The 112,316-nt window shown below is 64.3% G+C and carries 110 protein-coding genes, 2 tRNA genes and 1 pseudogene (2 of these 113 only partly in view); 64 read left to right on the forward strand and 49 right to left on the reverse strand.

From position 1 onward, the window contains the following. Positions 1 to 1,090, forward strand: the 3' portion of a protein-coding gene (locus tag AAHK21_RS09630) for a methyl-accepting chemotaxis protein (protein ID WP_367857109.1). 1,052 nt of this gene lie to the left of the window's left edge; 1,090 of the gene's 2,142 nt are visible here — the last part of the coding sequence; its start codon lies off the left edge, out of view; the stop codon is at positions 1,088 to 1,090. Between the two features lie 78 nt (positions 1,091 to 1,168). Here the strand turns inward: AAHK21_RS09630 and AAHK21_RS09635 are convergent, their stop codons facing one another. From AAHK21_RS09635 to AAHK21_RS09645, 3 genes are read right to left on the reverse strand one after another with little or no spacing between them, the layout of a single operon-like run. Then, a complete protein-coding gene (locus AAHK21_RS09635) occupies positions 1,169 to 1,789 on the reverse strand; it encodes an SOS response-associated peptidase (protein WP_367857110.1) in 621 nt (206 codons plus the stop codon). Positions 1,790 to 1,804: 15 nt separating this feature from the next. Further along, on the reverse strand, positions 1,805 to 2,065 hold the full coding sequence (locus AAHK21_RS09640; RefSeq protein WP_023630964.1) for a DUF2007 domain-containing protein: 261 nt from the start codon (positions 2,063 to 2,065) through the stop codon (positions 1,805 to 1,807). Next, positions 2,065 to 2,247, reverse strand: a complete 183-nt coding sequence (locus tag AAHK21_RS09645; RefSeq protein ID WP_010225771.1) for a CPXCG motif-containing cysteine-rich protein — start codon at positions 2,245 to 2,247, stop codon at positions 2,065 to 2,067. Before AAHK21_RS09645 ends, AAHK21_RS09640 begins: the two co-directional genes overlap by 1 nt. 125 nt (positions 2,248 to 2,372) lie before the next feature. Here AAHK21_RS09645 and AAHK21_RS09650 point away from each other — a divergent pair, with 125 nt between their 5' ends. Beyond that, positions 2,373 to 3,539: a 1-acyl-sn-glycerol-3-phosphate acyltransferase gene (locus AAHK21_RS09650; RefSeq protein WP_367857111.1), complete on the forward strand. Its 1,167-nt coding sequence runs from the start codon at positions 2,373 to 2,375 to the stop codon at positions 3,537 to 3,539. Between the two features lie 111 nt (positions 3,540 to 3,650). Here AAHK21_RS09650 and AAHK21_RS09655 read toward each other — a convergent pair whose 3' ends face one another. Then, complete coding sequence (locus tag AAHK21_RS09655) at positions 3,651 to 3,911, reverse strand: hypothetical protein (protein WP_023630962.1); 261 nt, start codon at positions 3,909 to 3,911, stop codon at positions 3,651 to 3,653. Between the two features lie 158 nt (positions 3,912 to 4,069). Between AAHK21_RS09655 and AAHK21_RS09660 the strand changes: the two genes are divergently transcribed. Next, positions 4,070 to 4,276 carry a hypothetical protein gene (locus AAHK21_RS09660; RefSeq protein WP_046857121.1) on the forward strand — a complete coding sequence of 69 codons (207 nt, stop codon included), beginning with the start codon at positions 4,070 to 4,072 and terminating at the stop codon, positions 4,274 to 4,276. A 238-nt stretch (positions 4,277 to 4,514) separates the two neighbouring features. Here AAHK21_RS09660 and AAHK21_RS09665 read toward each other — a convergent pair whose 3' ends face one another. After that, a complete protein-coding gene (locus AAHK21_RS09665) occupies positions 4,515 to 5,099 on the reverse strand; it encodes a YajG family lipoprotein (protein WP_367857112.1) in 585 nt (194 codons plus the stop codon). A gap of 143 nt (positions 5,100 to 5,242) precedes the next feature. Here AAHK21_RS09665 and AAHK21_RS09670 point away from each other — a divergent pair, with 143 nt between their 5' ends. Both AAHK21_RS09670 and mqo read left to right on the forward strand, forming a co-directional pair. Continuing rightward, positions 5,243 to 5,476 (forward strand): hypothetical protein, encoded by a 234-nt coding sequence (locus AAHK21_RS09670; protein WP_046857122.1) that lies wholly within the window; start codon positions 5,243 to 5,245, stop codon positions 5,474 to 5,476. Positions 5,477 to 6,081: 605 nt separating this feature from the next. Further along, positions 6,082 to 7,587, forward strand: coding sequence for a malate dehydrogenase (quinone) (gene mqo, locus AAHK21_RS09675; protein WP_367857113.1), 1,506 nt, complete (start codon positions 6,082 to 6,084; stop codon positions 7,585 to 7,587). A gap of 76 nt (positions 7,588 to 7,663) precedes the next feature. Here the strand turns inward: mqo and AAHK21_RS09680 are convergent, their stop codons facing one another. The 4 genes from AAHK21_RS09680 to AAHK21_RS09695 form a co-directional block, all read right to left on the reverse strand. Further along, positions 7,664 to 7,954 carry a PA4642 family protein gene (locus AAHK21_RS09680; RefSeq protein ID WP_139668612.1) on the reverse strand — a complete coding sequence of 97 codons (291 nt, stop codon included), beginning with the start codon at positions 7,952 to 7,954 and terminating at the stop codon, positions 7,664 to 7,666. Between the two features lie 70 nt (positions 7,955 to 8,024). Continuing rightward, complete coding sequence (locus AAHK21_RS09685) at positions 8,025 to 8,495, reverse strand: hypothetical protein (protein ID WP_367857114.1); 471 nt, start codon at positions 8,493 to 8,495, stop codon at positions 8,025 to 8,027. Between the two features lie 114 nt (positions 8,496 to 8,609). Continuing rightward, complete coding sequence (locus AAHK21_RS09690; protein ID WP_367857115.1) at positions 8,610 to 9,083, reverse strand: WbuC family cupin fold metalloprotein; 474 nt, start codon at positions 9,081 to 9,083, stop codon at positions 8,610 to 8,612. Positions 9,084 to 9,085: 2 nt separating this feature from the next. Next, a complete protein-coding gene (locus AAHK21_RS09695; RefSeq protein ID WP_023630749.1) occupies positions 9,086 to 9,643 on the reverse strand; it encodes a hypoxanthine-guanine phosphoribosyltransferase in 558 nt (185 codons plus the stop codon). 165 nt (positions 9,644 to 9,808) lie between these two features. Between AAHK21_RS09695 and upp the strand changes: the two genes are divergently transcribed. Both upp and AAHK21_RS09705 read left to right on the forward strand, forming a co-directional pair. Beyond that, a complete protein-coding gene (upp, locus tag AAHK21_RS09700) occupies positions 9,809 to 10,447 on the forward strand; it encodes a uracil phosphoribosyltransferase (RefSeq protein ID WP_023630748.1) in 639 nt (212 codons plus the stop codon). Between the two features lie 2 nt (positions 10,448 to 10,449). Then, positions 10,450 to 11,724, forward strand: a complete 1,275-nt coding sequence (locus tag AAHK21_RS09705) for a uracil-xanthine permease family protein (protein WP_038707351.1) — start codon at positions 10,450 to 10,452, stop codon at positions 11,722 to 11,724. Positions 11,725 to 11,776: 52 nt separating this feature from the next. On the opposite strand, the gene hemH is transcribed toward AAHK21_RS09705, so the two are convergent. Both hemH and AAHK21_RS09715 read right to left on the reverse strand, forming a co-directional pair. Beyond that, complete coding sequence (gene hemH, locus AAHK21_RS09710) at positions 11,777 to 12,790, reverse strand: ferrochelatase (RefSeq protein ID WP_367857116.1); 1,014 nt, start codon at positions 12,788 to 12,790, stop codon at positions 11,777 to 11,779. Between the two features lie 13 nt (positions 12,791 to 12,803). After that, entirely contained in the window at positions 12,804 to 13,709 is a 906-nt protein-coding gene (locus AAHK21_RS09715) for a TIGR01777 family oxidoreductase (protein ID WP_046857127.1), read from the reverse strand. A gap of 185 nt (positions 13,710 to 13,894) precedes the next feature. On the opposite strand from AAHK21_RS09715, the gene AAHK21_RS09720 reads away from it, so the two are divergent. The 5 genes from AAHK21_RS09720 to AAHK21_RS09740 all read left to right on the forward strand — a co-directional run bounded on the left by AAHK21_RS09720 (position 13,895) and on the right by AAHK21_RS09740 (position 18,954). Then, positions 13,895 to 14,881, forward strand: coding sequence for an NAD(P)/FAD-dependent oxidoreductase (locus AAHK21_RS09720; protein ID WP_367857117.1), 987 nt, complete (start codon positions 13,895 to 13,897; stop codon positions 14,879 to 14,881). Positions 14,882 to 14,987: 106 nt separating this feature from the next. Further along, on the forward strand, positions 14,988 to 15,953 hold the full coding sequence (locus AAHK21_RS09725; protein ID WP_367857118.1) for a YbgA family protein: 966 nt from the start codon (positions 14,988 to 14,990) through the stop codon (positions 15,951 to 15,953). Then, complete coding sequence (locus AAHK21_RS09730) at positions 15,943 to 16,812, forward strand: MerR family transcriptional regulator (RefSeq protein ID WP_367857119.1); 870 nt, start codon at positions 15,943 to 15,945, stop codon at positions 16,810 to 16,812. Before AAHK21_RS09725 ends, AAHK21_RS09730 begins: the two co-directional genes overlap by 11 nt. A 21-nt stretch (positions 16,813 to 16,833) precedes the next feature. Further along, the gene (gene phrB / locus AAHK21_RS09735; protein ID WP_367857120.1) at positions 16,834 to 18,270 is read left to right on the forward strand and encodes a deoxyribodipyrimidine photo-lyase; all 1,437 of its coding nucleotides are present in this window, start codon (positions 16,834 to 16,836) and stop codon (positions 18,268 to 18,270) included. Between the two features lie 3 nt (positions 18,271 to 18,273). Next, positions 18,274 to 18,954, forward strand: coding sequence for an SDR family NAD(P)-dependent oxidoreductase (locus tag AAHK21_RS09740; protein ID WP_367857121.1), 681 nt, complete (start codon positions 18,274 to 18,276; stop codon positions 18,952 to 18,954). Positions 18,955 to 18,995: 41 nt separating this feature from the next. Here the strand turns inward: AAHK21_RS09740 and murI are convergent, their stop codons facing one another. From murI to hemA, 5 genes are read right to left on the reverse strand one after another with little or no spacing between them, the layout of a single operon-like run. After that, a complete protein-coding gene (gene murI / locus AAHK21_RS09745) occupies positions 18,996 to 19,793 on the reverse strand; it encodes a glutamate racemase (protein WP_367857122.1) in 798 nt (265 codons plus the stop codon). Continuing rightward, the gene (locus AAHK21_RS09750; protein WP_367857123.1) at positions 19,786 to 20,541 is read right to left on the reverse strand and encodes a molybdopterin-synthase adenylyltransferase MoeB; all 756 of its coding nucleotides are present in this window, start codon (positions 20,539 to 20,541) and stop codon (positions 19,786 to 19,788) included. The genes murI and AAHK21_RS09750 overlap by 8 nt, the downstream gene beginning before the upstream one ends. Next, positions 20,535 to 21,365, reverse strand: coding sequence for a peptide chain release factor N(5)-glutamine methyltransferase (gene prmC / locus AAHK21_RS09755; RefSeq protein WP_367857124.1), 831 nt, complete (start codon positions 21,363 to 21,365; stop codon positions 20,535 to 20,537). The genes AAHK21_RS09750 and prmC overlap by 7 nt, the downstream gene beginning before the upstream one ends. 1 nt (position 21,366) lies before the next feature. After that, positions 21,367 to 22,449: a peptide chain release factor 1 gene (gene prfA / locus AAHK21_RS09760; protein WP_186662811.1), complete on the reverse strand. Its 1,083-nt coding sequence runs from the start codon at positions 22,447 to 22,449 to the stop codon at positions 21,367 to 21,369. Continuing rightward, positions 22,446 to 23,723: a glutamyl-tRNA reductase gene (gene hemA / locus AAHK21_RS09765; protein WP_038707349.1), complete on the reverse strand. Its 1,278-nt coding sequence runs from the start codon at positions 23,721 to 23,723 to the stop codon at positions 22,446 to 22,448. Before hemA ends, prfA begins: the two co-directional genes overlap by 4 nt. Before the next feature lie 688 nt (positions 23,724 to 24,411). On the opposite strand from hemA, the gene AAHK21_RS09770 reads away from it, so the two are divergent. The 25 genes from AAHK21_RS09770 (at position 24,412) to AAHK21_RS09890 (ending at position 46,313) form a co-directional block, all read left to right on the forward strand. Further along, a complete protein-coding gene (locus tag AAHK21_RS09770; protein WP_367857125.1) occupies positions 24,412 to 26,133 on the forward strand; it encodes a tetratricopeptide repeat protein in 1,722 nt (573 codons plus the stop codon). A 3-nt stretch (positions 26,134 to 26,136) separates the two neighbouring features. After that, positions 26,137 to 26,754 (forward strand): lipoprotein insertase outer membrane protein LolB, encoded by a 618-nt coding sequence (gene lolB / locus AAHK21_RS09775; RefSeq protein WP_046857139.1) that lies wholly within the window; start codon positions 26,137 to 26,139, stop codon positions 26,752 to 26,754. Between the two features lie 4 nt (positions 26,755 to 26,758). After that, positions 26,759 to 27,619, forward strand: coding sequence for a 4-(cytidine 5'-diphospho)-2-C-methyl-D-erythritol kinase (gene ispE / locus AAHK21_RS09780; RefSeq protein ID WP_367857126.1), 861 nt, complete (start codon positions 26,759 to 26,761; stop codon positions 27,617 to 27,619). Between the two features lie 20 nt (positions 27,620 to 27,639). Continuing rightward, positions 27,640 to 27,714: transfer RNA gene (locus AAHK21_RS09785), tRNA-Gln, on the forward strand. A 45-nt stretch (positions 27,715 to 27,759) separates the two neighbouring features. Then, positions 27,760 to 28,701 carry a ribose-phosphate pyrophosphokinase gene (locus AAHK21_RS09790; RefSeq protein WP_016391678.1) on the forward strand — a complete coding sequence of 314 codons (942 nt, stop codon included), beginning with the start codon at positions 27,760 to 27,762 and terminating at the stop codon, positions 28,699 to 28,701. Positions 28,702 to 28,819: 118 nt separating this feature from the next. Then, complete coding sequence (locus tag AAHK21_RS09795; RefSeq protein WP_011532196.1) at positions 28,820 to 29,416, forward strand: 50S ribosomal protein L25/general stress protein Ctc; 597 nt, start codon at positions 28,820 to 28,822, stop codon at positions 29,414 to 29,416. Positions 29,417 to 29,495: 79 nt separating this feature from the next. Further along, positions 29,496 to 30,080 (forward strand): aminoacyl-tRNA hydrolase, encoded by a 585-nt coding sequence (gene pth / locus AAHK21_RS09800; protein WP_023629555.1) that lies wholly within the window; start codon positions 29,496 to 29,498, stop codon positions 30,078 to 30,080. 23 nt (positions 30,081 to 30,103) lie between these two features. Next, complete coding sequence (gene ychF, locus AAHK21_RS09805) at positions 30,104 to 31,204, forward strand: redox-regulated ATPase YchF (protein WP_023629554.1); 1,101 nt, start codon at positions 30,104 to 30,106, stop codon at positions 31,202 to 31,204. A gap of 476 nt (positions 31,205 to 31,680) precedes the next feature. Then, positions 31,681 to 32,145 carry a phage tail protein gene (locus tag AAHK21_RS09810; RefSeq protein ID WP_367857127.1) on the forward strand — a complete coding sequence of 155 codons (465 nt, stop codon included), beginning with the start codon at positions 31,681 to 31,683 and terminating at the stop codon, positions 32,143 to 32,145. Between the two features lie 91 nt (positions 32,146 to 32,236). Beyond that, positions 32,237 to 33,352 carry a DUF2586 domain-containing protein gene (locus tag AAHK21_RS09815; RefSeq protein WP_367857128.1) on the forward strand — a complete coding sequence of 372 codons (1,116 nt, stop codon included), beginning with the start codon at positions 32,237 to 32,239 and terminating at the stop codon, positions 33,350 to 33,352. Between the two features lie 3 nt (positions 33,353 to 33,355). After that, positions 33,356 to 33,805 carry a phage protein gene (locus AAHK21_RS09820; protein WP_367857129.1) on the forward strand — a complete coding sequence of 150 codons (450 nt, stop codon included), beginning with the start codon at positions 33,356 to 33,358 and terminating at the stop codon, positions 33,803 to 33,805. Then, positions 33,805 to 34,056, forward strand: a complete 252-nt coding sequence (locus AAHK21_RS09825) for a TraR/DksA family transcriptional regulator (protein WP_367857130.1) — start codon at positions 33,805 to 33,807, stop codon at positions 34,054 to 34,056. Before AAHK21_RS09820 ends, AAHK21_RS09825 begins: the two co-directional genes overlap by 1 nt. Continuing rightward, positions 34,053 to 34,340 (forward strand): putative phage tail assembly chaperone, encoded by a 288-nt coding sequence (locus AAHK21_RS09830; protein WP_046857146.1) that lies wholly within the window; start codon positions 34,053 to 34,055, stop codon positions 34,338 to 34,340. The genes AAHK21_RS09825 and AAHK21_RS09830 overlap by 4 nt, the downstream gene beginning before the upstream one ends. A 173-nt stretch (positions 34,341 to 34,513) precedes the next feature. Continuing rightward, positions 34,514 to 36,628 carry a phage tail tape measure protein gene (locus AAHK21_RS09835; protein WP_367857131.1) on the forward strand — a complete coding sequence of 705 codons (2,115 nt, stop codon included), beginning with the start codon at positions 34,514 to 34,516 and terminating at the stop codon, positions 36,626 to 36,628. Then, positions 36,628 to 36,945 carry a DUF2590 family protein gene (locus AAHK21_RS09840; RefSeq protein ID WP_046857148.1) on the forward strand — a complete coding sequence of 106 codons (318 nt, stop codon included), beginning with the start codon at positions 36,628 to 36,630 and terminating at the stop codon, positions 36,943 to 36,945. Before AAHK21_RS09835 ends, AAHK21_RS09840 begins: the two co-directional genes overlap by 1 nt. Then, the gene (locus AAHK21_RS09845) at positions 36,942 to 38,114 is read left to right on the forward strand and encodes a baseplate J/gp47 family protein (RefSeq protein WP_367857132.1); all 1,173 of its coding nucleotides are present in this window, start codon (positions 36,942 to 36,944) and stop codon (positions 38,112 to 38,114) included. Before AAHK21_RS09840 ends, AAHK21_RS09845 begins: the two co-directional genes overlap by 4 nt. Continuing rightward, a complete protein-coding gene (locus AAHK21_RS09850) occupies positions 38,111 to 38,635 on the forward strand; it encodes a phage tail protein (RefSeq protein ID WP_367857133.1) in 525 nt (174 codons plus the stop codon). Before AAHK21_RS09845 ends, AAHK21_RS09850 begins: the two co-directional genes overlap by 4 nt. 8 nt (positions 38,636 to 38,643) lie before the next feature. After that, a complete protein-coding gene (locus tag AAHK21_RS09855; RefSeq protein WP_367857134.1) occupies positions 38,644 to 40,662 on the forward strand; it encodes a phage tail protein in 2,019 nt (672 codons plus the stop codon). Between the two features lie 8 nt (positions 40,663 to 40,670). Beyond that, entirely contained in the window at positions 40,671 to 41,381 is a 711-nt protein-coding gene (locus tag AAHK21_RS09860; protein ID WP_367857135.1) for a hypothetical protein, read from the forward strand. Next, positions 41,378 to 42,301 carry a hypothetical protein gene (locus tag AAHK21_RS09865; RefSeq protein WP_367857136.1) on the forward strand — a complete coding sequence of 308 codons (924 nt, stop codon included), beginning with the start codon at positions 41,378 to 41,380 and terminating at the stop codon, positions 42,299 to 42,301. The genes AAHK21_RS09860 and AAHK21_RS09865 overlap by 4 nt, the downstream gene beginning before the upstream one ends. After that, positions 42,298 to 42,837, forward strand: a complete 540-nt coding sequence (locus tag AAHK21_RS09870) for a DNA-binding protein (protein ID WP_367857137.1) — start codon at positions 42,298 to 42,300, stop codon at positions 42,835 to 42,837. Before AAHK21_RS09865 ends, AAHK21_RS09870 begins: the two co-directional genes overlap by 4 nt. Beyond that, positions 42,834 to 43,538, forward strand: coding sequence for a hypothetical protein (locus tag AAHK21_RS09875; RefSeq protein ID WP_367857138.1), 705 nt, complete (start codon positions 42,834 to 42,836; stop codon positions 43,536 to 43,538). The genes AAHK21_RS09870 and AAHK21_RS09875 overlap by 4 nt, the downstream gene beginning before the upstream one ends. Next, positions 43,511 to 44,482, forward strand: coding sequence for a hypothetical protein (locus tag AAHK21_RS09880; RefSeq protein WP_367857139.1), 972 nt, complete (start codon positions 43,511 to 43,513; stop codon positions 44,480 to 44,482). The genes AAHK21_RS09875 and AAHK21_RS09880 overlap by 28 nt, the downstream gene beginning before the upstream one ends. 196 nt (positions 44,483 to 44,678) lie before the next feature. Beyond that, positions 44,679 to 44,975 (forward strand): cupin domain-containing protein, encoded by a 297-nt coding sequence (locus AAHK21_RS09885; RefSeq protein WP_110702996.1) that lies wholly within the window; start codon positions 44,679 to 44,681, stop codon positions 44,973 to 44,975. A gap of 177 nt (positions 44,976 to 45,152) precedes the next feature. Then, positions 45,153 to 46,313, forward strand: coding sequence for an MFS transporter (locus AAHK21_RS09890; RefSeq protein ID WP_367857140.1), 1,161 nt, complete (start codon positions 45,153 to 45,155; stop codon positions 46,311 to 46,313). Between the two features lie 23 nt (positions 46,314 to 46,336). Here the strand turns inward: AAHK21_RS09890 and ycaC are convergent, their stop codons facing one another. Then, positions 46,337 to 46,957 carry an isochorismate family cysteine hydrolase YcaC gene (gene ycaC, locus AAHK21_RS09895; protein WP_367857141.1) on the reverse strand — a complete coding sequence of 207 codons (621 nt, stop codon included), beginning with the start codon at positions 46,955 to 46,957 and terminating at the stop codon, positions 46,337 to 46,339. 107 nt (positions 46,958 to 47,064) lie between these two features. After that, complete coding sequence (locus tag AAHK21_RS09900) at positions 47,065 to 48,054, reverse strand: Fic family protein (RefSeq protein ID WP_367857142.1); 990 nt, start codon at positions 48,052 to 48,054, stop codon at positions 47,065 to 47,067. Positions 48,055 to 48,274: 220 nt separating this feature from the next. On the opposite strand from AAHK21_RS09900, the gene AAHK21_RS09905 reads away from it, so the two are divergent. From AAHK21_RS09905 to AAHK21_RS09915, 3 genes are all read left to right on the forward strand, one after another. Further along, positions 48,275 to 48,664 carry a nuclear transport factor 2 family protein gene (locus AAHK21_RS09905; RefSeq protein WP_367857143.1) on the forward strand — a complete coding sequence of 130 codons (390 nt, stop codon included), beginning with the start codon at positions 48,275 to 48,277 and terminating at the stop codon, positions 48,662 to 48,664. A gap of 87 nt (positions 48,665 to 48,751) precedes the next feature. Further along, positions 48,752 to 50,251 carry a cytosine permease gene (locus tag AAHK21_RS09910; protein ID WP_367857144.1) on the forward strand — a complete coding sequence of 500 codons (1,500 nt, stop codon included), beginning with the start codon at positions 48,752 to 48,754 and terminating at the stop codon, positions 50,249 to 50,251. 13 nt (positions 50,252 to 50,264) lie between these two features. Further along, entirely contained in the window at positions 50,265 to 51,695 is a 1,431-nt protein-coding gene (locus AAHK21_RS09915; RefSeq protein ID WP_367857145.1) for an aldehyde dehydrogenase family protein, read from the forward strand. Between the two features lie 183 nt (positions 51,696 to 51,878). Here AAHK21_RS09915 and AAHK21_RS09920 read toward each other — a convergent pair whose 3' ends face one another. From AAHK21_RS09920 to AAHK21_RS09930, 3 genes are all read right to left on the reverse strand, one after another. Continuing rightward, complete coding sequence (locus AAHK21_RS09920; RefSeq protein WP_367857146.1) at positions 51,879 to 54,281, reverse strand: DUF3772 domain-containing protein; 2,403 nt, start codon at positions 54,279 to 54,281, stop codon at positions 51,879 to 51,881. A 54-nt stretch (positions 54,282 to 54,335) separates the two neighbouring features. Continuing rightward, on the reverse strand, positions 54,336 to 55,394 hold the full coding sequence (gene ada, locus AAHK21_RS09925; protein ID WP_110604447.1) for a bifunctional DNA-binding transcriptional regulator/O6-methylguanine-DNA methyltransferase Ada: 1,059 nt from the start codon (positions 55,392 to 55,394) through the stop codon (positions 54,336 to 54,338). A gap of 94 nt (positions 55,395 to 55,488) precedes the next feature. Further along, positions 55,489 to 56,115: a DNA-3-methyladenine glycosylase gene (locus tag AAHK21_RS09930; RefSeq protein ID WP_367857147.1), complete on the reverse strand. Its 627-nt coding sequence runs from the start codon at positions 56,113 to 56,115 to the stop codon at positions 55,489 to 55,491. A 167-nt stretch (positions 56,116 to 56,282) separates the two neighbouring features. Between AAHK21_RS09930 and AAHK21_RS09935 the strand changes: the two genes are divergently transcribed. The 3 genes from AAHK21_RS09935 to AAHK21_RS09945 all read left to right on the forward strand — a co-directional run bounded on the left by AAHK21_RS09935 (position 56,283) and on the right by AAHK21_RS09945 (position 60,312). Beyond that, positions 56,283 to 56,798 carry a sigma-70 family RNA polymerase sigma factor gene (locus tag AAHK21_RS09935; RefSeq protein ID WP_046857166.1) on the forward strand — a complete coding sequence of 172 codons (516 nt, stop codon included), beginning with the start codon at positions 56,283 to 56,285 and terminating at the stop codon, positions 56,796 to 56,798. Next, complete coding sequence (locus AAHK21_RS09940) at positions 56,785 to 57,741, forward strand: FecR domain-containing protein (protein WP_367857148.1); 957 nt, start codon at positions 56,785 to 56,787, stop codon at positions 57,739 to 57,741. Before AAHK21_RS09935 ends, AAHK21_RS09940 begins: the two co-directional genes overlap by 14 nt. Positions 57,742 to 57,837: 96 nt before the next feature. Further along, a complete protein-coding gene (locus AAHK21_RS09945; protein ID WP_367857149.1) occupies positions 57,838 to 60,312 on the forward strand; it encodes a TonB-dependent siderophore receptor in 2,475 nt (824 codons plus the stop codon). Positions 60,313 to 60,334: 22 nt separating this feature from the next. Here the strand turns inward: AAHK21_RS09945 and AAHK21_RS09950 are convergent, their stop codons facing one another. Then, on the reverse strand, positions 60,335 to 61,492 hold the full coding sequence (locus AAHK21_RS09950) for an MFS transporter (protein ID WP_367857150.1): 1,158 nt from the start codon (positions 61,490 to 61,492) through the stop codon (positions 60,335 to 60,337). A gap of 747 nt (positions 61,493 to 62,239) precedes the next feature. Between AAHK21_RS09950 and AAHK21_RS09955 the strand changes: the two genes are divergently transcribed. After that, positions 62,240 to 62,404, forward strand: a complete 165-nt coding sequence (locus AAHK21_RS09955; RefSeq protein ID WP_367859042.1) for a hypothetical protein — start codon at positions 62,240 to 62,242, stop codon at positions 62,402 to 62,404. A 97-nt stretch (positions 62,405 to 62,501) separates the two neighbouring features. On the opposite strand, the gene AAHK21_RS09960 is transcribed toward AAHK21_RS09955, so the two are convergent. After that, the gene (locus tag AAHK21_RS09960) at positions 62,502 to 63,716 is read right to left on the reverse strand and encodes an MFS transporter (RefSeq protein WP_367857151.1); all 1,215 of its coding nucleotides are present in this window, start codon (positions 63,714 to 63,716) and stop codon (positions 62,502 to 62,504) included. Positions 63,717 to 63,917: 201 nt separating this feature from the next. Here AAHK21_RS09960 and AAHK21_RS09965 point away from each other — a divergent pair, with 201 nt between their 5' ends. Together AAHK21_RS09965 and AAHK21_RS09970 are read left to right on the forward strand one after the other, a co-directional pair. Further along, positions 63,918 to 64,841 (forward strand): FecR domain-containing protein, encoded by a 924-nt coding sequence (locus AAHK21_RS09965; protein ID WP_367858975.1) that lies wholly within the window; start codon positions 63,918 to 63,920, stop codon positions 64,839 to 64,841. 96 nt (positions 64,842 to 64,937) lie between these two features. Next, positions 64,938 to 65,014: transfer RNA gene (locus AAHK21_RS09970), tRNA-Met, on the forward strand. Positions 65,015 to 65,068: 54 nt separating this feature from the next. Here AAHK21_RS09970 and AAHK21_RS09975 read toward each other — a convergent pair. Beyond that, positions 65,069 to 65,683 (reverse strand): LysE family translocator, encoded by a 615-nt coding sequence (locus tag AAHK21_RS09975; protein ID WP_367857152.1) that lies wholly within the window; start codon positions 65,681 to 65,683, stop codon positions 65,069 to 65,071. A 217-nt stretch (positions 65,684 to 65,900) separates the two neighbouring features. On the opposite strand from AAHK21_RS09975, the gene AAHK21_RS09980 reads away from it, so the two are divergent. Then, on the forward strand, positions 65,901 to 66,806 hold the full coding sequence (locus AAHK21_RS09980) for a LysR substrate-binding domain-containing protein (protein WP_367857153.1): 906 nt from the start codon (positions 65,901 to 65,903) through the stop codon (positions 66,804 to 66,806). Here the strand turns inward: AAHK21_RS09980 and AAHK21_RS09985 are convergent. Then, positions 66,746 to 67,330 carry a D-Ala-D-Ala carboxypeptidase family metallohydrolase gene (locus AAHK21_RS09985; RefSeq protein ID WP_367857154.1) on the reverse strand — a complete coding sequence of 195 codons (585 nt, stop codon included), beginning with the start codon at positions 67,328 to 67,330 and terminating at the stop codon, positions 66,746 to 66,748. The two genes, AAHK21_RS09980 and AAHK21_RS09985, sit on opposite strands and share 61 nt — an antisense overlap. A gap of 65 nt (positions 67,331 to 67,395) precedes the next feature. Between AAHK21_RS09985 and AAHK21_RS09990 the strand changes: the two genes are divergently transcribed. Further along, positions 67,396 to 68,565, forward strand: coding sequence for a hypothetical protein (locus AAHK21_RS09990; RefSeq protein ID WP_367857155.1), 1,170 nt, complete (start codon positions 67,396 to 67,398; stop codon positions 68,563 to 68,565). A 132-nt stretch (positions 68,566 to 68,697) separates the two neighbouring features. Beyond that, positions 68,698 to 69,213, forward strand: a complete 516-nt coding sequence (locus tag AAHK21_RS09995; protein ID WP_367857156.1) for a hypothetical protein — start codon at positions 68,698 to 68,700, stop codon at positions 69,211 to 69,213. Between the two features lie 214 nt (positions 69,214 to 69,427). On the opposite strand, the gene rimI is transcribed toward AAHK21_RS09995, so the two are convergent. Together rimI and AAHK21_RS10005 are read right to left on the reverse strand one after the other, a co-directional pair. Continuing rightward, entirely contained in the window at positions 69,428 to 69,883 is a 456-nt protein-coding gene (gene rimI / locus AAHK21_RS10000; RefSeq protein ID WP_046857177.1) for a ribosomal protein S18-alanine N-acetyltransferase, read from the reverse strand. Continuing rightward, on the reverse strand, positions 69,880 to 70,671 hold the full coding sequence (locus AAHK21_RS10005) for an energy transducer TonB (protein WP_367857157.1): 792 nt from the start codon (positions 70,669 to 70,671) through the stop codon (positions 69,880 to 69,882). Before AAHK21_RS10005 ends, rimI begins: the two co-directional genes overlap by 4 nt. Before the next feature lie 223 nt (positions 70,672 to 70,894). Between AAHK21_RS10005 and mksB the strand changes: the two genes are divergently transcribed. Genes mksB through mksF form a run of 3 tightly spaced genes read left to right on the forward strand, consistent with a single transcriptional unit; the run spans position 70,895 to position 75,706 of the window. Then, positions 70,895 to 72,181, forward strand: a complete 1,287-nt coding sequence (gene mksB / locus AAHK21_RS10010) for an Mks condensin complex protein MksB (RefSeq protein WP_046857179.1) — start codon at positions 70,895 to 70,897, stop codon at positions 72,179 to 72,181. Beyond that, positions 72,171 to 72,878, forward strand: a complete 708-nt coding sequence (mksE, locus tag AAHK21_RS10015) for an Mks condensin complex protein MksE (RefSeq protein WP_046857180.1) — start codon at positions 72,171 to 72,173, stop codon at positions 72,876 to 72,878. Before mksB ends, mksE begins: the two co-directional genes overlap by 11 nt. Next, entirely contained in the window at positions 72,875 to 75,706 is a 2,832-nt protein-coding gene (mksF, locus tag AAHK21_RS10020) for an Mks condensin complex protein MksF (protein WP_102683858.1), read from the forward strand. Before mksE ends, mksF begins: the two co-directional genes overlap by 4 nt. 312 nt (positions 75,707 to 76,018) lie before the next feature. Here mksF and AAHK21_RS10025 read toward each other — a convergent pair whose 3' ends face one another. The 5 genes from AAHK21_RS10025 to rplU form a co-directional block, all read right to left on the reverse strand. Further along, the gene (locus AAHK21_RS10025) at positions 76,019 to 76,483 is read right to left on the reverse strand and encodes a CreA family protein (RefSeq protein WP_094010320.1); all 465 of its coding nucleotides are present in this window, start codon (positions 76,481 to 76,483) and stop codon (positions 76,019 to 76,021) included. A 5-nt stretch (positions 76,484 to 76,488) separates the two neighbouring features. Then, positions 76,489 to 77,607 carry a glutamate 5-kinase gene (gene proB, locus AAHK21_RS10030; protein WP_102683860.1) on the reverse strand — a complete coding sequence of 373 codons (1,119 nt, stop codon included), beginning with the start codon at positions 77,605 to 77,607 and terminating at the stop codon, positions 76,489 to 76,491. An 87-nt stretch (positions 77,608 to 77,694) separates the two neighbouring features. Next, positions 77,695 to 78,918, reverse strand: a complete 1,224-nt coding sequence (gene cgtA / locus AAHK21_RS10035; protein ID WP_217868324.1) for an Obg family GTPase CgtA — start codon at positions 78,916 to 78,918, stop codon at positions 77,695 to 77,697. 188 nt (positions 78,919 to 79,106) lie between these two features. Continuing rightward, entirely contained in the window at positions 79,107 to 79,364 is a 258-nt protein-coding gene (rpmA, locus tag AAHK21_RS10040) for a 50S ribosomal protein L27 (protein ID WP_003247464.1), read from the reverse strand. Positions 79,365 to 79,401: 37 nt separating this feature from the next. Beyond that, positions 79,402 to 79,716, reverse strand: a complete 315-nt coding sequence (rplU, locus tag AAHK21_RS10045; protein ID WP_003247466.1) for a 50S ribosomal protein L21 — start codon at positions 79,714 to 79,716, stop codon at positions 79,402 to 79,404. A gap of 244 nt (positions 79,717 to 79,960) precedes the next feature. Between rplU and AAHK21_RS10050 the strand changes: the two genes are divergently transcribed. The 3 genes from AAHK21_RS10050 (at position 79,961) to AAHK21_RS10060 (ending at position 81,821) form a co-directional block, all read left to right on the forward strand. After that, positions 79,961 to 80,929, forward strand: a complete 969-nt coding sequence (locus tag AAHK21_RS10050) for a polyprenyl synthetase family protein (protein ID WP_102683861.1) — start codon at positions 79,961 to 79,963, stop codon at positions 80,927 to 80,929. Positions 80,930 to 81,082: 153 nt separating this feature from the next. Beyond that, on the forward strand, positions 81,083 to 81,424 hold the full coding sequence (locus tag AAHK21_RS10055) for a zinc ribbon domain-containing protein YjdM (RefSeq protein WP_367857158.1): 342 nt from the start codon (positions 81,083 to 81,085) through the stop codon (positions 81,422 to 81,424). 151 nt (positions 81,425 to 81,575) lie between these two features. After that, entirely contained in the window at positions 81,576 to 81,821 is a 246-nt protein-coding gene (locus AAHK21_RS10060; RefSeq protein ID WP_038707330.1) for a hypothetical protein, read from the forward strand. Between the two features lie 127 nt (positions 81,822 to 81,948). On the opposite strand, the gene AAHK21_RS10065 is transcribed toward AAHK21_RS10060, so the two are convergent. From AAHK21_RS10065 to AAHK21_RS10085, 5 genes are all read right to left on the reverse strand, one after another. Continuing rightward, positions 81,949 to 82,566, reverse strand: coding sequence for an FKBP-type peptidyl-prolyl cis-trans isomerase (locus AAHK21_RS10065; RefSeq protein WP_367857159.1), 618 nt, complete (start codon positions 82,564 to 82,566; stop codon positions 81,949 to 81,951). A gap of 85 nt (positions 82,567 to 82,651) precedes the next feature. Further along, positions 82,652 to 82,957 carry a DUF6482 family protein gene (locus AAHK21_RS10070; RefSeq protein WP_046857188.1) on the reverse strand — a complete coding sequence of 102 codons (306 nt, stop codon included), beginning with the start codon at positions 82,955 to 82,957 and terminating at the stop codon, positions 82,652 to 82,654. Positions 82,958 to 83,085: 128 nt separating this feature from the next. Next, a complete protein-coding gene (locus AAHK21_RS10075; protein ID WP_023631146.1) occupies positions 83,086 to 83,574 on the reverse strand; it encodes a TIGR00645 family protein in 489 nt (162 codons plus the stop codon). Positions 83,575 to 83,753: 179 nt separating this feature from the next. Then, positions 83,754 to 84,092 carry a hypothetical protein gene (locus AAHK21_RS10080; protein ID WP_023631147.1) on the reverse strand — a complete coding sequence of 113 codons (339 nt, stop codon included), beginning with the start codon at positions 84,090 to 84,092 and terminating at the stop codon, positions 83,754 to 83,756. Between the two features lie 163 nt (positions 84,093 to 84,255). Beyond that, on the reverse strand, positions 84,256 to 86,694 hold the full coding sequence (locus AAHK21_RS10085) for a Lon protease family protein (protein WP_367857160.1): 2,439 nt from the start codon (positions 86,692 to 86,694) through the stop codon (positions 84,256 to 84,258). Positions 86,695 to 86,948: 254 nt separating this feature from the next. Here AAHK21_RS10085 and AAHK21_RS10090 point away from each other — a divergent pair, with 254 nt between their 5' ends. The 4 genes from AAHK21_RS10090 (at position 86,949) to AAHK21_RS10105 (ending at position 90,462) form a co-directional block, all read left to right on the forward strand. After that, positions 86,949 to 87,437: a DUF3015 domain-containing protein gene (locus AAHK21_RS10090; RefSeq protein WP_023630569.1), complete on the forward strand. Its 489-nt coding sequence runs from the start codon at positions 86,949 to 86,951 to the stop codon at positions 87,435 to 87,437. Positions 87,438 to 87,515: 78 nt separating this feature from the next. Then, a complete protein-coding gene (locus AAHK21_RS10095) occupies positions 87,516 to 89,369 on the forward strand; it encodes a DUF4105 domain-containing protein (RefSeq protein WP_367857161.1) in 1,854 nt (617 codons plus the stop codon). A gap of 115 nt (positions 89,370 to 89,484) precedes the next feature. After that, positions 89,485 to 89,838 carry a hypothetical protein gene (locus AAHK21_RS10100; protein ID WP_134693619.1) on the forward strand — a complete coding sequence of 118 codons (354 nt, stop codon included), beginning with the start codon at positions 89,485 to 89,487 and terminating at the stop codon, positions 89,836 to 89,838. A 129-nt stretch (positions 89,839 to 89,967) separates the two neighbouring features. Then, positions 89,968 to 90,462, forward strand: a complete 495-nt coding sequence (locus AAHK21_RS10105; RefSeq protein ID WP_367857162.1) for a GreA/GreB family elongation factor — start codon at positions 89,968 to 89,970, stop codon at positions 90,460 to 90,462. A gap of 56 nt (positions 90,463 to 90,518) precedes the next feature. Here AAHK21_RS10105 and gdhA read toward each other — a convergent pair whose 3' ends face one another. The 3 genes from gdhA to AAHK21_RS10120 form a co-directional block, all read right to left on the reverse strand. Beyond that, positions 90,519 to 91,859 carry an NADP-specific glutamate dehydrogenase gene (gene gdhA / locus AAHK21_RS10110; RefSeq protein ID WP_046857193.1) on the reverse strand — a complete coding sequence of 447 codons (1,341 nt, stop codon included), beginning with the start codon at positions 91,857 to 91,859 and terminating at the stop codon, positions 90,519 to 90,521. A gap of 289 nt (positions 91,860 to 92,148) precedes the next feature. Continuing rightward, a complete protein-coding gene (gene ettA, locus AAHK21_RS10115; RefSeq protein WP_038707327.1) occupies positions 92,149 to 93,816 on the reverse strand; it encodes an energy-dependent translational throttle protein EttA in 1,668 nt (555 codons plus the stop codon). 203 nt (positions 93,817 to 94,019) lie between these two features. Beyond that, complete coding sequence (locus tag AAHK21_RS10120; protein ID WP_367857163.1) at positions 94,020 to 94,412, reverse strand: hypothetical protein; 393 nt, start codon at positions 94,410 to 94,412, stop codon at positions 94,020 to 94,022. A 251-nt stretch (positions 94,413 to 94,663) separates the two neighbouring features. Between AAHK21_RS10120 and AAHK21_RS10125 the strand changes: the two genes are divergently transcribed. Next, positions 94,664 to 98,494: an EAL domain-containing protein gene (locus tag AAHK21_RS10125; RefSeq protein WP_367857164.1), complete on the forward strand. Its 3,831-nt coding sequence runs from the start codon at positions 94,664 to 94,666 to the stop codon at positions 98,492 to 98,494. Positions 98,495 to 98,694: 200 nt separating this feature from the next. Continuing rightward, positions 98,695 to 99,948, forward strand: a complete 1,254-nt coding sequence (glyA, locus tag AAHK21_RS10130; RefSeq protein ID WP_094010328.1) for a serine hydroxymethyltransferase — start codon at positions 98,695 to 98,697, stop codon at positions 99,946 to 99,948. A gap of 60 nt (positions 99,949 to 100,008) precedes the next feature. Here the strand turns inward: glyA and AAHK21_RS10135 are convergent, their stop codons facing one another. From AAHK21_RS10135 to AAHK21_RS10145, 3 genes and pseudogenes are all read right to left on the reverse strand, one after another. Further along, the gene (locus AAHK21_RS10135) at positions 100,009 to 100,308 is read right to left on the reverse strand and encodes a helix-turn-helix transcriptional regulator (RefSeq protein ID WP_094010329.1); all 300 of its coding nucleotides are present in this window, start codon (positions 100,306 to 100,308) and stop codon (positions 100,009 to 100,011) included. Continuing rightward, entirely contained in the window at positions 100,305 to 100,640 is a 336-nt protein-coding gene (locus tag AAHK21_RS10140) for a type II toxin-antitoxin system RelE/ParE family toxin (protein WP_367858976.1), read from the reverse strand. The genes AAHK21_RS10135 and AAHK21_RS10140 overlap by 4 nt, the downstream gene beginning before the upstream one ends. A 134-nt stretch (positions 100,641 to 100,774) precedes the next feature. Beyond that, a pseudogene (locus AAHK21_RS10145) lies at positions 100,775 to 100,891 on the reverse strand (GTP-binding protein); the annotation flags it as partial. A 344-nt stretch (positions 100,892 to 101,235) separates the two neighbouring features. On the opposite strand from AAHK21_RS10145, the gene AAHK21_RS10150 reads away from it, so the two are divergent. After that, entirely contained in the window at positions 101,236 to 102,471 is a 1,236-nt protein-coding gene (locus AAHK21_RS10150; protein WP_367857165.1) for an MFS transporter, read from the forward strand. 121 nt (positions 102,472 to 102,592) lie between these two features. Here AAHK21_RS10150 and yjiA read toward each other — a convergent pair whose 3' ends face one another. From yjiA to AAHK21_RS10165, 3 genes are all read right to left on the reverse strand, one after another. Further along, positions 102,593 to 103,564: a GTPase gene (yjiA, locus tag AAHK21_RS10155; protein WP_367857166.1), complete on the reverse strand. Its 972-nt coding sequence runs from the start codon at positions 103,562 to 103,564 to the stop codon at positions 102,593 to 102,595. A 78-nt stretch (positions 103,565 to 103,642) separates the two neighbouring features. Next, a complete protein-coding gene (locus AAHK21_RS10160; protein ID WP_008094130.1) occupies positions 103,643 to 103,840 on the reverse strand; it encodes a YbdD/YjiX family protein in 198 nt (65 codons plus the stop codon). A 13-nt stretch (positions 103,841 to 103,853) separates the two neighbouring features. After that, entirely contained in the window at positions 103,854 to 105,920 is a 2,067-nt protein-coding gene (locus AAHK21_RS10165; protein WP_046857199.1) for a carbon starvation CstA family protein, read from the reverse strand. A gap of 164 nt (positions 105,921 to 106,084) precedes the next feature. Between AAHK21_RS10165 and AAHK21_RS10170 the strand changes: the two genes are divergently transcribed. After that, on the forward strand, positions 106,085 to 106,453 hold the full coding sequence (locus AAHK21_RS10170; RefSeq protein ID WP_046857200.1) for a PilZ domain-containing protein: 369 nt from the start codon (positions 106,085 to 106,087) through the stop codon (positions 106,451 to 106,453). 261 nt (positions 106,454 to 106,714) lie between these two features. Further along, positions 106,715 to 108,232: a nucleobase:cation symporter-2 family protein gene (locus AAHK21_RS10175; protein WP_023630301.1), complete on the forward strand. Its 1,518-nt coding sequence runs from the start codon at positions 106,715 to 106,717 to the stop codon at positions 108,230 to 108,232. A gap of 98 nt (positions 108,233 to 108,330) precedes the next feature. On the opposite strand, the gene AAHK21_RS10180 is transcribed toward AAHK21_RS10175, so the two are convergent. The 3 genes in view from AAHK21_RS10180 to AAHK21_RS10190 are tightly spaced (at most 5 nt apart) and all read right to left on the reverse strand, a layout consistent with a single transcriptional unit that may run on beyond the window. Continuing rightward, complete coding sequence (locus AAHK21_RS10180) at positions 108,331 to 109,668, reverse strand: TolC family outer membrane protein (RefSeq protein ID WP_367857167.1); 1,338 nt, start codon at positions 109,666 to 109,668, stop codon at positions 108,331 to 108,333. Between the two features lie 5 nt (positions 109,669 to 109,673). Next, positions 109,674 to 111,005: an HlyD family type I secretion periplasmic adaptor subunit gene (locus AAHK21_RS10185; protein ID WP_367857168.1), complete on the reverse strand. Its 1,332-nt coding sequence runs from the start codon at positions 111,003 to 111,005 to the stop codon at positions 109,674 to 109,676. A 4-nt stretch (positions 111,006 to 111,009) separates the two neighbouring features. Then, a protein-coding gene (locus AAHK21_RS10190; protein ID WP_367857169.1) for a type I secretion system permease/ATPase crosses the window boundary here: on the reverse strand, positions 111,010 to 112,316 show its 3' portion. It continues 466 nt past the right edge of the window; the window shows 1,307 of its 1,773 coding nt (coding positions 467-1,773); the start codon falls outside the window, past its right edge; its stop codon occupies positions 111,010 to 111,012.

Consider the following 112,316-nt stretch of genomic DNA (forward strand, 5'->3'; position numbering starts at 1 on the left):
GGCCGAACAGCGTCGTACCGATATCACCGGCATGACCCTCGTTGGCCTCGGCATCGCCGCCCTTGGCCTGCTGGTGATCTGGCTGCTGGCCCTGGGCATCGCCCGCCCGCTCAAGCAGATGGTGGCGATGCTCGACGACATCGCCCAGGGCGAAGGCGACCTGACCCGTCGCCTGCACAGCGACCGCGCCGACGAACTGGGTGCCATCGCCAAGGGCTTCAATACCTTCCTGGCCAAGTTGCAGGCCATGATCAGCCAGGTAGTGGGTTCGGTGCAGAAGGTCAGCGACTCGTCCGAGCACACCGCCGACATCGCCATCCGAACCAACCAGGGCGTGCACAAGCAGATGGCCGAGATCGACCAAGTGGCCACCGCCGTGCATGAAATGACCGCTACTGCCCAGGATGTGGCGCGCAACGCCACGCAAGCGGCCCAGGCCGCCAGCGCGGCCGACCGCGCCGCCAACCAGGGCCTGGAAATCGTGCGCGACACTTCCAGCGCCATCAGCGCCCTGGCCAGCGAGATCGGCCGCGCAGTCACCGTGGTCCAGGACCTGGCCCGCGACAGCGAAAACATCAATGCCATCCTCGTGGCCATCCGTGCCATTGCCGAGCAGACCAACCTGCTGGCGCTCAACGCCGCCATCGAGGCCGCCCGCGCCGGCGAGCAAGGCCGTGGCTTCGCCGTGGTCGCCGACGAGGTGCGCAACCTGGCGCAGAAGACCCAGCAGGCCACCGAAGAAATCCAGCAGATGATCCAGCAACTGCAGCAGGGCACCCGCGAAGTGGTCAAGGTGATGGAAGACAGCCAGGGCAAGACCGACGACAGCGTGCTGCAGGCCAGCCGCGCCGCCGAGGCGCTGGAAAGCATCACCCAGGCGGTGTCGGTGATCAACGACATGAACACCCAGATCGCCAGTGCCGCCGAGGAACAGAGTGCCGTGGCCGAGGACATCAACCGCAACGTGATCAACATTGGCCAGGTGGCCGGCGAAGTGGCGGGCGGTGCCGACGAGTCGAGCCAGGCCAGCGCCGAGTTGACCAAGCTGGCGGAGCAGCAGCGCCGCCTGATCAATCAATTCAGGGTCTGAGATTCAAGCCGCAAGTGTATAGCGACAAGTCAAAGCCGAGCACGAACCGCTTTGACTTGCCGCTTGCAGCTTACGCCGTCAGGCGGGGGTCAGGCACTCCGGCCCATCGAGCTTCGGGTCGTTGACGAAATGTGCCAGCGCCCGCTCACGCAGTGCCGTCGGCGGCTTGGCCAGCAGCTCGTGCAGTTTTGCCATCGGCGTGTCGGGGTCCAGCCACAGCGCCTGCTCGGCCTCGTCCAGAATCAGCGGCCGACGCTGGTTCATCGCCGCTTGCGTGACCACCGCACAACTCAGCCACTCTTGCTCCTGCACCGGGTAGACCTCCCACACCGCGGCAAAGAACAGCGACGCGCCCTCCCCCGGCGTTACCCAGTACGGGCGCTTGCGCGCCGTGCCGCGCCACTCGTAGAAACCGTTGGCGGGCATCAGGCAACGCCGCTGGCGCAGGGGCTCGCGGAACATCGGCTGCTCGGCCAGGGTTTCGGCACGGGCCTGTGCCGGTGTGCGGGAAAGGTCGGTGAGCCAGGCCGGAGTCAGCCCCCAGCGAGCGCTGGCCAGCTGCAGCTGGCCGTCGATCTGGCGCTGAATCAGTACCGAGGCGCCGGGCGCAATGTTCCATTGGGCCTTCTGGCCCGGGGGGAAGCCCGGCAGGCCGGCGAAGCTCTGGGACCAGCGAAACAGGGCGTAGCGTCCACACATGGGCGAAATCAAAACCTAGCAGATCAGGGTTCCGGGATAACTCTCCGGTTCGTCACCGGCAAGCGGCTGGGCGGCATTGTACTCATCGATCAGTTGCCGTGCGTACCCAGCCTGCTCGTCGGGCACCGCCAGACCGAGCAAGCCGTGCATCGGCAACTCACCCACGGCGCCCATCAGATCGCGCCCGACCAGGTGCACCTCGATGCCTTCGCTGGCCAGCATGCCCACCAGCACCTGGGCCTCCAGCAGGCTTTCCGGTTCATAGATTCGCCGCATCAGTCGTTCTCACCGTAGACATCCAGCATCCACTCCTCACCATGGACCTGCAGCACGAAGCGAATGGGCTTGCAGCACACCTGGCAGTCCTCGATGTACTCCTGGTCGCCGCCGGACAAGTCCACCGTGGTTTCGACTTCCTCGCCACAGTAAGGGCAATCGTAGATCGCAGTTTCCAGCATCGCGGCCTCCGGAGTGACTTGTGCGTATAATTGCCGGTCTGTTTACAGGGCCTGTGTGCGTCCGAGCCGTTTTTCGGAGCCCGTCCCTACCTAATTACCCTAGCCGTTTCCAACAAGAGAGCATGATGGGCGAATTCGATGCCATCCGACCGTACGACGACGCTGAGGTCCCTGCCGTGCTGGCACGCCTGCTCAGCGACCCGGCATTCCTCGATATCCTCACCCACTTCCGCTTTCCGCGCGCGGCGGGTGCCTTCGGCTGGCTGCTCAAACCACTGATCGCACGGCGCCTGCGCAAGGAATTTGCCGACGTGACCTGCGTGTCCACGCTGCAGGACAAGGTCGAGTACTACGTCGACCGCACCATCGACCGCGCCACCGACGGCGTCACCTACAGCGGCGTCGAACAGCTCAAGTCCGGTACCGCCTACCTGTTCCTGGCCAACCATCGCGACATCGTGATGGACCCGGCCTTCGTCAACTACGCGGTGTACCACGCGGGCCTGCCAACACCGCGCATCGCCATCGGCGACAACCTGCTGCAAAAGCCGTTCGTCAGCGACATGATGCGCCTGAACAAGAGTTTCATCGTGCACCGTTCGATCAGCGGCCGCCGCGAGAAACTGGCCGCCTATCAACTGCTCTCGGCCTACATCAACCACTCGATCCGCAACGATGGCGCGTCGATCTGGATCGCCCAGGCCGAAGGCCGCGCCAAGGACGGTGACGACCGCACCGATTCGGCAATCCTGAAAATGTTCCACATGAGCCGCAAGGACGAACCGTTCGGCGCGGTGATCCAGAGCCTGAACCTGATCCCCGTGTCGATCAGCTACGAGTACGACCCCTGCGACCAGGCCAAGGCCCGCGAGCTGTACATCCGCGCCACCACCGGCACCTACAAGAAGGCACCCGGCGAGGACGACAACAGCATTGCCCAGGGCATCACCGGCTACAAAGGGCGGGTACACATCAACTTCGCCCCCCCGGTGACCGAGTACCACGAGGACACCAAGCAGCTGGCCCAGGCCATCGACCGGCAGATCCTCGGCGGCTACCGGCTGTTCCCGGTGCATTACCTGGCCTATGCGATGTGGGCGGAGAAGGATGCGGCACTCGAAGTGCCGAGCGCGGAAAAGCTGTTCCCCGCCGATGAACTGGCCAAGGCCAAGGAAGAATGGCAGCGCCGGCTGGATGCCTGCCCGGTCGAGCAGCAGCCGTACCTGGTGCAGCAGTACGCGACGCCGGTGCGCAATCAGTATCAGGTGAAGCGTCAGCCCACTTCAGCCTGACAACACACTTGTAGGAGCGGCTTTAGCCGCGATCACCCGCAAAGCGGGTGCCAGGCACCGCGTTGCCTGGATCGCGGCTGAAGCCGCTCCTACAGGGTCGACATCAGCGATTCAGATCCAGGTACTGAACCAGGACAGCAGCAACGCCATCGCCAGGCAGCAGAAACCGAGGATGTAGTAATAGCGCGGCACCCGCTGCTCGAGCACGTCCACCACCCCTTCATCCATCGCCAGGCTTTCCCTCGCAAGCGCCTCGCGGCGCCGGGCGCCGTGCAGCAGCAACCCGCCGGGGCAGGTGATCAGCAAAGCCAGCAGATTGATCAGCTTGGCCGGATGGGCGGCCAGGAAGCCCCAGAGCACTTGCAACGACATTACGCGACCTCGGTATCACGTGTGGCAAAGCCCGGCATTCTACCCAAGCCCACTTCAACCACCGCCACTTTGCGACCAGCTGTCATCTAATTTCACCTGTCACACGCTCGTCATCAAGACAGGCCACCCTGTCGGCCTTCAACTGACCGGAGCTTGTCATGCTGCACGCCGAAAACCAGGACCGCCTCTACCTCGTGGCCCAGAGCGACGAACAACAGGCGCTGATCGACGGCTTCGCGATCAACGTCCAGGACCGTCAGTGGCTGGTGTATTGCGCCCTGGGCGGGCATGCCCACGACGACCTGCCGGAGATCGACCCGCACACTGGCATCAGCCTGCTGGACTTTCACGTCCAGGCCGCCTGATCGGTCCTAGTGTGGTGTTTTGCAAATACGACCAATAACTCGCGGTGATTTTTGCGCTCAGGCAAGGCGTCGCGACGAGTCGTAGCCCAGCTACGGCGAGGAGCGACAACGCCGCATGAGCGCAAAAAGCACCGCGAGTTATGGTCGTTATTTGTGAAACACCACACTAGATACAGCCATGAAAAAGCCCGCTGCCTGTTTCGCAGGCAGCGGGCTTTTTTACGCGGTATCGGCGTACTTACTCGCCCAGTACCTGACCGATGGTCGGGTCCTTGAACAGGCGGGTCAGGGCATCGCTGAGCACGTCGCTCACCAGCTTGGTGTTGGTTTCCTGGTTCGGCGCCATACCGAAGCGCTGGTCCAGCGACGCACCGTAACGGCCGCTGTAGCGACGGTTGGCGTTCGACACATCAGCGCGGAAGGTGGCACCGATGGTCGCCTCGGTCACGTACATCTTGTCCTTGGGCGACTGGTACTTGAGCTCGGCCAGGGTCACGGTCAACTGCGGGGCATTGCCGGCATTCGGCGTCGGGGTGAAGCCCAGCAGGCGCACCGCCGCCTCGGCCTGGGCCTGCAGCTTGGGCACCACGTCATTGCCATTGACGGTGATGGTGCTGGTCTCGGGGTACATGCCACCACGGGTGCCGAGCGACTGCGAGGCACGCCCGTCGACGACCCTGACTACCACCGGCTGGCCGTGGCCGACCGGGGCCAACTGCTGGGTGAGCTTGGGTTGCGGGCTGAGTTGTTGCGGGCTGTGGGCACAACCGGCCAGGCTCAGGCTGGCCACCGCGAACAAACCGACCAACAGACGTTGCAACATGCGCATTTCTCCAGAAAAAGCGGCAAAGGCCCACAGTATACCTAGCGCGCCACACGCCAGCCATCGCCCGGCCCGCTTGTCACAATCGTTTCATGCCCCTGCGTTTATCCTTGCGTCAGCCCTCACTCACAGGACACCACGTCATGGCCTCGCTCTGGACCCTGCTCTTCCACCGCCCGCGCCACGCCACCTACGCCCGCCTCGACAGCGATGGCACCTGCCTGGCCTTCAAGCACTGCGCCACACCACCGGGCAACGGCACCTGGGTGCAGGTCAGCGAAGCGCGACTGGCCTGGCTGGGCCGCCCGCTACCGGCCAGCGCCCGGGTTTGCGACGGTGCAACGCGCCGTTGGCAGCAACGCACCCTCGCAGCCTGACAAACGCTGCAATAAAAACCCAACAAGTACGCCCTTTCCGCCCGCGACATCGTTATAATCTCCCCCCGATTATAAGGACGTCTCCTGATCGGGCCCCGCATTCGCCGCTTCAACCCGGCACCCTCGACGCTTCGCCCACAGAGAGCCTTCCACTCAGGTCTTGCATTGGCTGTCGTGCCTGCTGTTTCCGGCCGTCCGCTGCGCATGAACCTGCGGGTTGCCATCGCGCAGTCCACTTTTGAGGTTCACGACTCCAAAAGAGCGTGAAAAAACGGTTTTTCACAACTTCACGAGAGTGTGGCGAGCAAATGAACAGTCTGGCATGTGCAAGAGCGGCAGATGTGTACCGAACAGCCCTGAACAGACGGCAAAAGCGCTCATCCCTGATGAACGCCTGAGGCCGGTCCATAACGCACGACGGACCACTTGACCATAAGTCGAATTGCCGCACCCGTGGCAATGGGCGTTCAATAGCCGAACACCCAAGACTGATTGGCGGTGTCCGCGGAAGTTGCAAGAACTGCGAAGAGTCGGACATGGCGATCCTGGCCAACCCAGGGATCCTATGCTGTCAATTAGGTGCTGTAGATTGTGGAGACGCGTTAATGGCGCAGAACGAATCGGTTGATGTGGTACTGGTAGGCGCGGGCATCATGAGTGCCACCCTGGCCGTACTGCTCAAGGAGCTCGACCCGACCCTGAAGCTCGAGGTCGTCGAGGCGATGGACTCCGGAGCCGCGGAGAGTTCCAACCCCTGGAACAACGCCGGTACCGGCCATGCCGGCCTGTGCGAGCTCAATTACACCCCACAGGCCGCCGATGGCAGCATCGACATCAAGAAGGCCGTGCACATCAACACCCAGTTCGAGGTTTCGCGCCAGTTCTGGGCCTACCTGAGCCGCAAAGGCAACTTCGGCTCGCCGCGCGCCTTCATCAACCCGGTGCCGCACCTGAGCTACGTCGAAGGTGACAAGGGCGTCTCGTTCCTCAAGAAGCGTTTCGAGCTGCTCAAGCAGCACCACGCCTTCGCCGAGATGGAATACACCGAAGACAAGGCGGTGATGAAGGACTGGATGCCGCTGATGATGCCAGGCCGCCCGGCCGACCAGCACATCGCCGCCACCCGCGTGATGAAAGGTACCGACGTCAACTTCGGCGCCCTCACCAACAAGCTCCTCAAGCTGCTTGGCGACTCGCCGGATGCCCAGGTCAAGTACAGCAAGAAGGTCGTTGGTCTGCGCCGCAACGGCAGCGGCTGGACCGTGAGCATCAAGGACGTCAACAGCGGCGGCAGCCGTGAAGTGGACGCCAGCTTCGTCTTCCTCGGTGCCGGTGGCGCCGCCCTGCCGCTACTGCAGGTGTCCGGCATCCCGGAAAGCAAGGGCTTCGGCGGCTTCCCGGTCAGCGGCCAGTGGCTGCGTTGCGACAATCCGGAGATCGTCAAGCAGCACCAGGCCAAGGTCTACAGCCAGGCCGCGGTCGGCGCCCCGCCGATGTCGGTGCCGCACCTGGACACCCGCGTGGTCGACGGCAAGAAATCGCTGCTGTTCGGGCCATACGCCGGCTTCACTACCAAGTTCCTCAAGCACGGCTCGTTCATGGACCTGCCACTGTCGGTGCGCATGGGCAACATCGGCCCGATGCTGGCCGTGGCCCGTGACAACATGGACCTGACCAAGTACCTGGTCAGCGAAGTGATGCAGTCGATGGAGCAGCGCCTGGAATCGCTGCGCCGCTTCTACCCGGAGGCGAAAGCCGAGGACTGGCGCCTGGAAGTGGCCGGCCAGCGGGTGCAGATCATCAAGAAGGATCCGAAGAAAGGCGGCATCCTGCAGTTCGGCACCGAGCTGGTCTCTGCCGAGGACGGCAGCCTGGCTGCCCTGCTGGGCGCATCGCCGGGCGCTTCGGTGACCGTGTCGATCATGCTCGAGCTGATCGAGCGCTGCTTCCCAGAGCAGGCCAAGGGCGCCTGGGCCGCCAAGCTCAAGGAAATCTTCCCCGCCCGTGAGAAGACCCTGGCCGCCGACGCAGCCCTTTACCACAAGATCAGCGCTGAAAACGATGTGGCGCTGGAGCTGGTGGAAAGCAGCCCGGCCAAGCATTACGCCTGATCCGGCTGAAACGAAAAAACGCCCCTCGGGGCGTTTTTTTGTGCCTGGGCCGAGCCCGCAAAGCGGGCCAGCCAGATCAGCCGCGGGCGTTGTCGATGATCTCGATGTACTCCGGCGCATTGCGCTGGTCGGCGATCGCCTCGGCGAAGGTCTTGCCATGTTCGTCCTTGCCGTCCAGATCGTAGCCGGCCGCCACGAAGAAGCCGACGTAACGCTCGAAGTCGTCGACGCGCAGACCACGGTAACCTTTGATCAGCTTGTGATGCGAAGGCGAGGTCAGGCCGTCGGCCGGCTCGAATTGCAGGAACGTCTTGATGTACTCGTCACTGATCTCGTCACCAATCACTTGTTTCTTGTCTTTACGCATCGCCGACTCCAACTGGACCATCACGGACATTTTCGAAGGCCGGCAGTTTACCCCCCGGCGACGGCGAGCCTCAACGCGTACGTACGGTGCCGGTGTGCAGGTCGGCCCAGATATGGCCGTTGGCATAGGTGAGGAACTGTACGTAGAGCGTCTCGTTACGCAGCAGGTCGATGATCACCCGGTAGTCGGCCAACGGATAGTTGAGCGTCAGCGTGCGGGTCTTGTCGTCGTACACCGGTTTCTTCAGGCTCTTGCCGCCCTCGCCGTCGAAATTGAGCAGGACCTGGCCGATGGTCGAGCCCTTGCTCAGCGGCTTGCCCTTCAGGCGCACCTGCAAGGAAGAGGTGATCGGGATCGGCTGCTGGTCGGACTGGCGCTGGGTGCCGACCACCACGCTGTAGTCGGTGACCTGCAGCAGTTGCTGGCTGGTCGGTGCTTCCTGGCGCAGTGAGAGGTCGTCGGGCGGGAGGAACTGGCTGTGCAGCGGCGCGGCGGCAAGCGGCAGGCTCACCGCCAGCAGGAGGGGGACGATCGCACGCATGTGGGGCTCCTTGGCATGAGCAGGCACTCTACGCACAGGCCCTGGTGCGGGGCAAGTCGGGTCGCCGCATCGCCGCTCCCACGATAAGGGAGCGGGCTCACGGTCGGTGCAAGCTCAATCGAACTGCGCGCGCATCCAGGCGTGATAATCGGCGACGCCCGCTTCGCCATCGCGAGGCGCCCATTCAGCCAGTTCACCCTCGCCCACCGGACGATACGGCCCTGCCTTGCATTCGAACATGATGCTGTCGTCCTCCAGCACGACAAGGCCATGGAATACGCCCGGCACCAGATCGACGCCCAGGCACTCCCCTCCCGCCTCTAGTACACGCTTGCCAATCACCGCGCCCTGGTCATCGAAAATCAGCAAGCCCAGACGCCCTTTCAGCACGATCAACGTCTCGGCCTTGTCGTCGCTCAAGTGGCGATGGGGCTGGATATAGGTGCGCGGCTGCAGGCCAACGGCCATGCGGTGGCACGGCTCCTCCATCGCATGGAAGTTATGGTTCTGCCGTCCACGTGGGCTGGAGATGGCTTGTTGCGCCAGCCCGACGAACAACGACTGATCGAGGAACGCAGGCTGGCGCATGCTCACATCCCCTTGACGGCGAAGAGGCCGTTGGCGTTGCGCCAGTAACCCTTGTAGTCCATGCCGTAGCCGAAGACGTAGCGATCGACGCACGACAAGCCGGTGTAGGTGGCCTTCAGGTCCGGGCTGGCCTTGCGGTCGTGGTCCTTGTCGATCAGCACTGCGGTGTGCACGGCGCGGGCGCCAGCGTGCTTGCAGAACTCGATGATGGCGCTGAGGGTGTGCCCTTCGTCGAGGATATCGTCGACGATCAGCACGTCGCGGTCGATGAACGACACTTCCGGCTTGGCCTTCCAGAACAGCTCGCCACCGCTGGTGGTGTTGCGATAACGGGTGGCGTGCAGGTACGAGGCTTCGAGCGGGAACTGCAGGTGGGTCAGCAGCTTGCCGGAGAAGATCAGGCCACCGTTCATCACGCAGAAGACCACCGGGTTCTTGTCGTGCAGGTCCTTGCAGATCTGTTTGCCGACCTCGGCGATGGCGGCCTCGACCTCGGCTTCGTTGTACAGGCAATCAGCCTCGCGCATCACTTGACGGATATGCTCGAGATCGGCGGACATGGCGCTCTCCAGGGGGTGCGTTTTGGAAAAGCGGGCAAAGGTACGCATCCGCTCGTCCCAGATCAAGCCTTTATGGACTAACGTGCACAATGACTGCACGACATCAAGGACTGAATAGATTAATCTAGCGCGGTTTTTTTGCCCGCCTCCCGGAGCCCTCCCCCTATGCCTACTCGTGAGATCCGCCATCCGCTGATCCGCCACAAGCTCGGCCTGATGCGCCGTGCCGATATCAGCACCAAGAATTTTCGCGAACTCGCCCAGGAAGTCGGTGCACTGCTGACCTATGAAGCCACCCAGGACCTGCCGCTCGAAACCTACGAGATCGACGGCTGGTGCGGCAAGGTGCAAGTCGAGAAAATCGCCGGCAAGAAGATCACCGTAGTGCCGATCCTGCGCGCCGGCATCGGCATGCTCGACGGCGTGCTCAGCCTGATCCCCGGCGCCAAGGTCAGCGCCGTGGGCGTGGCCCGCAACGAAGAAACCCTCGAGGCCCATACCTACCTCGAAAAGCTCGCGCCGGACATCAACCAGCGCCTGGCCCTGATCATCGACCCGATGCTGGCCACCGGCAACTCGATGGTCGCCACTATCGACCTGCTGAAAAAAGCCGGCTGCAAGGAAATCCGCGCCATGGTTCTGGTCGCGGCGCCCGAAGGCATCGAAGTGGTGGAAAAAGCCCACCCGGACGTGCAGATCTACACCGCCTCGATCGACCAGCGCCTCAACGAGCACGGCTACATCGTGCCGGGCCTGGGTGATGCCGGTGACAAGATCTTCGGCACCAAGCAGAAGGACGCCTGACCATGCAGGACGGCTTCAACGACCCGCTCTGGCGCCAGGTCGTTTCGGGCGCGCAGATGCTCTTCGTGGCATTCGGCGCGCTGGTGCTGATGCCGCTGATCACCGGCCTCGACCCCAACGTGGCGCTGTTCACCGCCGGCATCGGCACCCTGCTGTTCCAACTGGTCACGGGCCGTCAGGTCCCGGTGTTCCTGGCTTCGAGCTTCGCCTTCATCACCCCGATCATCCTCGCCAAGGGCCAGTTCGGCCTGGCCGAGACCATGGGCGGCGTCATGGCGGCAGGCTTCGTGTACACCTTCATGGGCCTGATGGTGAAGATCAAGGGCACCGGCTTCATCGACCGCATGCTGCCGCCGGTGGTCATCGGCCCGGTGATCATTTCCATCGGCTTGGCCATGGCGCCGATTGCCGCCAACATGGCGATGGGCAAGGGTGGTGACGGTGCTGCGCTGATGCCGTACAAGACCGCCATGCTGATCTCCATGCCGGCACTGCTGACCACGCTGATCGTGGCAGTGTTCGGCAAAGGCATATTCCGCCTGGTACCGATCATCTCCGGCGTGCTGGTGGGCTTCGCTCTGTCGTTCGCCTTCGGCGTGGTCGACACTGCCAAGATCGCCGCGGCCCCATGGCTGGAACTGCCCAACTTCACCGCGCCAGCCTTCAACTGGCAGGCCATTCTGTTCATCGTGCCCGTGGCCCTGGCCCCGGCGATCGAACACATCGGCGGGGTGATTGCGGTGGGCAGCGTGACCGGCCGCGACTACCTGAAAAAACCCGGCCTGCACCGCACGCTGCTGGGTGACGGCCTGGCCACCACGGCAGCCGGCCTGTTCGGCGGCCCGCCCAACACCACCTACGCCGAAGTGACCGGCGCGGTGATGCTGACCAAGAACTACAACCCGAAGATCATGACCTGGGCGGCGGTATTCGCCATCACCCTGGCCTTCATCGGCAAGTTCGGCGCATTGCTGCAGAGCATTCCGGTGCCGGTGATGGGTGGCATTCTCTGCCTGTTGTTCGGCTCGATCGCCGCGGTGGGCATGAACACCATGATCCGCCACAAGATCGACCTGGCCGAAGCCCGCAACCTGGTGATCGTCTCGGTGACCCTGGTATTCGGTATCGGCGGCGTGCTGATCGGCAGCGGTGACGGCCCGGACGACTGGGGCCTGAAGGGCATCGCCCTGTGCGCCGTGGTGGCCATTGCCCTGAACCTGATCCTGCCGGGCAATGATGGCTGGAAGAACAAGAAGCTGGATGATCAGTTGCCCTGATCGGGCTGCTGCGTTCGTGGGAGCGGGCTAACCTGCTCCCACGAATACTTGGTCAGGCCTTCTCGCACATCCCCGCCAACACCCTCACCCACTCCGGGTGGTCATTCAGGCACGGCACCAGCACCAGCTCCTTGCCACCGGCCTCGACGAACTGCTCACTGCCGCGCATGCCGATCTCTTCCAGTGTCTCGATGCAGTCGGCGACAAACGCCGGACACATCACCAGCAACTTCTTCACTCCCGCCTTGCCCAGTTCATCCAGACGCGTTTCGGTGTAAGGCTCGATCCACTTGGCCCGCCCCAGACGCGACTGGAACGATACTGACCACTTGCCGTCCGGGATGCCCATCTTCGCAGCGAACGCCCTGGCCGTGGCCAGGCATTGGCCGCGATAACACACCGCGCGCATCTCGGCGCTGGCGTCCTTGCAGCAGTCGGCAGCCTGGAAGTCATGGTTGCCGGTGGGGTCGAGCTTTTTCAGGTGCCGCTCGGGCAAACCGTGGAAGCTAAGCAGCAGGTGATCGTAGTCCTGCTCCAGGTACGGGCGGGCACTGGCGGCCAATGCCTCGATATAGTCGGGATGCTCGTAGAACGGCTGGAGCACGCGGGTCTGCAAGGGCAGCCGGCGCTCGGCGATGGTCTGCTTCGCCAGCTCCACCACCGTGGTCACGGTACTGTCGGCGAACTGTGGATAAAGCGGTGCCAACGTCACCTTGCGCACACCTTGTGCGGCCAGGCGCTCGAGCACGTCAGGCAGTGCCGGCTCGCCATAGCGCATGGCGATCTCCACCGGGCCATGGGGCCAATGCTCGAGCATCGCCTGGCGCAGGCGGCGGGTCAGCACCACCAAGGGCGAACCTTCATCCCACCAGATCGACCCGTAGGCATGGGCCGACTGCTCCGGCCGCTTGATCAGGATCAGCGACACCAGCAATCGCCGCACCGGCCAGGGCAGATCGATCACGTACGGGTCCATCAGGAACTGGTTGAGGTAACGGCGCACGTCGGCCACCGAGGTGGAAGCCGGCGAACCCAGGTTGACCAGCAGCAGGGCATGATCGGTCATGCAGCGTCCTATGTCAGAGGCGGCTGGACAGGTTGTCCAACGCCGATTGCAGATCGTTGAAACGGAACGTGAAGCCCGCCGCCAGCAGGCGTACAGGGCGGGCGCGCTGGCCACCGAGCAGTAGCGTCGACAGCTCGCCGAGCCCGGCCTTGAGCAGCAGCGCCGGCATCGGCATGAACGCCGGACGATGCAAGGTACGCCCCAGGCGCTTGGCGAACTCGCGATTGCGCACCGGCTCCGGCGCGCAGGCATTATAGGGACCGCTGGCTTCCTTGTGCTGCATGAGGAAATCAATCAAGGCGATTTGATCATCGATATGCACCCAGGGCATCCACTGCCGGCCATCGCCCAGAGGCCCGCCCAGGCCCAGTTTGTAGGGCAGGCGCAGGCGCGACAAAAAGCCGCCATCGGCTGCCAGCACCAGGCCGGTGCGCACCAGCACCACGCGGATCCCCAATGCCTGGGCACGCAGGGCAGTCTCCTCCCAGGCGATGCACAGCTGGCTGGCGAAGTCCTCCTTCACCGGGGCCGAGCTCTCCGTGAGCTCGCGCTCACCGCCGTCGCCGTACCAGCCTACCGCAGAGCCGGAGATCAGCACCGGCGGGCGCTGTTCGCGGCGCTCCAACCAGGCCAGCAACTGCTCGGTGAGCGCCACCCGGCTGGCCCAGAGCAGAGTGCGCCGCGCCGCAGTCCAGGGCCGATCGGCGATGGGCGCTCCGGCCAGGTTGATGACCGCATCCACTGGGTCGTCCTCGGCGATATCGTCCAGCCGCGCAACGCCACGCACTCCAGTGCCACAGATTTTCGCCACCTGTTCCGGCCTGCGGCTCCAGACCGTCAGCCGATGGCCCTCGCCTAGCCACCGTTGGCACAGGTGTTGGCCGATAAGGCCGGTACCGCCGGTCAGCAATATATGCATGGCTGTGTCCTCACACTTGGCGGCCGTGGTCTATTTTTAAGATCAAGGCACTTTTTTGACCGATCGCTCTCGGATAAACATAGGCCACCTGCCTATCGAGCGGAATAACCTTATACAAACATTGTGCATTGTACAGGTTTGCCTGGCAGCGTACGCTGCGTAAAGCTAGGTTCGAAGAGGCCATCATGACAGTACCCATCGCCATCATCGGAGCCGGTATCGCCGGCCTGTCCGCAGCCCAGGCCCTGCAGAAGGCCGGGCAGACCGTCCACCTGTTCGACAAGGGCCATGGCAGCGGTGGCCGCATGGCCAGCAAGCGCAGCGAGGCCGGGGCCCTCGACCTGGGCGCGCAGTACTTCACAGCCCGTGACCGGCGCTTCGTCGAACAGGTCCAGCACTGGGTCGCCTCGGGCTGGGCCGAGCAGTGGAAACCGCAGCTTTACAACTATCGCGATGGCGAACTGACGCCCTCCCCAGACGAACAGCTCCGTTGGGTCGGCGTGCCGCGCATGAGTGCCATCACCCGTGGCCTGCTCAAGGATGTCACGGTCAACTTCGGCTGCCGCATCGCCGAGGTATTCCGCGGCAAGCAGTACTGGCACCTGCAGGACACCGAAGGCTGCAGCCATGGGCCGTTCAGCCGCGTGGTGATCGCCGTGCCGGCCCCTCAGGCCACACCGCTGCTGGCGGCCGCGCCGAAACTCGCGGCGGTTGCCGCCGGGGTACAGATGGAGCCGACCTGGGCCATCGCCCTGGGCTTCGAGGCACCACTCGACACCCCGATGCAGGGCTGCTTCGTCCAGGACAACCCGCTCGACTGGCTGGCGCGCAACCGCAGCAAGCCAGGCCGTGACGAGCAACTCGACACCTGGGTGCTGCATGCCACCTCCAGCTGGAGCAGGCAGCATATCGACCTGGCCAAGGAGGAAGTGATCGAGCAACTGCGGGGTGAGTTCGCCGAACTGGTCGGGTGCGTGGTACCCGCGCCAACCTTTGCCCTCGCCCACCGCTGGCTCTACGCTCGCCCCTCCAGCAACCATGAATGGGGCACGCTGGCCGATGCCGACCTGGGCTTGTACGCCTGTGGCGACTGGTGCCTGTCCGGGCGCGTCGAGGGTGCCTGGCTCAGCGGACAGGAAGCCGCCAGGCGCTTGCTGGAGCATCTGGATTAGTCGCTCAACAAACCTATACAAAAAATTTTGTTTGTATAAGTTTGCATCTGTGCTGAAATTGCCTTGTACAAATCGTGCTGCCTGTACAAGTCATTCGGAGACAGTGATGAACGCTCCCTCGCCCAACGGCAAGCCGCGCCTGGCCATCAGCGCCTGCCTGACCGGCCTCAACGTGCGCTACAACGCCGGCCACAAGGCCTCCAGCCTGTGCCTCGACCTGCTCGACAAGCACTTTGACTGGGTGCCATTGTGCCCCGAAGTCGCCATCGGCCTGGGCACCCCGCGCGAACCCATCCGCCTGGTGGGGGACCCTGAACATCCGGCAGTCACCGGCACGCGCAACAGCACCACCGACCTTGCCGGCCCACTGCGTGCCTATGGTCAGCAGATGGCCGGTGAACTGGATGATATCTGCGGCTACATCTTCATGCAGAAGTCACCGTCCTGTGGCCTCGAGCGAGTCAAGGTGTACCAGGAAGACGGCCACCCGGCTCATCATGGTCGCGGTGTCTATGCCGCGGCCTTCTGCGCCCTGCGCCCGGACCTGCCGGTCGAGGAAGAAGGTCGCCTGCACGACCCGGTACTGCGGGAAAATTTCATCGCCCGCGTGTATGCCTACGCCGACTGGCAGCAGCAGCTGCGCCAGGGCCTGAGCCGCAGCGCACTGATTCGCTTCCATGCTCGCTACAAGTACCTGCTCATGGCCCACAATCCCCAGGCGTACCGCACCCTTGGCCGCCTGCTTGGCAACATGCGCCGCGACGACGATCCGCAGCAGCTCGGCCCGCGCTACTTCAGCCAGTTGATGCAGGCCCTGCGCCGATGCGCCAGCCGCGGCACCCACGGCAACGTGCTGCAGCACCTGAGCGGCTACCTGCGCAACGACCTGGGCCAGGGCGACAAGGCCGAGCTGCAGCAGGTCATTGGCCAGTACCAGAGAGGCGTGGTGCCGCTGGTGGTCCCATTGACCCTGCTCAAGCACCATTTGCGCTGCCATCCCGACCCTTACCTGTTGCAACAGGCCTACCTGCAACCCCACCCGGAAGACCTTGGACTACGCAATGCCATCTGACGAGTTGCTTCCCATCGGCGAGGTAGCCCGGCTCACCGGCGTCAACCCGGTCACCCTGCGCGCCTGGGAACGTCGCTACGGCCTGATCAAGCCTCAGCGCACCCCCAAGGGCCATCGCCTCTATCCACAAGACCAGGTGCATCGGGTCCAGGCCGCGCTGCGCTGGCTGGAGCGCGGCGCCGCAATCAGCCAGGTGCGCGAGCTGCTGGACAACACGCAGAGCACTCCGCCAACCCTCCAGGGCGAATGGGGCGAACGTATCGAGCAACTGATCACGGCAATCGCTCGCCTTGCCCAGCGCCCCCTGGACCAACTGTTGAATCAGGTGATGGCCCTCTACCCTGCCGTGACCGTGTGCGAGCGCCTGCTCTTGCCGCTGTTGGAGTCCCTCACCTTGCGCTGGCAAACCCATTTCGACGCCCGCCTGGAGCAGGTGTTCTTCCAGACCTGGCTACGCAGCAAGCTAGGAGCGCGGGTCTATCACGATGGTCACTCGCTAACCGGGCCCTGCGTATTGCTTGCCCGCACCGACGATACCCCCTTCGACCCCGAGTTCTGGCTCTGTGCCTGGCTGCTGAGCAGCAATGGTTACCCCTTGGAAATTCTCGAGTGGTCGGTCGAGCCTCGCCAGTTGCGCCTGGCCGTGGAGCGGCTTCAGCCCCAAGCGCTGCTGCTGCACCTCGGGCGCCGCCCCGACCTCGCCGCACTGGGCCGCATGCTGCGGGAAATCACCGTGAGGAAACTCCTGGGCGGTGGCCCGGTCACTCTCCATGAGGCCGAGCTACGCGCATTGTCGCTTACCGACCTGTACCTGTTCGACAGCCCGCAAGCCGCCTTGCGCGGCCTGCAACAACCCTGACCAACCTTGGGCTCGTATTCCATGCAATTGATGTGGCTACGCAGTGACCTGCGTATGGACGATAACACCGCTCTCGCGGCCGCCTGCCAGCGCGGCCCGACCGTGGCCCTGTGGATCGCCAGCCCTGGCCAGTGGCTGGCCCATGACGACGCACCCTGCAAAGTCGACTTCTGGCTGCGCAACCTGCGCCTGTTAAGCCAGTCGCTTGCTGCGCTGAACATCCCAATGCTGATTCGCCAAGTCGACACGTGGGAGGACGCCCCGCGATGCGTGCTCGATGTCTGCCGCCAGCACGGCATCGAGGCCGTGCACTGGAACGAGGAATACGGCATCAACGAGACCCGGCGCGACGAAGCGACCCATGACCTGTTGCAACAAGCAGGAATCGACGCTACCGCCCACCTCGACCAGTTGCTGTTCAGGCCCGGTAGCGTACTGACCCGCGCAGGCCAGTATTTCCAGGTCTTCAGCCAATTCAAACGGGTCTGCCTGGAACATCTGCACCGCAGCCTCCCCTCTCTTGTTCCGCCTGTACGTCGTCAAGAGGCACTGGGTATTCACGGCGACGCCATACCCGAGCGTATCGACGGCTTCGAGGCACCTTCCGACGCCCTGCGCCAGCACTGGCCCGCCGGTGAGGATGAAGCACGGCAGCGGTTGCAACGCTTCGTCGACGAAACCATCGAGGACTACGCGCAACTGCGAGACCAGCCCGCCAAGGCCGGTACCAGCCAGCTTTCGCCATACCTGGCTGCAGGTGTACTCTCGCCACGTCAGTGCCTGCATGCGGCCCTGGGGAGCAACCGTGGTGAATTCGACAGTGGCAGCGTCGGCGTGCAGACCTGGGTCAACGAGCTGCTGTGGCGCGAGTTCTACAAACACACCCTGGTGGGTTATCCCCGGGTCTCGCGGCATCGCGCCTTCCGCCCGCACACCGAAGCGTTGCCCTGGCGTGATGCGCCGGCCGACCTGCAGGCCTGGAAGGAAGGCCGCACCGGCTTCCCTATCATCGATGCGGCCATGCGTCAGTTGCTGCACACCGGCTGGATGCACAACCGGCTGCGCATGATCGTCGCCATGTTCCTCAGCAAGAACCTGCTGATCGACTGGCGACATGGCGAGCGGCATTTCATGCGCCACCTGATAGACGGCGATCTGGCCGCCAACAACGGCGGCTGGCAGTGGAGCGCTTCTACAGGCACTGACGCAGTGCCCTATTTCCGCATTTTCAATCCTGTTACCCAGTCGCAGCGCTTTGACCCGAAGGGCATGTTCATTCGTCGATGGCTGCCGGAATTGGAGAGCAGGGACGATAAAACGATTCACTACCCGGTGAAATCTGCCGATCTATTTGCTACTAATAATTACTCGGGCCCGATAGTCGATCTCGATAGCAGTCGCCAACGCGCATTGGAAGCCTTCAAAAGCTTGTCCAGCTGGCAGGATCAGGGGGCATAGAACATGACACGTCGCTTCTGGATTACGGGTGCCGGCCACGGCCTTGGCCTGGCCTTGGTGGAACAGTTGCTCGCGAGTGGGCACCAGGTTGCCGCCAGTGGCAGGGATAGCCAGGAACTGGACAACTTGAGCCAGCGCCACGGTGGGCACCTGATGCGCCTTGGGGACGACTTGGCGGGCGCCGCACAGCGCCTATCGAGCCGCTGGAGCGCGCTGGATTGCCTGATCATCAATGCCGGGACCTGCGATTACCTGCCGGCCAATATGGCGGATGCGCAACTGTTCGAACAGATCGTCAGCAGCAACCTGCGCGCCACCGAACAGTGTCTGGTCGGCGCATTGCCGCATCTGGCCAAAGGTGACCAACCCCAGGTCATGGCCGTTCTCAGCCGTTACTCGGCATTGCAGTTGTACGAGCCGAACCAGCCAGCAAGTGGCAGCAACAACCTGCCACAGTGGCTCCGCCTGCAGCGTCCCGCCCTGAAGGCGCTGGGTATCGACCTGACCGTCGCGGCGCCACAGTCGCTGAAAGGTCCGGTGACCTCGGCACAGGTCATTCCGGAGCCCTGGACGGCGCAAAGTGCTGCGCAGGAGTTGCTGACACGCCTGGGTCAGCGTCAACCCGAACTGGTGCTTGAGGTTCTCGAGCCAGGCGAGTTGTGGCCGCTACCGAAGAACAGCTGATACATGCAAGTGCGGGCTTGCCCGCTCCTGCATGGGGTAGCTCAAGACAGGAAGCGCTGCACGTTGCCAGGCTGATGCCATAACAGCGGCAAGACCTTCTGCAGGCGGTCTGGCTCCCCACTGCTCCAGAATGCGGTCGCCTGCGCCGCGCCCTCGCCGAGCAGCCCGCGTGCCTCCAGCAGCCTTTGCAGTTGCCGCGCCACGGCAGCCCCGGTGTCGATGATCGCCACCTCAGCAGGCACCATCTCGGCCAGCATCGGCCGCAGGAACGGGTAGTGGGTACAACCCAGGATCAAAGTGTCGCAACCGGCCGCCAGTAACGGCTTCACATAGCCCGATAGCAATTGGCGCAGTTGCTCGCTGAACAGATCGCCCGCCTCGATACGCTCGACCAGCCCGGGGCAAGGCTGGGTGACCACCCGCACATCATTGGCGAAACGGTCGAGCAAGGCGGCGAACTTGGCGCTCTGCAGGGTGCCGGTGGTCGCCAGCACACCGACCACGCCGGAGCGGGTCGCCGCCGCCGCCGGCTTGACCGCTGGTTCCATGCCCACCAGCGGCCAGTCCGGGTACAGCTCGCGCAGGTCGGCCACCGCGGCCACGGTGGCGGTGTTGCACGCCAGCACCATGGCCTTGGCGCCCTGTTCGTGGAAAAACCCGGCGATATGCCGCAGGCGCTGGCGAATGTAGTCCGGCGATTTCTCGCCATACGGCACATGACCGCTGTCGGCCACGTACAACAAGGACTCGCTGGGCAGCAGGCGCTGGATTTCGGCCAGCACCGACAAGCCGCCGACGCCGGAGTCCATCACGCCCACCGGCGCCGTGCGCTCAGCCATGGCGCGTGGCACACACGGCGCAGGCCGGATCGCGCTTGACCCGCAGCTCGCGCATGCGGGTGCTCAAGGCGTCGATCAGCAACAGGCGACCCACCAGTGGCTCGCCAAAACCTGCCAGCAGCTTCAGGGCCTCCAGTGCCTGCAGGCTACCGACCAACCCTACCAACGGGCCGATCACCCCGGCCTCGCTGCAAGTCAGTTCGGCTTCGCTGCCATGGCCATACAGGCAGTGGTAGCAGGGGCTGGTGTCGCGCCGTGTGTCGAATACCGACAACTGGCCCTCCAGGCGGATCGCCGCGCCGCTGACCAGCGGTTTGCCAGCGGCGACGCAGGCGGCGTTGACCGCCTCGCGGGTGCCGAAGTTGTCGGAGCAGTCCAGCACCACGTCGACTGCAGCCACCGCGGCGGCCAGCGAATCCTCGTCCAGCGCCTGGCGATGAGCGACCAGGCTGATTTGTGGGTTGATCGCCTGCAACCGCCTGATAGCCGAATCGACCTTGCTCATGCCGACGCTGTCGCTGTCGTGGATCACCTGACGCTGGAGGTTGGTCAAGTCGACGGTGTCGAAATCGGCCAGGTGTAGCTCACCGACACCCGCCGCGGCGAGGTACAGCGCCACTGGCGAGCCCAGCCCGCCCAGGCCGATGACCAAGGCCTTGCTGTGTTTCAGGCGCAACTGGCCGTCGATATCCACCTGCGACAACAGGATCTGCCGGCTGTAGCGCAACAGTTCCTGGTCGCTCAGCATGGCAGGCGCCCCAGGCTGATGCGTTCATGGCCACCCAGGTCGACCCGGCTGACCACCTCGGTGAAGCCACCGATCACCAGCAACTCACGTACCGCGGCGGATTGATCGTAGCCATGTTCGAGCAGCAGCCAGCCACCAGGCAGCAGATGCCCGGGCGCCTGGGCGACGATCACACGCAGATCGTCCAGCCCGTCTTCACCGGCCACCAGTGCGCTACTGGGTTCGAAACGCACGTCACCGGCCACCAGATGCGGATCGGCGGCGCGGATGTAGGGCGGGTTGCTGAGGATCAGGTCAAAGCGCTCACCGGCGAGGGCGTCGAACCAGTGGCTGGTACGCACCTGGACATTGCCCAGGCCCAGGCGCTGGCGGTTGCGCTCGGCCAGGGCCACGGCCTCGTCGATACGGTCCACTGCCATCACCTGCCAACCAGGACACTCGCTGGCCAGGGCCAGGGCGATGGCCCCGGTGCCGGTGCCCAGGTCGAGCACCCGTGCGGGCTTGGGCGAAACCAGCTCCAGGGCGGTCTCCACCAGCAGCTCGGTGTCCGGACGCGGGATCAGCGTGTGCGGCGCCACTTCCAGGTCCAGCTTCCAGAACCCCTGCTGGCCGAGGATATAGGCCACCGGTTCACCGGCGCGACGGCGCTCGAGGTAGCCGGCGAAGGCGGCTGCCGCCTCGCTGCTGACGATGCGCTCGGGCCAGGTGTGCAGGTAGCTGCGCGACTTGCCCAGGGCCGCGGCCAGGAGCAACTCGGCGTCCAGCCGTTCGGTCGGCGAGTCGGGCAACTGTGCATTGCGCAACAAGCTGGCAATGATGGTCATCTCAGTCCCCCAGGGCAGCCAGCTGATCGGCCTGGTATTCGGCCAGCAACGGTTCGATCACCGCGTCCACGCCGCCGGCGAGGATATCGTCGAGCGAGTAAAGGGTGAGGTTGATGCGGTGGTCGGTGACCCGGCCCTGCGGATAATTGTAGGTCCGGATGCGTTCGGAGCGGTCGCCCGAGCCGACCAGCAGCTTGCGCTCGCTGGCGATGGCGTTCTGCGCGGCGCTGGTCTGCATGTCGTTGAGCTTGGCCGAGAGCCAGGACATGGCGCGGGCACGGTTCTTGTGCTGCGAACGTTCTTCCTGGCACTCGACCACGATGCCGGTGGGCAAGTGGGTGATACGGATCGCCGAATCGGTCTTGTTGACATGCTGGCCGCCGGCACCGGATGCGCGGTAGGTGTCCACGCGCAGGTCGGCCGGGTTGATCTCGATCGCCACCTGCTCGTCGGGCTCGGGCAACACCGCCACGGTGCAGGCGGAGGTATGGATACGGCCTTGCGACTCGGTTTCCGGCACACGCTGCACACGGTGCGCGCCGGACTCGAACTTCAGCTTGCCGTAGACGCTGTCTCCTTCGACCCGGGCAATGATCTCCTTGTAGCCACCGTGCTCGCCTTCGTTTTCGGAGAGGATCTCCAGGCGCCAGCCGCGCTTTTCGGCATAGCGCGAGTACATGCGGAACAGGTCGCCGGAGAAGATCGCCGCCTCGTCGCCGCCGGTACCGGCACGGATTTCCAGGAACACGTTGCGCCCGTCGTTGGGGTCCTTGGGCAGCAGCATGCGCTGCAGCTGCGACTCAAGACCGACCAGTTGCTCCTTCGCCTCGCGCACCTCCTCGACCGCCATCTCGCGCAGATCGGGGTCGGCGTCCTTGAGCAGCGCCTGGGCACCTTCCAGGTCGTCCTGGACCTTGCGCCACTCTTTATAGGCCCCGATGACCGGTTCCACTTCGGCATATTCACGGGAATAGGCGCGAAAGCGCGTCTGGTCGGAAATGACTTCGGCATCACCGAGCAGCGCGGTGAGTTCCTCGAAGCGGTCCTGGAGCGTGTCCAGTTTGTTCAGCAGCGACGCTTTCATTGCGGGGATTTGTCCGTCGAGCCCTCGTCGAGGGCGAAGAGTTCCTGGGCCATGGCCAGCGCATCGAGGCGGCCTTCGGCGGAGAGCTTTTTCAGTTGCACGCTGGGAGCATGCAACAGCTTGTTGGTCAGGCCCCGGGCCAGCTGCATGAGCACGTCCTCGGGGTTGCCGCCGTTGGCCAGCAGGCGCTGGGCCTTTTGCAGTTCCTCGTCGCGCAGGCGCTCGCTCTGCTGGCGGTAGGCCTTGAGCACGTCCACCGCCGCCAGCTCGCGCAGGCGCACCATGAAATCGTCCGCGCCCGCCGATACCAGCTCCTCGGCGGCCTGGGCCGCGCCCTGGCGGCTCTTGAGGTTTTCCGCGACCACTTCATGCAAGTCGTCGACGGTATAAAGGTAGACGTCGTCCAGCTCGCCGACCTGCGGCTCGATGTCTCGCGGCACGGCGATGTCGACCATGAAGATCGGCTTGTGCCGGCGCTGTTTCAGCGCACTCTCCACCGCGCCCTTGCCCAGGATCGGCAACTGGCTGGCGGTGGAACTGATGACGATGTCGCTGTTGGCCAGCTCTTGCGGGATGTCCGCCAGCAGCACTGCATGGGCACCGAACTGCTCGGCGAGGATACTGGCGCGCTCCAGGGTACGGTTGGCCACGACGATACGCCGCACGCCCTGCTCATGCAGGTGGCGGGCGACCAGGGTGATGGTCTCGCCAGCGCCGATCAGCAGCGCCTGGCTGCGGCCCAGGTCGGAGAAGATCTGTTTGGCCAGGCTCACTGCGGCAAACGCCACCGACACCGGGTTCTCGCCGATGGCAGTATCGGTGCGCACCTGCTTGGCGGCACTGAAGGTGGCCTGGAACAGGCGCCCAAGCAGCGGCCCGACAGTGCCGGCCTCGCGCGCCACGGCGTAGGCCGATTTCATCTGGCCGAGGATCTGCGGCTCGCCGAGCACCAGCGAATCGAGGCCGGAGGCCACGCGCATCATGTGCCGGACTGCGTCGTGCTCCTCGTGGACATAGGCGCTGGCGCGCAGCTCGTCGAGGCTCAGCTGATGGTAGTCGGCCAGCCATTGCAGCACGGCATCGGCGGCAAGGTGGTCCTGTTCTATATAGAGTTCGCTACGGTTGCAGGTCGACAGGATCGCCGCTTCGCGGCTGGCGGTCAGTCGGCACAGCTGCTGCAGGGCATCGACCAGCTGCTCGGGCGTAAACGCCACGCGCTCGCGTACGTCTACCGAGGCAGTCTTATGGTTGATACCAAGGGCAAGAAAGGCCATGCAAGATCGCTGGTTGGGACGTGAAGCCGATAATTGTCCTACTTCGCAGGTTTTAGAACAACCACCGTTCGCTATTGTGCTAATGCGGCCAGGCTATTGGCTGTCCTGCCACCTCTGTCTGCCTTTGGCTTTGGCTTTGGCTTTGGCTTTGGCTTTGGCTTTGGCTTTTTAGAGCGTGTGTATTGGAAGCTGTATGCGCATTCATTCGCTGCGGCGACGCACAGTCACCTTTCCGCCCTTACGGCGGGTTACTTTGGACGGCCAAAGTAACCAAAGCCGCCCGGCTCCATTCATCCGGCCCCTACGCTTCGCTCCGGGGTCCCCTCACTCCGGCCTTGCTCCCGGGAGGACCGCGCTGAACGCCCCATCCTGGGGCGCAGCGCTTGACGGGCATCCATGCCCGTCACCTCCCTCCGCAAGACCTGCGTTCGGCCTCCTGAAGTCGCAATTGGCGTTGCCTGAACTACCGCGCGCTTAGAAGCAAAGCAAAAACAACGGCAAGGGCAAGGGCAAGGGCAAGGGCAAGGGCAAGGGCAAGATGCCGCAAGGCCGTTTGCGAACCACCACCGCCATACATTGTCCCTATACTCCGAAGCGCCGCTTCACACCACGACCTTCGCAGGTGGGTTTGCCATCGCGCTTGTGTCATCATGCTCCGACCGCCGGTTTAGCCTCTTTATAAGCCTCTATGAACAAATCCTACGCATTGCTGCTTGCCCTCGCCCTGCTTCAAGGCTGCCAGAGCCTGGCCCAGAAGACGGACGTCCAGACGCCCGCCGCCGACGCCGGCAAGAGCGCGGAAAAGCCCGTGGTGTACGGATCGTTCAAGCAGGACACCCTGTACAGCCTGCTGGTGGCGGAGCTGGCCGGACAGCGCAACCGCTTCGACATCGCCCTGGCCAACTACGTCGACCAGGCCGAGAAGACCCAGGACCCGGCTGTCTCCGAACGCGCCTATCGCATCGCCGAGTACCTGGGCGCCGACGAGCCGGCCATGGACACCGCGCTGATCTGGGCCCGCAACGACCCGCAGAACCTCGACGCCCAGCGCGCCGCCGCCATCCAGCTGGCCCGCGCCGGGCGTTACGACGACTCCATGACGTATATGGAGAAGGTGCTGCAAGGCCAGGGCGATACCCATTTCGACTTCCTCGCCCTGTCGGCCGCCGAGACCGACCAGCATACCCGCGACGGCTTGATGCAAAGCTTCGACCGCCTGCTGGTGAAGTACCCCGAGAACAGTCAGTTGGTGTTTGGCAAGGCCTTGCTGCTGAACCAGGATGACAAGCCGCAACAGGCACTCGACCTGCTCGAGGCCCACCCGCCACAGAACGGCGAGATCGCCCCTGTGCTGCTGCGCGCCCGCCTGCTGCAGGCCCTGGACCGCGGCCCGGAGGCCCTGCCGCTGCTGCGCGGCGCAATCCGCGACAACCCCGAAGACAAGCGCCTGCGCCTGACCTACGCGCGCACCCTGGTCGAGCAGGACCGCATCGACGACGCCAAGGCCGAGTTCGAGAGCCTGCTCCAGCAATACCCGGAAGACGACGAGATCCGCTACTCGCTGGCCCTGGTATGCCTGGAAACCAAACACTGGGACGAGGCCGAAGGCTACCTGCAGGAACTGGTCGAGCGTGACGCCAATGTCGATGCCGCCCACCTCAACCTCGGCCGCATCCGTGAAGAACGCAGCCAGCCGGCCGCCGCCCTGCGCGAGTACGCCCTGGTCGGCCCCGGCCCGGACTACCTGCCGGCACAACTGCGCCAGGCCGATATCCTGATTGCCAACGGCCGCAGCGCCGAAGCCTCGAAACTGCTCGCCGAGGCCCGCGAGGCGCAGCCGGACTACGCCATACAGCTGTACCTGATCGAGGCCGAAAGCCTGGGCAACAACGGCAAGGAAGCCCAGGCTTCCCAAGTGTTGGAGCAGGCAATAAAACGCTACCCCGACGACCTCAACCTGCTCTACACCCGGGCCATGCTTGCCGAGAAGCGCAACGACCTGGCGCAGATGGAAAAAGACCTGCGCGCCATCATCGCCCGCGAGCCGGAAAACGCCATGGCCCTCAACGCCCTGGGCTACACCCTGGCCGACCGCACCACCCGCTACGGCGAAGCCAAGGCGCTGATCGAAAAAGCCCACCAGCTCACCCCGGACGACCCGGCCGTGCTCGACAGCCTGGGCTGGATCGCCTATCGCACGGGCAACCTCGAAGAAGCCGAGCGCCAACTGCGCCTGGCCTTCGAACGCTTCCCCGATCATGAAGTCGCCGCCCACCTGGGCGAAGTCCTCTGGGCCAACGGCAAACGCCGCGAAGCCCGCCAAGTCTGGGCCAAGGGCTTCGAAGCCCAGGCCGACAGCCCCATCCTGCGCAAGACCCTCCTGCGCCTGACCGGATCCGAGAGCCTGTAAACCATGTTCCTGCGTCATTGCATCACCTTCACCCTCATCGCCCTGCTCGCCGGCTGCGCCGGTTTCGGCAGCAAGGAAGCCGTGCAGGGCCAGGGCAACCCGCAACTGTGGCGCGAGCACAAACAGCAGTTGGGCAGCCTTGACGGCTGGCAGATCAACGGCAAGGTCGGCATCCGCGCCCCCCGTGATTCGGGCAGCGGCACGCTGTTCTGGCTGCAACGCCAGGACTACTACGACATCCGCCTGGCCGGCCCCCTGGGCCGCGGCGCGGCACGCCTGACCGGGCGCCCCGGCGGCGTGGTGCTGGAAGTCGCCAACCAGGGCCGCTACGAGGCGGCCAACCCCGAGGCCCTGCTGGAAGAACAACTGGGCTGGCGCCTGCCGGTGTCGCACCTGGTCTGGTGGGTGCGCGGCCTGCCCGCCCCGGACAGCAAGAGCCAGCTGACCCTCGACGGCGACAGCCGCCTGGCCAGCCTCGCCCAGGACGGTTGGAAGGTCGAATACCTGAGCTATGTTGAGCAGAACGGCTACTGGCTGCCCGAGCGCCTGAAGCTGCACGGCGAGAACATCGACGTGACCCTGGTGGTCAAGGACTGGCAGCCACGCCAGCTGGGGCACTGATTCGATGCAAAAGCTGACACTGCCTGCACCGGCCAAGCTCAACCTGTGGCTGCACATCACCGGGCGCCGCGCCGATGGTTATCACGAGCTGGAAACCGTGTTCCAGTTTCTCGAGCATGGCGACGAACTGAGCTTCGCCCTGCGCGACGATGGCCAGATCTGCCTGCGCACGGAAATTGACGGCGTGCCCCACGACAGCAACCTGATCGTTCGCGCGGCGCGGATGCTGCAGACCCAGTCCGGCGCCAAGCTCGGTGCCGACATCTGGCTGCGCAAGGTACTACCCATGGGCGGCGGCATCGGTGGCGGCAGCTCTGACGCGGCGACCACCCTGCTGGCACTTGCGCACTTGTGGCAACTGGACTGGGACGAAGACCGCCTGGCGACCCTGGGCCTTTCGCTCGGCGCGGACGTACCTGTGTTCGTCCGTGGCCATGCTGCCTTTGCCCAGGGTGTCGGCGAGCAACTGACCCCGGTCGACCCCGCCGAACCCTGGTATGTCGTGCTGGTACCGCAAGTGTCTGTCAGCACAGCGGAAATTTTTTCGCATCCAGAGTTGACACGTGATTCCCTCCCCCTTAAGATGCGCCCCGTTCCCGAGGGAAACAGTCGAAATGACTGCCAACCGGTAGTAGAGCAACGTTATCCTGAAGTTCGCAATGCGCTGATTTCATTGGGTAAATTTACCGAAGCTCGAATGACCGGCACTGGAAGTTGTGTGTTTGGGGCCTTCCCAAGCAAAGCCGAAGCTGATAAAGTTCTGGCCCTTCTTTCAGAGACCCAAACAGGGTTTGTGGCGAAAGGAAGCAATGTTTCGATGTTGCATCGCAAGCTGCAAAGTCTGATCAAGAAGTCGAGTTCATAAGAATTCGCAGCAACAGATACAGGGGCGTCGCCAAGCGGTAAGGCAGCAGGTTTTGATCCTGCCATGCGTTGGTTCGAATCCAGCCGCCCCTGCCATTTCTTATACTCATCCAGGTTACCCTCAGCCTTCAGGTACTGCGCGTGTCCAAGATGATGGTCTTCACGGGGAATGCTAACCCCGATCTGGCTCGGCGTGTCGTACGTCAGCTGCATATTCCACTGGGTGATGTTTCTGTCGGTAAGTTCTCCGACGGCGAAATCAGTGCTGAAATCAACGAAAATGTCCGCGGTAAAGACGTCTTCATCATTCAGCCCACCTGTGCCCCTACCAACGACAATCTGATGGAACTGGTAGTGATGGCCGACGCCTTCCGCCGCTCCTCAGCGTCGCGAATCACCGCCGTGATTCCTTACTTCGGATACGCCCGCCAGGACCGCCGTCCGCGTTCGGCACGTGTAGCCATCAGCGCCAAAGTCGTCGCTGACATGCTCACTGTCGTAGGTATCGACCGTGTACTCACCGTCGACCTGCACGCTGACCAGATCCAGGGTTTCTTCGATATCCCCGTCGACAACATCTACGGCTCGCCCGTACTGGTCGACGACATCGAAGACCAGCGTTTCGAGAACCTGATGATCGTTTCCCCGGACATCGGTGGTGTGGTGCGTGCTCGCGCCGTCGCCAAGTCCCTGGGCGTCGATCTCGGGATCATCGACAAGCGCCGCGAAAAGGCTAACCACTCCGAGGTTATGCACATCATCGGCGACGTCGAAGGACGCACCTGCATCCTGGTAGACGACATGGTCGACACCGCCGGCACCCTGTGCCACGCGGCCAAGGCCCTGAAAGAACACGGCGCTGCCAAGGTTTACGCCTACTGCACGCACCCTGTCCTGTCGGGCCGCGCGATCGAGAACATCGAGAAGTCGGTACTGGACGAGCTGGTGGTGACCAACACCGTTCCGCTGTCCGCCGCTGCTCAAGCCTGTGACCGTATCCGCCAGCTGGATATCGCACCGGTTGTCGCTGAAGCGGTACGCCGCATCAGCAACGAAGAATCGATCAGCGCGATGTTCCGCTAAGCGGAACACGTGTTGATATGAAGCGCCCCGCCCCAGCATTCGTTGGGGCGGGGCTTTTTTGCCATCCCCGTTGGCGCTGGTCGCAAACGCCCTCGGGGGGCTATTTTGGAGAAGCAAAATGACTGATTTCATCCTGAACGCCCAAGCGCGTACTGACCTGGGGAAAGGTGCGAGCCGCCGCCTGCGTCACTCCGCCAACATCCCTGCCGTTGTCTACGGTGGCGATAAAGAAGCCCAGTCCCTGACCATCGTGGCCAAGGAAATCGCCAAACTGTTCGAAAACGAAGCTGCCTTCAGCCACGTTATCGAACTGAATGTCGACGGCGCCAAGCAGAACGTCGTGGTCAAGGCCATGCAGCGTCACCCGGCCAAAGGCTTCATCATGCACGCCGACTTCGTTCGCGTCGTTGCTGGCCAGAAGCTGACCGCCAAGGTCCCGGTTCACTTCGTCGGCGAAGAAGCCCCGATCAAGAAAGGCGGCGAGATCTCGCACGTTGTTTCCGAGATCGAAGTTTCCTGCGAAGCCAAAGACCTGCCTGAGTTCATCGAAGTCGACCTGTCCAAGGCCGAAGTCGGCACCATCATCCACCTGTCGGACCTGAAAGCTCCGAAAGGCGTAGAGTTCGTCGCTCTGGCCCACGGTGATGACAAAGCTGTTGCCAACGTCCACGCCCCGCGCGTTGCCGCTGAAGCTGCTGAAGGCGCTGCCGAGTAATCCACTCGCACGCCGGCGTTGATCGGGTTACAGTGCCGCGCGCACCGTAACCCACCAACTCCAAGGAAGAGCCCCTGACGTGACCGCCATCCAGTTGATCGTCGGCCTGGGTAACCCCGGCCCCGAATACGAACAGACCCGGCATAACGCAGGGGCTCTTTTCGTTGAACGCCTCGCCAGCGCCCAGCGCGTCTCGCTGTCCGCTGACAAGAAGTATTTCGGCCTGACGGCTAAGTTCAGCCATCAAGGCAACGATGTTCGTTTGCTGATCCCCACCACCTACATGAACCGTAGCGGCCAGTCCGTGGCGGCTCTGGCCAATTTCTTCCGCATCAAGCCGGAAGCGATCCTGGTGGCGCACGACGAACTCGACCTGCCCCCCGGCGTCGCCAAGCTCAAGAGAGGCGGCGGCCATGGTGGGCACAACGGCCTGCGCGACATCATCGCGCAGCTCGGCAACCAGAACGACTTCCACCGCCTGCGGCTTGGCATCGGCCACCCGGGTGACGCCAAACTGGTCTCCAACTTCGTCCTGGGCCGCGCGCCGCGCGCCGAGCAGGAGAAGCTCGACGCCAGCATCGATTTTGCCCTCGGCGTGATGCCCGACGTGCTTGCCGGCGATTTCGCCAAGGCGATGCGCGAACTGCACAGCCAGAAGGCCTGACACTTTTAGATAGGGGAATACCCATGGGTTTCAATTGCGGCATCGTCGGCCTGCCCAACGTCGGCAAGTCCACCCTGTTCAACGCCCTGACCAAGTCCGGCATCGCGGCGGAGAACTTCCCCTTCTGCACCATCGAGCCGAACAGCGGCATCGTGCCGATGCCCGACGCACGCCTGGCCGCGCTGGCCGAGATCGTCAAGCCGAACCGCATCCTGCCGACCACCATGGAGTTCGTCGACATCGCCGGCCTCGTCGCTGGCGCCTCGAAAGGTGAAGGCCTGGGCAACAAGTTCCTCGCCAACATCCGCGAGACTGACGCCATCGCCCACGTGGTGCGCTGCTTCGAAGACGAGAACGTGATCCACGTTTCCAACAGCGTCGACCCCAAGCGCGACATCGAGATCATCGACCTCGAACTGATCTTCGCCGACCTCGACAGCTGCGAGAAGCAACTGCAGAAGGTCGCCCGCAACGCCAAGGGCGGCGACAAGGATGCCCTGGCGCAAAAGGCCATCCTGGAAAAGCTGATCCCGCACTTCACCGAAGGCAAGCCGGCACGCAGCCTGATGAAGAACATGGCTGACGACGAAAAAGCCGTCATCCGCGGTTTCCACCTGCTGACCAGCAAGCCGGTGATGTACATCGCCAACGTTGCCGAAGATGGCTTCGACAACAACCCGCACCTGGACGTGGTCAAGGCCATCGCCGAGGAAGAAGGCGCGGTCGTGGTACCGGTGTGCAACAAGATCGAAGCCGAGATCGCCGAGCTCGACGACGGTGAGGAGAAGGACATGTTCCTCGAGGCCCTGGGCCTGGAAGAGCCTGGCCTGAACCGCGTGATCCGCGCCGGCTACGAGCTGCTCAACCTGCAGACCTACTTCACTGCCGGCGTGCAGGAAGTGCGTGCCTGGACCGTGCGCGTGGGCGCCACCGCGCCGCAGGCGGCCGGCGTTATCCACACCGACTTCGAGAAAGGCTTCATCCGCGCCGAAGTGGTGGCCTATGACGACTTCATCCAGTTCAAGGGTGAGAGCGGTGCCAAGGAAGCCGGTAAATGGCGCCTTGAAGGCAAGGACTACATCGTCAAGGACGGCGACGTGATGCACTTCCGCTTCAACGTCTGATGCAGCGCCCCTGAAAAAACCCGCTTCGGCGGGTTTTTTTTCGCCCACAGAAAAGCCCTACAACCCCCGCCCGCAAAGACCGACATGCATATCGGCAATTTTTTATGCATAAATATTTCCAGATTCGCATTGACTGCATATGCATTGCTGCATAATCTATGTCTCGAACCGGACAGCAACCGGTTGTTACACAGGCAGCGATGAACAGGCCTCGACTGTTCAGAGGGTTGGCAACTGGCCCGGGTGTGCAGCGTAAAGCACCACGATCAGTTATCCGGCGGGCACACGGCCGCGGTCGGAGTCACCAATTCGAAGCGCAACCGCATGGCGTCACCAGTCGTGGCCAGCGGTGACCACGCGCATTACTGAAAAGCCTGCACGGCGGGCTTTTTGGAATGCCGCTCCCAGGGCCAGCCTCTCTCACACGAGTACTCAACGATGATTTATTCAGGCAACCCCGCCCCGAGGTCAGCCCCATGAACCAGTTGAAAGCACTGACCAGTTACCTGCTCGAACGCAAACTGGTGCCTGCTGAGCAACTCCATGCCCAGGCGCAGCAACTCGACCTGCAACTGGCCTGGACACAGACCGAGCTGGGTCTGCACATGGGCAACCTGCGCTACCGCGCCCTGTTCGATCTCGACGACTTCAGCGGCCATCCCGGGCGCCTGATGGCCCTCGCCGGGAGTTGGCTGGAAGCCAAAGACCCCGGGCGCCATCTGTTCGCCCTTCCGGCACCGACCCTCACCGTCAAGCAGAAGGTCCCAGGCAGCGATTTGCTGGATGTGTCGCTGGCCCTGGAGTTCGTCGAGCCCCTTTACCTGACCGAGGACGCAGCCGGAGAAATCGAGGTCTTCGGCAAGACCTGGTCATTCCAGCCCCACGACCTGTGGGTCGCCGAACAAGGCGATGTGGTCGTGCAGGGCAGTCCCCTCCCCTGACCTGTTACCCGGGCCCAGCGCCCGTCCCGCCGGCAACCTGATTGGCAGGCTCCGGCACAACCCTTCAATCACCCCGCTAACGAGGCAACCTATGGCACTCGGTAAAATCAGCGTGAACAATCTCAACCTCGGCCAGGGTGCCGTGACCGAGATCGAGCGCTACTTCCTCTTCATCGGCCCCGCCGCAAAGAACGTCGGCAAGCTGTTGGCCCTGAACACTGACAGCGACCTGGACAACGAACTGGGCGTGGCCGCCAGCGACCTGAAGACCCAACTGATCGCCGCCCGCGCCAACGGCGGCGGCCGCTGGGCCTGCCTGGCCGCGCCGATCGGCGCCGAAGGCGACTGGGCCAGCGCCCTGGAGTACGCCCAGCAACACGGCTACTCGGTCGAAGGCATCGTCGTCACCAAGCCGGTGACCGCCGGCGCGGAACTGCTGGCCTTGCACACCGCCGCCGAACAGCTGAACGCTCGCCATGGCCGGCGTTCGTTCGTCCTGGCCGCGTCCGCCGGCATCCTGCCGACCGTGACCTGGTCGGACTACCTGCTCGAGCAGAAGGCGCTCACCGACGGTATCGCCGCGCCACGTGTCGTGGTGGTGCCGCAACTGCACGGCAACGACCTGGGCGTGCTCGCCGGTCGCCTGGCCAATGCCGCCTGGAGCATCGCCGATACCCCGATGCGCGTCGCCAGTGGCCCTGTCCTGGGCCTGGGCACCGTGCCGGCGGACAAGGACGGCGTGCCGCTGCCCTCGGCAGTACGCAGCGAGCTGGACAAGGCACGCTTCTCCGTATCCCAGACCTACCCGGACTACGAGGGTGTGTACTGGGGCGACGCCAACATGCTCGACACCGCCGCCAGCGACTTCCAGGTCCTGGAATACCTGCGCTTGGCCGACAAGGCCGCACGCCAGGTCCGTCCGCTGCTGATCCGCCGTATCGGCGACCGCCGCCTGAACAACAGCCCCGCCAGCATGGCCGCCAACACCAGCGCATTGATGGCGCCGCTGCGCCGCATGGCCAAGGCGGTGAAATTCGCCGGCGAAGTGTTCCCGGGCGAAATCCAGCCGCCCCGCGACGGCGACCTGGTCATCGTCTGGAAGAGCCACACCCAGGTGGAAGTGTTCATCCGCATCCGCCCGCACAACTGCCCCAAGGACATCACCGCGAACATCGCGCTGGACCTTTCCCAGGACAACCAGGAGTAACCCATGGCCAAGATCAGTGGCTTGAACTTCGACATCAACGTGGGCGACCTGAAGATCCACGTTGAAAGCGCAACCCTCGACATCACCGACAACAGCGCCGTGGCCCACACCAAGGGCGTGCCAGACGGCTGGGTCGCCGGCGACGTGGCCGCCAGCGGCGAGCTGGAAGTGGACACCAGCAACTTCAACCTGATCATCGAAGCCGCCGCCAAGGCCGGCAGCTTCCGCCAGCTGAGCACCTTCGACCAGCTGTTCTACGCCAAGACCCCCACTGACGAGATTCGCGTCGAGGCCTTCGGCTGCCGCTTCAAGATCTCCAGCCTGCTCAACATCGACGCCAAGGGCGGCGAGAAGACCAAGCACAAGCTGCCGTTCGACGTCACCAGCCCGGACTTCATCCATGTCAACGGCGTGCCTTACCTGTCCTTCGCCGAGGTCGAGGGCCTGAGCTGATGGTGTGCCCATTCGACCGCGCCCAGGCCCTGGAACAGCTCAGGCGTGATCTGGCGATCGCCGCTGTGCGTGACCGACGGGCGGCGACTGGGCCGAGCCTCACCGATTGCGCGGACTGCGGCGACGAGATCCCCGAGGCGCGCCGCGCCTTGGGTGGCATGCGCCGCTGCGTCCCCTGCCAGCACCGCCACGAGCGCAGCGCTCCCCCCTTCGTTTTGATTCCCGTATTTCATTGGAGTAGTACCCCATGACCCAACGCACCGAAATCACCCTGGAAGTCGGCGACCTGTCCCTGGACTTCGCCGTCGATCCGGCGCTGATGACCAAGTACATCAACGCCCTGACCCCGTCCAACAAGGTCGCACCGGCCAACAACCTGCTGGTCACCGCCGTGAAGCCCGAGCACAAGGACCAGCTCAAGCCGCTGCTGGCCAACCCGATGACCGTCATCCAGCTGGCCGGCGCCCTGGTCGAGGAATACGCGCCGACCGTCGAGGTCACCGTAAAAAAGCGCTCGGCCACGCAGAGCGACTGACCGAGGACGGCCTGGGCCAGCTGCTGGCCCTGACCGCGCGCTGGCTGCCCGGTGCATCCGCCACGCCCGAGAACCTGGGCACAGCCAAGTGGCTGGAGGACGAGCACTGGCGGCGAATGGAAATCGCCATTGCCAACGGCATCGCACGTGCATTCAACGGAAGCTGACATCCCATGAGCGCGAACACCGCAATCAGCCGGCTGGATTTCATCCTGTCGCTGACCGACAAAGTCACCGCGCCGCTGGCGAGGATGACCCAAGGTTTCAACAAGCTGACCGAGAAAGGTCAGGCCGCCATCAAACAGATCAGCGATGGCACGCAGAAGCTGCAAAACTCCGCCAGCGGCTTTGGCACCTTCCTTGAGCCCGCCCTGGAAATGAACCGCGCCCTTGGGGATGTGCGCTCGCTTGGCGTGGCCGAGGACGCCCTGGAGGCCTTGAACAGGAAAGCCCTGGCGTTCTCCATCGCCTATGGCGAGAACGCCCGGGACTTCGTCGCCTCGGCGTACAAGATCGAAGGCGCGATCAAGGGCCTTTCCGGCTCCCAGCTGGCCACCTTCACCTACACCAGCAGCGTGCTGGCCAAGGCCACCAAGTCCGACCAGGGCGTGATGGCCGAGTACGTCGGCACGATGTACAACCTGCAGAAGCAGCAGGCCGACGCCATGGGCAAGGGCCAGTGGGTCAAGATCCTGGGCGGGCAGACCGCCCTGGCGGTCCAGCTGTTCCGCACCAGCGGCGAACAGATGAAGGATGGTTTCAAGGAGGCCGGCGCCCAGGCTTCCGCCGCCGGCATCGGCCTGGCCGAGCAGATGGCCGTGATCGGCAGCCTGTCCGGCAGCATGGACGGCAGCGCGGCCGGCGGGCTCTACAAGGCCTTCTTCGAGAACATCGAGGACGCCTCGGACAAGCTCGGCATCAAGTTCACCGACACCAACGGCAAGGTCCTGCCGATGCTGGACATCCTGGCCAAGCTACAGGGTAGGTTCGGCGACCTGCGCGGAGCTGCGGCCAACGCCAAGATCACCGAGGCCTTCGGCGGTGAGGCCGCCCAGCTCATCGGCGCGCTGGCCCAGGACACCGACCGTCTCAAGAACGGCATCGACAAGCTGGGCCAGGTGCGAGGCCTGAAACAGGCCGAGCAGATGGCCAAGGCCATGGTCGACCCCTGGCAGCAGTTCGGGGCTGCGGTAAAAGGGCTGCGCATCGCCTTCGGCCAGGCGCTGATTCCCATTCTGCAACCGCTGATGGCACGCCTGGTCGAGATCGCCCAGACCCTGGTCCGCTGGATCAAGCTGTTTCCCAATATCACCCGGGTGATCGCCATCGCTACCTTGACGATCCTTGGCGCCAGCGCCGCGCTGACCGCGCTTGCAGTTCTGAGCGGGCTGGCCCGGATAAGCCTGCTGGGTGCACAAGCCGCCTGGGCCCTGCTCAACCTGGTCGGGCTGCGCAGCATCGCGGTGGTCTTGAGGCACACCTTCGTGCTGTCGCTCTTCCTGGCACGCCTGGTCGCAATGTTCGCCTGGATGGGGATCGTGAGACTCGCCACCCTCGCCTGGCAGGGTGCGGTCTGGCTGCTCAACGTCGCGCTTCTGGCCAATCCGATCATCCTCATCATCGCGGGCATCATCGCACTGGTCGCTGCCGTGGTCCTGGTCATCGCGTACTGGGACGAACTCAAGGCCGCGTTCCTGGACAGTGCCGCCTTCCAGTGGGTCAGCGGACAGCTGGATGCACTGAGCAAGTGGTTCACCGATATGGGGGGCTGGACAGGTATGGCCAAGGCCGCCTGGGACGGCATCGTCAAGGTCTTCCGGAGTTCGCTCGACCAGGTGATCGAGTGGTTGAACAAGATCCCGGGCGTCAACATCGAGACCTCGTTCGCCGATCTGCCGGAATCCCCCAAGGTGCCAGGGCTTGCCAGCCAGGTCGCGCCGATCGGCGTACTGCCCATGAGCAACACGCCGCCACTGCTCAAGACCCTGATGCAGGTGCCCTCACCGGCCCCGCTCACGGCTTCGATGGCACCCGCAGCCGTCGCGGCCACCATGGCCAGCGCACCGATCGAGCAACTCGACCAACAGCGCCAGCGCATGACCCAGACCGCACTCAACCTCTCGCCGGCCAGCCCGACGAGTGTTCCCCAGGGGGGGCTGATGACCCAGATCCAGAGCAGCACCCAGACCCAGGATCGACGCATGCACGTCGAGAGGATCGAGATCAACACCAGCAAGGCCATGAACCCGCTGGAGCTCGAGCAGATGATGGAAATGGCGGTGGGCTGATGAGCGACTACATCGATCTGCTGATCCACGACAACGACCTGGTACTGGACCCTTCCCATCAACCGCTGCTGATCGAGGACCGCGCCAGCATCGCCCAGGACATCGCCCACATGATCCGCGACAGCGGCCTGCTGGTGACCCTGGTGGCCGAGCGCAGCCGCCAGCGCCAGGCCGACTGCATCCTGCAGCTGGAACTGCTGGTAGAGGACGACGAGCGCCTGCTGCCCGGTACCGCCCGCATCCTGCAAGAGCGGCCGGGCGTGTACCGGGTCACGGCTAAAACCCTGAAATTCGGTGACATCGAGGTATACCTGTGAGCGACTTGGACTTTCGCAAGGTGCTGGCCGACGCCGGCATTCCCACCACCGAGGCGGCGCTGCACAAGGCCTGGGAGGCCGAAGTGGCCGCCCAGGGCAGCAAGCTGAGCAACACCAGCGCCTACTCGCCGTTCTGGCGGGTGGTGACGGCGCTGGTGACCAAGCCAGTGCTCTGGCTGGTGGGCTTCATCAGCGACACCGTGCTGCCCAACTTCTTCGTCAAGACCGCCAGCGGCGCCTGGCTGGACAGCCTGGCCTGGGCAGTGAACATCGAGCGCAAAGGCGCGACCAAGGCCCAGGGGCAACTGCTATTCACCCGCGAGAACAGCGCCGGCGAGCTGCTGATGCGCGCCGGCGTCGTGGTGCAGTCCGCTGCGATCAACGGACACGTCTATCAACTGGTGACCGTCGAGGACGCGGTGTTCCCGGACGGCCGCCTGCAACAATCGGTCAAGGTCCAGGCACAGCAGGTCGGCAGCGGCTACAACCTGGCGCCCGGCTACTACGCCATCCTGCCCGAGCCAGTGCCGGGGATCGTTCAGGTGGTCAATGACGACGGCTGGATGACCTCGCCCGGGGCCGACCCCGAGCCCGACGAGCAACTGCGCCTGCGCACCCGCAACCAGTTCAGCGCGGTCAACCAATGGCACACCGACGCGGTCTATCGCGCCATGATCGCCGCCTTCCCGGGCGTGCGCCCCGATGGCGTGTACTTCCTCCATGACGCGCCGCGTGGTCCGGGCAGCGCCAACGCCTACGTGCTGTTCGACGCCGATGTGCCAGCGGAATCGTACCTGGCGCAGATCAACGCCCACGTGCGCGACGAGGGCAACCACGGCCACGGCGACGACCTGTTGGTGATGGTCATGCCCGAGACGCAGCACGACATCGCACTGACGGTCTGGCCGCGGGCGAACCTGACGACGAAGCGCCGCGAGGCATTGCTGCAAGGCATTGCCCAGTTCATCCGCGCGGCGTTCCGTGAAAGCACGGCCAGCGACTACCGGCCGACGCTGACCTACCCACAATCGCGGTTCTCCTTCAGCCGCCTGGCCGAGGAACTGCACCAGGCCTTCGCCGACATCGAATCGCTGCACTTCGCCAACGAGGACATCGTCTCGCCGCTGAGCATCGCGCGCATCGCCGATCTGCGGGTGGACCTGGTATGAGCCCGTTGAAATTGCCGTTCTGGCTCGCCGGCAGCGAACTGACCAAGCTCAAGGACGCCGCCCAGGCCTGGTGGGCCAGGGTGACCGAGTGGCTGCGCTGGCCGCTGATGCAGATGGATGCCGAGACCTGCCACCTCACCGTGCTGGACCTGCTCGCCTGGCAGCGCGATATCACCCGCTTCAAGGACGAGCCGGAAAGCCTGTACCGGCTGCGGGTGAAGTTCGCCTTCATCAACGCGGTCGATGCCGGCAGCACGGCGGGCCTCAAACGCATCCTGCATCGGCTGGGCGTCGGCTACGTGGAGATCGACGAACGCCTGGCGGGGCGCGACTGGGACGTGGTCCTGCTGCGCCTTTCCGACTCGCAGCTATCGGAGAACCCTGAACTGTTGCGTGTGCTGGTCCAGCAATACGGTCGGACCTGTCGCCGCTATGACTTCGTGTCGATCACCCCCGTTTCGCTGCGCATTGGCGCAGTTCATTTCAACGACGACCAGCAGACGCTGGTCGCCAGCCTGTAGGAGCCACCATGGCTACAATCACGCTCGCCGGTGAAAGACTGATCGCCGAAAAGATCGCGAACGATGACTTCCTGACGATCTCCCGGTTCATCTACGCCAACGTCCCGGGGCTCGACCCTGCCAAGCCGGTGGATCGCAACGAAGCCATCCCCCCTGCGCAGCAGATCGTTCACCGCTACGAAGTACCCAACAGCAACCGGGGCTTCGTCAACCCCAACCAGGTGGTCTACAGCTCGATGCTCGGCAGCGACATCGGCGATTTCGACTGGAACTGGCTCGGTCTGGAAACCACGGATGGGATCCTGTTCGCGGCGGCCTACGTGCCAATGCAGCAGAAACGCCGCAACATCCCGCCCCTGCAGATCGGCAACAACACCACACGCAACATCCTGGTCGAATTCAGCGGCGCCCAGGCGGTGACAGGCATCACCATCGACGCCAGCACCTGGCAATACGACAGTACCGTTCGCCTGGCCGGGATCGATGAGCGCGAGCGCGTGAGCAACCGGGACATCTTCGGCCCGGCGTGCTTCTTCGGCACCGCCATGCAACTGGAGAAAGCCAACGATTCCGGTGGCTATCGTGCAAAGGGCGGTCTGGCCTACGTCGAGGGGATACGCATCGGCGGCCTGGGCTCGGGCACTACTGGCGTGACCATTTCGTCCTTGCCCGCCACGGTCTGGGTGGATGTTGCGATGGAGCGCAACGGCAATGACGTGTATGGCAAATGGACGCTGGTGACAGCCAAGGAGCGGCCCAACTACTGGGACGCTGCGGGCAAGTTCCATTACTGTGTGGCGATCGCCGACGTGACAAGCGCCGGCATCGTCGATCGCCGCACGGTAGAGCCAATCGACGGCCCGTTGGTGAGGCACTTCGCAACCCGTAAATCGGTCACCGATCTCGAGGATGGCACCACGTCGGCCGGCAAGGCCCGCCGCCTGGCCGAGGCGCGGCAGATCGCCTTGCAGGGCGATGTCACCGGTCGCGTGGACTTCGATGGCAGCAGCAATGTGGCCCTCCAGGCCACGCTTGCGGATATCGGTGTGGTGCCCGGGGCCTATTCGAAAGTGATCATCAACGGCAAAGGCCAGGTCGTTGGCAACGAGCCACTGAAGCCGGCCGACATCCCGAGCCTGGACTGGAGCAAGCTCACCAGCGGTAAACCGAGCACGCTGCAAGGGTATGGCATTACCGATGCACTACGCACCGGATATAGCAACCAGATACCCCGATTCTATTCAGATACACCGAGTACGAACTACATAAATGCAGCCCTGGAAATCCGCGAGGTAGGGCTGGTCCTCAATTCCAAACTGACCTGGGAATACGCTCCTCGCCTTGGCTTCCATTGGGGAAGCCAGGTAGCGGGCGACCTGGCCATGAATGCCCAAGGCGTGATCGCCTGGAACGGCCTGCCGCTCTATCACACCGGCAACCTGAACCCGGCGGCCATCGTGCCGGCAGGCACGCTGATCCAGACGTTCAGCCGCACCGCTCCCAGCGGCACGCTGCGTTGCAATGGCGCGGCAGTGAGCCGCACGACCTATGCCGCGCTGTTTGCAGCGATCGGCATCATTTACGGCGTCGGCGATGGCGCGACAACGTTCAACCTGCCAGACACCCGCGGCCTGTTCACCCGGGACGTCGATGACGGGCGCGGATTCGACCCGGGCCGAGCCCAAGGCTCCGTCCAGAACAGCCAGAACCTGTGGCATGCGCACTCGGCCTCGGCAGCCGAGGCCGGCTGGCACTACCACCCCGGCAGCTCGATTGCGGCAGGTGGTGAACACACCCACACCGCGCCTCGCGCCATGAACAACGATGTCGGTAACGGCGCCCCCAACTTCACCACCGCGAACTATGCCAACGGCGTGACGGCACCGACCCATGCCGCCGGCTCGCACACCCACGGCCTGTCGATGGTCGGCGATGGCGTGCACAGCCATGCGATCACCATCGCTGGCGACGGCGGCAATGAATCGCGGCCAGTGAACATGGCCTTGTACTCCTTCATCAAATATTGAGGTGCCGCATGGCAACGACCAAGACCGTCTATCAAACTTCCCAGCTTGGACTGTTCACCGGCATCACCGAAGCGGACGAGTCCCCCCTCGAACCCGGCGTCTTCCTGATTCCCGGCGGCTGCGTGGAAACAGCCCCGCCATCGATCCCCGAACACAAGGCCGCCCACTGGAACGGCCAGGCCTGGACCCTGGTGGACTACCACGACGGTCTGGTGGTCTACAGCATCACCAACGCCGAGCCTCTTACCATCACCGGCATGGGGCCGATCCCTTCGGGCTACACGGTGAAGCAGCCCGGCCCGGACCAGGTATGGAAGAACGGCGAGTGGGTAGACGACACCACCGCCGTGCTGGCCAAGGTTCATCAGCAGAAACTGGACGAGATCAGTGCCAGCTGCGCGCAGTACCTCGAAGCCGGCTTCGACTCGGCGGCCCTGGGCGAGGCGCACCGTTACGGCAGTTCGCTGGAAGACCAGGTCAACCTGACCGGCCTGGTGTTCAGCGGCCTGGACAGCACCTACCCCTGCATCGGCAGCGATGGCGCGCGTCAGTTCCTGACCCACAGCCGCGACCAGTTGCTGCAGGTGAACAAGGACCTGGTCCTGTTCAAGCAAGCGGCTCTGCAGCACGCCGACCAGCTCAAGCGTGATGCGGCGAAGGCGCTGCAGGCCAGGAAGCTCGACGCGCTGCGTGCAATCAAGTGGACGGTGCCGGCATGAACTGGGCGCCCGTCACCTTGCGCTGGCCAGCCGAGGCGACCCGTTGGATGGACCAGCTCGACACCGCCAAGGCCATGGCCGTCAGCGAGCTCGCCAGTACCGCACAGCGCCTGAGCGGGTTGCAGGGACTGGTCAGCACCAACCCCGGGCCGGTCGGCGCCGCGGCCAAGGGCGCGATCGCGGCCGGACGCCAGGCGCTGGCCGAGCAGTTGGGCGAAGTGCCCAGGTGCCTGGTGGTGACGCCGTTCCAGAGCGGTGTCGGCCAGGGGCGTGGCTACCAGCGCTTCCTGTCCGCGCCGAACCTGCTGCGGCAGCTGGCCAACAAACTGACCGACGCCACCGACGGCGGCAGCCCCCAGGGTGAGCAGCACGCGCTGTGCCTGCTGTTCCTGGGTACCCGCCACGACCAGCTGGCCGCCGGCCTGGGCCGCTTCAACGCCCTGATGCCGATCCCCGAGCTGGTACGCGCGCAACGCCGCGCGGAGCACCTGGCCCGGCTTGAAACCGAGAAATGGCAGATTCCCCAGGCCACCGTCCTGCCGCGCTGGGAGGCCTTGCCGCTGGAGCGCTGTACGGTGCTCAAGGCCGCGCAGCAATCGCTGGCCGGGCAGATCGCGGTGCTGGAAAGCTACGCCGCCGACAGCTCGCCCATGAGCGACCTCGCCGGGCTGGCGGCACTCAAGGCCAACCAGCAGCAGCTCCGCGACCAGCGCCTGGCCGACCTGCGCCAGCTGCTGGAAGGCGGCCAGGCCGACAGCTCGGTACGCGCCCGCCTGTTCGGCCCGGGCAACAACACACAACTGCGGCGCATGCTGCTCGAAGGCGATGCCCCGGGGCATGAGTGGGTGATGAGCGCGGGCGTGATCCTGGTCGGCTCGGCAAAAGGCCTGAGCTTCGTTCGTGAAATGGTGGGTTTATGACACTGCTACTGTTGGACGGCCAGCCCGTCGAAGGCAAGACCCTGAAAGTCACCGGCAACCTGCGCATCGAAGCCGAGGACCTGTCCGGCCAGACCAGCAATACCGACACCGCGCACAAAGGCTTCAAACCCAAGACCCTCACCGTCACCCTGACCATCCCCTACGTCAACAGCGTCTGGCTGCGCAACCTGATGCGCCTGGCCGAAGCCACCCAGAGTGGCGGCCAGCTCAAGACCTACCGCATCGTCAACGACACGGCCGAGGCCTTCGGCATCCGCCAGGTGTGCTTCGCCGACAACGTCAACGTCCGGGAGGACGACTCGCTGGCCTGCTGGCGGGTGCAGTTCGGCCTGGCCGAGAAGACCTCCAACCCGGAAAAGGTCGAGAAGCGCCGCGCCAAAAAGCGCGTCAAGGCACAGGCCGCACCCGGTGCCGCGGCAGGGGCGGAAGATGACGAGGATGACAAGGATCCGGAGCTGACCAGTTTCGAAAAACTGTTGAAAAAAGTGGACGACTGGCTGGGGGAGAAACCATGAAACTGCATCAGGTACTCCGCGTGGCAGGCGAACGCCACGACCTGGTCAGGGCGGACGTGCGTCTGGAGCTGCGCAACCCGGGGCGGGCGACCTTCATCGTCCAGGCCGAGGCGCCCCTCAAAGGCCTGGTCACCCTCGACATCGGCTACAACGACAGCACGCTGCAACGGCATTTCATCGGCTACGTCGAGCGCTGCACCACCGCCAACGCCAAGCAGCAGGTGCTGTTCTGCCGCGAGCTGGCGGCGATCCTGGCCAGGCCGCTGCCGATGAACCTGCGCCATGTCGACCTGCACGGCGTGCTCGACCAGGTCGGCCAGCAGACCGGCCTGCGCTTTCGCGTGCCCGAGCGGCCCTACGCATCGGTGCGCGCACCGTTCTTCTACAGCCTGGCCGCTGGCTTCCAGGCCATGGAGAGCCTGGCCCAGGTGTTCGACATCCCCGACTTCATCTGGCAGCAGCAGGGCAATGGCGAGGTGTACGTGGGCAGCTGGGCCGACAGCTACTTCGGCGCCCGCCCCGCGCTGCAACTGCCCACGGAGCTGTTCGACAACTACCAGGGTAACCAGAGCGCCACGATTGCCGCCCTGCCAGGGCTGCGTCCAGGCGCACCGATCAACCACGGCGAGCGCGTGACCCATGTCACGCTGGCCGGCAACCAGATGGCCATACGATGGAAGACGCAATCCGCCGCGCCGTAGCGCGCCAGTTCCCCGAGATCACCGGCGGCTACCACCTGCCGCGCTTCGGTCGGGTGGTCGCGGTCCCCGATGCGCCGGCGGCGCCCGGGCTGTGCGACGACTTCCGCCCGCGCTTCGGTGTCGATGTCCAGGTGCTGCTACCAGATGGCGAGCCCGACCCGGCGCTGCCGGTGTTCACCAGCCTGCCGCTGCCGGCGCCCATGGGTGGCCAGGAGCGCGGCATGTTCGGTTTCCCCGAAGAAGGCACCACCGTGGTGGTGTCGTTTGCCTACGGCCTGCCCCACAAACCCTTCATCCAGCAGATCCTGCCCCATGGGCTCAGCCTGCCCAAGGTGCCAAAGGGTGATCTGGTATGGCAACACAGCGAGGCCTGCCAGCAGCGCGCCGACGCCGATGGCAACTGGCTGCGCCAGACCGATGGCCGGATCCGCGACAAGGCGATCGAGCGCGAGGTCGAGGCACTGGCCAACACCGAGCAGTTCCAGAGCCATGCGCGGACCGTGGACGACCACTCGACCGAGACCGTGGGCGGGGTGAAGAAGATCGAGGCCCTCGGCGCGCTCAAGCTGCTGTCCGGCGGCTCCGCCAGCCTGGCCGCCCTCGACGACCTGCACCAGGCCACCGGGCGCGACCTGAACCTGGCGGTTGGGCAGAAACTCAACGCGGCGATCGGCGGCGACGTCCAGGAACGAATCGAGGGCCTGCGCGACAGCGTGGTGAAGATCAGCCAGCGCCTGCAGGCGCCGAAGACCTGGCTGGGCTCGGAGGCGGTGAACGTGCTGCAGGTGCTCTGCGACCTGCTCGAGCTGGTCCAGGCGATGAACACCGAACTGGCCGCGCATGTGCACGGCCCCACGCCACCACCGAGCAATGCGGCGGCCTTCAGCGGCGCGGCAGTGCAGGCCCAGGCCATGGGGCTCAAGTTGAAGCCAATCACGCTGTAGTTTTCAGGGCGTTTCGTATCGCGGGGCCAGCCCGCTCCCCCAGGCTCAACCTTGAGCCTGGGGGAGCGGGCTGGCCCCGCGTTCGTTTGCGCCGGAAAAAGTTGAGCGTTCACACGACTGACTGCCAGCAGACTTGGATTTAAACCACCGAGCAAGCGGTCCAGGCTGGACGCTTTTCCGTGAGCAGGCCTACCCCATGACGCAGAAGCCCCAACGCCCCAAAGCCGTACCCACCGTTCAGGTGAACACCGAAGAAGTGATCGTCACCGAATGGCGCTTCGCCCCAGGTGCCGAGACTGGCCGGCACCTGCACGGCCATGACTACGTGGTGGTGCCGATGACCGATGGCACGTTGTTGCTGGAGACCCCGGAAGGCGAGAAGCTCGCCCCTCTGGTGGCGGGCCAGAGCTACTTTCGCAAGGCCGGTGTGGAGCACAACGTGGTCAATGCCAGTGACCACGAAGTGGTGTTCATCGAAACCGAGCTGAAGTGATGAACAAGCGCGCGCCTGCCCAGGTTGCGCGTGTACCCCAGCGGCCCTACACTCCCCCTGCTTGAACCGGGATAACCGAAGCACTGCCTCGAAACCCGATGGACCTGACCCTTGCCGGTCAACCGTCGGGACAAATGGGTCCGGACCTTGGCCGGCCTGTTTATCGGAGGCAACACAATGAGCCCGCGTATCTGGCTGCTGGCCCTGGCGACGTTCGTCACGGGCATGGCAGAAAACATCACGGTCGGCATCCTGCCGGCCCTGGCCGATGGCCTGCAGGTCCCGCTCGGTATCGCCGGGCAGCTGACCACGGTGTTCTCCCTGAGCTTCGCCCTTGCCGCGCCCTTCTCTCCACTGCTGACCACACGCCTGCCCTTGCGCCGCCTGCTGTGCGCCACCCTGGCGATCTTTGCCCTGTGCAACCTGGCAGCAGCACTGGCGCCTGGCTATACCGCGTTGCTGGTGGCGCGCATAGGCATGGCCGCGACCAGCGCCCTGACCTGCCTGACCTGCACCCTGATGGCCACGCGCATGGTGCCCGACGCCCTGCGTGGCCGCGCCATCGGGGTGATCTTCATGGGCATCTGCAGCTCGCTGGTGCTGGGGGTGCCGGCCGGGATGCTGCTGTGCGACGTGCTGGGCTGGCGTGGCGTCTTCACCGGGCTGAGCGTGCTGGCAATGGCGGTGCTGCTGATGGCCTGGCAAGGGTTGCCGCAGCTGCAGAGCAGCGAACGCATCGCCCTGCGCAGCTATGTCCGCCATCTGCGCGACAGCCGCCTGATGGCAGCCCAGGGTGTGTCGTTGCTGATGATTGCCGGGCACTTCACGGTCTTCGCCTACCTGGCCCCCTATGCCCACCAGGTCGCCGACATTCCGCTGCAATGGCTGGCGGCAGTGTTCGCCGCCTTCGGCATCGCCGGTGTTTCGGGCGGCTATGTCGGCGGCTGGATGGCGGACCGGCTCGGCGCAGGCCGCTCCATCGCGCTGGCGCCGCTGCTCTATCTCGCCAGCTTGCTGGTACTGCCCTTGAGCGTGGGCACGCCATGGTTGTTCCTGGCGACCATGATGCTCTGGGGCGGGCTGAGCTGGACCACCTCACCGGTGGTGCAGAGCTACCTGGCGACCCGTGGCCCGGACACCTTCCCAGCCGGCATGAGCCTGAACATGTCGGCCATGCACCTGGGCGTCGGGCTGGGTTCGGCCATCGGCGGCGTGGTGATCACCGGAGCGACACTGGCGGCCACCCCCTGGGCCGGCGCCGCGCTGACCGCGTTGGCGGCAGGCCTGGCGTTTTGGTCGGCCATGCCACGGGCTGGCGCGTTGAATATGGCGCAGTGATCCCTCACGGCGCCAGTCGAGGCTTATCTGGACAACTTGTCGTAGCTGGTCATCAGGTTGCGATAGTCGGGGATATGGTTGGAGAACAGCGTACCCAGCCCTTCGATATCGTTGCGCCAGTCACGGTGCAGCTCGCAGGCAACGCCGAACCAGGTCATCAACTGCGCTCCGGCAGCCTCCATGCGGCGCCAGGCCGAGTCGCGAGTTAGCTCGTTGAAGGTGCCGGAAGCGTCGGTGACCACGAACACCTCGAAGCCCTCCTCCAGCGCCGAGAGGGCCGGGAAGGCCACGCACACCTCAGTCACTACCCCGGCGATAAGCAGTTGCTTCTTGCCGGTAGCTTTCACCGCCTTGACGAAGTCTTCGTTGTCCCAGGCATTGATGTTGCCGGGGCGGGCGATGTAAGGCGCGTCGGGGAATTGCGCCTTGAGCTCGGGTACCAGCGGGCCGTTGGGGCCGGTCTCGAAGCTGGTGGTGAGGATGGTCGGCAGCTTGAAGTACTTGGCCAGGTCGGCCAGCGCCAGCACGTTGTTCTTGAACCGGTCCGGGTCAATGTCGCGTACCAGCGACAACAGGCCGGCCTGATGGTCGACCAGCAGGACGGCAGCGTTGTTCTTGTCCAATCGCTTGTATTGGAACGCCATGGCTGAACTCCTTGCTTTGCGGGTAGGGAGTATCCAGCGTAGGCAATCAACACGCACAAGGCCGACCGTCAGTCGGCCAAAGGTAACTGGCTGGCCTGCACAAGCGGTTACCTTGTGACACGGCGATATTGCTGCGCCGGACTGCGCGGCGCATCAGGGTCGGTCATTTCGATCAAACCGTCAGCCAACGCAGGCTTGAGATAGTTCGCTCGGAAGGTCGGACGGTGAGACAATCCGAGGCGCTCCATCAGTTCATTGGCGCGCAGCGCGACACCCGGTTTCAGCACCTCCAGCAATCGCGCTACTTGGTCGGTTACTTGGTCGGTTACTTGGTCGGTCTCACTCGCCTCGGCCAATGCCTGGCGCAGCGCCTGGAGCATGAACTCGACAAACGGCGTGGCCTCACCAGCCTGATCCGCAGCCGCGAGCGCACCGTAGTACGCCTCCTGTTGGGCACAGATCACCGACTCCACCGGCAAGTAGGCGAGTACCGGGCGCCAGCGGCTCAGTATCAGCGTCTGCCACAGACGGCCCATCCGCCCGTTGCCATCGGCGAATGGATGGATGAACTCGAACTCGTAGTGAAAGACGCAACTGCTGATCAACGGGTGCCAGTCACTGGCGCCCAACCAACGCAACAGATCATGCATCAGCGGCTGCAAGCGACTGGCAGGCGGTGCCATGTGCAACAGGCGCTGGCCGCGATAGATGCCGACACCTCCTTGGCGAAACTGACCGGCGTCGTCGATCAAGCCCATCATCAGCAGCTTGTGGGCAGCCAGCAGATCGGCCTGATGCTCGGGCTTCCATCCGCTCATCGCTTCATAGGTGGCAAAGGCATTGCGCACCTCCTGGATTTCACGCGGCAAGCCGAGTACCCGCTTCCCCTCCAGAACTGCAGTGACCTGTTCGACGCTCAGGGTGTTGTTCTCGATCGCCAGCGAGGCCTGGATGGTGCGAATGCGGTTGCCCCGGCGCAGTTGCGGGGTAAGCGCCACTTCCCGATTGGCCGTGAGAGCCCCCACTTGCTCGCTGATATCGGCAACAAGCGCCAGCATGCGCGGTGTCACGGTCAGTGGCGGCTGATACTGGCTCATGGGAATGTCCATCAAGGTCTGGAAGCGTGAATACGATCTTGAACCTTGATGAAGTCAAGGCTGCCGACACCTTAGCCAGTGGCAACACCCGGGTAAAGCGCAGCCCCCCATTGGTTCACGATTTCCTGAACTGATTATTTGTCCACAGCGATTCTTCCTCTCGCCGCCCCCCACCAGAATCGCTTCACCAACAATCACAATAAACCGTGAGGCCACTCCCGTGGACCAGACACTCCAGGTACGGCAGGCCGCCGCCGACCTCGTCGCCGCCTTCGCCAGCAACGACACCGCCCGCTACTTCGCCTGTTTCAGCGAAGACGCCACCTTCCTCTTCCACACCGTGCCGCAACCGCTGCTGTCGCGCCGTGCCTATGAAGATCTCTGGGCCAACTGGCAGGCGGACGGCTTCGCCGTGCTCGGCTGCGAGTCGAGCAATGCCCAGGTGAGCCTGCAGGGCGACGTGGCGATCTTCATGCACGACGTGGCCACGCGCCTGCGCGTCGCCGGCGAAACCCTCGACCTGAACGAGCGCGAGACCATTGTCTTCCGCCTGCACGGCGACCGCTGGCTGGCCTGTCACGAGCACCTGTCGGCCGTCTCGCCGGCCTGATCCCTTTTCAAGCGGCCCTGCCGCACTGCCATCGCACCCACAACAAGGCCGCCCGACGGCCGACAACATTCGCGCTGGAGCATCACCATGAGCCACTCGACCGGTATCGAGACCAATGGCGTCGAACAGATCCCCGACGATCAACGCGACGCCGCCCCGCTGGACCTGTTCCGCCTGATCTTCGGCGGTGCCAATACCTTCGCCACCGCCGTGCTGGGCAGCTTCCCGGTGCTGTTCGGGCTGTCGTTCCAGGCCGGGGTCTGGGCGATCCTGCTCGGCGTCGGCGTGGGCGCGCTGATCCTCGCGCCGATGGGCCTGTTCGGCGCGCTCAACGGCACCAACAACGCGGTATCGTCCGGCGCGCACTTCGGTGTGCACGGGCGTATCGTTGGCTCGTTCCTGTCACTGCTGACCGCCGTCGCGTTCTTCTCGCTGTCGGTATGGAGCTCCGGCGATGCCCTGGTCGGCGGCGCCAAGCGCCTGGTCGGCCTGCCGGAAACCGACCTGACCCTGGGCCTGGCCTACGGCCTGTTCGCGATACTGGTGCTGGTGGTGTGCATCTTCGGCTTCCGCTTCATGCTGTGGGTCAACAAGATTGCGGTGTGGGCCTCGAGCCTGCTGTTCCTGCTGGGCATCTTCGCTTTCGCCGGGCCCTTCGATGCGGGCTACGCCGGCAGCATCAACCTCGGCCAGGCCGGCTTCTGGGCGGCGTTCGTCGGCGCGGCGATCCTGGCCATGAGCAACCCGGTGTCGTTCGGCGCCTTCCTCGGCGACTGGTCGCGCTACATCCCGCGGCAAACACCCAAGTCGCGCATCATGCTGGCGGTGATTCTCGCCCAGGCCGCCACGCTGATCCCGTTCCTGTTCGGACTGTGCACCGCCACCCTGGTGGCCAGCCAGGCACCGGACTACATCGCCGCCAACAACTACGTCGGCGGCCTGCTGGCGATTTCGCCGGGCTGGTTCTTCCTGCCGGTGTGCCTGATCGCGGTGATCGGCGGGATGTCCACCGGCACCACGGCGCTGTACGGCACCGGCCTGGACATGTCCAGCGTGTTCCCGCGCCTGCTCAGCCGCGCCGCCGCCACATTGCTGATCGGCGTGCTGGCCATCGGCTTCATCTTCGTCGGCCGCTTCACCTTCAACCTGGTGCAGAGCGTGTCGACCTTCGCCGTGCTGATCATCACCTGCACAAGCCCCTGGATGGTGATCATGATCCTCGGCCTGATCACCCGACGCGGCTTCTACCATGCCGACGACCTGCAAGTGTTCACCCGTGGCCAGCAAGGCGGCCACTACTGGTTCGACCATGGCTGGAACTGGCGCGGCATGGGCGCGTGGATCCCCAGCGCGGTGGTTGGCCTGTGCTTCGTCAACCTGCCCGGGCAGTTCGTCGGCCCACTGGGCGAGCTCGCCGGCGGCATCGACCTGAGCCTGCCGGTGACCCTCGGCATCGCCGCCGTGCTGTACCTGATCCTGCTCAACCTGTTCCCTGAACCTGCTGGCGTGTATGGCCCCCGTGGCCCGCGCTGGGTGCGCTGCAAAAGCACGCCCGTGAAGCCCGTGACCACTGCCGAAATGGCCTGACTGGAATCCGACCATGACCACACCTCACTACATCGACGGCCGCTGGGTCGAAGGCCAGGGCAGCGACTGCATCGTTGTCCACAACCCGTCCGACGGCCAGCCGTTCGCCGAACTGATGGCCGCCAGCAGCGCCCAGGTCGACCAGGCCGTGGCCGCCGCGCGCCGTGCCCTGGCGTCCTGGAAGACGGTCAGCGCCACCGAGCGTGCCAACTACCTGCGCGGCTTCGCCGAACAGCTGGGCCAGCGCCGCGACGAACTGATCGCGTTGCAGATGCGCAACAACGGCAAGCCGCGCCATGAGGCCGAGATCGATCTGGACGACGCCATCGCCACCTTCGCCTACTACGCCGACCTGGCTGAGCAGTTACCGTCGAAAAACCGTAACGTGCCCCTGGCCGCGCCGGGCTTCACCGCCCGCACCCGCCTTGAGCCGGTGGGCGTGGTCGGCCTGATCGTGCCGTGGAACTTCCCGCTGGTCACCAGCGCCTGGAAGCTCGCCCCGGCCCTCGCGGCCGGCTGCACCGTGGTGCTCAAGCCCTCCGAAATCACCCCGCTGATCGAGCAGGCCTACGGCCAGATCGCCGAGGTGCTGGGTCTGCCGGCCGGCGTGCTGAACATCGTGGGCGGCAAGGCCGAGACCGGCGCTGCTCTGAGCGGCCACAACGGCCTGGACAAGCTGTCATTCACCGGCAGCAACGGCGTCGGCAGCCAGGTGATGCGCGCCGCCGCGGCCCAGTGCCGGCCGGTAACGCTGGAGCTGGGCGGCAAGTCGGCCATCGTGGTGTTCGACGATTGCGATGTCGACCATGCGGTGGAGTGGATCGTCGCCGGTATTACCTGGAACGCCGGGCAGATGTGCTCGGCCACTTCGCGCCTGCTGGTGCAGGAAGGCATCGCCGATGCCCTGCTGCCGCGCTTGCAGGCGGCGCTGGCGGCGTTGCGCGTGGGCAACCCGCTATCTGAAGAAGTGGACATGGGACCACTGACCAGCCAGGCGCAGTGGCTCAAGGTCGCCGGCTATTTCGCCACAGCCCGCGAAGAGGGCCTGAAGTGCCTGGCCGGCGGCACCGCGCTGGACCGCGACGGCTGGTTCGTCAGCCCGACGTTGTATGTGGATGTACCGGTAAGCAGTCGCCTGTGGGGCGAAGAAATCTTCGGCCCGGTGCTGTGCGCGCGGCGCTTCGGCAGCGAGGCCGAGGCCATCGCCCAGGCCAACGACAGCCGCTTCGGCCTGGTCGCCACCGTGTGCTCCGCCGATCTGGAACGCGCCGAGCGCGTGGCCGATGCGCTGGAGGTGGGGCATGTGTGGATCAACTCGGTGCAGGCGGTGTTCGTCGAAACCTCGTGGGGCGGGACCAAGGGTAGCGGGATCGGGCGGGAGCTCGGGCCTTGGGGGCTTTCGGGGTATCAGTCGGTGAAGCATGTGACGCGGTGCTTGGGGTGATTTTTTAGGCGTCCCTTTTAAGGAAATGGAGAGGCAGGCAGGTGTTCGGCGAGTTTTTTCAACGCCTATTGGCGAACACCTGCCCGTCTTCACGCAATCGCATTCAGAACCCCATCGCGGGGCAAGCCCGCTCCCACGCCGACATGTGCAATCAGTGGGAGCGGGCTGGCCTCACGATTGCCCTTATGCCGGTTCGTCGGCCTGGCGCCCGTTCTCCTGCACCAGCACCATGCTCGCCGGTGACGACAGGGCGATACCCTCTTCACGCAAGCGCCCGAGAATGGTGAACAGCAGGTCGCTGCGCGTGCCCGACACCTGTCGAGGCGAAGCAACATAGCCGCTCACCCCGATGACCATGCCACTGCTGGTCAGGTCCTTGAAGGTCACCGAAGTGGCCGGCGCGTCGAGGATCGACTCGTGCTCCTTGTACGCCGCCAGCAACACCTCGCGCACTTTCGCAGGGTCGGTCTCCAGCGGCAGCGTCAGGGTGATGCCCACCACCCCCAGGGCATTGGCCATGGTCACGTTGCGCACGTTCTGCGAGATGAACTGCGAATTGGGCACGATCACCGTCGAGCGGTCGGACATCTGGATTTCCGTGGCGCGCACGTTGATCCGGCGAATATCACCCTCGACACCCGCCAGGCTCACCCAGTCGCCCACCTTCACCGGGCGCTCGGTAAGCAGGATCAGGCCGGAGATGAAGTTCTGCACGATCTGCTGCAGGCCGAAACCGATACCCACCGACAGCGCACTGACTACCCAGGTCAGGCTGGTCAGGTTGATGTGCAGGGTGGACATCACCAGCATGGCCAGGAACAGGAAGCCCAGGTAGCCCACCAGGGTCACCAGCGAGGCGCGCATGCCGGCGTCCATGTCGGTCTCCGGCAGCAGCCGTTCGCTCAGCCAGCGCTTGACCACGCGGATGGCGAACCAGCCACCGAGGAAGATCGCCACGGCCAGGAAGATGTCCTGGGGCACGATGTTCAGGTTGCCCAGCACCTTGCCACCGGTGCCGTCCCAGTCTGCCAGGCTCAGCAGCAGCTCGCCCGGGCTGGTGCCCGATGGCATGAATATCAGCAGCGCGGCGGCAAACAGCAGAAGAGTGCGGCCGATGCCCGCCAGCACCGTGCTGGCCTGGGCCTGGTGGCGTTGCTGCAGGCCCAGCGCCGAGGCCAGCGCCAGGCCACCAGGCTGGCGCGGTGACAGCAGGGTTTCGCACAGGTCGCCGAACACGGTCACCAGCAGGTAGGCGCAGGTAATCACCACGCTGACCCACAGCAGCTTGGCGGTGAGGAAGTAGGCAAGCGTCAGGTAGCCGGCGAGCAGGGTCAGCAGAACCGCCGCCACCCACACCACGATCACGAACGGGATCAGCCCGGCCAGGCCCTTGGGACGCTCCAGGTCGTGCAGGCGGTGGGCGCGGCGATAGCGCAGCAGCGCCACGACGAACAGCAGCGACACCACCAGCGCGGTCACGCCGTTGGTAGCCAGGGTCAGCGCCAGGCTGGTGCCGATCACGCTGTTGATACGCTCCTGGGTCAGCAGCACCATCAACGCCAGGGCCAGCACTTTGGGGAACCAGCCCAGCGCGCTGGCCACCTCGTCGGCGATCGGCGGCAGGCGCCAGGACGGGCGCTGCAGCATCAGCATGGCGCGCCCCAGGCCCGAAATGAAGGCACTGAAGATCACCAACGCAAGGATATGGTTGGTCAGGCTGGCGACGTCGGTACCCAGGTCGGCGCTGCTCTCCAGGCCCCAACGCAGCAGCGACACCGAGCCGGAGATGGTGCCCAGCGTGGCCAGGCTGACGCTCAGGGCCAGGGCGCTGCGACGCAGGCGGCCTTCGGGCAGCCAGCGGATCATCGCATCGGCCAGCAGGCGCTCCAGCAGCCGCCGTACCAGGGTCCAGACCAGCACCGCCGCCACCAGCGCGGTGATGAACAACCAGCGGTGTTCGGCGCTGAAGGCACTGGCCATGGCGTCCGAGACTTCGCCGCGCAGGTCGCGCAGGCGCGCCACGTCGTCGTCGGTGGGGCGGATCAGGCTCGACCAGAACGCCGGGCTCAACGGGCTGGCGGCGCGGCTGGTGATCTGCGAGTTGAACAGGCTGCGGCGCAGGTTGACGATCTGCGTGGACAGGTCACGGGCCGACTGGGTCAACGTGGTGGCGTCCTTCTGCTCGGCGACCACCTTGTTCTTCTCGTCAGTGAGCTGCTTGCGCTGCCGCGTCAGGCTCTCGGCCTCTTCGGCCATGGGCGGGCCAAGCACGTTGAGCTGGTCGTCCAGGCGCTGCACGTCGGCGGTACGCTGGGTGGCCAGCGCATCGGCCTGGCGCTGCACCTGCAGGGCCGACTGGCGCAACTGCGCGAGCAGGTCGTCATTGGCGTTGCTGGTGACGCCCTGGCGGATCTGGTCGAGTCGTTCGCTCAACTCTTCCAGGCTGGCGTTCTCGTCCAGCACCTGCTGCTCGGCCACGGCCAGGCGCGATGCCGGCGTGGCCGGGGCAGCCCAGGCCGGGACGGCCAGGCACAACAGCAGGGCGAAAATCCCCGCATAGAATCGGTCAAGGCTGACACGCCTCATCGAATGTTCCTCTACGCAACTCGACAGGGCGTGAATTCTACTCGGTCCGGGCGCTCAGGAGAGTGCCGTCTCTCGGTCCAGCAACTGACGCTTGCGCTCGATGCCCCAGCGGTAGCCACTGAGGTCGCCGTCACGACGCACCACCCGGTGACAGGGAATGGCCACGGCGATCGCGTTGGCCGCGCAGGCCTGAGCCACCGCCCGCACGGCCTTGGGCGCGCCGATGCGCTCGGCGATGTCGGTGTAGCTGACCGTGGTCCCTGGCGGCACCTCGCGCAGCGCCTGCCAGACCCGCTCCTGGAACGCCGTGCCCTGCACATCCAGGGGCAACGCCAGGCCCAGCGCCGGTGCCTCGACAAAGCCGATCACCTCGGCCACCAGCCGCTCGAAAGTGTCATCGCCGCCGATCAGCCGGGCCTTGGGGAACTTGTCCTGCAGGTCCTTGAGCAAGGGCTCGGGCTCGTCACCCAGCAGGATCGCGCAGATGCCCCGCTCGCTCTGGGCCACCAGGATCGCCCCCAGCGAGCACTGGGCCACGGCAAAATGGATGGTGGCACCCTGGCCGCCGGCACGGTACTCCCGCGGGCGCATGCCCAGCCGCTCGGCGGCGCTCTCGTAAAACCGGCTGTTGGAGTTGTAGCCCGCGTCGTAGATGGCCTCGGTGACGCTGTCGGCGGCATCCAGGCGCTGGCGCAGACGTTGGGCGCGGAAGGCCGAGGCGTAGGCCTTGGGGGTCAGGCCGGTCTCGGCCTTGAACAGGCGATGCAGATGGAACGGGCTGACGTTCAGCTCGCTGCCGAGCTGGTCGAGGTTGGGCGCGGTTTCACGGGCCTCGATCAGGCGGCAGGCGCGGGCAACCAGGTCGGTGCGCCGACTGCCCTGCCCGGCCTTGCAGCGCTTGCAAGCGCGGTAGCCAGCTGCCTCGGCCTGGCCGGGATCGGCAAAGAACTCGACGTTCTCGCGCTTGGCCAGGCGCGACTTGCAGGCGGGCTGGCAGTAGACGCCGGTGGTGCGCACGGCGTAGACAAAGTGGCCGGTCGCGGCGGTGTCGCGGGACTGCACGGCGTGCCAGCGTTCAGCGTCGGTGGTGTAGGTGGTCGGGGCGGGGGTCATGGCGCCTCTCCTTGGTTCGATGCGCTGAGCTTGGCGGGTTGGTCGAAAGTGAACACTCCGAATCTTGCGTTATCTTCAACGGGCCAATCACGGGTCAAGCCCGCCACAGGTACCAGGCCGCCACGGTGCGATAGGGGCTCCACGCCCCGCCCAATACCCGCATTTGCGCGGGCGTCGGCGCCTTGTCCAGGCCCTTCATGCGTCGATACCCCTCACGCACGCCGAAGTCGTCCACCGGCAGGATATCCGATCGCTCCAGGCTATAGATCAGCAGCATCTCCACCGTCCAGCGCCCGACTCCTCGCAGCGCCACCAGGCGTTCGACCAGTGCGGCATCCGACATATGCAGCGCCTCTTCCCGGCTCGGCACCACACCCTCCACACGCGCCTGGGCGATCCCGTGAACCGTGGCGATCTTGCTCGCGGATAGCCCACAGGCGCGCATCGCCTCCGGCGTCACCGCCAGCAACTGTTTGGGCGAGGGAAACGCTCCTTCCGGGAACAGCGCCAGCAATCGCCCGAGGATCGCCTCGGCGGCCCGCGCGTGCAACTGCTGGTAGGCGATGGCCCGCACCAGCGCTTCGTAAGGCTCGCGCCCGGGGGTAGCCCGATGCAGACAGGGCCCCACGGCGGCAATATGCCGCGCCCAGTCCGCATCCTGCCCGGCCAGCCAGGCAGCGGCAGCGTCAAAGGCCTGCGGGGAAAGGTCTGCAAGGATCATTGTTGGCGTTCCCATGGACACAGCCTCCCAGCCTAGCCCAACCGTTCATCGGTGAAACGCTCAATCTTGCGCATCTAATCGCTGGCATACCATTGATCCGCCTACGGCGCCCCGCATAGAATTGAGAACCATTAACAATCACATTATCCGGGCAGGTTCTCCAGACGATGCAGATCGAAGACACGCTGAAACCGGCCGAGGTCGATCTGCTCTATCAGGCCCATCACCGCTGGCTGCGCGGTTGGCTCGGCGCCCGGGTGGGTTGCCGGGAGAACGCCGCCGACCTGGCTCAGGACACTTTCGTGCGCCTGCTCAAGGCGCGCCAGGCCTCGCCACTCAAAGAGCCACGCGCCTACCTGAGCAGCATCGCCCGTGGCCTGATGATCGACCAGTTCCGCCGTCGCGCCCTGGAAAAAGCCTACCTGGAAAGCCTGGCCAACCTGCCGGAACAAGAGGCGCCCAGCGAGGAGCAACGCCTGTTGATCCTCGATACCCTCGAACGCCTCGACCTTGCCCTGCAACGCCTCAAGCCCCGGGCCCGACAGGCCTTCCTGCTGGCCCAGCTCGACGGCCTCAGCCTGGCGCAGATCGCCCAGCGCCTGGACGTTTCCCGGGCCACCGTGGAACGCGACCTGGCCAAGGCCCTGGGCGTCTGCTACCGGATGCGCTATGCCGACGCCTGAACAGATACCGACCCAGGCCCAGGTCGACCAGGCCATTGAATGGCTGGTCAAACTGCGCTACGACAGCCCCGGCCCACGTACCGAACAGCAGTTCCAGCGCTGGCTGGCCAGCCACCCGCAGCATGCCCAGGCCTGGCAGCGGGTCAGCAGCCTCGGTGACGAACTGGCCAGCCTGCCCGCCGAGCTGAGTCGGCAGACCCTCGCCGGTACCGAGCGCCGACGCATGAGCCGGCGCGACCATCTCAAGCTGCTGTCGGTATTGGCCCTGGGCGGCGCCGCTGGCTGGGCGGCGCGTGAACCGCTGGGCCTGTCGGCCTGGATGGCCGACAGCCGCACCGCCACCGGCGAGCGCCGTGAACTGCTCGGCAGCGACGGCAGCCTGATCCGCCTGAACACCGCCAGTGCCATCGACCTGCGCTACAGCGCCGACCTACGCCGGCTGACCCTGCTGCGTGGCGAAATCAGCCTGGACAGCAACGTCAACGACAACCGCCCGTTCAGCATTGACACCCCGGTTGGCACCCTCGGCACCCAGGGCGGCCAGCTGCTGCTGCGCGAGAACGACCAGGGCCTGCTGGTGGCCGTGCGCCGAGGCGAGGTGACGTTGTTCCCCGCCTCCAGCGCAGCGCATTCGGTCAAGCCTGGCGAGGTGCTGCAGGTGTTCGCCCAGGGCGACTACCGGCCTGCCACCGTACATGGCGACCCCTGGGGCTGGACCGACGGCGTGCTGAGCGTGCAGCAGATGCCCCTGGGCGAGTTCATCGGCGAGCTGTCGCGCTACCGCCCCGGCGTGTTGCGCTGCGCGCCGGAGGTGGCGGGCCTGAAAGTTTCCGGCACCTTCCAGCTGGCCGACACCGATCAGGTCCTGCTGCTGGTCGCCCGGAGCCTGCCGGTGCGCGTCGACTACCGCACACGCTATTGGGTGAGCATCGGCGCCGCCTGAACAATTGATGAAAATAAATGAGGTGGAATCTCATTCTCGTCCGGCCTGAAGGAAAACAAGCCCGAACAGTGGTCTGACAACCTTCAGGAGCGCTTCATGATTCGCCCGTGTTCCCCTCGCAACGCCACCCTGCGCCATGCCATCCACGCTGCCGCCCTCGGCCTGGGCATGGCCTGCGCAGGCGTGCTGCCGACAGTCGCCGTCGCCGCGCCCGCCAACCAGAGCCAGCAGCGCGACTGGAACATCCCGGCCGGCCCGTTGGCCGCCGCGCTGGACCAGCTGGCGCGCCAGGGTGGGCTGAACCTGTCGTTCGACGCCGGTAGCCTGCAGGGCAAGACCACCCAAGGCGTGCAGGGCCGACATGACAGTGCGCAGGCGTTGCAGATCCTGCTGCAGGGCAGCGATGTGCAGGTACAGCAGGAAAGCGACAAAAGCTTCCTGCTGATACCTGCCCTGGAGGTGGGCGATGCCCTGCAACTAGGCGCCACCAGCATCTCCAGCAACCGCCTGGGCGAGACCACCGAGCACAGCGGCTCCTACACCACCGGGGCGGTCACCATCGGCAAGACGCCGCAGAGCATCCGCCACACGCCGCAATCGGTGACCGTGGTCACCCGCCAGCGGATCGACGACCAGAACATCACCAACCTCACCAACCTGCTCGAGCAGACCCCAGGCGTGGTGGTCAACCTGACCGACAGCGAGCGGGTGCAGTACTACTCGCGCGGCTACCAGATCGACGCCATCCAGTACGACGGCGCCACCGTGGTGCAGAGCAGCGGCGGTGGTTCGTTCATCCAGAGCGATTCGGCAATCCTCGACCGCGCCGAGATCCTGCGCGGCGCCACCGGCATGTTGCGCGGTGCTGGCAATCCTTCCGGCACCGTCAACCTGGTGCGCAAGCGCCCCACCTATGAATTCCAGGGCGAAGGCAGCGTCACCCTTGGTACCTGGGATGCCCAGCGCTACGTCGCCGACCTTTCCGGCCCCTTGACCGAGACTGGCAACGTGCGTGGCCGGGTGATCGCGGTGCATGACGAGAAGGACCACTTCCAGCAATCGCGCCAGGAGCGCAAGGATGTGCTGTACGGGGTCATGGCCTTCGATCTCGACGACAGCACCACCCTGACCACTGGCCTCGAGTGGACCCAGCTCGACGCCACCGGTGCCTGGGGCAACCTGCCGGCCGACTACGACGGCTCGCCACTGCCGTTCGGCCGCAGCACCTACCTGGGCGCCGACTGGAACCGCTGGAACCGCAGCAACCTGCAGACCTTTGCCGAGCTCGAGCATCGTTTCGACAACGACTGGACGCTCAAGCTGATGGCCCAGCGCACCCACTTCGAACTGGACGACAACGGCTTCAAGCAGACCTACTTCAGCCGTGCCACCGGCACCGCCAACCCGACCCGCAACCCTTACCTGATGAGCTATCAGGTCACCGAAGGCGATGGCGGCGAGAGCCTGCAGAACAACCTCAGTGCCACCCTCAACGGCCCGTTCGACCTGCTCGGCCGCAGCCACGAGCTGATGCTGGGCGTCGAACGCATCCGCAACGACTCCTACGCCTCGGCCACCAACAATGTGCAATCGGGCGTGTTCGACATCCGCACCTGGGACCCGAAGACCAGCCTGGCCAACCCGAGCATCGACATCACCGCCCACCCGGTACGCACCCGCACCACCCAGGAAGGCGCCTATGCCACCTGGCGCATCTCCCTGGCCGATCCGCTCACCGCGATCATCGGCGCCCGCGCCAACTGGTACGACTACGAGCAGGAAAACAACACCAAGGCCAACGGCAAGTTCAGCGTCGACAACGAGATCGTGCCGTACGCCGCGCTGATCTACGACCTCAACGAGAACTTCAGCACCTACGCCAGCTACACCGAGATCTTCAACCCGCAGACCAACACCGATGCCGCAGGCTCCGTGCTCGAGCCGGTCACCGGCGAAGCCTACGAGACCGGGATCAAGGGCGAGTTCTACGAGGGCCGGCTGAACACCTCGCTGGCGTTCTTCCGCATCTACCAGGTCGGCAACGCACTGGACGACCTCAGCGGGCCGAACCCGTGCCTGCCCAACTACACCAGCGGCTATTGCAAGGTCGCCGCGGGCAAGAACCGCAGCCAGGGCTTCGAGCTGGAGATTTCCGGCGAAGTGCTGCCGGGCTGGAACGTGACCGGCGGCTACACCTACAACACCACCGAATACCTCAAGGACACCACCGGCAACAACGGCAACCCGATCCGCACCACCGACCCCAAGCGCATGCTGCGCCTGTTCACCAGCTATCGCCTGCCGGGCGAGCTGCAGGCCTGGACCGTGGGCGGCGGCGTACAGGCGCAGAGCGCCATCTACAACCGCAGCGGCACAGCCGAAGCTTCGCAGTCGGGGTATGCGGTGTACAACGCGATGGTGAACTACCGCTTCAACGACAACTATTCGTTGCAGTTGAACGCCAACAACCTGTTCGACAAGAAGTACTACCGCCAGGTGGCGCCGACGCCGACCGGGTACTACTGGGGCGATCCGCGCAATGTGTCGGTGACCTTGCGCGGAACGTTCTGAGCTGCCGTTCGATGGCTGGGGGTCAGTCCGCCACAGCCTGAAGCTTGCCTGCCCGGCGATAGGCCTGGCGGGCGAAGCACACGAACAGCCCCGCCATCAGCGCCAGCGCCATGGGCAGGCCATGGGGCGCCACGTCCATCGCCGCGCCGCTGACCAGCGGCCCGACCAGGCTGCCGACGCCCCACAGCAAGCCGACGCTGGCGTTCGCCGTGACCAGGTCCTGGCCTTTGAAGCGCTGCCCGATCAGTACCAGCGCCAAGGTATAGATGCCCCCCGCCACCGCGCCGAGCACCACCAGCAGCGGCCACAGCAGCCAGGTCATCTGCAGCAGCCAGGGCAAGGCGATGCCGATAATCATTGCCACCAACCCGCATACCAGGTGCAACCCGGTGCGCTCGACCCGGTCGGCGAGCCAGCCCAGCGGCAGCTGGAAGAGCATGTCGCCGGCGAACACCACGGTCACCATCAGCGCCGCCACGCCCACGACGAAACCATGGCTGGTGGCGTACACCGGCAGCAGCGACAGCACCACGGCATCGAAGAACGAGAAGAACAGCACCGCCACGCACAAGGCCGGGGCCACACGGAAGAAACCGGCCAGGCCGAAGCTCTTGGCGTCTTCCTCATGCTCGACATGATCGTTGGGCACGGTGAACAGGATGCACAGCAAGGCCAGGCCATAACAGAGGGTGACCACGCCGGTCAGCCATGGGCTGTTGGCGCCCAGCAATGCGAGCAGCGCCGGGCCGAGCACCTGGAAACCGGTGAAGCTGGTGGCGTACAGCGCCATGATCTTGCCGCGGTTGTGCTCCGGGCACAGCTCGTTGACCCACGACTCGCCAAGGATGATCGCGATGCCCATGCCGATGCCCAGCCCAAGGCGCAGCAGCGCCAACCACAGCATCGAGTCGAAGGCCCACTCGAGCAAGGCGATGCTCAGGGTGCACAGGCTGAAGCTCAGCAAGTAGATGACACGGCGGGTCAGGTGCCGACAACAAGCGTCGACCATGAACGCCGAGAGCATCATGCCCGCCGCCGGGATCGCCGAGATGATGCCGATCTCCAGGGTCCCCGCCCCCGCCTCGTGCAGGCGCAACGACACCAGCGGCAGGCTCGCCCCGAGGCTGAAACCGACCACCGACACGGCGAACAACAGGCCCGCCAGCAAACGCATGTTCATGTACCACTCCTTGCAAGCCGGCGCGCAGGGGCTCTGGCCCTGGCCGACTGGAAAATCCGCTGAAAGATGTTCGAACGCAGGCGCCCGCCGTCACGCCGGGAAGGCGCGCTACGCAGGGGCGCGGATCAGTTCAGGGCAAGGTGTGGCGAGAAGGTGAAGGCGAACAGCACGCTGCGTCGACGCTTGAGCACCGTGTCGCTCGGCCACGCGCGGCGCGCTGTCGGGGCGACAGGCTGGCGGTGTGGGCGAAGACTACGGGTACGGCGCATTGCATCGGCTACGCAGGATATTGAGGAGGCGGCACTCTAGGCCAAGGTGATCCGGACCGTCAATCGCCACAGTGGCTTCGCCCTCTCTGTGGACGCCGCCGCGCTACAACGCCCGCTGAAAGTCCTGAGCGGAGAAGTGGTGATTTTTTAAGACTTTCCCCATTCCCTGTAGTCCATTTCCCAAACATACTCCCAAGCCCTTTCAAGCCATTGCGGTGCTCTGGGTTGGCCTCTAGTCTCGGGCGGTCGCTGCAAAATCAGCGACCGGCTTTGACAGGCCGCTCTGAACAAAACCGCATGGCGCTGCTTTATGGCGGCTGTGCGTGGGGCACCTCGTGTGCGCCGGTTTCTGGTCTTGTTCACCGGTCTGTCAACCCATGTACAGTTGCCACCTTGCAGATGCCGTTACAGGCGCCGACGCTGAATTAAGCCCGCTTCACGCAGCTAAGTACTGAGAAGTCCAAGTGTGGGAGCGGGCTTGCCCCGCGATGGCGCCCGCACAGGCACCGACCCTTTCAGGGAGAACAACCATGACATCACCGGGATCATGGAAGAAAAGCCCCAGCTGCTCTGGGCGTCGTATTACCTGAGCGCGCTGGCCAAGGCGCTGATGGATGATGCCGAGCTAGGCATGAAGCGCTGACACCTCAAAAGCATCGCGCAGGCAAGACACCTGAGCGCAAACGTCTGGGCGCCGGCTTGTCGCGGCGGCGAAAGGGGCGCACAGCGCCCCTACCCTCTCAGCGCTTGCCGGTGGAAGGCAAGAACACCGCCAGCAACCCAAACAACGGCAGGAACGAGCAAACCCCGTACACATACTCGATCCCACGCAGGTCGGCCACATACCCCAGCAGCGCCGCGCCGATCCCGCCAAACCCGAACATCAGCCCGAAGAAGATCCCAGCGATCATCCCCACATTGCCCGGCACCAGCTCCTGGGCATACACCACGATGGCCGAGAACGCCGAAGCCAGGATAAAACCGATCACCACGCTGAGCACGGTGGTCCAGAACAGGTCGGCATAGGGCAGCGCCAGAGTGAACGGTGCCACACCCAGGATCGAGAACCAGATCACCGCCTTACGCCCGATGCGGTCACCGATGGGCCCGCCAAAGAAGGTGCCCGCCGCCACCGCGCCAAGGAACAGGAACAGGTGCAGCTGCGAACTGGCCACCGACAGCTGGAACTTCTCGATCAGGTAGAAGGTGAAGTAGCTGGTGAAGCTGGCCATGTAGAAGTACTTGGAAAACACCAGCAGGCCCAGCACCACCAAGGCCATGATCACCCGCTGGCGCGAGATGCCGTGGGTGGCCTGCACCGCCTTGCGCGCCTTGGCCTGGTTCAGGTGCTCCTTGTACCAGCGGCGCAGCATCAGGGTCACGGCAAAGAAGAACAGCCCGGCCACGCCGAACCAGGCCACGTGGGTCTGGCCGAAGGGAATGACGATTGCCGCCGCCAACAACGGGCCGAGGGCGGAGCCTGCGTTGCCGCCAACCTGGAAGCTCGACTGGGCCAGGCCGAAGCGCCCGCCCGAGGCCAGCCGGGCAATGCGCGAGGTCTCTGGGTGGAAGGTCGAGGAGCCGATGCCCACTAGCGCCGAGGCCAGCAGGATCATCGGGAAGCTGCCAACGAAGGCCAGCATCACGATCCCCACCAGGGTGCACAGGGTGCCCAGCGGCAACAGGTTCGGCGTGGGCCGCTTGTCGGTGAAGAAGCCCACCCACGGCTGCAGCAGCGACGCAGTGATCTGGAAGGTCAGGGTGATCAGGCCGATCTGGGCGAAGCTCAGGTTGTAGTTGGCCTTGAGCATCGGGTAGATCGCCGGCAGCACGGCCTGGATCAGGTCGTTGATCAGGTGCGCCAGGGCACAGAAACCAATGATGCTCATCACCAGCGGCGTGGCCGGGTTTGCCGGGCTGCTGGCGCTGGAAGTCGGGGTGCTGCTGATGGCCATGAGCTGGATGTCCGTCTGCGGGTTGGGATCCGATTATCGTGAAACAAATAGATACGAAGCTACCTTTTTATTTGCGCGAGCCTTCCATCCGACACGTACTTGTAAATAATTCTCAATATATTTAGCATCCTTTCTCCTCTTCCCTGTGAACGCTGGGCGAAACCGCCCGCCCTCTGCGAGCAGACCGATCCCATGAGCCCGATGCCCGCCTTGCAGCCCACGCCCGACCCCGAGCAGGAAGCCCTGGACTGGTTCTCGCGCCTGCGCCAACCCGGCTGTGACGAGGCCCTGCGCCAGGCGTTCGCCAACTGGTGCCAGGACCCGCTCAACGCCAGGGCGTATGCCCAGCTCGAAGCTTACTGGCAGCAGTTGCAGGTGCCGGCCGCCCGGCCACGACCACGGGTCGCCAAGGTACGCCGCAGCCGTGCCGGGCTGTGCCTGGCGCTGCTGTTCCTGATGCTGGTGGCGGCACTGGCCTGGCTCTACTGGCCACTGATGCAGCGCCTGGGCAGTGAATTGCACACCGACAGCGGCGAACGCCGCAGCGTGCGCCTGGCCGACGGATCGACCCTGCACCTGGACAGCGCCAGCGCGATGAATGTCGACCTGCGTGGCCGCACCCGCCAACTGCATCTGGTGCAAGGCCAGGTTTACTTGGAAGTAATGCTTGATGGCCGCGCCATGGAGGTGCAGGTCGATGACACTCGGATCCAAGTGTTCGGCACCCGCCTGCAGATTGCCCGCCATGCCGACCATGACGAACTGGTGGTGCTCAGCGGCAAGGCCGCAGTCCTGCAGGGTGGCGACCAGCGCCTGGTAAGTGCCGGCGAACGCGTGACGTTCAGCGAACGCCGTATCAATCCGGTCGAAAAGATCGATGCCAAATTGGCCGATGCCTGGCGTAACGGCCAATTGAAGGCCAGGAACCTGCCGTTGAGCGAAGTGCTGGAGCGCCTGGCCGATTACCGTGGCCAGCGTGTCTGGATGATGAACGAGCAAGCAGCCTATCAGCGGATCAACGGTGACTTCGACCTCGACCACCCGGCGCAGAGCCTCGAGCGCCTGGCCGCCGATCAGCAATTGCGCCTGCACAGCCTGCTCGGCCACTGGCTGATCGTGCGTTGAGGCGCCCTTCCGGGCTAAGCGTTTGAAAGGTTGGAAAATTTTTTTGAAAACGTTGTTGACAGGATCGCGATTCGAGCTAATAATGCGCGCCAAGTTGGCTACATAGCTCAGTTGGTTAGAGCATAGCATTCATAATGCTGGGGTCCGGGGTTCAAGTCCCTGTGTAGCCACCACCTTCTAAAAGGGCTTATCGAAAGATAAGCCCTTTTTCTTTGCCCGCGAAAACGTTACTTCACTCCCGCCACCACCACGGCCAGCCCCAGGCCGATCAAGGCCACCCCGATTACCCGGTCAACCGTGCGCTGGCGCTCGATCATCGCCGCACGCAATCGCGCACTGGAAAAGAACACCGCCACCAGGCTGAACCAGACCCAATGGGCAAACGACATGAACGCGCCATAGGCGAAGTCCAGCCCCAGCGGGCTGCCCGGCCGCACTACCTGGGTATAGGCGCTGACCACGAACAGCATGGTCTTGGGATTCAGCGCATTGGTCAGAAAGCCCGTGCGCAACGCGCTCGCCACGCTGGACGCGCCCTGCGCCAGGCCGTCGAGGCTGATGCGCGTGGTGTTGGTCAGCGACTTGTAGCCCAGGTACACCAGGTAGCCCGCCCCTACCACCTTCATGGCCAGGAACAGGGTCGGACTCTGGCTGATGATCACGGCGATGCCGAGCACGGTGTACAGCACATGCACTTGCACGCCCAGGGCGATGCCTGCCGCGGCAGCGAGGCCAGCTTTGCGGCCTTGTGCGTAACTGCTGCGGGTTACCATGGCGAAGTCGGCGCCAGGGCTGATGACAGCCAGGATGGTGAACAGGGCTACGGCGATGAGTTCGTTCACGAACAGGGATCCTCGATGAAAATTCACGGAAGATGGGATTATCCTGCTGCCTTGAACGAGTAAAAATCGATTTATAGTCTGGCTAATCTGCTAGTTTTACTCTCCTATCCGCATTGAATCGACTGGCCTATCGCGGGGCAAGCCCGCTCCCACGAGCGCAGCCTGAGCATGCGTGGGAGCGGGCTTGCCCCGCGATAAAGCCGAAACAGGCCAGCACATGAAACTGCCTCCCCTTACCGCCTTTCGCTACTTCGACATCGCCGCCCGCACTGAAAGCTTCGTGCGCGCCGCAGAGCACCTGCATGTCACCCACGGCGCGGTCAGCCGCCAGGTGCGCCTGCTCGAAGAAAGCCTCGGCGTGGCACTGTTCGAACGGCGCAACCGGGCAATCTTTCTCACCCCCGCCGGTCGCGAGCTGCACAGCACCACCCAGTCGATCTTCGAGCAATTGGAGGGCGCCGTGCAGCGCCTGCAACAGCAGCCTGAAGACAACGTACTGGTGGTCTCCTGCGAGCCGACCATCGCCATGCGCTGGCTGATCCCGCGCCTGCCGCGCTTTCACGCCGCACACCCCGACCTGCAACTGCACCTGGTGGCGGCCGGCGGGCCGGTGGACTTCGCCCGTGGCGGCATCGACCTGGCACTGCGCCGCGATGACTTCCATTGGGATCGCCAGTTGCACAGCCTGAAGATCTGCGATGAGTGGATCGGCCCGGTCGCAAGGCCAGACTTCAAGGGCCAACGCTTGCTGCACAGCGCCACCCGCCCCGATGCCTGGGCCACCTGGCTACGCCTGAGCGGCCAAGGCATCCGGCACACGGCGCGCAGCGACTTCGAGCACTTCTACTTGTCGATCCAGGCTGCCAGCGCGGGCATGGGGCTGGCCATCGCCTCGGCGCTGATGGTTCGCGACGAACTGGACAATGGCCAGCTACAGGCGCCGTACAGCTTCCTGCGCGACGGCTCCGGCTACCACCTGCTCAGCCCGCAGCCGCTGGACGACGGCAGCAAGCGCCAGCGCTTCGCGCAGTGGGTCGGCGACGAGTGCCGGGCCTGCCTGGCTCACCTGGGCTTGCTGCAGAACGACGACCCGGCCCCGCCGTCATCGCCCCAAGTGCGATAGCCGGCCGTGTCGATATGGATACGCCCCGAGGGGTAACGGCCAAGCCCCATGTTCCAGGCCTGGCCGTGCTGTTGCCAGAAGCGGCACAGCGGGTTCGGGTCGGCCCAGCGCGGCAGCAGCAGGTCGACGGCGAAGGCGCGCATGTGCGCGCTGCTCGGCGCGCCGCCGGCACAGGCATTGAGCCGGGGATCACGGTAGGCCGACACCACTTCGAACTGACGCAGGATGCCCTGCTGGTCCAGGGTCTTGATCAATGCCAGCGTCGAACGCACCGCCGGCCAGTGGCTCGCCGGCGGCACCGCAAAGGGTGAAGCCTTGCACAGGCGCCAGTCCGAGGCCGAACGCAGCAACTGATGGATCGGCACCACGCCATACAACCGGGCGTCCACCAGCATTTCACGAAACCTGCGGTTCTCGTGATCCCCGGCCCACTGGGCAAACATCCACACATCGCGTTCATCGGCCTGCACCGCACCCAGCCCGACCAGCGCGCTAGCCAATAGCCATATCCTGGCGCTTTTCATTCCCCCACCTCTTCATCCACCATGGGCGGTCCGCCGTCCTGGCGGCCACTGACAAGGAGTTAAGCATGCACAAGATTGCTGTATCGGGCCTGGCCGCCCTCACCTTCAGCGGCCTGGCCATGGCCGACGCGCAGATCGACCTGGGCGATGCCCAGCGGGTCACCCGGCTGTTCGCCTACCCCAACAACTGCAACGTGATCTGCTACCGCGACTGGACACTCGAACAGACCGTCGAGCACTACCTCACCCAGAGCGTGCAGCGAGACGGCTATGCCAATGCCAAGGTCACGGTGAACCGCGACAACGACAAGCTGCACGCCAGCATCACCGACGTACCGGCGAGCTACGCCGAACCCTTGCGCAAGCTGCTCGACAGCGGCGAGCTGGCCTACCAGGGCGCCACCCGCCTCAACCAGAAAGGCGGCTGGGACTATAGCTGGTACCTGTTCCTGCCCCTGGGCATGGCCCTGGAGAACCGCCGCAGCATCGAACTGCTGCACTTCCCGCCGGACTACTCTTTGACCCGCTACCAGGACTACCTGAAGTCCAACACCACCGACCGCTGGGCGCAGCTTCTGACCTTCAATGGTGTCGAGGCTACCCAGACCCCGGCCTACCAGACCATCGTCGACATCGCCCCGATCGCCGCGCCGGCCAGCGCCGGCAAGGACCTGGAAGGGGTCTACAGCTACTTCAACGACTACCAGGTGCGCATGGTCAAGGAAGTGGCCCTGACCCACGACGGCAAAGGCGCCTTGCCGATGGTCGCGTTCGGCGCGCCGGTACGGGCCTGGATCCAGCAACAGTATGGGCCGAAGGTCAACGTGCTCGGCCTGGTGAGCATCAGCCCCGAGCCCAGCAGCGCCAAGGTGCCCGTGCTCGGCGCCAACCACCCGAGCGCGATCTGGTACGCCGCCGACCCGAAAAGCTACGACGGCGACCAGGACAAGGCCGACGCCGCAGGCCTGAAGATGATGGGCCAGGACCTCTCCGCCGCCTGCTGGCAGGCCGGCATGGGGCGCAACCCGCAGGCCGACGCCAAGCTCACCCTGGATGCCTGCACCAGCAAGTGGCAGGTAACCCAGAAGAAGCAGACCTGCGAATTGTTCTACCGCACCATCCGCGAGATGACCCCGGAGCAGGCGGCAGCCAAGTGCAATACCGGAACGGTGACGCGCAGCTTGCGCGACCTGCGTAAACCTTTGGAAACGAATGGCTCGGATCAGGCGCTTTGATGAGCATTTTGCGCACGGCATAATCTGTCCACCGCTCAGCCCCGAAACAATGACTCGGTTCATTGGCTATCAGGGTGAAGAAACCGGCCTCGTGCCGGTTTTTTCGTTTTTGGACACGACAGGAAGTCGGCCATGCGCAAGAACCTTACCCAACTAGGCGACGAAAGCCTTGCCGAGGCATTCAGCCGATTGCTGCACCAGGCAATCGCCCTGCAAGAGGCAGGCGGGTCGACGCATCATGCGCAACAGGTGACCGAGTTCAGCTACCTCCTGACGCCGAAGCAGCTCGAACGCATTCGTCGCATCTGCAGGCAAATGAATTGGCCCGTGCCACAGTGCCGGGGCATTCGAATCGACCTCCAGGCCATCCTTCATCCTTTGCACGCCAGAGAGACGAAGGATCGATGCACGCCGCAGGAGACACTGCAGATTCTGATCAACGCTTACAGCGCCTACAGCCAGGTCGGACTGAACAAGCCCAAGCATGGCCAGGGCATCCTGTTCAATACCGGCCGCAAGGTCAGGATCGGCAAAGGCAGCTATTACGCAGTGGCTGTCATGAGAATCTGTAGCGCGGGAGGTAAAACGTACTTGGCCCCCGTTACGGCGTATCACGCAACGGAGGCCAAGATTCGGAATATTTCATGACTACGGAGGAAGGACGGCCTCGAAGGCAGGTCTCCCGCACCGAAGCGGAACAACCCATGCGCCTGCGAATTCCCTTCATATGACCCCGGTTGCCCAGGGCCTACGCAGCACCGCCGACAAATTTTCTGCTGTCTACGTAGTCGGAGTCCATCCTAGAAGGGGGCGGCCGGATTTGCAAACCCGTCTGGCGGAACGCGAAGTCCCCAGGCCCCGATCAGTCTTCCAGTAACGTACAGGCCATCACCAGCGCATCTTCCCGCCCGCCCGCCATCGGGTAGTAGTCACGGCGCCGGCCGACTTCATTGAAGCCATAGCGCTCGTACAAGCGATACGCCGACTGGTTACTGGCACGCACTTCCAGGAAACACTCCCGGCCATTGAGCTGGTAGGCCCGGGCCATCAGGTGCTCGAGCAGGCGCAGGCCGAGGCCACAACCCTGGTTCTCCGGCTTTACGGTGATGTTGAGCAGGTGCGCCTCGTCGATGATCACGTTGATCACGCCATGGCCGACCTGCTGCTGGCCGTCGAACATCAGCCACACTTCGTAGGACTTCAGCGCATCCTGGAAGATGCCGCGGGTCCAGGGATGGCTGAAGGCGGCATATTCGATCTTCAGCAGGGTATCCAGATCCGCCTCGGTCGCCGGGCGGAAACTGATCGAGTCACTCATTCAACGCGTTTCCAGCGCGCCATCAGCTGGCGCATGGCTTTCCAGACGTCCGCCTTGCGCTGCGGCTCGTCCATCAACAGTTCAAGGCCGGGCAGGGCCCAGGCATCGCCGAGCAGGTCGACCTTGAGTTCTTGGTAATAAGCTTCGCCGTCGGCCTGGCCGGCGAAGCGAATCGCCGGCAGGCCGATCAGCCACAGGCAGGCGCACGGCGCCTCCTCCAGGCGCGCGGCGATAAAGCCCTGGACAAAGTCCCGGGCGGCATCCGGCCCCTGATCCATGTTGCCGCGCATCAGTAGCGGCCAACGCACCGGCTCGCCAATGATCTGCGGGGCGTCCGGCAGGCCGGCGGCGCGCAGCATGTCCTTGAGCAGCAGGTAGGACGGGTCGCGGCTCTGGAACGGCTGGCCGGTGGCCAGTTCCACCAGCAGCAGACAATCGCCGGCACGCAGCAACTGCAGGGCGAAGCGTGGCGGTGGCACAGGCGCCGGGCGCGGCGCGGGAGGCTCTGCCTCGGCCTCGACCGGCTTGGCGGCGACTTTCGGCGTGCTGCCCGGGCGCGGGATCTCGATCTTCGGCCGCTCGGCACGTGCCTGAGGAGCTGCCGGAGTGGCGCTCGGCGCAGGTGCGGGAGCGGCCGGACGCACCTCGAAGTCGACCTCATCGACCGGCGCCACCGGCAACAGCAGCTCTGGCCGCGACGGCGCGGCGAACGGCAGTTCGGCACGCGGCAGCCAGTGCACCACTTGCATGGCGGACAGGTAGGCGCGGCGGCGGGACTCGATCAGCAAGGCGCGGGTATCCGGGGATAGTCGAAACAGTCGGGCATTCTAACGCTGTTGACCTGGATGCGCCGCAACAGATTGTCGGTCATCGTGCTCCCACGCCCCTTGGTGGGCCGGTGAATCCCCCCTTGAGCATCAGGGTTATCCCCATAACAGACCAAGGGGTGAAATCCTCCCCCCCGGATGCAGTACAATCGCCGCTTTTATTTGGCAACGAGTCGACCCGCCAATGATCGAACCCAAGCGCGTCCTGCGCGCCCTAGCCGAACACTGGGCCTTGATCGAGCCGCTGTGCGAGCGCTTCGACCAGGGCACCCTGAGCCTGGTCGAGCTGCGCCAGCAACTGGCCCGCCAGCAGGTGGAAAGCACCCCGCAGGACATCACCCAGCTGCTCGACGTGTGGATCCGCCTGGACATCCTGGTCCCGGTGGCCAAGAGCCCGAACCGTTTCGAGCTCAACGCGCAGATCCACGACTTCCTCGCCTACCTGCGCCGCGAGCACCGGCTGGGCCTGTGCCTGGAGATCGAGGCCTACCTGCGCCACCTGGAGCGCCTGGCCGGGCATATCCAGGACGCCTTCGACAACCGCGACAGCGACGACCTGGCGCGCCAGCTGCGCCTGCTCGACATGCGCGTGCGCGATGTACTGAAGAAGCTCGACAACGACGAGCAGGCGCTGGTAGCCGTGGCCGAGCGGGCCAAGACCAGCAACCGCCAGATCCCCCTGCGCCAGCGCTACGCCGAAGTACTGGCGACCTGGGACGAGTACGTCGAGCCGATGATCCAGCTGGTCAACGCCGACGGCGCCTTCGAGCAGGGCGTGCGCAAGGTCGAGACCGTGCTGCTGCGCCTGCTGGGCGAGCAGGCGCGCCTGGGCCACCTGGTCGACGACGACATGCTGCTGCGCACCCACGCGCGCATCCTCGAAATGCAGACCAGCGCCCAGCTGACCTTGCGCCACGCCCGCGAGCTGCTGCTGCCGCTGCGTGAAGAAGCGCGCCGGCACAACGCCGTGACCCGCGGCGCCGCGCTGGCCCTGTCGGTGATCCGCAAGAAGGGCATCGACGCCGTGCCGCAGGCGGCCATGCCAATGTTCACCCGCCCACAGAGCACCTTCCTCGGCAGCGCCAGCCAGGTCGAGGCCTACGTCTACGCCTTGGCCCGCTTCGAGCCCAAGCCCGCGCGCTTCCCCAAGGCGCACAAGACGCAGAAGGGCCCGCTGCCCCGCGCCCCGCGCACGGTCAAGGAAATGCTCGAGCGCTGCGAAGACGCCCTGCCGCTGCCGGACCTGATGGTCTGGCTGCTGGAGCAGGAGCCTGAAGGCGCCACCGACGAACTGCTGTACTGGTTCTCGCGCCTGTCGCGCGAAAAGCGCTTCAGCCGCGAACGCCTCGATCGCCAGCAATACCTCACCCGCGAACACCTGGTCAGCCTGCGCTCCTTCGCCCTGACCTCCAGCCGCGACAAGCCGGCGACCACGACCGAATCCACCGCGAGCCCCACCCATGCATCTTGATCTTTCCGAACTGTCCCAGCTCGCGCCGATCTTCCGCGAGCTGTTCAAGGGCTTCCACGTCAGCCGCCGCGACCCGGAGCTGTACGCCCAGCTGTCGAACTTCCAGGACCAGTACCGCACCCTGTTCAAGGCCTTGGGCTTCGAGCTGGTGTGCGATACCCGCGGCTTCTACTACTTCGTCCCCGAGCAGGCCGCCGCGCAGGTCAACAAGACCGCCCAGCGCCTGTCGCTGTTCACCTTCATCCTGGTCGAGCACCTCGCCGACCAGGGGCGCGACCCGATGGCCGTGCTCGACGGTGGCAGCATCGGCCGTGACGAACTGCCGTCACTGCTGGACAAGTACCGCGACCTGTTCCTGCAGGCCGAAGTGCAGACCGTCGACGAGCTCGAGGAAAAGATCATGCGCCGCATGAGCCAGCTCGGCTTTGCCCATGAGGAAGGCGGCATCTACCGCTTCCTGCCGCCGATGCACCGCTTCCTCGACGTCTGCCTGTCGGTCCAGCAGGACCGCGACCTGGCCGCCACCCTGCACAGCGACCTGCCGCTGCCGGTACCCGTGCTGGTGGTGGAGGAAACGCCCGAAGAACTCAACCGCACCGACGACCCGCTCGACCTCACCCCGTTCGACGGCGAGGAAAGCGAAGAGGATGCCCTGGCCCGGGCGATCCGCGAAGAGCAACAGGAGATTGACGCATGAGCCAGGAACGCTACGGCATCCGCCGCTTCGCACTGCTCAACACCGCCGGCTACAGCCTCGGCCTGTTCCCCCTGGAACACCCGCTGTCGGTCTATGGCGCCAACAACCTGGGTAAATCGGCGTCGATCAACGCCCTGCAGTTCCCGATCCTGGCGCGCATGTCCGACATGAGCTTCGGCAAGTACAGCCTGGAGCAGTCGCGGCGCTTCTACTTCGCCAGCGACACCAGCTACATCCTCACCGAACTGAACCTGCCCCACGGCCCGCACGTGATCGGCGTGGTCGGCCGCGGGCCGGGTGGCGGCTTCGGCCACCAGTTCTTCGCCTACCAGGGCGAGCTGGACCTGGCCCACTACCAGAAAGACGACACCTGCCTGCGCCAGAAAGAGCTGTTCACCAACCTCGAGCGCCATGGCCTCAAGGCCTACGAGCTCAAGCCGGACGAACTGCGCCGGCTGCTGGTCGGCGGCCACACCTCGGTGCCGCTGGACCTGACCCTGATCCCGCTGCGCTCGACCAGCGAGCAGAGCCTGAAGACCTTCCGCGCGCTGTTCATCAACCTGCTGCACATGCGCGAAATCACCGCCGCCAAGCTCAAGCAGCTGTTCCTCGACGCCTTCGAGCACAGCCTGCGCTCAGGCAGCGTCGACTACATCGCCGCCTGCGAAGAGGCCTTCCGCGACGTGCGCCGCATGGAGGGCGACTACAACGCCCTGGTGGCTGCCGGCCCGTTGGTCGAGGCCCTGGCCGGCGGCGTGGCCCAGCGCGACATCCTGCGCGGCAAGCTGCACCGCATCTCGCCACTGCTCGATAACCTGCTGGGCACCTGGCAGGAATACGCCATGGCGCGCAAGGAAGAGCTGGTAATCCAATCCGAGCACTACCGTGGCGAGCAGGACCGCCTGCAGAACGACCAGCGCGGCGGCACCCAGGAGCTGATGCGTCTGGAGCGCGAGATCACCGGTATCCAGCGCTGGCTGGGTGAGCTGTCGGTGCTCAAGCACCGCTTCGCCCTGGTCACCGACGTCAAGGTGCTGGAGCAGCAGCTGCTGGCCGCCAAGGATGCCCACGATGAACTGGCCGGCGCCCTGGCCCAGTCGCGGCAGTTCTCCGCCGAAGACCTCGACGAGCGCGTGCGCGACCTGGAAAAACGCGTCAAGGCAGTCAAGCAGCAGCTCGACCACGCCGACAACAACAGCTATGCCCGCCTGCGCGAGGAGTTCTCGCAGCAGGACGTGGACCGCCTGATGCGCCTGTTCAACGGCGCGCTGTTCAGCCTGCCGATGGGTGACCGCGGCATCGAGCTGGACGACAGCGACGTCTGGGTGAAAACCCTGGAAGGCGTGCTCGACCGCTTCAAGGGCGAGCGCTTCGAAGTGCCTGGCCTGTCCATCGACATCTCGCACATCGACCCGCCCGCGCTGCAGGCCCTGGCCGACCGCGCCGCCCTGCGCGACCAGAAGGAACGCCTGGAGAAGGAGCTCAAGCAGCTCAAGACCCAGCAGGCCGTGGCCCTCGACCGCGCCGCGAGCAAGGCGCAGACCGAGGCGCTGTACCAGCAGGTGCTGGATGCGCAGAAGGCCCTGGAAGACTTCCGCCGCACCGAGACCCTGGCCGCCGAAGAGCCGGAAAAAATGGAGCAACTGGGCCAGCTGGAAGCCGCCCAGGACGAGCTCAAGCGCTCCAGTGACGCCTTCACCGAGCGCGTCCAGCAGCTGTCGGCCAAGCTGCAACTGGTGGGCCGGCAGATCGCCGACCTGGAAGCCAAGCAGCGCACCCTGGAAGACGCCCTGCGCCGTCGCCAGCTGCTGCCGGCCGACCTGCCGTTCGGCACGCCGTTCATGGAAGCCATCGACGATTCCATGGACAACCTGCTGCCGCTGCTCAACGACTACCAGGACAGCTGGCAGGCCCTGCAGCGCGTGGACAACCAGATCGAGGCGCTGTACGCCCAGGTGCGCCTGAAGGGCGTGGCCAAGTTCGACAGCGAAGACGACATGGAGCGCCGCCTGCAGCTGCTGATCAACGCCTACTCGCACCGCACCGAGGAAGCGCTGACCCTGGCCAAGGCCCGCCGCGCCGCGGTCACCGACATTGCCCGGACCCTGCGCAATATCCGTAGCGACTATGACAGCCTCGAGCACCAGCTGGCGCTGTTCAACCGCGAGATCAACAAGCGCCAGGTATCGAACCTGGAGAGCTTCCGCGTGGTGCTGGCACCGAACAAGGAAGCGCTCAAGCACATCGACCAGATCATCCACAGCGCCGGCCAGTACGAGGAAGGCGAAACCCTGTCGGTATTCGACCTGACCCAGAGCGCCGAGCAGGACCACAAGAACGAAGAGGCCAAGGAGTACCTGGCGCGGCTGGTGGCGGCCAACCACAACCAGCTGGGCCTGAAGGACCTGTTCGAACTGGCCTTCGAGATCACCAAGATCAACAGCCAGCCGGTGATCCACGCCGACATCGATGGCGCCGCGTCCAACGGCACCACCATGACCATCAAGGCGCTGACCAACATGTATTTGTTGCTGCACCTGATGGACCGCGACCTGGCCGGGCGCATTCGCCTGCCGTACTACCTCGACGAGGCGGCGGACATCGACGAACGCAACCAGGCGGCGTTGCTGGAAACCAGCCAGCAGCTGGGCTTCGTGCCAATCCTGGCGAGCGTGAAGCCGCAGGTGTCGGCGCGGGTGGCGATCGACCTGGAAGGTGGCAGCGGGCCGAACGGTATCTACATCGACGAGGCGGACTGGAAGTACATCAGCCGTCGCGACGAGGTGAAGGCGATCGTGCGTGAGGATGAGGCCGAAGAGTTGGCCTGAGGAAATAGGGGCCGCTTCGCGGCCCTTTCGCTGCGGTTCGTCGCCACGACAAGCCAGCTCCCACAGGGGGCTCGCTGAATCTGTGGGAGCTGGCTTGCCAGCGAAAGGAGGCCGAAGACCTAATGCCTGTCAGTTAGCGTCACTGGGGCTGCTACGCAGCCCATCGCCGGCAAGCCGGCTCCCACAGGGACCGCGCAATTAGTGAGGCCTGCGCTGTATTTGTGGGAGCCGGCTTGCCGGCGATGGGCCGCAAAGCGGCCCCTATAGCTTAACTGACTGGCATTAGCCGAAGGCCTCCCAATATTCAGGCGGCTATTGCTGTGCCCAAGGCACAATCGGAATCGCCGTCACCGCATTCTGCGGGCTGCCTTCGATCACACGGTCGCTGTACACCAGGTACACCAACGTGTTGCGCTTCTTGTCGAGAAAACGCACCACCTGCATGGTCTTGAACACCAGCGAGGTGCGTTCCTTGAACACCTCCTCGCCATCCTTGAGTTCACCCTTGAACTGGATCGGCCCAACCTGACGGCAGGCAATCGACGCCTCGGCACGGTCCTCGGCCAGACCCAACCCACCTTTCAGGCCGCCGGTTTTGGCCCGCGACAGATAGCAGGTCACGCCATCGACCTTCGGGTCGTCGAACGCCTCGACGACGATGCGGTCATTCGGCCCGACGAACTTGAACACGGTGGATACCTGGCCGATTTCCTCGGCCCCGGCCAGCATCGGCAGCGCCAGCGCGGCGGCGGCAATCAATCCTTTAAGCACTTGCATCTCCTTCAGACCAACACCAGGTTGTCGCGGTGCACCAGCTCGGGCTCGGCGCTATAGCCCAGCAGGCTCTCGATGGCATCGGACGGCTGGCCGATGATCTTCTGCGCCTCCAGGGCGCTGTAGTTGGCCAGGCCACGGGCCACTTCCAGGCCATCGGGGCCGACGCAGACCACCATCTCGCCACGGCGGAAGCTACCTTGCACGGTCTTCACGCCGACCGGCAGCAGGCTCTTGCTCGATTCGCGCAGGGCCTTCACGGCGCCAGCGTCGAGCACCAGGGTGCCACGGGTCTGCAGATGGCCGGCCAGCCACTGCTTGCGCGCGGCGAGCATGCCGCGCTCGGGCGACAGCAGGGTGCCCAGGCGCTCACCGGCCTTGAGGCGGTCGAGCACGCGCTCGATACGGCCACCGATGATGATGGTGTGCGCACCGGAACGGGCGGCCAGCCGCGCGGCGCGCAGCTTGGTCTGCATGCCGCCACGGCCCAAGGCGCCGCCGGTGCCGCCGGCCACGGCATCCAGCGCCGGGTCATCGGCGCGGGCTTCGTAGATCAGCTGGGCCTCGGGGTTGTTGCGCGGGTCGGCGTCGAACATGCCGTCGCGGTCGGTGAGGATCACCAGCAGGTCGGCTTCCACCAGGTTGGCCACCAGCGCTGCCAGGGTGTCGTTGTCACCAAAGCGGATCTCGTCGGTGACCACGGTGTCGTTCTCGTTGATCACCGGCACCACGCCCAGGTCTACCAGGGTGCGCAGGGTGCTGCGGGCGTTGAGGTAACGCTTGCGGTCGGAGAGATCGTCGTGGGTCAGGAGGATCTGCGCGGTGTGCTTGCCGTGCTCGCCGAAGCTCGACTCCCAGGCCTGCACCAGGCGCATCTGGCCAAGCGAGGCGGCGGCCTGCAGCTCGTTCATCGCGCTCGGTCGCGTGGTCCAGCCCAGCTGGCTCATGCCCGCCGCCACGGCCCCGGAGGAGACCAGCACCAGTTCCACGCCCGCTTCACGCAGGGCCACCATCTGCTCGACCCAGACCGCCATGGCGCCCCGGTCGAGGCCCTTGCCGTCGGCGGTCAGCAGCGCGCTGCCGATCTTCACGACCCAGCGCTTGGCGCCAGTCACCTTGCTTCGCATCTTCTCTTCCAACCTATGTCGAATCTGTAGATACCTTGGATACAAAAACGCCGCTCCAGAGAGCGGCGTTTAGTGTACTGCAACCGATCAGTCGCGCACGTAAATGATTTCCGGGCCGTCTTCGTCGTCCTCGAAATCATCCCAATCGTCATCGTCGCCGATGTCGTGCACGCTCTTGACGCCGGTGCGACGCAGGGTGCGGGCGTCGTCCAGGGCCTGCAGCTGGGCACGGGCTTCGTCTTCGATGCGCTGGTCGAGCTCGGCCAGTTCCTCGGCGTAGGCCGGGTCGTTGGCCAGGCGGTCGGCGCGGTCTTCCAGATAACGCATCAGGTCATGGCTGAGCTTCTCGGTGCCCTGCTTGGCGATGGCCGAGATCACATAGACCGGGCCATCCCAGTTCAGGCGCTCGACCACTTCCTTGACGCGCTCATCCTTCTCGTCGTCCATGATCATGTCGGCCTTGTTCAGCACCAGCCAGCGCTCACGGTCGACCAGCGCCGGGCTGAACTGCGCCAGCTCGTTGATGATCACCTCGGCGGCGTCGGCCGGGCTGCTGCCATCCAGCGGCGCCAGGTCGACCAGGTGCAGCAGCACGCGGGTACGGGCCAGGTGCTTGAGGAAGCGGATGCCCAGGCCGGCACCTTCGGAGGCGCCTTCGATCAGGCCGGGGATGTCGGCGATGACGAAGCTCTTCCAACGGTCGACGCTGACCACGCCCAGGTTCGGCACCAGGGTGGTGAACGGGTAGTCGGCGACCTTCGGCTTGGCTGCCGAAACCGAGCGGATGAAGGTGCTCTTGCCGGCGTTCGGCAGGCCCAGCAGACCGACGTCGGCCAGGACTTTCATTTCCATCTTCAGGTCGCGCTGGTCGCCCGGCTTGCCTGGGGTGGTCTGGCGCGGCGCACGGTTGGTGCTCGACTTGAAACGGGTGTTGCCCAGGCCGTGCCAGCCGCCTTGGGCGACCATCAGCTTCTGGCCCGGAGTGACCAGGTCACCGATCACTTCCTGGGTGGAGGCGTCGATCACGGTGGTGCCGACCGGCACGCGCAGGAACAGGTCCTCGCCTTTCTTGCCGGTGCAATCGGTGCTGCCGCCGTTCTGGCCGCGCTGGGCCTCGTGGTGGCGGGTATAGCGATAGTCGACGAGGGTGTTGAGGTTCTCGTCGGCCACCATGTACACCGAGCCGCCGTCACCGCCGTCGCCGCCGTTGGGGCCACCGTTCTCGATGAATTTCTCGCGGCGGAAGCTCATGCAACCGTTGCCGCCGTCACCGGCCTTAACCCGGATCGATACTTCGTCTACAAACTTCATTCAAAACCGCCTCTCGTCGGACGACGAGTCGAAAACCAGAAAACCATGAGGCTCTTGCAAAGATGAGCGCGGCGGCCCCGTACGAACCAGAAACCAACGCCGGCAGCCCATTCAAACAGCTTTGCAAGAGGCTCACCACAAACGAAAAAGCCCCGTCGCATGACGGGGCTTCTGGAGCGACGTCGCGATTAAGCGGCGACGATGCTCACGTAACGGCGCATGAACTCGCCTTTCTTCTCGAACTTGATCACGCCTTCGATCTTGGCGAACAGGGTGTGATCCTTGCCCATGCCAACGCCGTAGCCAGCGTGGAATTCGGTGCCGCGCTGACGGACGATGATGTTGCCAGGCTTGATGACCTGACCGCCATACATCTTCACGCCAAGGCGTTTCGATTCTGAGTCGCGACCGTTACGAGTACTACCACCAGCCTTCTTGTGAGCCATGGTTCAATTCTCCAATAAATTCAGGGGATCGGGGCGATTAAGCCTGGATACCGGTGATTTTGATTTCGGTGAACCACTGGCGGTGGCCCATGCGCTTCATGTGGTGCTTACGACGACGGAACTTGATGATGCGAACCTTGTCGTGGCGGCCTTGCGAAACGACTTCGGCCACTACTTTAGCACCAGCAACAACTGGAGCACCGATGGTGACTTCTTCACCGTTGGCGACCAGCAGAACGCGATCGAAGGTCACGGATTCGCCAGTGGCGACTTCCAGTTTTTCGATCTTGAGGAATTCACCTTCAGCGACTTTGTACTGCTTGCCGCCGGTAACGATTACTGCGTAAGACATGGTATTTCTCCGATAATCCTGCTCACCCAGCGCTTTATATGATGAGTATTGGCTGGCATGGCTGCACAGGGCTGGAACGGCCCGGTGCAATTGCGTAAGGCAGGTGCTGCCCAGGAAGTTAGGGTGCGCGATTGTACGCAACCCCATAAATGCTTGCAAGTACCGGCCCGGGGCCACGGCCACCGCGCCTTGACACACCGGTACCTGCGACCTAGCATGCCGCGCAACCTCAATGGAGCAGCCGATGCAACCCCAAACCTTCTACCGCGCGGTAGCTGATGACTTCAGCGCCGTCGACGAGATCATCAAGAAGCAGCTGACCTCGCGCGTGCCGCTGGTATCGAAGATCGGCGACTATATCACGTCCGCTGGCGGCAAACGCCTGCGCCCCCTGCTGGTGCTGCTGTGTGGCAAGGCCCTGGGCCGCGAGGGCGACGACCTGCGCCTGCTGGCGGCGACCATCGAGTTCCTGCACACCGCCACCCTGCTGCACGACGACGTGGTCGACATGTCCGGCATGCGCCGTGGCCGCTCCACCGCCAACGCCCTGTGGGGCAACGCGCCGAGCGTGCTGGTGGGCGACTTCCTCTATTCGCGCTCGTTCGAGATGATGGTCGAGCTGGGCTCGATGCCGGTCATGCAGATCCTCTCCAAGGCCACCCGGGTGATCGCCGAAGGTGAAGTGCTGCAGCTGTCGCGCGTGCGTGATGCCAGCACCACCGAGGAAATCTACATGGACGTCATCCGCGGCAAGACCGCGATGCTGTTCGAAGCCTCGACCCACAGCGCCGCGGCCCTGGCCGGCGCCACGGACGCGCAGCGCGAAGCCCTGCGTACCTTCGGCGACCACCTGGGCGTGGCCTTCCAGCTGGTCGACGACCTGCTCGACTACAAGGGCGACTCCGAGACCCTGGGCAAGAACGTCGGCGACGACCTGGCCGAAGGCAAGCCGACCCTGCCGCTGATCTACACCATGCGCGAAGGCACCGCGGAGCAGGCCGCGCTGGTGCGCCAGGCGATCCAGAAGGGTGGCCTGGAGGACCTGGAGCAGATCCGCATCGCCGTCGAGGCATCCGGCGCCCTGGACTACACCGCGCAGATGGCCCGCGACTACGTCGCCCGCGCCATCGCCTGCCTGGAAGTGCTGCCGGCCAGCGAGTACCGGGACGCACTGGTAGAGCTGAGCGAGTTTGCCGTAGCGCGTACGCACTGATCCATCGCATCACCCCTATCGCGGGGCAAGCCCGCTCCCACGCCAGCACATCATGGCGTGGGAGCGGGCTTGCCCCGCGATGCATTTGTGCAGGAAATCACTAAACCCTATACAATGTGCGCCTTTAATCGCCTGTACTTGAAAGGAAACGCCGTGAGCACTCTGCCACCCTGCCCCCAATGCAACTCCGAATACACCTATGAGGATGGCACCCAACTGATCTGCCCCGAATGCGCCCACGAGTGGTCGGCCAACGGCGAAGCCGAAGCCGCCAGCGACGACGTGGTGAAAAAGGATTCGGTCGGCAACGTCCTGCAGGACGGCGACACCGTCACCGTGATCAAGGATCTCAAGGTCAAGGGTTCGTCCCTGGTGGTCAAGGTCGGCACCAAGGTCAAGAACATCCGTCTGTGCGAAGGCGACCACGACATCGACTGCAAGATCGACGGCATCGGCGCGATGAAACTCAAGTCCGAGTTCGTGCGCAAGGTCTGATCGCCTGCCCCTCGGGGCTGCCCAACGGGCGGCCCTGACAGATCCTGCAACAGGATCGCCGGGACCACTCGGAAGAAATCTTCCAATAGTCTCTTGCTATTTTGATAATAAGAATTATTCTCATTGGAACCGCTATCCAAGGAGAGTAGCCATGACCTATCTGATCGACGCCTGGCTCGACCGCCCCCACCCTTACCTGCGCATCCTGCATCGCGAGACTGGCGAAGTCTGCGCCGTGCTCGAGGAAGACGCGCTCGATGAACTGCGCGACCAGGGCGACCTGGACCTCATGGGGCTGAATTCGAGTGAACCGGGAGTGCTCAAGGAGCTGGTGAGGAACCTGTTCCTGTTCTGCTATGCGCGGGCATTGCGCCCGGGGGGAACGGATTGGAACTGAATTTAGCAGGCCTGCCCTCATCGCCGGCAAGCCGGCTCCCACACTGATCGCAACGACCTCAGGTCTTGTGCTGTTCCTGTGGGAGCGGGCTTGCCCGCGAATGGGCCGCAAAGCGGCCCCGACGGTATTACAGAACGTCGAGCAGCTCGACGTCGAACACCAGGGTGCTGTGCGGCGGGATGCTGCCGACGCCCTGGGCGCCGTATGCCAGCTCGCTCGGCACGTACAGGCGCCATTTGCTGCCGGCGTTCATCAGTTGCAGGGCCTCGGTCCAGCCGGCGATCACGCCGCCAACCGGGAATTCGGCAGGCTGGCCACGATCGTAGGAGCTGTCGAACACGGTGCCGTCGATCAGGGTGCCGTGGTAGTGAGTACGCACGTTGTCTTCGCGGGACGGCTTGGCGCCTTCGCCTGCGGTCAGCACTTCGTACTGCAGGCCCGAGGCCAGGGTGACGATGCCTTCACGCTTGGCGTTATCAGCCAGGAATTCCTTGCCGGCGGCAGCAGCGGCTTCGGCCTTGGCAGCAGCTTCGGCCTGCATCACTTCACGGATGACCTTGAAGGCCGCCGACAGGTCTTCTTCGCTGACGCGGCTGTCGGTGCCGTTGAAGGCGTCGGTCAGGCCGGCGACGATGGCGTTCAGGTTGACGCCCGGTGGCGGGTTGTCGCGCAGCTGGCCACCCAGCTGACGGCCGATGCCGTAGCTGACGCGGGATTCGTCGGTGGACAGATTGAGTTCGGACATTGGCGTGCTCCGCTTGAGGGCGCACTGCATCCGCGCCCTGATGAAAAGGGCGAGCAGCCTAGCACACTGGCGCCGCGCGAAGCAGCTACCAGGCCGAACGCTGGGAGATCGGTACTTTGAGGTCTTCTTCCGGGTGCGTGCCCATGCCGCACATCTCGTCCTGCACGGACCAGTGCACCAGGTTCAGCGACAGCAGGGGGATCGATTGCAGAAGCAGGCGCGCATCCTCGACCGAATGCACACGCAGGCGTTGACCACGCGGGTCGTCAAGTGGGTGGGCGCGGCCCTTGACCCGGGCCTCGAGCAGGTAATCACCGCCTTCGATGGCGATCAGGTTGAGTTCGTCGACATGGCCAGCCCTGGCCTCGGTATTGAGCTGATGCAGGTTCATGGGCGTACCTCGCTGCGGGAACCACGCATGAGTGCTCATTTTTTGTACAGACCTGCTGAAAGTACAAGCCACCATCCGTCAGGAGCTGAAAAGCATCGCGGGGCAAGCCCGCGATGAGAGCAGACGGATCAGTGCTTGGTGATGCGATCCAGGTAACCCATGACGAATGCCGAAATGACGAAGGTCATGTGGATGATCACGTACCACATCAGGTAGTCGGTGGAGATGTTCTGCGCATCCATGAACACCCGCAGCAGGTGGATCGAGGAAATGGCGACGATCGACGCGGCGACTTTCATCTTCAGCGACGAGGAATCCATCTTGCCCAGCCAGTTGAGCTTTTCCTTGCTCTCGTCGATGTCCAGTTGCGAGACGAAGTTCTCGTAACCGGAGATCATCACCATCACCAGCAGGCCGCCAACCAGCGACATGTCGATCAGCGACAGGATCACCAGGATCAGGTCGGCTTCGGCGAGGGTGAAGACGTTGGGCAGGACATGGATGATTTCCTGGAAGAACTTCAGGGCCAGTGCCAGCAGGCCCAGCGAGAGGCCGAAGTAGATCGGGGCGAGCAGCCAGCGCGAGGCATACATCGCGTTTTCGAGGATACGTTCCATGGACAATAGGGGACTCTGAAGTGACTGGAAAAGCGAGCGCGAGTATATCCAGCCACCTGTGACAGCAAAAGCCTGCGGTCAGTTGCCGCAGGCCCGATACATCCTCGATACCCTATCGCCGGCAAGCCGGCTCCCACAGGTCAGGTGTGTGGCAGCTTGCTGGCGATGCGATCATTGGGTCAGGTTTCGGGATGGAACTGATAATCCCCAAGGTTCCGGCAACGTTCACCATTGATCCGACGCAACTGCGCCTGCAGGTGCAGGCACCAGATCTGCGGATCTTCAGCGACCTGATAGCCATGGAGGGTGAGGCTGTCGACGATGGCGTTCATCACCGATTCGGCCACCATCGGCCCGTGGAACGGGCCCTGGGCCTTGATCGCCGAGGGTTGTTCACCGGCCATGCCGGCGGCGAACAGCAAGGTCCACATGCCATTGTCGCCGGCCAGCGGACGGATGCTGCATTCTATGCGGGTCACCAGGCCCAGGCACTGGCGGGTGAGGCTGAGGTTGCGCATGGCGGCGTCCCCTCTGTAAAGCCCTGTTCAGCCTGAAACCATCAGGCTGTTTCCATCCTGAACCCTGATAACGTCCTTAAGTTCCACTGTAGCCGACCTAAGGGAAAAGTTGGAAAACTGGCGCTGAACGGTAGCACTTCGCCGCTAGCGCCAATTTATTGACTTACGCAGGCTTGGCCTGGGCGATGACCTCCTCCAGGCGCTCTTTCTCGGCTTCCTTGATTTCTTCCTCGCTGATCATCTCGGCGATCACCCGCAGGCGCTCGACCACCCGGGCGTTGACACTGCCCTCGGCGAATTCGCCCTTGTCATCCATCTCGCCGGCCTCCTCGCCAACCAGCAGGCTCAAGGCTTCGTCGGCCTGGCTGACGGCATAGACATGGAAGCGACCGGCCTCGACCGCCTGCACCACCCGCTCGTCGAGCATCAGCGTGGCGACGTTGGCACGCGGGATGATCACCCCTTGTTCACCAGTCAGGCCACGGGCTTCGCAAAGACGGAAGAAGCCTTCGATCTTCTCGTTGACCCCACCGACCGCCTGTACCTCGCCAAACTGGTTGATCGAGCCGGTAATGGCGAAACACTGCTTGAGCGGGGTACGCGACAACGCCGAGATCAGCGTGCACGCCTCCCCCAGCGAGGCGCTGTCGCCATCGACGTAGCCATAGGACTGCTCCAGCGCGATACTCGCCGAGATCGCCAGGGGGAACTCCTGGGCATAGCGGCTGCCCAGGTAGCCGGTGAGGATCATCACCCCCTTGGAGTGGATCGGCTGCCCCAGGTTGACCTCGCGCTCGATGTCGACGATGCCGCTGCCGCCCGGGTAGACGGTGGCGGAAATCCGCGCCGGCATGCCGAACGCCGAATCGCCTACTTCAAGGACGGTCAGGCCGTTGCACTTGCCGATCGCCGCGCCTTCGGTGTCGATCAGAATGATCCCGGCGAGCATGTCGTCGAGCACCCGCTGCGACACCCGCCCGGTGCGCTGGGCCTTGGCCTTGAGCGCCCGCTCGATGTGGCCGGCGTCGGTCATGCTCTCGCTGGCCAGCTGGCGGATGAAGTCGGCCTCGCTGACCAGCTGGAACAGGTCGCCGATACGCGCCGACAAGCGCGACTGGTTCTCGGCCAGGCGCGCGCTGTAGGTGGCCAGGCGCGCCACCGCGTCGCTGGTCAGCGGCGCCATGCCTTCCTCGTTGGTGCGGGTGCGCAGCAACTGGGCGAACTGCTCCAGGTTCTCGTCGACCATGGGCATGTCTTCATCGAAGTCCACCAGCACCCGGAACATCTCCTGGAAGTCCGAGTCATGGTCCTGCAGCGCGTAGTACAGCTGGCGCGAGCCGATGATCACCAGCTTGACGCTGAGCGGGATCACCTGCGGCGTCAGGCTCACGGTGGCGACACGGCCCAGTTCGCCCAGCGGCGACTCCATCTTCAGCTTGCGCGACTGCAAGGCACGCTTCAGGGCGTCCCAGACGAAGGGCTCGCCGAGCATCTTCTCGGCTTCAAGAATCAGGAAGCCGCCATTGGCTCGGTGCAACGCACCGGCGCGAAGCTGGCGGTAGGAGGTGTACAACGCGCCCTGGTCAGTGCTGTATTCGATGCGACCGAACAGGTTGTCGTAGGTCGGGTGTGGTTCGAACACCACCGGCGCCCCGCCTTTGCCAGGGTGGCCGACCACCAGGTTGGGGGCGTACTGCTCCTCGAGCATCTTGCGCGCCACCGCGTCGGTCTTGCTGTCATCGACCAGTTGCTCGACCACGGTGCGCAGCAGGTTCAATTGCAGCGACTGCAGGTAGGCGCACACCGCGGCGTTTTCCGCGTACTTTTCCGACAGCGGCGCCAGCAGCGGCTGCAGGGCGAGGGTGATGGTTTCCTCGTTGAGCTTGCGCAACTGGTTGTTCGATTCACGTTTCCATTGCGGCAGGCTGGAGAGTTCCTCGTTCAGGCGCTCTTCGAGCTCGGCGATGTCTTCATGGAAACGCTCGCGCAATTCCTCAGGCAGTTGGGCGAATTCGGCTTCGTCCAGCGCCTTGCCATCGGCCATGGGGGTAAAGGCGACATTGCTGCTGTCGCGGTACAGCGCCACATCCTTCTCCAGCGAGGCACGCTCGATCACGTCCAATGCGCGGTCATAGCGTTGGTTGAAGGCGCGGTCGATGGCGCTCTTCTTCTGCTGGTAGGAAGGGTGCTCGAACACCGCAGGGAACGTGGCCAACAGGTTGTCGATCAGGCCGTTCATGTCGCTGAGGAACGCTTGCGCGCTGCCGGCCGGCAACTCCAGCGCGCGCGGCTCGCGGGAGTCCTCGAAGTTGTTGACGTACAGCCAGTCGGCCGGGGTGTGCTGGCGCTTGCCCTCGGCCTTGAGGTAACGCTTGACGAAGGAGAACCGGCCCGTGCCGGGCTCGCCCATCACATACACGTTGTAACCAGGGCGCGGCATCGCCACGCCGAACTGCAGGGCCTCGACGGCACGCTCCTGGCCCAGCACACCACGAAACGGCTCCAGATCGTCGGTATTGGAAAAAGCAAACTGTTCAGCGGAGAAACGCCGGGTCAGGGCTTCTGGCGCGAGACGCAGGCGCGAGGCGACAGGATCGGGCATTGGGTTTCCTTACTTCGGCGGGGCGGATGAAAGGCATTCTGGCGCTGCCAGCGCGCAGCGGCAAGGCTCCGTGGGACTTTATGTCACAGCCCAAGCCAAGCAATCACGCAAGCAATTTTTCGCAATAAACAACGCAACCTTTGGATCGTGCCTAAACTCCAAGCTGCGCAGGGGGATGGAAATCCTCCCGCCCTGGCAACCGCGTTGCCAGAAACCTGACCATTGGTACGTCACTTGAGAAAGAGAACAACGCTATGAAACGGATTCTTCTGGGTACTCTGTTCGCCGCTGTCTCGATCAACGCCATGGCCGAAGCGCCAGGCGGCCCGAACTGCGGCTGGGGCAACCTGCTGTTCGAGGGCCAGCGCGGCACGCCGGCCCACTTCCTGGCCTCCACCACCAACGGCACCTCCGGCAACGCAACCTTCGGCATGACCTCGGGCACCAACGGCTGCTCGACCAAGGCCGCACTCACCTATGGCGGCAAATCCTGGTTCGCCATGAACGGCATGATGAACGAGCTCTCCGAAGACATGGCCCAGGGCCAGGGCGAAGCCCTGACCACCTATGCCGTGGTCCTTGGTGTGGCGCCTGAAGACCGCGCGCATTTCGCCGCTGTCACCCACGAGCACTTCCAGCAGATCTTCAGCAGCGCCGACGTGACTGCCGAGACTGTCCATTCCAACACCCTGGCGGTGCTCAAGAGCGACCCGCAACTGGCCAAGTACGCCACCGAGGCTTGAGTACCACGCCTCCCGCCCCGGCAGCGGGGCGGGTTTGGCGCTTCACCTTCCGGCATCATCAGGATGTAGTTGCCCGACATGCTCAAACGCCTCGTTCCCCTGGCGCTGATCGTCAGCGCACCGCTTCATGCCGCCCCACAACCAGACCCGGCCCGCGTCCAGCAGTTGGCGGCCACGCCCTACTGGATCGCCCTCGGACACTACGAGACTGCCAAGCTTGGCGGTTGGCGCAGCTATGTGGACGACCCGCGCTTCTTTCTCGCCGAGGATGGCGCGCATCACCCGGACCAGGAGCTGCAGGCCACGGTCGCCGCGCTGTATGCCCCGGCCAGCCTGGGCGACAAGCACGCCCAATGCGTGTTTCCGGCACGGACCCGTTGGCTGCGCGAACAGCTGGCCCTCACCGATCTGCCGAGCCCGGCCTGCCAGGAGTTCGATACCTGGTACAAGTCGATCGACCCGCACAGCGCGGCGCTGATCTTCCCGGCGGCCTATCTCAACAGCCCGTCGTCGATGTTCGGCCATACGCTGCTGCGCATCGACCAGTCCAATACCCGGCGCGACGACACCACGCTGCTGAGCTACGCGATCAATTTCGGCGCCTACATCGAGGGCAGCGACAACAGCATCCTCTATGCCTGGAAAGGCCTGATGGGCGGCTATCCCGGGCTGTTCGCGATGATGCCCTACCAGGAAAAGCTGTCCGAGTACCGCAGCCTGGAAAACCGCGACCTGTGGGAGTACCAGCTGGACCTGACCCCGGAAGAGACCGGGCGCATGGTCGAGCACGTGTGGGAACTCAAGCAGATCAAGTTCGACTATTTCTTCTTCGACGAGAACTGCTCCTATCGCCTGCTGGAGCTGTTGCAGGTGGCACGCCCCAGCCTGGACCTGACCTCGCAGTTCCCGCTGACCGCCATCCCTACCGACACCGTGAAGGCGGTGAAACAGTCCGGGCTGGTGGCGGACGTGCGCTACCGCCCATCCCGCGAGCGTGAACTGCTGGCCCGTGCCGAGCCGCTGGACCACGAGGAAAAACAGCAGGTGCTGGCCATCAGCGCCGACACCGCGCAGTTGCAAAGCCCCTCCTTCACCGCCCTGCCCCGCGACCGCCAGGCGCTGGTACAGGACGCCGCCTACCGGTTGGAGCGCTACCGCGCCAATGGCCAGGAACGCGACCCGGCCCAGGCCGGCCGCAGCTATGAACTGCTCAGGGCGATCAACCGCAACCCGCCGCCGCCGCTACAGATCGAGCGGCCCGGCCTGCCGGAGGACGGCCACCAGTCGCGCACCTGGCAACTGGGGGTGGGTACCCGCGAGGACCGCGCCTACGCCGAGTATGGCCTGCGCATGGCCTACCACGACCTCAACGACAACATGGACAGTTTCCCCCTCGGCGCGCAGATCGAGATCCTGCAGCTCAAGCTGCGTCAGTACGAGGGTAACGATTGGCAGGTACAACGCCTGGACCTGGCCACCATCCGCTCGCTGACACCGCGCAACGAACTACTCAAGCCTTGGTCGTGGCAGGTCGCGGGTGGCCTGGAACGCGTGCCGGGCAAACATGACGACGAGGTGCTGGTCAGCCATGTCAACGGCGGCGCCGGCGGCACCTGGCAACTGGGTGACGACTTGCTGGGCTTTGCCCTGGGCACGGTGCGGGTCGAGCATCACAACGATTTCGCCGAATTCATCTCGCCCGCCGCCGGGTTCAATGGCGGGCTGTTGTGGCGCAACCCGCTGGGCAACCTGACGCTTGAGGCCAAGGGTGATTATTTCACCAACGGCGAAGTGCGGCGCAGCGTGAGCCTGAACCAGCAGTGGGAGATCAGCCGCGACCTGGGCTTGCGATTGAGTGCTTCACGCCAGTTCAGCCACCTGGCCACGGCACAGAACGAGGTGATGCTGGAGTTGAAGTGGTATCAATACTGAGCATCTGGGCCGCTTTGCGGACCCAGTCCCGGTGCAATCCTTCGACAGCGTTTTGACATCGTGCCAACAATTCCCGACCTAGACTTTGCGGTATCAATCCGAGGGTCCTGTGGTCATGTCGCGGTACTGGTTAGCCTTGTTTTTCTTGCTGCTGGCGGGTTGCGAAACCACCCATGAACAGATGGTCAACCAAGGCTACCCGCCCGCCTACGCCGACGGCTTCCAGGATGGCTGCAGCAGCGGTCGCCAGGCCGCCGGGCTGATGGCCGGCGACTTTCGCAAGGATGTCCCGCGCTACCTGCATAACCGCCAGTACGAAAGCGGCTGGGACGATGGCTTTCGCCAGTGCCACGCCATGCAGTCCAACGAAGACCTGCGCGAGTATCGCGAACGCTATTGGGACGAGCGTGACCGCGACTGGCAGCAGGAGAAAGACCAAGGTGCGGCCCGTGCCTATCGGCGCAATTGACGTCGCAAACGGACATGCCAGCTTCAAGCCGCAAGCAGTAAGCTCTAAGCAAAAGCACAAGCGATGCCTGATCGACACCTGCTCTCAGGCAACTACTGATCAGCTTGAAGCTTGCAACTTGGAGCTGAAATGAGCCGAGCATTCGTCAATGAAGACCAGGCCGCCGCCCAGGCCAGCCAGCCGGTCGAGCGCCTGGTCAGCGACCAGCCAAACTATGTCACCGCCAGCGGCCTGGCGCAGTTGCAGCAGCGAGTGGCCGCGCTCAATGCATTGCGCGCCGAGCTGCAGGCCGAGGGCGATGCCGACAAGCAGCGTCTGGCCGATACCGAGCGTGACCTGCGCTACTTCACCGCCCGGGTACAGAGCGCGCAGGTGGTACCTGCTGCAACGTCCACGGAGAAAGTGCAGATCGGCAGCCTGGTGCGGTTCGTCGATGAGCATGACCAGGAGCATCAGGTGCAACTGGTGGGCGAGGATCAGGCCGATGCCGCCCAGGGGTTGGTCAACTGGGGCTCGCCGCTGGGGCGGGCGCTTCTGGGGGCCGGGCCTGGCGATGAAGTGTTGTGGCGAAGGCCGGCGGGGGACCAGATGATCGAGGTGCTGGCCATTCTGGGTGAGTGCTGAAATCATCGCGGCCGCTTCGCGCCCCTTTCGGCGCGAAGCGGTCGCAAGTTATCGAATCAGACCACGCCCTGGGCCAGCATCGCGTCAGCCACCTTCACAAAGCCGGCGATATTGGCGCCCTTGACGTAGTTGATGCTGCCATCGGCCTCCTCGCCGTAGTGCACGCAAGCATGGTGGATCGACTGCATGATGTGGTGCAGCTTGCTGTCCACCTCCCCGGCCGTCCACAGCAGGCGCATGGCGTTCTGCGACATCTCCAGGCCCGACACGGCCACGCCACCGGCATTGGATGCCTTGCCAGGCGCGTAGAGGATGCCGGCCTCGATGAAGATATCCACAGCCTCCAGGGTGGTCGGCATGTTGGCCCCTTCGGCAACGCAGATACAGCCATTGCGCAACAGGGTACGGGCGTCTTCGGCGCCCAGTTCGTTCTGCGTCGCGCACGGCAGCGCGATATCGCATGCCAGGCTCCACGGCGTCTGGCCTTTGCGGAACTCCAGGCCGAACTGCTCGGCCAGCTCGCTGATGCGGCCACGCTTGACGTTCTTCAGCTCCATCACCGCGTCCCACTGGGCATCGGTAAGGCCGGCTTCGGCATACAAGGTGCCTTCGGAGTCGGACAGCGAGATGACCTTGCCGCCCAGGTCCATGACCTTGCGCGCAGCGTACTGGGCAACGTTGCCGGAACCGGAGATCGCCACACGGCGACCGTCGATGCGCTGGTCGCGGCGCTTGAGCATCTCTTCGGCGAAGTACACGCAGCCGTAGCCGGTGGCCTCCGGGCGGATCAGGCTGCCGCCATAGGTCATGCCCTTGCCGGTCAGCACCGAAGTGAACTGGTTGGCCAGGCGCTTGTACTGGCCGAACAGGAAGCCGATTTCGCGGGCACCGACGCCAATATCACCCGCCGGCACATCCAGGTCGGCGCCAATGTGGCGGTACAGCTCGCTCATGAACGCCTGGCAGAAGCGCATCACTTCGGCGTCGCTCTTGCCCTTCGGGTCGAAGTCCGAGCCGCCTTTGCCGCCGCCCATGGGCAGCGAGGTCAGCGAGTTCTTGAACACCTGCTCGAAGGCCAGGAACTTGAGCACGCCCAGGTTGACCGACGGGTGGAAGCGCAGGCCGCCCTTGTACGGGCCGATGGCGCTGCTCATCTGGATGCGGTAGCCGCGGTTGACCTGGACCTTGCCCTGGTCGTCGACCCACGACACACGGAACAGCACGGCGCGCTCGGGTTCGACCATGCGTTCGAGAATGCCTGCCTGCAGGTAGTGAGGGTTGGCTTCGAGGAAAGGCCACAGGCTGCGCAGCACCTCCTCCACGGCCTGGTGGAATTCGGGCTGGGCCGGGTCGCGTTGTTGCAGTCGGGCCAGGAAATCGTCGACAGATTCGATCATGGTAGACATCTCACCAAGAGAGGGATTGTTTTTGGTTTTTTCGGGAATGTACCAAGAACCAATCGCACTGGAACAGGGCGCAATGTCGTTTTTATGAAATTAATTGGTGCGTTTTCTATAACTGTATACAAGTTTTCTGGGCGTACTTGTGAGAGAAAACCCGCTCCTCGATCTCCTGTAACGTCGCAATCGCGAGGCAAGCCCGCTCCCACGCAGCCCTCCTCATCCCTGAAAGCCAGGCACAAAATGGGGCCCCTGAGGGCCCCATCGTTGTGCAGCGAAAACCGGCTTACTGGGCCAGTTTCTTGTGACGCACACGGTGCGGCTGGGCAGCGGCGTCGCCCAGGCGCTTCTTGCGATCGGCTTCGTACTCGGTGTAGTTGCCTTCGAAGAACACTACGCTGGAATCGTCTTCGTACGCCAGGATGTGAGTAGCCACACGGTCCAGGAACCAACGGTCGTGGGAAATCACGATGGCGGCGCCCGGGAAGTCCAACAGGGCTTCCTCCAGCGAACGCAGGGTTTCGACGTCGAGGTCGTTGGACGGTTCGTCGAGCAGCAGGACGTTGCCGCCCTCCTTCAGGGTCAGGGCCAGGTGCAGGCGGCCACGCTCACCACCGGAGAGGTCCTTGACGAACTTCTGCTGGTCGCCGCCCTTGAAGTTGAAGCGGCCGACGTAGGTGCGCGACGGGATCTCGTAGCTGCCGATGCGGATCTGGTCGGAGCCGTCGGAGATCTGCTGGAACACGGTCTTGCTGCCGTCCAGGTCTTCGCGGCTCTGGTCGACGCAGGCCAGCTGCACGGTTTCACCGATCTCGATGCTGCCCGAGTCCGGCTGCTCCTTGCCCATCAGCATGCGGAACAGGGTCGATTTACCGGCACCGTTACCACCGATCACGCCGACGATGGCGCCCTTGGGCATGGCGAACGACAGGTTGTCGATCAGCACGCGATCGCCATAGCCTTTGGTGACGTTCTTGAACTCGATGACTTTGTCGCCCAGGCGCGGACCTGCCGGGATGTAGATCTCGTTGGTCTCGCTGCGCTTCTGGAACTCCTGCGACTGCATCTCTTCGAAGCGCTGCAGACGGGCCTTGGACTTGGACTGACGGGCCTTGGCGCCTTTGCGCACCCACTCCAGTTCCTCTTTCATGGCCTTCTCGTGGGCGCTCTGCTGCTTGGATTCCTGCGCCAGACGGTCCGACTTGGCTTCCAGCCAGCCCGAGTAGTTGCCTTCGTACGGAATGCCGGCGCCGCGGTCCAGCTCGAGGATCCAGCCGGCGACGTTGTCGAGGAAGTAACGGTCGTGGGTGATTGCCACCACGGTACCGGGGAAGTCGTGCAGGAAGCGCTCCAGCCAGGCTACCGAGTCGGCGTCCAGGTGGTTGGTCGGTTCGTCGAGCAGCAGCATGTCGGGGGCCGACAGCAGCAGGCGGCACAGGGCCACGCGGCGCTTCTCGCCACCGGACAGGTGCTCGATCTTCGCCTCCCAGGCCGGCAGGCGCAGGGCATCGGCGGCGACATCCAGCTGGCGCTCGAGGTTGTGACCGTCGGCGGCCTGCAGGATGGCCTCGAGCTTGGCCTGTTCGGCGGCCAGCTTGTCGAAGTCGGCATCCGGGTCGGCGTAGGCGGCGTAGACCTCGTCCAGGCGAGCCTGGGCGTCCTTGATCACGCTGACCGCCTCCTCGACCACTTCGCGCACGGTCTTGCTCGGGTCCAGCTGCGGCTCCTGGGGCAGGTAGCCGACGTTGATGTCGGGCATCGGACGGGCTTCGCCGTCGAATTCCTTGTCGACGCCCGCCATGATCCGCAGCAGGGTCGATTTACCAGCGCCGTTCAGGCCCAGCACGCCGATCTTGGCACCCGGGAAGAACGACAGGGAAATGTTCTTGAGAATTTCCCGCTTCGGCGGCACGACCTTGCTCAGCCGATGCATGGTGTAGACGTATTGAGCCAAAACCAAGCCCTCTATCAGATAGGTAAAGACACGCGCCCCGGCATTGGCCAGGGGATGTGATTACGGGGTCATTGAACAAAGTGGGCCATTCTACGCCAAGTCGCGGCGTTGCACAGATGGGGTAGATGGCGGGGCCGCTCGGCGGCCTTCGCGGGGCAAGCCCGCGCCCACGCCGGCATGGGTGGGGCGGGCTTGGCGCGGGCTCAGACGTGCGACTGCCTGGCCTTGCCACGCGGCAGGCGGCAACGGTCCGATTGCTCGGCCAGGCGCGCGGCCCAGGCGGACTTGACGCTGAAGCCGCCACTGCGGACAGGTTTGCCAGCCGGCTTGCTCACGGCCTTGGCAGGCGCGGCAGTGGGCTTGGCGGTGGGTTGTGCGGCAACCTGGGCAAGCGGCTCGGCAGCAGCCTTGGCCGACTTGCGCAGCTCGGCCAGCGACGGCGTCTTGTTGGCACTGGCGGCAGCCGCGTCCGGCTTGGCCAGCGAGCGCTGGCAGGTCTTGCAGGATACGTCCTCGGCCACGGCAGTGCTGACCAGCGTCTGACTGCTACGCCCGCAGGCGGAATCGAGGCCATTGGTGGAATAGTGGGTAACCAAAACCGTACATCTCCGATGCGTTGACTATGAAGCGGGCGGCATTCTCGCACAGGTTGCAGGGACTTGCCGAACCGGCATGACCAACTGCGGGTCGGCATCGGACATGTGGACTGGCACTTTGCCATATTTGAAGGCATGCTAGTCGGCTTCCCGCGTGCGCCTTATAGTGCGCCCAGCAGCCACGGCACAGGCCGTGCATGCCGCGAGAACGCAACCCCTGCCATCGTCAGCCCAATCGCAGGACCCAACGCTTGACCAATCTCACGCAACCGTCATCCCTGCGTCCTGCCGATTCCACGGCCGGCACGCACCTGCGTGGCTCGCTCAAGGGGGCGCTGGCCCTGCTCGCCTTGGTTCTGCTGGGTCTGCTGCTGTGGCAACTGTTCGCCCAGTACCGCCATACCCAGGCCGACCTGCGCCAGCAGAGCCTGGCCACCAGTGCCGAACTGGCCGACCACCTGAGCCTGAACATGGCGTTGAAGGCCCAGCAATCGCTGAACCTGGTCCAGCCCTACGTCAAACCTCCGGCGCCTGTCGCCCTGCCCAGCCTGCTCGCCACCTTGCAGGCCCGCCTGCCGGCCCTGCGCGACCTGGCCTGGCTTGACGCCACCGGGCAGGTGCGCAGCGACACCCTCGTTGGCTCACCCGACCGTCAGCTGATTGACGACCTGCTGCAATTGAATCAAGGCCGGGCGTTCTTCTATGGCAACGATGCCGACAATCAGCGGCTCTACCTGCTGCTGCGCCAGCCGACCGAGCAAGACCGCGGCTACTGGCTGCTGCGCCTGAGCCGCGACTACTACCAGGAGCTGACCCGTCACCTTGACGGCCCCACCCATCCCCTGTGGCTGCTGGAAAACAGCCGCAGCGGCGAGGTCATCGAGCGCCACGGACACCGGCAGACCAGCGAAGAGCCTCTGCAAAGCGTGATGCTTGCCTTCATCGACAACAGCACCTGGCAACTGCGTGGCCTGTTCGATGCAGGCCTGGCCCGCGACAGGTTGCTGCCGGCGCTGCTCGGCAAATGCGTGCTAGTGCTGTTCTGCGCGCTGCTGCCGGTGCTGGCGCTGATCAACATGCGCCGCCGTCAACGCGCCTTGCAGGAAGATCGCCGGCGCTACCAGGAAATCTTCGAGGGCACCGGCGTGGCCCTGTGCGTGCTCGATCTCTCCAGCCTGCCGGGGCAGCTCGACCGCTACCACCTGCGCAACCGCGCCGCGCTCAAGCAGAGCCTGGCCCTGGACACCAAGCTGCGCCGCTCGCTGCTCACGGAGCTGAAGATCACCGAGATCAACCAGGTGGCCCGCCAGCTGCTCAACGTCGACTGCCACGAAGGCGCCTGGCAGCGCCTGATCGATGGCAGCGGCGACGGCCGCGACAGTGTCGGCATGCAGTTGATCGACGCGTTGATCGAAGAGCGCCCGCAGCTCGAGCTGGAGGTGCGCCTGCCGGCACCGCTGGGCGGCGAACTGCACCTGTGGCTGATGGCCCGCCTGCCGCAGCAGCGCCGCGACTACCAGGCAGTGATCCTGAGCATAAGCGACATCACCAGCCGCAAGCAGGTGGAGCTGTCGCTGCTCGAACGCGAGGGTTTCTGGTCGGACGTGGTGCGTACCGTGCCCGACCAGCTCTACGTGCAGGACGTTGACAGCCAGCGGATGATCTTCAGCAACCGCCACCTTGGCCAGACCCTGGGCTACGACCGCGCGGAACTGGCGCAGATGGGCGACCGCTTCTGGGAGATGCTCCTGCACCCCGGCGACGCCGAGCACTACCGCGCCCTGCGCCAGCAGCAGCGTGACACCGGCTACGGCCAGTCGCTGCACTGCCAGCTGCGCTTCCGCCACCGCGACGGCGGATGGCGTTGCTACGACATCCGCGAGCAGGTGCTGACCCGCGACAGCGAAGGCCTGGTCACACGCATCATCGGCGTGGGCAAGGATGTCACCGTGCAGATCGAAGCCAGCGAATCGCTGCGCGACAGCGAGCAGCGCTACCGCATGCTCGCCGAGAGCATCAGCGACGTGATCTTCTCCACCGACAGTCAGCTGCAGCTCAACTATGTCAGCCCCTCGGTGCAGGCGGTGCTGGGCTACCAGGCCGACTGGATCTTTGCCAACGGCTGGCAGTCGATCATTGCCAACCCGGCCCAGCTCAGCGGTGTCTACAACCTGCTCGAGCGCGTCAGCCAGGTGCTGGACGACAGCACGCAACTGGCCCAGTTGCGCAGTACCCTGCCTACGCAGTTGTTCCTGTTCGACTGCCTGCGCGCCGACGGCCGCAAGATCCCCATCGAGCTGCGCCTGGTGCTGGTGTGGGACGAACACGAGCGCTTCGAGGGGGTACTCGGCGTGGGCCGCGACATCAGCCAGCAACGCCGGGCCGAAAAAGACCTGCGCATGGCCGCGACCGTGTTCGAGCACTCCACCTCGGCGATCCTCATTACCGACCCGGCCGGCTATATCGTCCAGGCCAACGAAGCATTCACCCGCGTCAGCGGCTATGCCGTGGCCGAGGTACTCGACCAGCTCCCCGGCATGCTCACCGTCGAGCAGCAACAGAACGCCCAGCAAGGCTACGTGCTCAAGCAACTGAGCCAGCGCGGCAGCTGGGAAGGCGAGGTCTGGCTGAAACGGCGCAACGGCGAGCACTACCCGGCGTGGGTAGGCATCACTGCAGTGCTCGACGATGAAGGCGACCTGGCCAGCTATGTGTGCTTCTTCACCGACATCAGCGAACGCAAGGCCAGCGAGCAGCGCATCCACCGCCTGGCCTACTACGACGCCCTCACCCACCTGCCCAACCGCACATTGTTCCAGGACCGCCTGTACACCGCCCTGCAACAGGCCGAGCGGCAGAAGGCCTGGGTGGTGCTGATGTTCCTCGACCTCGACCGCTTCAAGCCGATCAACGACTCCCTTGGTCATGCGGCGGGCGATCGCATGCTCAAGGACATGGCCGAGCGCCTGCTGGCCTGCGTCGACGACGACGACACCGTGGCGCGCATGGGCGGCGACGAGTTCACCCTGCTGCTGCAGCCCAAGGCCAGCCGCGAACAGGCGCTCAACCGCGCCATCCATGTTGCCGAGCACATCCTCGACGGGCTGGTCACCCCGTTCGTCCTGGAAAACCGCGAATTCTTCGTCACCGCCAGTATCGGCATCGCCCTGAGCCCGCAGGATGGCAGCGAGCTCAGCCAACTGATGAAGAACGCCGATACGGCCATGTATCACGCCAAGGAACGCGGCAAGAACAACTTCCAGTTCTACCAGGCAGACATGAACGCCAGCGCCCTGGAGCGCCTGGAGCTGGAGAGCGACCTGCGCCATGCCCTGGAGCAGAACGAGTTCATCCTCTACTACCAGCCGCAGTTCAGCGGCGACGGCAAGCGCCTGACCGGTGCCGAGGCACTGTTGCGCTGGCGCCACCCGACCCGCGGCCTGGTGCCGCCGGGCGACTTCATCCCGGTGATCGAGGAGCTGGGCCTGGTGGTCGACGTCGGCGACTGGGTACTGCGCGAAGCCTGCCGTCAGCTCAAGGCCTGGCACCAGCAGAAAGTGCGTGTGCCCAAGGTGTCGGTGAACATCTCCGCCCGGCAGTTCTCCGACGGCCAGCTGGGCACGCGCATCGCCACGATCCTCGACGAAACCGGGCTGCCGCCGGCGTGCCTGGAGCTGGAGCTGACCGAAAGCATCCTGATGCGCGAGGTCAACGAGGCCATGCAGATCCTCGACAGCCTGAAGAACCTGGGCCTGAGCATCGCGGTCGACGACTTCGGCACCGGCTACTCGTCGCTCAACTACCTCAAGCAGTTCCCCATCGACGTGCTGAAGATCGACCGCACCTTTGTCGATGGCCTGCCCGAAGGCGAGCAGGATGCGCAGATCGCCCGGGCGATCATCGCCATGGCCCACAGCCTCAACCTCGCGGTGATCGCCGAAGGCGTGGAGACCCATGAGCAGCTGGAGTTCCTCCGCGAACACGGCTGTGACGAGGTGCAGGGCTACCTGTTCGGCCGGCCGATGCCGGCCAACCAGTTCGAGGCCCAGTTCAGCAACGAGACGTTGTTCATGTTCCAGTAGGCGTTGCGCGGGTTCTTCGCGCCCACGCAGACCTCATGCAGCCTGGAAAAAACCGGACCTCAAAGTCAACTCCAGCCCAGTCGCCACGCGGCCTGCAACATGAAGCCCATTGGTCCGCGACTTGATGCCACTTCATATGCCAGCGGCGAATCAATCGGTTAGAATGCTCCCCCAATTCTGCCCGATCCTTGAGGACCGCCATGTTCAGCCGTGATTTGACCATTGCCAAGTACGACGCCGAGCTCTTCGAAGCCATGCAGCAAGAAGCCCTGCGCCAGGAAGAGCATATCGAGCTGATCGCTTCGGAAAACTACACCAGCCCGGCGGTCATGGAGGCCCAGGGTTCGGTTCTGACCAACAAGTACGCCGAAGGCTACCCAGGCAAGCGCTACTACGGTGGTTGCGAGTACGTCGACGTCGTCGAGCAGCTGGCCATCGACCGCGCCAAGGAGCTGTTCGGCGCCGACTACGCCAACGTCCAGCCGCACGCCGGTTCCCAGGCCAACGCCGCTGTCTACCTGGCCCTGCTGTCGGCCGGTGACACCATCCTGGGCATGAGCCTGGCCCACGGCGGCCACCTGACCCACGGTGCCAGCGTTTCCTCCTCGGGCAAGCTGTACAACGCCATCCAGTACGGCATCGACGCCAACGGCCTGATCGACTACGACGAAGTCGAGCGCCTAGCTGTCGAGCACAAGCCGAAGATGATCGTTGCCGGCTTCTCCGCCTACTCGCAAGTGCTGGATTTCCCGCGCTTCCGCGAAATCGCCGACAAGGTCGGTGCCTACCTGTTCGTCGACATGGCCCACGTCGCCGGCCTGGTCGCTGCTGGCGTGTACCCGAACCCCGTGCCGTTCGCCGATGTGGTCACCACCACCACCCACAAGACCCTGCGCGGTCCACGTGGCGGCCTGATCCTGGCCCGTGCCAACGCCGACATCGAGAAGAAGCTGAACTCCGCCGTCTTCCCAGGCGCCCAGGGCGGCCCGCTGGAGCACGTCATCGCTGCCAAGGCGATCTGCTTCAAGGAAGCCCTGCAGCCTGAGTTCAAGGCCTACCAGCAGCAGGTCGTGAAAAACGCCCAGGCCATGGCCAGCGTATTCATCGAGCGTGGCTTCGACGTCGTCTCCGGCGGCACCGAAAACCACCTGTTCCTGCTGTCGCTGATCAAGCAGGAAATCTCCGGTAAGGACGCCGACGCCGCCTTGGGCAAGGCCTTCATCACCGTCAACAAGAACTCGGTACCGAACGACCCACGTTCGCCGTTCGTCACTTCGGGCCTGCGTTTCGGCACCCCAGCCGTCACCACCCGTGGCTTCAAGGAAGCCGAGTGCCGCGAACTGGCCGGCTGGATCTGCGACATCCTGGCCGACCTGAACAACGAAGCGGTGATCGACGCCGTACGTGAGAAGGTCAAGGCCATCTGCAAGAAGCTGCCGGTGTACGGCAACTGATTGGCAGACGCCTGAAATGAAGAAGCCCGGCCTTGTGCCGGGCTTTTTCATGTTTGTACTTCATCGGGCTGGTGCGACATCCGGTACGAGACGTATTTCCACGCGCTGCCCCAAGGCCCTGGCAGCGCTGGCCAACGTTGCCAAGGTCATGCCCGCGTCTGTCTGATCCAGGGCTCGATCGACCGCCGCCCGGCTGGTGTGCATACGCTCGGCCAAGGCCTTCTTGCTGATCTTTTGCTGCTTCATCGCCTGCGTCAGTTGCCAGGCGATCACCCGCTTCAGCGCAGCCGCCGTGACCTCTTCGAGGATGCCCTCTTCGGCGAGAAAATCGTCGAAGTTCGAACCGATATGCGGGTTCATGTAGTTGACCTCCGTAAGCTGGCCTTGCGTTGCCTGGCCAGAGCCAGATCTGCTGAAGGCGTTTTCTGGCTTTTCTTGATGAATCCATGGAGCATGAACATCACGCCATCCATGATCGTGAACAGTACACGGGCAACGACATGCCCCATGTCGATTCGAATTTCCCAAAGCCCGTGCTCCAGCTTTCTGACCAAGGGCATGCCAAGTGGCCATCCCAACTGAACGGTCTTGATTTCCATGCCAATCAGATAGCGTTCTTCACGTGCCAAGCCCTTTAGCCACTCCCTCACGGGCTCATTACCCAACGCACTGCGGAAGAATTGCACATTTATTTTTAGATCCGACGCGGCCAAGTGTACCAAAAAAAGTACCTCCTGCAAGCGGCCACCTCGACTGGCCTGATCGCTGAAACGAGGCCAAAAAAATGCCGCCTTACGGCGGCATCGAACAGTCGGCTGTATCCCAATCAGGCGTGGCTCGCAGCTTCGAAACCAGCCCGAATCTTTTCCTCCAGCAGCACATCGGCGATGAACACCATGACGCTTTCCTGCAACTCGCCGTTCTTCCATTCAGCATCCCCTTCGAGCGGGCTCGACCAGATCGATCTTGCTCAGCAGCAGGCGGTCGGTAAAGCCGACCTGAGCCTGGGTCATCGAGGATCCAGGGCTCGCGCAGCTCTTCGTCGATGAAGAAGGTCTGCGCCTACAAACCTTGAACGTAAGCGTTTAACCCTCCGCGATACACCAAGGTATCTCTGACATTCTCCTCGGAAAATTACCTCGACCAAAACACCCGACTTCGGACATACCGAAGTTCCCCTCCAATGCACACTGCTTGCTCCAACCCATTACGGGAAGTGTTTGACGTGGCAGTCGCTCGAAATCGATACACCAATTACAGGAGCATGATTCAGCGGTCCGAGACGGATTGGCAGACATCGTATGCCAAGCATCTTTCCGGCTTACAGGTGCAGGCTATTGTCAGGAATCCATTTCAATTACTAAACACTCAGCCATGACCAAACGGCGAATTCTCTACTTCAGTTGCTTAGCCGTACTGTTGTGTCAGTCGGGTATAACCTTCTACCTACCCATGCTCCCAACTATTGCTGATGACCTGAATGCAACAGATGAATTCGCCGCACTCAGCCTGAGCCTGTTTCTTGTGGGAATGGGGACATGCGTAATGCTGTGGGGTCGGTTGGGAGCCACTCTCGGTTCAAGCCGTATGCTGACCTGGACGCTACTCCTCTACGGCTGCTGCACATTACTGCTCGCAGTATCACCAGGTGACTGGGCATTCCTTGTCCTACGCCTGCTTCAGGGAGCGTTGGCGGGCGGTATATCAGTTGCAGCTCGCGCGTTAATGGTCGAGCAGTATGATGGCAAGGATCTGACACGAGCCTACAGCAGCCTTTCACTTTGCTTCGTACTCTCCCTCGGAGCCTCCCAGTTTATCGGGGCTATGATTGCCACACTCACGAACTGGCGGGTGGCCATGCTTGTCGTCGCGATACCTTGCGTACTAATGGCCACAGTGAAGGGGCTGAATGTAACGGCTCACCACAGGGGGCTTGCGCATCGAGCAGGTGAGAGCGCCAGCCTCCATAAGCTCATTGTGCAACCGCGCTTCATTCTACCTGTGCTGGCTGGAGGCTTGGGGTACTCCATCATCGTCGTATTTAGCAGTACAGCGCCCTTGCTTCTTCAGCAGTCTTTCAATTGGTCGATGTGGGAATATGGTCTGTTGGGATGGCCAATCAGCATTGCCTATCTGCTCGGCACCCGTCTGGCCAGTAACCTTGCAACCGGTGATAATGAAATACGGATGCTTCGATATTCGAGTGCCTTGCTGTTATTTGGCGCACTCATCATGCTTATTGCATCATCACTGTTGAAGACTGCGGCGTACGCGATCTGGCTTCCTTATTGCCTGATGCTTGTAGCTCAGGGAATTGCATACCCAGTGAGCCTGTCATTGGCTAGCAGGCAGTCAACGGGAGCTGCGTCCCCTGCCATGGCACTTATTGCTTTTGTTCATCAACTGCTGGCGGCTCTGGCGAACTTGATCTCCAGCACCTTGGACATCAGTGCCGTTATGCTAGTTATGTTATGCGTTGGATTGGCATCACTCGCCTGGTTGGCGACTCGCGCCAGCCCCTGAACGCCATCGTTTCTTGCAGGCTGAATATTCTTGATAAATTGCATCAACAGCCAAATGAGGCGCTGCTTGAAAAAAAATGCCGCCATAAGGCGGCATGAGCAAATCAGATACTTCTGCCCCTTTAACTCAAGGCCTCAAACCCTGCCCGAATCTTTTCCTCCGGCAGTTCATCGCCGATGAACACCATCACGCTTTCCCGCAGCTCGCCTTCCTTCCACTCGGCGTCCCAGTCGAAGCCGTACAGCTTCAGCACGCCCTGGAACACCAAACGACGATCTTCACCCGCGATATTCAACACGCCCTTATAGCGCAACAGCTGTTTGCCGTGCTCCTCCAGCAGCTCGTTCATGAAGTCGCTGAGCCGATCGATATCCAACGGCGTTTCGGTGCGCAGCACCAGCGTCGAAATGCGATCCGGGGTGGCGGGCTTGAGGACCGGGCGCAAGCTGGGCCCGGGGCTGATGCCCAGGTCCGGGTTGAGGTTGAACCCTCGCACATCGAGCAGCTCGGCCAGGTCGATACGGCCGTGCTCGACCACGCGGATCGCTGCCCGGCCGTTGATGCGCGCCAGGCGCTCGCGCAGGGTATCGACCACCTGCGGCTCGACCAGATCGGTCTTGCTCAGCAGCAGGCGGTCGGCAAAGCCGACCTGGGCCTGGGCGATGGCCTGGGTCAGGTGCAGTTCGGCGTGGGCAGTGTCGACCAGGGTGATGATGCCATCGAGGATATAGCGCTCGCGCAGCTCTTCGTCGATGAAGAAGGTCTGTGCCACGGGTGCCGGGTCGGCGAGGCCCGTGCACTCGATCACCAGGCGATCGAAGGCGATCTCGCCGGCGTCCAGGCGTTCGAGCAGCAGGTACAGGGCACGGGTCAGGTCGCCATGGATGCTGCAGCACACACAGCCGTTGGCCAGGGTCATCACCTGCACTGGCTCATCGCCCAGCAGTTGGCTGTCGATGCCGGCCTCGCTGAACTCGTTCTCGATCACGGCGAGCCTCAGGCCGTGCTCGGCCTTGAGCATGTGCTTGAGCAGTGTGGTCTTGCCGGCACCAAGAAAGCCGGTCAGCACGGTAACGGGAATCGGCGTTTGCACGCGGTTGTCTCCTGCAGCTGAAAATGAAAGTGGGAGCCCGGTTGCCCGGGCTCCCACTGGTTCATGCGTGTCGCGGGTTCAACAGCACTTGGGCCCGGACTTGCCACCATAACGCGCTTCCTGGCGCTCGCGGAAGAACGCCTCGTAGCTCATCACCGGCTTGTCCGGGTGCTTGGTCTGCATGTGCTCGACATAGTTGTCGTAATCGGGCATGCCGACCATCAAGCGGGCTGCCTGCCCCAGGTACTTGCCCAGTCGACCCAGGTCGTTGAACATCGCGGCATTCCTCTCAAGCGTCAGGCAGGGCCTGGAACGGGGTTTCCTTGTCGCTGCGCTCCTTGCGGCCCCAGGCGGCGTAGCCGACCTTGAGGGCGAAGAACAGGATGCTGAACACTACCACCAGGAACAGGATCGTCAGGCCAGCGTTGGTGTAGGCGTTGAAGATCACATGCTGCATCTGGCCGATGTCCTTGGCAGGCGCCAGCACCTGGCCGGCGTCCAGCGCGGTGCTGTACTTCTTGGCCAGGGCCAGGAAGCCCACAGCCGGGTTCGGGTCGAACAGCTTGATCAGGCCCGCGGCGGTGGTGCAGATCAGCAGCCATACCGCAGGTACCAGGGTGACCCAGATGTAGCGCTGGCGCTTCATCTTGATCAGTACCACGGTGCCGAGCATCAGGGCGATACCGGCCAGCATCTGGTTGGAGATACCGAACAGCGGCCACAAGGTGTTGATACCCCCCAGCGGATCGATCACGCCTTGATACAGCAGGTAACCCCACATTGCCACGCAACCGGCGGTCGCGAGCAGGTTGGCCCCCCACGACTCGGTGCGCTTGAGTGCCGGGACGAAGCTGCCCAGCAGGTCCTGCAGCATGAAGCGCCCGGCACGGGTACCGGCGTCCACTGCGGTGAGGATGAACAGTGCCTCGAACAGAATGGCGAAGTGGTACCAGAACGCCATGGTGTTCTCGCCCGGCAGCACCTGGTGCAGGATCTGCGCGATACCGACCGCCAGGGTCGGCGCGCCACCGGCACGGGCGAGAATGGTGTGCTCGCCAATGTCGCGGGCGGTGGCCTCCAGCTGCTCGGGGGTAATCATGAAGCCCCAGCTGCTGACGGTCTGCGCCACCGAAGCGACGTCGGCGCCGACCACTGCGGCCGGGCTGTTCATGGCGAAGTACACGCCCGGCTCGATCACCGAGGCGGCGACCATCGCCATGATGGCGACGAACGACTCCATCAGCATGCCGCCGTAGCCGATGTAACGGGCGTTGGTTTCGTTGTCCAGCAGCTTCGGCGTGGTCCCCGAGGAGATCAGCGCGTGGAAGCCGGACACCGCGCCACAGGCGATGGTGATGAACAGGAACGGGAACAGCGTGCCCTTCCAGACCGGGCCGGTACCGTCGGTGAACTGGGTCAGCGCCGGCATCTTCAGCTCGGGCGCGATGATCAGGATACCGATGGCCAGGCCGACGATGGTGCCGATCTTGAGGAAGGTCGACAGGTAGTCGCGCGGCGCCAGCACCAGCCATACCGGCAGCACGGCGGCGACGAAACCGTAGCCCACGAGCATCCAGGTGATCTGCACGCCAGTGAAGGTGAACGCCGGGCCCCACACCGGATCCGCGGCGATCTGGCCCCCCAGCCAGATCGACAGCAGCAGCAGGACCACGCCGACGATGGAGATTTCACCGATGCGGCCCGGGCGGATGTAGCGCATGTAGATGCCCATGAACATCGCGATCGGGATGGTCGCGATCACCGTGAACATGCCCCACGGGCTCTCGGCCAGGGCCTTGACCACGATCAGCGCCAGCACCGCGAGGATGATGATCATGATCAGGAAGCAACCGAACAGGGCGATGGTGCCCGGTATGCGGCCCATTTCCTCACGGACCATGTCGCCCAGCGAGCGGCCGTTGCGGCGCGTAGACAGGAACAGGACCATGAAGTCCTGCACCGCGCCGGCCAGCACCACGCCAGCGATCAGCCACAGCGTGCCGGGCAGGTAACCCATCTGCGCCGCGAGCACCGGGCCCACGAGCGGGCCGGCGCCAGCGATGGCGGCGAAGTGGTGACCGAAAAGGATGTGCTTGTTGGTCGGGACGTAGTCCAGGCCATCGTTGTTGAGTACCGCCGGCGTGGCCCGGCGGGGGTCGAGCTGCATCACCTTGGTGGCGATGAACAGGCTGTAGTAACGGTAGGCAACCAGGTAGATGGCCACTGCCGCGACGACGATCCACAAGGCATTGATCGCCTCACCGCGACGCAGGGCGACCACACCCAGCGCGCAGGCCCCTATGACTGCCAGCGCCAGCCACGGAATGTGGCGTAGCAGGCTATTATTGTTGTTCATGGTTTACTTCCAGCTGGTGGATTGGAAAGACCGCCCATCGAGTCTAGGGCCAGTCAAGACGCATTGCCACACTTGCTTTGGTCTAGAGCCTCTGCGGCCAGATTGCAGTACCTGATGCACATACCAAACTCACTATAGTCAGGATGTCACCCGGAGAAACCACCATGAGCGCCCACGACGAACGCCGCCGTTTCCAGCGCATCGCCTTCGATGCCCCTACCGAACTGCGCCAGGGCGAACGTCGCTGGCCGGTGAAGCTCCTCGACCTGTCGCTGAAGGGCTTGCTGGTAGAGCGCCCGGAACCCTGGGATGCCGACTCCACCCAGGACTTCGACGCGGTCATCCATCTCAACGACAAGAAAACCCAGGTCAGGATGCAGGTCGAACTGCGCCACGACGAGTCCGCCCGGCTGGGCTTTATCTGCCTGTTCATCGATGTCGATTCGATGACCCACCTGCACCGTCTTGTGGAACTCAACCTGGCAGACAGCACCGAAATGATGCGCGAGCTGCGCGAACTCATCGAAGATTGATATCTCTTAGCCTGCTAACAATCTGGCTGTGACAGCTTTCTTGTCCAGCCAGACAGCTTTCCTGCCTTTCCCAACCCCTTTGTACACACCCCTCTGGAACAGCCTCTCGCAGGTTGGAACGCAACGTGCATCCAGGTTTCAGGCACCCTGGACGCACCCGTTACGGCGCTACGATCAAAACTTTGTATACAATTTTAGTGGCAATTATTTGCGCTAGTTGTCTACAGTAGCGGCACAACAATAAACAGAGAGCCTGCTCCAATGACCACGTCCCCCAGCACGTCTCCCGCCCCGCGCCCCGAGGACGAAAACCTCGGTCTCGGCGCCAACCTGGCCTACGGGCTGCAGCATGTCCTGACCATGTATGGAGGGATCGTCGCCGTACCCCTGATCCTTGGCCAGGCCGCCGGCCTGGCGCCGGCGGAGATCGGCCTGCTGATTGCTGCCTCGTTGTTCGCCGGTGGCCTGGCGACATTGCTGCAGACCCTTGGGCTGCCGTTCTTCGGCTGCCAGCTGCCACTGGTCCAGGGCGTGTCGTTCGCGGGCGTGGCGACCATGGGCGCGATTCTTGGCAGCCAGGGCGGCGGTGGCCTGCCGGCGGTGCTGGGCGCGGTAATGGCAGCTTCGTTGATCGGCTTCCTGATTACCCCGGTGTTCTCGCGCATCACCAAGTTCTTCCCGCCCCTGGTGACCGGCATCGTCATCACCACCATCGGCCTGACCCTGATGCCCGTCGCGGCCCGCTGGGTGATGGGCGGCAACAGCGCCTCGCCAGAATTCGGCAGCATGGCCAATATCGGCCTGGCGGCGCTGACCTTCGCCATCGTCCTGCTGCTGAGCAAGCTGGGCAGCGCGAGCATTTCGCGCCTGTCGATCCTGCTGGCGATGGTCGCCGGCACATTGATCGCCTGGTCGCTGGGCATGGCCGACTTCAGCAAGGTCACCGAAGGCCCGATCTTCGCCTTCCCCACCCCGTTCCACTTCGGCATGCCGACCTTCCACATCGCCGCGATCCTGTCGATGTGCATCGTGATCATGGTGACCCTGGTGGAAACCTCGGCGGACATCCTGGCGGTCGGTGAGATCATCGACACCAAGGTCGACTCCAAGCGCCTGGGCAATGGCCTGCGCGCAGACATGGCATCGAGCATCCTGGCGCCGATCTTCGGCTCGTTCACCCAGAGCGCCTTCGCCCAGAACGTGGGCCTGGTGGCAGTGACCGGCGTGAAGAGCCGCTATGTGGTGGCCACCGGCGGCGTGATCCTGGTGGTGCTCGGCCTGCTGCCGATCATGGGCCGGGTGATTGCGGCAGTGCCTACCCCGGTACTTGGGGGCGCCGGTATCGTGCTGTTCGGCACCGTGGCCGCCAGCGGCATCCGCACCCTGTCGAAAGTCAGCTACAAGAACAACGTCAACCTGATCATCGTCGCCGCCTCGCTGGGCTTCGGCATGATCCCGATCGCGGCGCCGAACTTCTACCACAGCTTCCCCAGCTGGTTCGAAACCATCTTCCACTCCGGCATCAGCTCGGCGGCGATCATGGCGATTCTGCTGAACCTGATGTTCAACCACTTCACCACCGGCAACTCGGAAAACCAGTCGGTATTTGCCGCAGCCTATGAGCGCACCATCCAGTACTCCGACATCTCGGCCCTGCGTGATGGCGACTACTTCAAGGATGGCAAGCTGTTCGACGCCGAGGGCAACGAGGTACCGGTGCTGGAACTGGACGAGCACGGCAACGAGACGCCCAGGCGCAAGGCGGTTGCCGAACACTGATCGCTGACCAGGACGGTCATCGAGGGGAGCCGACGCGCATCGTCGGCTCCCTTTTTTGTCTGGGCAGATGCATGGGAACAAACCCGCTCCCAATCGCCCTAGCCGTGCGCCACGAAGTATCGATTCAACACATTCAGGTCCCCGGCCTCCAGAACCCCCGCCAGATAGCGCAGCTGCAACCACGCCCGCAGGTACTCGTGCCGCGCCTGAGCCAGGTCGCGCCTGGCACCGAACAACTGTTGCTCGGCATCCAGAACGTCGAGGTTGACCCGCTCACCGCCCTGCACGCTCTTGCGCGTGGCCTGCACCAGGGCTGTAGCTGCCTTGACCGCCAGGTCGTAGGCGCGAATCTTCGCCGTGCCGCTGGCGCACAGGTTGAACTGCCGACGCAACTGGTTGACCGTGTCGCGCAGTTGCGCATCCAGCTCGAAGCCCGCGGCATCCCGCTGGGCACGGGCCTGGCGCACCGACGCCGACACGCCGCCACCGGCGAACAGCGGCACGTTCAACTGCACGCCGATGCTGTCGGTGTCGTAGCGCTGGTTATAGCTGCTCTCGGAGCTGGAGCTGGATATACCCTTGCTGGCATAGGCACTCAACGAGGGCAGATGACCGGCCCGCTGACGCTCGATGTTCTGCTCGGCGACCTCCAGCCCATGGCGCTGGCTGGCCAGCTCGGCGTTGCGGGCAACAGCCAGGTCGCGCCAGGGCTCGAAACGCGCGGGCGTCAGTGGCTGGACGCGAAAATCACCGGTCATCGGCGCCAGGTCATCGACCTCTACCGGCTCGCCGATGATCGCCTGCAAGGCCCGCAACGCCGCATCGAGATTGTCGCCTGCCTCGATCTCCTGGGCCTGGGCCAACTCGTAGCGGGCCCGGGTCTCGAGCACATCGGTGCGGGTACCCTCGCCACCTTTGACCAGACGTTCGTTGAGCGTCAGTTGTTCGGCAAAGGTACGCCGCTGGGCCTGGGCCAGGGCGATCTGTTCATTGGCGAACAGCGCTTCGCTGTAGGCGCCGAACAGCCGCACCATCAGTTCCTGGCCACGACCACGATAGCGTTCGTCGGCCAGCGCGGCCTGGGCCACGCCACGGCGGTAGTCACTCCAGGCGGCATAGTCGAACAGCGGCTGCTCGAGGGTCAGGGTCGAGCTGTAGCTGCGGTAATCGCGTTGGGTGGTCACGTCGCCGAACTGGCTGCGCTGGGTCACCTCCGAGTCGTTGCGGGCACGGTTGTAGCGATACGACAGTTTCGGCAGCAGTCCGGCGCGGCCGATCGCCCGGTTTTCAAGCCCGGCCTCACGCTCGGCGATCGAACCCTGCCAGGTCGGGTCGTTGCGCAGGGCCAGGGCATAGGCATCGCCCAGATCCAGGGCCTGCGCCGACAGGCTGGTGAGCAGCAACAGCGGACAGGCGAAACGCAAAAGAGCCGGCATCTCCCTTATTCCTCCGCCAGAGCAACGTGCACCCGATCGGCCAGTGGCTTGAACAGGTAATTGAGCATCGAGCGTTCACCGGTGCGCACGAAGGCCTCCACCGGCATGCCAGGGCGGATATCCAGGCCCGCCAGTTGCCCCAGCCCCTGTTCGCTGACCTTGATACGTACCTGGTAGTAGGGCTGCTGGGTCTTCTCGTCCACCAGGCGGTCGGCCGAGACCAGGGTCACCTCGCCGTCCACCCGCGGCGTGGTGCTCTGGTTGAACGCCACGAACATCAGTTCCACCGGCAAGCCGGGGCGCAGGCGGTCGATCATCTCCACCGAGGCCCGCGCATCGACCAGCAAAGGCGCATCGCGCGGCACGATCTCCATCAGTTGCTGGCCGCGGGCGATGACCCCGCCGTTGGTGAACACACTGAGACCGACCACCGTACCGGCCACCGGGGCCCGCACCTGGGCATGGGCCAGTTCGAATTCGGCGCTGCGCAAGCGGTTGCCCAGGTCCTCGGCGCTGGCCTGCAGTTCGGCGAGCTGCTGGCGCACCTCGTTCTGGTACTCCTGCTGGCGCTGGCCGATACGCAGCTTCAGCTCCAGCACCTGGCGCCGGGTGCGACCGATGTTGCCGAAGTCCTCGGCGATCGAGCCATTGACCTGGGCCAGCAGGCGCTCGCTGTCGAGCAGGCGATTGCGGGCGATGTAGCCGTCCCGGGCCAGCTCGCGCAGGCCGCGCAACTGCTCGTCCAGCGCATCGCGCTGGGCCTGCTTGCTGGCCAACGAACCTTGCAGCCCCTGCAGCGAGGCTTCGGCACCGGCAATGCTCTCGCGCAGGCCGCCGAGTTCCATGTCCAGCGCCTGGGCCCGGCTGCCACGCAGCTGGCGCTGCCCTTCCAGCACCGTGGCCACCCAGGGGAGATTCGCCTGGGCCAGCAGGTCTTCGGGGTATGCAATCGTCGCCCGACCATCGCGCTCGGCCAGCAGGCGCGCCTCCCCGGCGCGGGCGTTGACGTACTGCACTCGCAACGAACCGACCTGGGCCTGGGCCTGGGTCGGGTCCATGCGCAGCAGCACCTGGCCGGCGTTCACCGTGTCACCGTCACGCACCAGCAACTGTTCGATCACCCCGCCCGTGGGGTGCTGCACGGCCTGGCGGCTACCGGCAACCATTACGCTACCGCTGACCGGCACGCCCTTGTCCAAGGGCGCCAGCGCGGCCCACAACAGAAAGCCGCCGAAACCTGCCAACACCAGCCAGCGGCCGACCCGGCCCGGCCGGTGTTCATCGAGGCTGAGCAGGCTCGCTTCGGTCTTTTGCGTGGAGAGGGCGTGTACGCTCATGAAATCAGGCTCTTGGTTGGCCGAACGTGACGTTCATGCCGATGGGGTTACGGGCGATGGGGGGTGTGGTGGAGGGGGCGACGGGGGCGGGCCGGGCAGCCCGCTGGGCGTCCTGCAATACCCTGGCGGTGGGGCCGAAGGCCTGCAACTGGCCGCCCTTGAGCATCAACAGGTTGTCCAGGCCGGCCAGCAGCGAGGACTTGTGGGTGATCAGGATCAGCGTGCGCTTGTGCTCGCGCAGCCTGGCAATGGCCTCGACCAGCGCCCGCTCACCGGCCTCATCGAGATTGGAGTTGGGTTCGTCGAGCACGATCAGCGCCGGCAGCCCGTACAGCGCGCGTGCCAGGCCGATGCGCTGGCGCTGACCACCGGAAAGCCCCATGCCTCCCTCCCCCAACAGCGTGTCATAGCCGCCCGGCAAGGCGAGGATCATGTCGTGCACGCCCGCCAGCTGCGCCGCAGCGACCACCTGCTGGGCGTCGACAAGGCCCAGACGGGCGATGTTGTCGGCAATGCTGCCGGCGAACAGCTGCACATCCTGCGGCAGGTAGCCGATGTGCTGGCCCAGCGCGCCACGGTCCCAGGTCCGCAGGTCGGCGCCGTCCAGGCGCACCTTGCCGGTGATCGGCGCGCCGGCGCCGACCAGCAGCCGCGCCAGGGTCGACTTGCCCGACCCCGAAGGGCCGATGATCCCCAGCGACTCGCCCGCCGGCAGCTCGAAGCCCAGGTTGTTCAGGCACAGGCGACTGCTGCCCGGTTGCGTCGCGCCCACCTGCTCGACGGTGAGTTTGCCCAGCGGGGCCGGCAGCGGCATGCCAGCCGGGCGCGGGGGCTGGGCCTGCAGCAACTCGCTCAGGCGCTGATAGGCCAGGCGCGCACCGCTCCATTGGCGCCAGGCGCCGATCAACTGGTCGATCGGCGCCAGCACGCGGGCCATGAGGATGGAACCGGCGATCATCATCCCCGGGGTGATCAACTGTTCGATGGCCAACCAGGCGCCCAGCCCGAGCACCAGCGACTGCAAGGCCAGGCGCACGGTCTTGGTCAGCGCGGTGACCGCCGCGGTACGCTCGCTGCCCAGGTTCTGCCGGGCCAGGAACCCATGATGCAACCGCGCCCAGCGCTGGCGCACGGCGCCGAGCATGCCCATGGCCTCGATCACTTCGGCATTGCGCAGGTTGGCGCTGGCCTCCAGGCCCGCCTGCTGCGACAGCTGCCCGGCTTGCGCAAACGGCGCCTGGGTCAGGCGCTCGTTGACCCACGCCAGCACCGTCAGCAACACCGCGCCCGCCAGCGCCATCAGGCCCAGCC

It is taken from the genome of Pseudomonas sp. TE50-2 (assembly GCF_040813665.1).
Classification (GTDB): domain Bacteria; phylum Pseudomonadota; class Gammaproteobacteria; order Pseudomonadales; family Pseudomonadaceae; genus Aquipseudomonas; species Aquipseudomonas soli.

Coding starts and splice junctions, on each gene's coding strand:
- AAHK21_RS09945 (WP_367857149.1), top strand. CDS start 57,838: ATGATTCGCCCGTGTTCCCCTCGCAACGCCACCCTGCGCCATGCCATC.
- AAHK21_RS10100 (WP_134693619.1), top strand. CDS start 89,485: ATGTCGCGGTACTGGTTAGCCTTGTTTTTCTTGCTGCTGGCGGGTTGC.
- AAHK21_RS09985 (WP_367857154.1), bottom strand. CDS start 67,330: ATGAAAAGCGCCAGGATATGGCTATTGGCTAGCGCGCTGGTCGGGCTG.
- AAHK21_RS09715 (WP_046857127.1), bottom strand. CDS start 13,709: ATGCATATATTGCTGACCGGCGGTACCGGCCTTATCGGCCAACACCTG.
- AAHK21_RS09980 (WP_367857153.1), top strand. CDS start 65,901: ATGAAACTGCCTCCCCTTACCGCCTTTCGCTACTTCGACATCGCCGCC.
- AAHK21_RS09730 (WP_367857119.1), top strand. CDS start 15,943: ATGCCATCTGACGAGTTGCTTCCCATCGGCGAGGTAGCCCGGCTCACC.
- mqo (WP_367857113.1), top strand. CDS start 6,082: ATGGCGCAGAACGAATCGGTTGATGTGGTACTGGTAGGCGCGGGCATC.
- AAHK21_RS10080 (WP_023631147.1), bottom strand. CDS start 84,092: ATGCGCAACCTCAGCCTCACCCGCCAGTGCCTGGGCCTGGTGACCCGC.
- AAHK21_RS09660 (WP_046857121.1), top strand. CDS start 4,070: ATGCTGCACGCCGAAAACCAGGACCGCCTCTACCTCGTGGCCCAGAGC.
- prmC (WP_367857124.1), bottom strand. CDS start 21,365: ATGACCATCATTGCCAGCTTGTTGCGCAATGCACAGTTGCCCGACTCG.
- murI (WP_367857122.1), bottom strand. CDS start 19,793: ATGGCTGAGCGCACGGCGCCGGTGGGCGTGATGGACTCCGGCGTCGGC.
- AAHK21_RS09825 (WP_367857130.1), top strand. CDS start 33,805: ATGGTGTGCCCATTCGACCGCGCCCAGGCCCTGGAACAGCTCAGGCGT.
- AAHK21_RS09640 (WP_023630964.1), bottom strand. CDS start 2,065: ATGCGGCGAATCTATGAACCGGAAAGCCTGCTGGAGGCCCAGGTGCTG.
- AAHK21_RS09920 (WP_367857146.1), bottom strand. CDS start 54,281: ATGAGGCGTGTCAGCCTTGACCGATTCTATGCGGGGATTTTCGCCCTG.
- AAHK21_RS09880 (WP_367857139.1), top strand. CDS start 43,511: ATGGAAGACGCAATCCGCCGCGCCGTAGCGCGCCAGTTCCCCGAGATC.
- AAHK21_RS09855 (WP_367857134.1), top strand. CDS start 38,644: ATGGCTACAATCACGCTCGCCGGTGAAAGACTGATCGCCGAAAAGATC.
- prfA (WP_186662811.1), bottom strand. CDS start 22,449: ATGAAAGCGTCGCTGCTGAACAAACTGGACACGCTCCAGGACCGCTTC.
- AAHK21_RS09665 (WP_367857112.1), bottom strand. CDS start 5,099: ATGTTGCAACGTCTGTTGGTCGGTTTGTTCGCGGTGGCCAGCCTGAGC.
- AAHK21_RS10065 (WP_367857159.1), bottom strand. CDS start 82,566: ATGTCCGAACTCAATCTGTCCACCGACGAATCCCGCGTCAGCTACGGC.
- mksE (WP_046857180.1), top strand. CDS start 72,171: ATGCATCTTGATCTTTCCGAACTGTCCCAGCTCGCGCCGATCTTCCGC.
- AAHK21_RS09875 (WP_367857138.1), top strand. CDS start 42,834: ATGAAACTGCATCAGGTACTCCGCGTGGCAGGCGAACGCCACGACCTG.
- AAHK21_RS09695 (WP_023630749.1), bottom strand. CDS start 9,643: ATGTCCGCCGATCTCGAGCATATCCGTCAAGTGATGCGCGAGGCTGAT.
- hemA (WP_038707349.1), bottom strand. CDS start 23,723: ATGGCCTTTCTTGCCCTTGGTATCAACCATAAGACTGCCTCGGTAGAC.
- AAHK21_RS09860 (WP_367857135.1), top strand. CDS start 40,671: ATGGCAACGACCAAGACCGTCTATCAAACTTCCCAGCTTGGACTGTTC.
- rplU (WP_003247466.1), bottom strand. CDS start 79,716: ATGTCTTACGCAGTAATCGTTACCGGCGGCAAGCAGTACAAAGTCGCT.
- AAHK21_RS10060 (WP_038707330.1), top strand. CDS start 81,576: ATGACCTATCTGATCGACGCCTGGCTCGACCGCCCCCACCCTTACCTG.
- hemH (WP_367857116.1), bottom strand. CDS start 12,790: ATGACCGATCATGCCCTGCTGCTGGTCAACCTGGGTTCGCCGGCTTCC.
- AAHK21_RS09680 (WP_139668612.1), bottom strand. CDS start 7,954: ATGCGTAAAGACAAGAAACAAGTGATTGGTGACGAGATCAGTGACGAG.
- ispE (WP_367857126.1), top strand. CDS start 26,759: ATGCAAAAGCTGACACTGCCTGCACCGGCCAAGCTCAACCTGTGGCTG.
- AAHK21_RS09915 (WP_367857145.1), top strand. CDS start 50,265: ATGACCACACCTCACTACATCGACGGCCGCTGGGTCGAAGGCCAGGGC.
- AAHK21_RS09935 (WP_046857166.1), top strand. CDS start 56,283: ATGCAGATCGAAGACACGCTGAAACCGGCCGAGGTCGATCTGCTCTAT.
- AAHK21_RS09900 (WP_367857142.1), bottom strand. CDS start 48,054: ATGAGCCAGTATCAGCCGCCACTGACCGTGACACCGCGCATGCTGGCG.
- AAHK21_RS09725 (WP_367857118.1), top strand. CDS start 14,988: ATGAACGCTCCCTCGCCCAACGGCAAGCCGCGCCTGGCCATCAGCGCC.
- AAHK21_RS09770 (WP_367857125.1), top strand. CDS start 24,412: ATGAACAAATCCTACGCATTGCTGCTTGCCCTCGCCCTGCTTCAAGGC.
- glyA (WP_094010328.1), top strand. CDS start 98,695: ATGTTCAGCCGTGATTTGACCATTGCCAAGTACGACGCCGAGCTCTTC.
- AAHK21_RS10025 (WP_094010320.1), bottom strand. CDS start 76,483: ATGCAAGTGCTTAAAGGATTGATTGCCGCCGCCGCGCTGGCGCTGCCG.
- AAHK21_RS09865 (WP_367857136.1), top strand. CDS start 41,378: ATGAACTGGGCGCCCGTCACCTTGCGCTGGCCAGCCGAGGCGACCCGT.
- AAHK21_RS09930 (WP_367857147.1), bottom strand. CDS start 56,115: ATGATCCTTGCAGACCTTTCCCCGCAGGCCTTTGACGCTGCCGCTGCC.
- lolB (WP_046857139.1), top strand. CDS start 26,137: ATGTTCCTGCGTCATTGCATCACCTTCACCCTCATCGCCCTGCTCGCC.
- AAHK21_RS09840 (WP_046857148.1), top strand. CDS start 36,628: ATGAGCGACTACATCGATCTGCTGATCCACGACAACGACCTGGTACTG.
- upp (WP_023630748.1), top strand. CDS start 9,809: ATGCCTACTCGTGAGATCCGCCATCCGCTGATCCGCCACAAGCTCGGC.
- AAHK21_RS09635 (WP_367857110.1), bottom strand. CDS start 1,789: ATGTGTGGACGCTACGCCCTGTTTCGCTGGTCCCAGAGCTTCGCCGGC.
- gdhA (WP_046857193.1), bottom strand. CDS start 91,859: ATGATCGAATCTGTCGACGATTTCCTGGCCCGACTGCAACAACGCGAC.
- AAHK21_RS09870 (WP_367857137.1), top strand. CDS start 42,298: ATGACACTGCTACTGTTGGACGGCCAGCCCGTCGAAGGCAAGACCCTG.
- AAHK21_RS09940 (WP_367857148.1), top strand. CDS start 56,785: ATGCCGACGCCTGAACAGATACCGACCCAGGCCCAGGTCGACCAGGCC.
- phrB (WP_367857120.1), top strand. CDS start 16,834: ATGCAATTGATGTGGCTACGCAGTGACCTGCGTATGGACGATAACACC.
- AAHK21_RS10160 (WP_008094130.1), bottom strand. CDS start 103,840: ATGTTCAACGACCTGGGTCGACTGGGCAAGTACCTGGGGCAGGCAGCC.
- AAHK21_RS09655 (WP_023630962.1), bottom strand. CDS start 3,911: ATGTCGTTGCAAGTGCTCTGGGGCTTCCTGGCCGCCCATCCGGCCAAG.
- AAHK21_RS10070 (WP_046857188.1), bottom strand. CDS start 82,957: ATGAACCTGCATCAGCTCAATACCGAGGCCAGGGCTGGCCATGTCGAC.
- AAHK21_RS10095 (WP_367857161.1), top strand. CDS start 87,516: ATGCTCAAACGCCTCGTTCCCCTGGCGCTGATCGTCAGCGCACCGCTT.
- AAHK21_RS10175 (WP_023630301.1), top strand. CDS start 106,715: ATGACCACGTCCCCCAGCACGTCTCCCGCCCCGCGCCCCGAGGACGAA.
- AAHK21_RS09650 (WP_367857111.1), top strand. CDS start 2,373: ATGGGCGAATTCGATGCCATCCGACCGTACGACGACGCTGAGGTCCCT.
- AAHK21_RS09835 (WP_367857131.1), top strand. CDS start 34,514: ATGAGCGCGAACACCGCAATCAGCCGGCTGGATTTCATCCTGTCGCTG.
- AAHK21_RS10105 (WP_367857162.1), top strand. CDS start 89,968: ATGAGCCGAGCATTCGTCAATGAAGACCAGGCCGCCGCCCAGGCCAGC.
- ada (WP_110604447.1), bottom strand. CDS start 55,394: ATGACCCCCGCCCCGACCACCTACACCACCGACGCTGAACGCTGGCAC.
- AAHK21_RS09810 (WP_367857127.1), top strand. CDS start 31,681: ATGAACCAGTTGAAAGCACTGACCAGTTACCTGCTCGAACGCAAACTG.
- AAHK21_RS09890 (WP_367857140.1), top strand. CDS start 45,153: ATGAGCCCGCGTATCTGGCTGCTGGCCCTGGCGACGTTCGTCACGGGC.
- proB (WP_102683860.1), bottom strand. CDS start 77,607: ATGCGAAGCAAGGTGACTGGCGCCAAGCGCTGGGTCGTGAAGATCGGC.
- AAHK21_RS10075 (WP_023631146.1), bottom strand. CDS start 83,574: ATGGAACGTATCCTCGAAAACGCGATGTATGCCTCGCGCTGGCTGCTC.
- AAHK21_RS09685 (WP_367857114.1), bottom strand. CDS start 8,495: ATGCGTGCGATCGTCCCCCTCCTGCTGGCGGTGAGCCTGCCGCTTGCC.
- cgtA (WP_217868324.1), bottom strand. CDS start 78,918: ATGAAGTTTGTAGACGAAGTATCGATCCGGGTTAAGGCCGGTGACGGC.
- mksF (WP_102683858.1), top strand. CDS start 72,875: ATGAGCCAGGAACGCTACGGCATCCGCCGCTTCGCACTGCTCAACACC.
- AAHK21_RS10165 (WP_046857199.1), bottom strand. CDS start 105,920: ATGAACAACAATAATAGCCTGCTACGCCACATTCCGTGGCTGGCGCTG.
- AAHK21_RS09830 (WP_046857146.1), top strand. CDS start 34,053: ATGACCCAACGCACCGAAATCACCCTGGAAGTCGGCGACCTGTCCCTG.
- AAHK21_RS10135 (WP_094010329.1), bottom strand. CDS start 100,308: ATGAACCCGCATATCGGTTCGAACTTCGACGATTTTCTCGCCGAAGAG.
- AAHK21_RS09950 (WP_367857150.1), bottom strand. CDS start 61,492: ATGAACATGCGTTTGCTGGCGGGCCTGTTGTTCGCCGTGTCGGTGGTC.
- AAHK21_RS09910 (WP_367857144.1), top strand. CDS start 48,752: ATGAGCCACTCGACCGGTATCGAGACCAATGGCGTCGAACAGATCCCC.
- AAHK21_RS10170 (WP_046857200.1), top strand. CDS start 106,085: ATGAGCGCCCACGACGAACGCCGCCGTTTCCAGCGCATCGCCTTCGAT.
- AAHK21_RS09645 (WP_010225771.1), bottom strand. CDS start 2,247: ATGCTGGAAACTGCGATCTACGATTGCCCTTACTGTGGCGAGGAAGTC.
- AAHK21_RS09815 (WP_367857128.1), top strand. CDS start 32,237: ATGGCACTCGGTAAAATCAGCGTGAACAATCTCAACCTCGGCCAGGGT.
- AAHK21_RS09850 (WP_367857133.1), top strand. CDS start 38,111: ATGAGCCCGTTGAAATTGCCGTTCTGGCTCGCCGGCAGCGAACTGACC.
- rimI (WP_046857177.1), bottom strand. CDS start 69,883: ATGAGTGACTCGATCAGTTTCCGCCCGGCGACCGAGGCGGATCTGGAT.
- AAHK21_RS10180 (WP_367857167.1), bottom strand. CDS start 109,668: ATGCCGGCTCTTTTGCGTTTCGCCTGTCCGCTGTTGCTGCTCACCAGC.
- AAHK21_RS09795 (WP_011532196.1), top strand. CDS start 28,820: ATGACTGATTTCATCCTGAACGCCCAAGCGCGTACTGACCTGGGGAAA.
- ycaC (WP_367857141.1), bottom strand. CDS start 46,957: ATGGCGTTCCAATACAAGCGATTGGACAAGAACAACGCTGCCGTCCTG.
- AAHK21_RS09885 (WP_110702996.1), top strand. CDS start 44,679: ATGACGCAGAAGCCCCAACGCCCCAAAGCCGTACCCACCGTTCAGGTG.
- AAHK21_RS10085 (WP_367857160.1), bottom strand. CDS start 86,694: ATGCCCGATCCTGTCGCCTCGCGCCTGCGTCTCGCGCCAGAAGCCCTG.
- mksB (WP_046857179.1), top strand. CDS start 70,895: ATGATCGAACCCAAGCGCGTCCTGCGCGCCCTAGCCGAACACTGGGCC.
- AAHK21_RS09960 (WP_367857151.1), bottom strand. CDS start 63,716: ATGGCCATCAGCAGCACCCCGACTTCCAGCGCCAGCAGCCCGGCAAAC.
- AAHK21_RS10090 (WP_023630569.1), top strand. CDS start 86,949: ATGAAACGGATTCTTCTGGGTACTCTGTTCGCCGCTGTCTCGATCAAC.
- AAHK21_RS10185 (WP_367857168.1), bottom strand. CDS start 111,005: ATGAGCGTACACGCCCTCTCCACGCAAAAGACCGAAGCGAGCCTGCTC.
- AAHK21_RS09965 (WP_367858975.1), top strand. CDS start 63,918: ATGCCCGCCTTGCAGCCCACGCCCGACCCCGAGCAGGAAGCCCTGGAC.
- AAHK21_RS09705 (WP_038707351.1), top strand. CDS start 10,450: ATGCAGGACGGCTTCAACGACCCGCTCTGGCGCCAGGTCGTTTCGGGC.
- AAHK21_RS09740 (WP_367857121.1), top strand. CDS start 18,274: ATGACACGTCGCTTCTGGATTACGGGTGCCGGCCACGGCCTTGGCCTG.
- rpmA (WP_003247464.1), bottom strand. CDS start 79,364: ATGGCTCACAAGAAGGCTGGTGGTAGTACTCGTAACGGTCGCGACTCA.
- AAHK21_RS09720 (WP_367857117.1), top strand. CDS start 13,895: ATGACAGTACCCATCGCCATCATCGGAGCCGGTATCGCCGGCCTGTCC.
- AAHK21_RS09820 (WP_367857129.1), top strand. CDS start 33,356: ATGGCCAAGATCAGTGGCTTGAACTTCGACATCAACGTGGGCGACCTG.
- AAHK21_RS09690 (WP_367857115.1), bottom strand. CDS start 9,083: ATGCGCCAGCCTGCGTTCCTCGATCAGTCGTTGTTCGTCGGGCTGGCG.
- AAHK21_RS10050 (WP_102683861.1), top strand. CDS start 79,961: ATGCAACCCCAAACCTTCTACCGCGCGGTAGCTGATGACTTCAGCGCC.
- AAHK21_RS09990 (WP_367857155.1), top strand. CDS start 67,396: ATGCACAAGATTGCTGTATCGGGCCTGGCCGCCCTCACCTTCAGCGGC.
- AAHK21_RS09995 (WP_367857156.1), top strand. CDS start 68,698: ATGCGCAAGAACCTTACCCAACTAGGCGACGAAAGCCTTGCCGAGGCA.
- ychF (WP_023629554.1), top strand. CDS start 30,104: ATGGGTTTCAATTGCGGCATCGTCGGCCTGCCCAACGTCGGCAAGTCC.
- AAHK21_RS09670 (WP_046857122.1), top strand. CDS start 5,243: ATGGCCTCGCTCTGGACCCTGCTCTTCCACCGCCCGCGCCACGCCACC.
- AAHK21_RS09750 (WP_367857123.1), bottom strand. CDS start 20,541: ATGCTGAGCGACCAGGAACTGTTGCGCTACAGCCGGCAGATCCTGTTG.